This is a genomic window from Kitasatospora sp. NPDC004723, from assembly GCF_040609255.1.
GTDB lineage: Bacteria > Actinomycetota > Actinomycetes > Streptomycetales > Streptomycetaceae > Kitasatospora.
Genome location: NZ_JBEXJT010000001.1, coordinates 310,921 through 425,255, shown reverse-complemented (window position 1 = coordinate 425,255; position 114,335 = coordinate 310,921). Strand labels below are relative to the sequence as shown.

At 72.7% G+C, this 114,335-nt stretch carries 99 protein-coding genes and 5 tRNA genes (2 of these 104 only partly in view); 27 read left to right on the top strand and 77 right to left on the bottom strand.

Features of this window, described 5'->3' with window-relative positions:
* The 5 genes from ABZW10_RS02020 to rfbB form a co-directional block, all read right to left on the bottom strand.
* Positions 1-1,407 carry the 5' portion of a hypothetical protein gene (locus tag ABZW10_RS02020; protein ID WP_355358363.1) on the bottom strand. Its footprint begins 399 nt before the window's first position, so 1,407 of the gene's 1,806 nt are visible here — the first part of the coding sequence; the start codon lies at positions 1,405-1,407; its stop codon lies beyond the left edge, outside the window.
* A 57-nt stretch (positions 1,408-1,464) separates the two neighbouring features.
* Complete coding sequence (locus tag ABZW10_RS02015) at positions 1,465-1,857, bottom strand: DUF2304 domain-containing protein (protein ID WP_355358360.1); 393 nt, start codon at positions 1,855-1,857, stop codon at positions 1,465-1,467.
* A complete protein-coding gene (locus tag ABZW10_RS02010) occupies positions 1,854-2,543 on the bottom strand; it encodes a glycosyltransferase family 2 protein (protein ID WP_350561908.1) in 690 nt (229 codons plus the stop codon). The genes ABZW10_RS02015 and ABZW10_RS02010 overlap by 4 nt, the downstream gene beginning before the upstream one ends.
* Positions 2,544-2,615: 72 nt before the next feature.
* The gene (locus ABZW10_RS02005) at positions 2,616-3,965 is read right to left on the bottom strand and encodes a hypothetical protein (protein ID WP_355358357.1); all 1,350 of its coding nucleotides are present in this window, start codon (positions 3,963-3,965) and stop codon (positions 2,616-2,618) included.
* A complete protein-coding gene (rfbB, locus tag ABZW10_RS02000; protein ID WP_355358354.1) occupies positions 3,962-4,939 on the bottom strand; it encodes a dTDP-glucose 4,6-dehydratase in 978 nt (325 codons plus the stop codon). The genes ABZW10_RS02005 and rfbB overlap by 4 nt, the downstream gene beginning before the upstream one ends.
* 118 nt (positions 4,940-5,057) lie before the next feature.
* Here rfbB and rfbA point away from each other — a divergent pair, with 118 nt between their 5' ends.
* From rfbA to ABZW10_RS01975, 5 genes are all read left to right on the top strand, one after another.
* Complete coding sequence (rfbA, locus tag ABZW10_RS01995; RefSeq protein ID WP_355358351.1) at positions 5,058-5,933, top strand: glucose-1-phosphate thymidylyltransferase RfbA; 876 nt, start codon at positions 5,058-5,060, stop codon at positions 5,931-5,933.
* Positions 5,930-6,529 carry a dTDP-4-dehydrorhamnose 3,5-epimerase family protein gene (locus tag ABZW10_RS01990; protein WP_355358348.1) on the top strand — a complete coding sequence of 200 codons (600 nt, stop codon included), beginning with the start codon at positions 5,930-5,932 and terminating at the stop codon, positions 6,527-6,529. Before rfbA ends, ABZW10_RS01990 begins: the two co-directional genes overlap by 4 nt.
* Before the next feature lie 46 nt (positions 6,530-6,575).
* The gene (locus tag ABZW10_RS01985; RefSeq protein WP_355358345.1) at positions 6,576-7,472 is read left to right on the top strand and encodes a glycosyltransferase family A protein; all 897 of its coding nucleotides are present in this window, start codon (positions 6,576-6,578) and stop codon (positions 7,470-7,472) included.
* Between the two features lie 48 nt (positions 7,473-7,520).
* Positions 7,521-8,495: an NAD(P)-dependent oxidoreductase gene (locus tag ABZW10_RS01980; RefSeq protein ID WP_355358342.1), complete on the top strand. Its 975-nt coding sequence runs from the start codon at positions 7,521-7,523 to the stop codon at positions 8,493-8,495.
* A 122-nt stretch (positions 8,496-8,617) separates the two neighbouring features.
* Positions 8,618-9,886 carry an acyltransferase gene (locus ABZW10_RS01975; RefSeq protein WP_355358339.1) on the top strand — a complete coding sequence of 423 codons (1,269 nt, stop codon included), beginning with the start codon at positions 8,618-8,620 and terminating at the stop codon, positions 9,884-9,886.
* Between the two features lie 136 nt (positions 9,887-10,022).
* On the opposite strand, the gene ABZW10_RS01970 is transcribed toward ABZW10_RS01975, so the two are convergent.
* From ABZW10_RS01970 to ABZW10_RS01930, 9 genes are all read right to left on the bottom strand, one after another.
* Positions 10,023-10,433, bottom strand: coding sequence for a GtrA family protein (locus ABZW10_RS01970; protein WP_355358336.1), 411 nt, complete (start codon positions 10,431-10,433; stop codon positions 10,023-10,025).
* A gap of 45 nt (positions 10,434-10,478) precedes the next feature.
* Complete coding sequence (locus ABZW10_RS01965; protein ID WP_355358333.1) at positions 10,479-12,890, bottom strand: hypothetical protein; 2,412 nt, start codon at positions 12,888-12,890, stop codon at positions 10,479-10,481.
* Between the two features lie 49 nt (positions 12,891-12,939).
* Positions 12,940-13,956 (bottom strand): glycosyltransferase family 2 protein, encoded by a 1,017-nt coding sequence (locus ABZW10_RS01960; RefSeq protein WP_355358330.1) that lies wholly within the window; start codon positions 13,954-13,956, stop codon positions 12,940-12,942.
* Between the two features lie 288 nt (positions 13,957-14,244).
* Positions 14,245-16,212 (bottom strand): hypothetical protein, encoded by a 1,968-nt coding sequence (locus ABZW10_RS01955; RefSeq protein ID WP_355358327.1) that lies wholly within the window; start codon positions 16,210-16,212, stop codon positions 14,245-14,247.
* 285 nt (positions 16,213-16,497) lie between these two features.
* Positions 16,498-17,691 carry an elongation factor Tu gene (gene tuf, locus ABZW10_RS01950; RefSeq protein WP_030280743.1) on the bottom strand — a complete coding sequence of 398 codons (1,194 nt, stop codon included), beginning with the start codon at positions 17,689-17,691 and terminating at the stop codon, positions 16,498-16,500.
* Between the two features lie 199 nt (positions 17,692-17,890).
* Positions 17,891-19,996 (bottom strand): elongation factor G, encoded by a 2,106-nt coding sequence (gene fusA / locus ABZW10_RS01945; protein ID WP_355358324.1) that lies wholly within the window; start codon positions 19,994-19,996, stop codon positions 17,891-17,893.
* 39 nt (positions 19,997-20,035) lie between these two features.
* Positions 20,036-20,506 carry a 30S ribosomal protein S7 gene (gene rpsG / locus ABZW10_RS01940; RefSeq protein WP_030055803.1) on the bottom strand — a complete coding sequence of 157 codons (471 nt, stop codon included), beginning with the start codon at positions 20,504-20,506 and terminating at the stop codon, positions 20,036-20,038.
* 2 nt (positions 20,507-20,508) lie between these two features.
* Positions 20,509-20,880, bottom strand: coding sequence for a 30S ribosomal protein S12 (gene rpsL, locus ABZW10_RS01935; protein ID WP_014144289.1), 372 nt, complete (start codon positions 20,878-20,880; stop codon positions 20,509-20,511).
* Positions 20,881-21,303: 423 nt separating this feature from the next.
* Positions 21,304-21,918 carry a DUF1707 and DUF4190 domain-containing protein gene (locus ABZW10_RS01930; protein ID WP_355358321.1) on the bottom strand — a complete coding sequence of 205 codons (615 nt, stop codon included), beginning with the start codon at positions 21,916-21,918 and terminating at the stop codon, positions 21,304-21,306.
* Between the two features lie 313 nt (positions 21,919-22,231).
* Here ABZW10_RS01930 and ABZW10_RS01925 point away from each other — a divergent pair, with 313 nt between their 5' ends.
* Together ABZW10_RS01925 and ABZW10_RS01920 are read left to right on the top strand one after the other, a co-directional pair.
* On the top strand, positions 22,232-23,053 hold the full coding sequence (locus tag ABZW10_RS01925; protein ID WP_355358318.1) for an ABC transporter ATP-binding protein: 822 nt from the start codon (positions 22,232-22,234) through the stop codon (positions 23,051-23,053).
* Entirely contained in the window at positions 23,050-24,732 is a 1,683-nt protein-coding gene (locus ABZW10_RS01920) for a transporter (RefSeq protein ID WP_355358315.1), read from the top strand. Before ABZW10_RS01925 ends, ABZW10_RS01920 begins: the two co-directional genes overlap by 4 nt.
* A 37-nt stretch (positions 24,733-24,769) precedes the next feature.
* Here ABZW10_RS01920 and ABZW10_RS01915 read toward each other — a convergent pair whose 3' ends face one another.
* Positions 24,770-24,940 carry a hypothetical protein gene (locus ABZW10_RS01915; RefSeq protein ID WP_355358312.1) on the bottom strand — a complete coding sequence of 57 codons (171 nt, stop codon included), beginning with the start codon at positions 24,938-24,940 and terminating at the stop codon, positions 24,770-24,772.
* 519 nt (positions 24,941-25,459) lie between these two features.
* On the opposite strand from ABZW10_RS01915, the gene ABZW10_RS01910 reads away from it, so the two are divergent.
* On the top strand, positions 25,460-26,770 hold the full coding sequence (locus ABZW10_RS01910; protein WP_355358309.1) for a DUF2786 domain-containing protein: 1,311 nt from the start codon (positions 25,460-25,462) through the stop codon (positions 26,768-26,770).
* A 123-nt stretch (positions 26,771-26,893) separates the two neighbouring features.
* The gene (locus tag ABZW10_RS01905) at positions 26,894-27,997 is read left to right on the top strand and encodes an ADP-ribosylglycohydrolase family protein (RefSeq protein ID WP_355358306.1); all 1,104 of its coding nucleotides are present in this window, start codon (positions 26,894-26,896) and stop codon (positions 27,995-27,997) included.
* A 49-nt stretch (positions 27,998-28,046) separates the two neighbouring features.
* Here ABZW10_RS01905 and ABZW10_RS01900 read toward each other — a convergent pair whose 3' ends face one another.
* The 25 genes from ABZW10_RS01900 to ABZW10_RS01780 form a co-directional block, all read right to left on the bottom strand.
* Entirely contained in the window at positions 28,047-29,366 is a 1,320-nt protein-coding gene (locus ABZW10_RS01900; RefSeq protein WP_355358303.1) for a serpin family protein, read from the bottom strand.
* A 120-nt stretch (positions 29,367-29,486) separates the two neighbouring features.
* Positions 29,487-30,464 carry an ADP-ribosylglycohydrolase family protein gene (locus ABZW10_RS01895; protein ID WP_355358917.1) on the bottom strand — a complete coding sequence of 326 codons (978 nt, stop codon included), beginning with the start codon at positions 30,462-30,464 and terminating at the stop codon, positions 29,487-29,489.
* A 42-nt stretch (positions 30,465-30,506) separates the two neighbouring features.
* A complete protein-coding gene (locus ABZW10_RS01890) occupies positions 30,507-31,721 on the bottom strand; it encodes a cytochrome P450 (protein ID WP_355358300.1) in 1,215 nt (404 codons plus the stop codon).
* A 132-nt stretch (positions 31,722-31,853) separates the two neighbouring features.
* Positions 31,854-32,840, bottom strand: a complete 987-nt coding sequence (locus ABZW10_RS01885) for a hypothetical protein (protein ID WP_355358297.1) — start codon at positions 32,838-32,840, stop codon at positions 31,854-31,856.
* On the bottom strand, positions 32,837-34,054 hold the full coding sequence (locus ABZW10_RS01880; protein ID WP_355358294.1) for a protein phosphatase 2C domain-containing protein: 1,218 nt from the start codon (positions 34,052-34,054) through the stop codon (positions 32,837-32,839). The genes ABZW10_RS01885 and ABZW10_RS01880 overlap by 4 nt, the downstream gene beginning before the upstream one ends.
* Positions 34,055-34,068: 14 nt before the next feature.
* Positions 34,069-34,728, bottom strand: a complete 660-nt coding sequence (locus ABZW10_RS01875; protein WP_355358291.1) for a VWA domain-containing protein — start codon at positions 34,726-34,728, stop codon at positions 34,069-34,071.
* Positions 34,729-34,762: 34 nt separating this feature from the next.
* Entirely contained in the window at positions 34,763-35,281 is a 519-nt protein-coding gene (locus tag ABZW10_RS01870) for a hypothetical protein (RefSeq protein WP_355358289.1), read from the bottom strand.
* Positions 35,278-36,672, bottom strand: a complete 1,395-nt coding sequence (locus ABZW10_RS01865) for a methyl-accepting chemotaxis protein (protein ID WP_355358286.1) — start codon at positions 36,670-36,672, stop codon at positions 35,278-35,280. Before ABZW10_RS01865 ends, ABZW10_RS01870 begins: the two co-directional genes overlap by 4 nt.
* Positions 36,673-36,883: 211 nt before the next feature.
* Positions 36,884-37,624, bottom strand: coding sequence for a Sir2 family NAD-dependent protein deacetylase (locus ABZW10_RS01860; protein ID WP_355358283.1), 741 nt, complete (start codon positions 37,622-37,624; stop codon positions 36,884-36,886).
* A gap of 120 nt (positions 37,625-37,744) precedes the next feature.
* The gene (locus ABZW10_RS01855; RefSeq protein WP_355358280.1) at positions 37,745-38,329 is read right to left on the bottom strand and encodes a hypothetical protein; all 585 of its coding nucleotides are present in this window, start codon (positions 38,327-38,329) and stop codon (positions 37,745-37,747) included.
* 119 nt (positions 38,330-38,448) lie between these two features.
* Complete coding sequence (locus tag ABZW10_RS01850; protein WP_355358277.1) at positions 38,449-39,129, bottom strand: response regulator transcription factor; 681 nt, start codon at positions 39,127-39,129, stop codon at positions 38,449-38,451.
* Positions 39,126-40,319 (bottom strand): histidine kinase, encoded by a 1,194-nt coding sequence (locus ABZW10_RS01845; protein ID WP_355358274.1) that lies wholly within the window; start codon positions 40,317-40,319, stop codon positions 39,126-39,128. Before ABZW10_RS01845 ends, ABZW10_RS01850 begins: the two co-directional genes overlap by 4 nt.
* Before the next feature lie 91 nt (positions 40,320-40,410).
* The gene (locus ABZW10_RS01840) at positions 40,411-41,109 is read right to left on the bottom strand and encodes a hypothetical protein (RefSeq protein WP_355358271.1); all 699 of its coding nucleotides are present in this window, start codon (positions 41,107-41,109) and stop codon (positions 40,411-40,413) included.
* A gap of 169 nt (positions 41,110-41,278) precedes the next feature.
* Positions 41,279-41,352, bottom strand: a tRNA-Met gene (locus ABZW10_RS01835).
* Positions 41,353-41,476: 124 nt separating this feature from the next.
* Complete coding sequence (locus tag ABZW10_RS01830) at positions 41,477-45,370, bottom strand: DNA-directed RNA polymerase subunit beta' (RefSeq protein ID WP_355358268.1); 3,894 nt, start codon at positions 45,368-45,370, stop codon at positions 41,477-41,479.
* Between the two features lie 101 nt (positions 45,371-45,471).
* Positions 45,472-48,948 carry a DNA-directed RNA polymerase subunit beta gene (gene rpoB / locus ABZW10_RS01825; protein WP_355358265.1) on the bottom strand — a complete coding sequence of 1,159 codons (3,477 nt, stop codon included), beginning with the start codon at positions 48,946-48,948 and terminating at the stop codon, positions 45,472-45,474.
* A 720-nt stretch (positions 48,949-49,668) separates the two neighbouring features.
* The gene (gene rplL, locus ABZW10_RS01820; protein WP_355358262.1) at positions 49,669-50,052 is read right to left on the bottom strand and encodes a 50S ribosomal protein L7/L12; all 384 of its coding nucleotides are present in this window, start codon (positions 50,050-50,052) and stop codon (positions 49,669-49,671) included.
* A gap of 90 nt (positions 50,053-50,142) precedes the next feature.
* A complete protein-coding gene (rplJ, locus tag ABZW10_RS01815; protein ID WP_344342466.1) occupies positions 50,143-50,706 on the bottom strand; it encodes a 50S ribosomal protein L10 in 564 nt (187 codons plus the stop codon).
* Between the two features lie 376 nt (positions 50,707-51,082).
* Complete coding sequence (locus ABZW10_RS01810) at positions 51,083-51,961, bottom strand: hypothetical protein (protein ID WP_355358258.1); 879 nt, start codon at positions 51,959-51,961, stop codon at positions 51,083-51,085.
* A gap of 139 nt (positions 51,962-52,100) precedes the next feature.
* Entirely contained in the window at positions 52,101-52,907 is an 807-nt protein-coding gene (locus ABZW10_RS01805) for a hypothetical protein (protein WP_355358255.1), read from the bottom strand.
* A gap of 179 nt (positions 52,908-53,086) precedes the next feature.
* Entirely contained in the window at positions 53,087-53,809 is a 723-nt protein-coding gene (gene rplA / locus ABZW10_RS01800; protein ID WP_355358252.1) for a 50S ribosomal protein L1, read from the bottom strand.
* Positions 53,810-53,888: 79 nt separating this feature from the next.
* Positions 53,889-54,323: a 50S ribosomal protein L11 gene (gene rplK, locus ABZW10_RS01795; protein ID WP_153461023.1), complete on the bottom strand. Its 435-nt coding sequence runs from the start codon at positions 54,321-54,323 to the stop codon at positions 53,889-53,891.
* Positions 54,324-54,489: 166 nt separating this feature from the next.
* Positions 54,490-55,308 (bottom strand): transcription termination/antitermination protein NusG, encoded by an 819-nt coding sequence (gene nusG, locus ABZW10_RS01790; protein ID WP_355358914.1) that lies wholly within the window; start codon positions 55,306-55,308, stop codon positions 54,490-54,492.
* A gap of 285 nt (positions 55,309-55,593) precedes the next feature.
* The gene (secE, locus tag ABZW10_RS01785; RefSeq protein WP_355358249.1) at positions 55,594-55,926 is read right to left on the bottom strand and encodes a preprotein translocase subunit SecE; all 333 of its coding nucleotides are present in this window, start codon (positions 55,924-55,926) and stop codon (positions 55,594-55,596) included.
* A 149-nt stretch (positions 55,927-56,075) separates the two neighbouring features.
* A tRNA-Trp gene (locus ABZW10_RS01780) sits at positions 56,076-56,148 on the bottom strand.
* Positions 56,149-56,406: 258 nt separating this feature from the next.
* Between ABZW10_RS01780 and ABZW10_RS01775 the strand changes: the two genes are divergently transcribed.
* Positions 56,407-57,654 (top strand): pyridoxal phosphate-dependent aminotransferase, encoded by a 1,248-nt coding sequence (locus tag ABZW10_RS01775; protein ID WP_355358246.1) that lies wholly within the window; start codon positions 56,407-56,409, stop codon positions 57,652-57,654.
* A 124-nt stretch (positions 57,655-57,778) separates the two neighbouring features.
* Entirely contained in the window at positions 57,779-58,807 is a 1,029-nt protein-coding gene (locus tag ABZW10_RS01770; protein ID WP_355358243.1) for an adenosine deaminase, read from the top strand.
* Between the two features lie 11 nt (positions 58,808-58,818).
* On the opposite strand, the gene ABZW10_RS01765 is transcribed toward ABZW10_RS01770, so the two are convergent.
* From ABZW10_RS01765 to ABZW10_RS01740, 6 genes are all read right to left on the bottom strand, one after another.
* Positions 58,819-59,862, bottom strand: a complete 1,044-nt coding sequence (locus ABZW10_RS01765; RefSeq protein ID WP_355358911.1) for a UDP-N-acetylmuramate dehydrogenase — start codon at positions 59,860-59,862, stop codon at positions 58,819-58,821.
* Between the two features lie 56 nt (positions 59,863-59,918).
* Entirely contained in the window at positions 59,919-60,341 is a 423-nt protein-coding gene (locus ABZW10_RS01760) for a MaoC family dehydratase (RefSeq protein ID WP_355358240.1), read from the bottom strand.
* A 5-nt stretch (positions 60,342-60,346) separates the two neighbouring features.
* Positions 60,347-60,808 (bottom strand): MaoC family dehydratase N-terminal domain-containing protein, encoded by a 462-nt coding sequence (locus tag ABZW10_RS01755; protein ID WP_355358237.1) that lies wholly within the window; start codon positions 60,806-60,808, stop codon positions 60,347-60,349.
* Between the two features lie 121 nt (positions 60,809-60,929).
* Positions 60,930-61,094: a 50S ribosomal protein L33 gene (gene rpmG / locus ABZW10_RS01750; protein ID WP_006604855.1), complete on the bottom strand. Its 165-nt coding sequence runs from the start codon at positions 61,092-61,094 to the stop codon at positions 60,930-60,932.
* A gap of 84 nt (positions 61,095-61,178) precedes the next feature.
* Positions 61,179-61,251 (bottom strand) — tRNA-Met (locus tag ABZW10_RS01745).
* A 43-nt stretch (positions 61,252-61,294) separates the two neighbouring features.
* Positions 61,295-61,367, bottom strand: a tRNA-Thr gene (locus ABZW10_RS01740).
* A 238-nt stretch (positions 61,368-61,605) separates the two neighbouring features.
* Between ABZW10_RS01740 and ABZW10_RS01735 the strand changes: the two genes are divergently transcribed.
* Entirely contained in the window at positions 61,606-62,889 is a 1,284-nt protein-coding gene (locus tag ABZW10_RS01735) for a hydrolase (protein ID WP_355358234.1), read from the top strand.
* A gap of 205 nt (positions 62,890-63,094) precedes the next feature.
* Here ABZW10_RS01735 and ABZW10_RS01730 read toward each other — a convergent pair whose 3' ends face one another.
* The 8 genes from ABZW10_RS01730 to ABZW10_RS01695 all read right to left on the bottom strand — a co-directional run bounded on the left by ABZW10_RS01730 (position 63,095) and on the right by ABZW10_RS01695 (position 75,635).
* Positions 63,095-63,775 (bottom strand): response regulator, encoded by a 681-nt coding sequence (locus tag ABZW10_RS01730; RefSeq protein ID WP_355358231.1) that lies wholly within the window; start codon positions 63,773-63,775, stop codon positions 63,095-63,097.
* Positions 63,772-66,381 carry an ATP-binding protein gene (locus ABZW10_RS01725; RefSeq protein ID WP_355358228.1) on the bottom strand — a complete coding sequence of 870 codons (2,610 nt, stop codon included), beginning with the start codon at positions 66,379-66,381 and terminating at the stop codon, positions 63,772-63,774. The genes ABZW10_RS01730 and ABZW10_RS01725 overlap by 4 nt, the downstream gene beginning before the upstream one ends.
* A 125-nt stretch (positions 66,382-66,506) precedes the next feature.
* Entirely contained in the window at positions 66,507-67,130 is a 624-nt protein-coding gene (kdpC, locus tag ABZW10_RS01720) for a potassium-transporting ATPase subunit KdpC (RefSeq protein WP_355358225.1), read from the bottom strand.
* A 19-nt stretch (positions 67,131-67,149) separates the two neighbouring features.
* Positions 67,150-69,270 carry a potassium-transporting ATPase subunit KdpB gene (gene kdpB / locus ABZW10_RS01715; protein ID WP_355358222.1) on the bottom strand — a complete coding sequence of 707 codons (2,121 nt, stop codon included), beginning with the start codon at positions 69,268-69,270 and terminating at the stop codon, positions 67,150-67,152.
* On the bottom strand, positions 69,270-70,931 hold the full coding sequence (gene kdpA / locus ABZW10_RS01710; protein WP_355358219.1) for a potassium-transporting ATPase subunit KdpA: 1,662 nt from the start codon (positions 70,929-70,931) through the stop codon (positions 69,270-69,272). Before kdpA ends, kdpB begins: the two co-directional genes overlap by 1 nt.
* Before the next feature lies 1 nt (position 70,932).
* Positions 70,933-71,022: a K(+)-transporting ATPase subunit F gene (gene kdpF, locus ABZW10_RS01705; RefSeq protein WP_355358216.1), complete on the bottom strand. Its 90-nt coding sequence runs from the start codon at positions 71,020-71,022 to the stop codon at positions 70,933-70,935.
* Positions 71,023-71,365: 343 nt separating this feature from the next.
* Positions 71,366-73,411, bottom strand: a complete 2,046-nt coding sequence (locus ABZW10_RS01700) for an APC family permease (protein ID WP_355358908.1) — start codon at positions 73,409-73,411, stop codon at positions 71,366-71,368.
* Positions 73,412-73,799: 388 nt separating this feature from the next.
* Positions 73,800-75,635, bottom strand: coding sequence for an APC family permease (locus ABZW10_RS01695; RefSeq protein ID WP_355358213.1), 1,836 nt, complete (start codon positions 75,633-75,635; stop codon positions 73,800-73,802).
* 313 nt (positions 75,636-75,948) lie between these two features.
* On the opposite strand from ABZW10_RS01695, the gene ABZW10_RS01690 reads away from it, so the two are divergent.
* A complete protein-coding gene (locus ABZW10_RS01690; RefSeq protein ID WP_355358210.1) occupies positions 75,949-76,647 on the top strand; it encodes an HAD family hydrolase in 699 nt (232 codons plus the stop codon).
* 66 nt (positions 76,648-76,713) lie between these two features.
* On the opposite strand, the gene ABZW10_RS01685 is transcribed toward ABZW10_RS01690, so the two are convergent.
* Positions 76,714-76,794: transfer RNA gene (locus tag ABZW10_RS01685), tRNA-Tyr, on the bottom strand.
* A gap of 216 nt (positions 76,795-77,010) precedes the next feature.
* Here ABZW10_RS01685 and ABZW10_RS01680 point away from each other — a divergent pair.
* The gene (locus ABZW10_RS01680) at positions 77,011-77,499 is read left to right on the top strand and encodes a YajQ family cyclic di-GMP-binding protein (RefSeq protein ID WP_355358207.1); all 489 of its coding nucleotides are present in this window, start codon (positions 77,011-77,013) and stop codon (positions 77,497-77,499) included.
* An 84-nt stretch (positions 77,500-77,583) separates the two neighbouring features.
* On the opposite strand, the gene ABZW10_RS01675 is transcribed toward ABZW10_RS01680, so the two are convergent.
* Positions 77,584-78,081: a hypothetical protein gene (locus tag ABZW10_RS01675; RefSeq protein ID WP_355358204.1), complete on the bottom strand. Its 498-nt coding sequence runs from the start codon at positions 78,079-78,081 to the stop codon at positions 77,584-77,586.
* Between the two features lie 41 nt (positions 78,082-78,122).
* Positions 78,123-78,851 carry a helix-turn-helix domain-containing protein gene (locus ABZW10_RS01670; protein WP_355358201.1) on the bottom strand — a complete coding sequence of 243 codons (729 nt, stop codon included), beginning with the start codon at positions 78,849-78,851 and terminating at the stop codon, positions 78,123-78,125.
* 136 nt (positions 78,852-78,987) lie between these two features.
* On the opposite strand from ABZW10_RS01670, the gene ABZW10_RS01665 reads away from it, so the two are divergent.
* The 7 genes from ABZW10_RS01665 (at position 78,988) to mug (ending at position 87,012) form a co-directional block, all read left to right on the top strand.
* A complete protein-coding gene (locus tag ABZW10_RS01665; RefSeq protein WP_355358198.1) occupies positions 78,988-80,328 on the top strand; it encodes an MFS transporter in 1,341 nt (446 codons plus the stop codon).
* Positions 80,329-80,660: 332 nt separating this feature from the next.
* Entirely contained in the window at positions 80,661-82,100 is a 1,440-nt protein-coding gene (locus ABZW10_RS01660) for an APC family permease (protein WP_355358195.1), read from the top strand.
* Positions 82,097-82,534, top strand: coding sequence for a hypothetical protein (locus ABZW10_RS01655; protein WP_355358192.1), 438 nt, complete (start codon positions 82,097-82,099; stop codon positions 82,532-82,534). Before ABZW10_RS01660 ends, ABZW10_RS01655 begins: the two co-directional genes overlap by 4 nt.
* Before the next feature lie 97 nt (positions 82,535-82,631).
* A complete protein-coding gene (locus tag ABZW10_RS01650) occupies positions 82,632-83,984 on the top strand; it encodes a dipeptidase (protein WP_355358189.1) in 1,353 nt (450 codons plus the stop codon).
* A gap of 97 nt (positions 83,985-84,081) precedes the next feature.
* The gene (locus ABZW10_RS01645; protein WP_355358186.1) at positions 84,082-85,200 is read left to right on the top strand and encodes a Xaa-Pro peptidase family protein; all 1,119 of its coding nucleotides are present in this window, start codon (positions 84,082-84,084) and stop codon (positions 85,198-85,200) included.
* Between the two features lie 124 nt (positions 85,201-85,324).
* Positions 85,325-86,440: a phosphatase PAP2 family protein gene (locus tag ABZW10_RS01640; protein WP_355358183.1), complete on the top strand. Its 1,116-nt coding sequence runs from the start codon at positions 85,325-85,327 to the stop codon at positions 86,438-86,440.
* Positions 86,437-87,012 (top strand): G/U mismatch-specific DNA glycosylase, encoded by a 576-nt coding sequence (mug, locus tag ABZW10_RS01635; protein WP_355358180.1) that lies wholly within the window; start codon positions 86,437-86,439, stop codon positions 87,010-87,012. The genes ABZW10_RS01640 and mug overlap by 4 nt, the downstream gene beginning before the upstream one ends.
* Here the strand turns inward: mug and ABZW10_RS01630 are convergent.
* Both ABZW10_RS01630 and ABZW10_RS01625 read right to left on the bottom strand, forming a co-directional pair.
* Positions 87,009-87,641, bottom strand: a complete 633-nt coding sequence (locus ABZW10_RS01630) for a response regulator transcription factor (RefSeq protein WP_355358905.1) — start codon at positions 87,639-87,641, stop codon at positions 87,009-87,011. The genes mug and ABZW10_RS01630 overlap by 4 nt on opposite strands.
* Positions 87,642-87,757: 116 nt before the next feature.
* Entirely contained in the window at positions 87,758-89,044 is a 1,287-nt protein-coding gene (locus tag ABZW10_RS01625; protein WP_355358177.1) for a sensor domain-containing protein, read from the bottom strand.
* Positions 89,045-89,171: 127 nt separating this feature from the next.
* Here ABZW10_RS01625 and ABZW10_RS01620 point away from each other — a divergent pair, with 127 nt between their 5' ends.
* On the top strand, positions 89,172-91,100 hold the full coding sequence (locus tag ABZW10_RS01620) for an ABC transporter permease (protein ID WP_355358175.1): 1,929 nt from the start codon (positions 89,172-89,174) through the stop codon (positions 91,098-91,100).
* A 20-nt stretch (positions 91,101-91,120) separates the two neighbouring features.
* Here ABZW10_RS01620 and ABZW10_RS01615 read toward each other — a convergent pair whose 3' ends face one another.
* Positions 91,121-92,035, bottom strand: a complete 915-nt coding sequence (locus ABZW10_RS01615) for a LysR family transcriptional regulator (RefSeq protein ID WP_355358172.1) — start codon at positions 92,033-92,035, stop codon at positions 91,121-91,123.
* Positions 92,036-92,166: 131 nt separating this feature from the next.
* On the opposite strand from ABZW10_RS01615, the gene ABZW10_RS01610 reads away from it, so the two are divergent.
* On the top strand, positions 92,167-93,183 hold the full coding sequence (locus ABZW10_RS01610; RefSeq protein WP_355358169.1) for an NADP-dependent oxidoreductase: 1,017 nt from the start codon (positions 92,167-92,169) through the stop codon (positions 93,181-93,183).
* On the opposite strand, the gene ABZW10_RS01605 is transcribed toward ABZW10_RS01610, so the two are convergent.
* Positions 93,180-94,046, bottom strand: coding sequence for a sigma-70 family RNA polymerase sigma factor (locus ABZW10_RS01605; protein WP_355358166.1), 867 nt, complete (start codon positions 94,044-94,046; stop codon positions 93,180-93,182). The genes ABZW10_RS01610 and ABZW10_RS01605 overlap by 4 nt on opposite strands.
* Before the next feature lie 75 nt (positions 94,047-94,121).
* Here ABZW10_RS01605 and ABZW10_RS01600 point away from each other — a divergent pair, with 75 nt between their 5' ends.
* On the top strand, positions 94,122-94,790 hold the full coding sequence (locus ABZW10_RS01600; RefSeq protein ID WP_355358163.1) for an NAD(P)H-dependent oxidoreductase: 669 nt from the start codon (positions 94,122-94,124) through the stop codon (positions 94,788-94,790).
* Positions 94,791-94,840: 50 nt separating this feature from the next.
* On the opposite strand, the gene ABZW10_RS01595 is transcribed toward ABZW10_RS01600, so the two are convergent.
* From ABZW10_RS01595 to ctaD, 4 genes are all read right to left on the bottom strand, one after another.
* Positions 94,841-95,242: a YccF domain-containing protein gene (locus ABZW10_RS01595; protein WP_355358160.1), complete on the bottom strand. Its 402-nt coding sequence runs from the start codon at positions 95,240-95,242 to the stop codon at positions 94,841-94,843.
* A 160-nt stretch (positions 95,243-95,402) separates the two neighbouring features.
* Positions 95,403-96,353 (bottom strand): M48 family metalloprotease, encoded by a 951-nt coding sequence (locus ABZW10_RS01590; protein ID WP_355358157.1) that lies wholly within the window; start codon positions 96,351-96,353, stop codon positions 95,403-95,405.
* 10 nt (positions 96,354-96,363) lie between these two features.
* Positions 96,364-96,816, bottom strand: a complete 453-nt coding sequence (locus ABZW10_RS01585; RefSeq protein WP_355358154.1) for a BlaI/MecI/CopY family transcriptional regulator — start codon at positions 96,814-96,816, stop codon at positions 96,364-96,366.
* Positions 96,817-96,852: 36 nt separating this feature from the next.
* Positions 96,853-98,547, bottom strand: coding sequence for a cytochrome c oxidase subunit I (ctaD, locus tag ABZW10_RS01580; protein WP_355358902.1), 1,695 nt, complete (start codon positions 98,545-98,547; stop codon positions 96,853-96,855).
* Positions 98,548-98,813: 266 nt separating this feature from the next.
* Between ctaD and ABZW10_RS01575 the strand changes: the two genes are divergently transcribed.
* Complete coding sequence (locus ABZW10_RS01575; protein WP_355358151.1) at positions 98,814-99,332, top strand: hypothetical protein; 519 nt, start codon at positions 98,814-98,816, stop codon at positions 99,330-99,332.
* Between the two features lie 69 nt (positions 99,333-99,401).
* On the opposite strand, the gene ABZW10_RS01570 is transcribed toward ABZW10_RS01575, so the two are convergent.
* A complete protein-coding gene (locus ABZW10_RS01570; protein WP_355358149.1) occupies positions 99,402-100,346 on the bottom strand; it encodes a DMT family transporter in 945 nt (314 codons plus the stop codon).
* Between ABZW10_RS01570 and ABZW10_RS01565 the strand changes: the two genes are divergently transcribed.
* On the top strand, positions 100,345-101,799 hold the full coding sequence (locus ABZW10_RS01565; RefSeq protein WP_355358147.1) for a PLP-dependent aminotransferase family protein: 1,455 nt from the start codon (positions 100,345-100,347) through the stop codon (positions 101,797-101,799). The two genes, ABZW10_RS01570 and ABZW10_RS01565, sit on opposite strands and share 2 nt — an antisense overlap.
* A 99-nt stretch (positions 101,800-101,898) precedes the next feature.
* Here the strand turns inward: ABZW10_RS01565 and htpX are convergent, their stop codons facing one another.
* From htpX to ABZW10_RS01510, 11 genes are all read right to left on the bottom strand, one after another.
* A complete protein-coding gene (gene htpX, locus ABZW10_RS01560) occupies positions 101,899-102,762 on the bottom strand; it encodes a zinc metalloprotease HtpX (RefSeq protein WP_355358144.1) in 864 nt (287 codons plus the stop codon).
* A gap of 173 nt (positions 102,763-102,935) precedes the next feature.
* A complete protein-coding gene (locus ABZW10_RS01555) occupies positions 102,936-104,525 on the bottom strand; it encodes an NADH-quinone oxidoreductase subunit N (RefSeq protein ID WP_355358141.1) in 1,590 nt (529 codons plus the stop codon).
* Between the two features lie 2 nt (positions 104,526-104,527).
* Positions 104,528-106,084 carry an NADH-quinone oxidoreductase subunit M gene (locus tag ABZW10_RS01550; RefSeq protein ID WP_355358138.1) on the bottom strand — a complete coding sequence of 519 codons (1,557 nt, stop codon included), beginning with the start codon at positions 106,082-106,084 and terminating at the stop codon, positions 104,528-104,530.
* Between the two features lie 56 nt (positions 106,085-106,140).
* A complete protein-coding gene (locus ABZW10_RS01545) occupies positions 106,141-108,162 on the bottom strand; it encodes an NADH-quinone oxidoreductase subunit L (protein ID WP_355358135.1) in 2,022 nt (673 codons plus the stop codon).
* The gene (gene nuoK, locus ABZW10_RS01540) at positions 108,159-108,536 is read right to left on the bottom strand and encodes an NADH-quinone oxidoreductase subunit NuoK (protein ID WP_355358132.1); all 378 of its coding nucleotides are present in this window, start codon (positions 108,534-108,536) and stop codon (positions 108,159-108,161) included. The genes ABZW10_RS01545 and nuoK overlap by 4 nt, the downstream gene beginning before the upstream one ends.
* Positions 108,536-109,243, bottom strand: coding sequence for an NADH-quinone oxidoreductase subunit J (locus ABZW10_RS01535; RefSeq protein WP_355358129.1), 708 nt, complete (start codon positions 109,241-109,243; stop codon positions 108,536-108,538). The genes nuoK and ABZW10_RS01535 overlap by 1 nt, the downstream gene beginning before the upstream one ends.
* Positions 109,240-109,812 (bottom strand): NADH-quinone oxidoreductase subunit I, encoded by a 573-nt coding sequence (locus ABZW10_RS01530; protein ID WP_355358126.1) that lies wholly within the window; start codon positions 109,810-109,812, stop codon positions 109,240-109,242. The genes ABZW10_RS01535 and ABZW10_RS01530 overlap by 4 nt, the downstream gene beginning before the upstream one ends.
* Positions 109,809-110,762, bottom strand: coding sequence for an NADH-quinone oxidoreductase subunit NuoH (gene nuoH / locus ABZW10_RS01525; protein WP_355358899.1), 954 nt, complete (start codon positions 110,760-110,762; stop codon positions 109,809-109,811). Before nuoH ends, ABZW10_RS01530 begins: the two co-directional genes overlap by 4 nt.
* Before the next feature lie 2 nt (positions 110,763-110,764).
* The gene (locus tag ABZW10_RS01520; RefSeq protein WP_355358123.1) at positions 110,765-111,859 is read right to left on the bottom strand and encodes an NADH-quinone oxidoreductase subunit C; all 1,095 of its coding nucleotides are present in this window, start codon (positions 111,857-111,859) and stop codon (positions 110,765-110,767) included.
* Positions 111,856-112,533, bottom strand: coding sequence for an NADH-quinone oxidoreductase subunit B family protein (locus ABZW10_RS01515; protein ID WP_355358120.1), 678 nt, complete (start codon positions 112,531-112,533; stop codon positions 111,856-111,858). The genes ABZW10_RS01520 and ABZW10_RS01515 overlap by 4 nt, the downstream gene beginning before the upstream one ends.
* Positions 112,524-112,940: an NADH-quinone oxidoreductase subunit A gene (locus tag ABZW10_RS01510; protein ID WP_355358117.1), complete on the bottom strand. Its 417-nt coding sequence runs from the start codon at positions 112,938-112,940 to the stop codon at positions 112,524-112,526. The genes ABZW10_RS01515 and ABZW10_RS01510 overlap by 10 nt, the downstream gene beginning before the upstream one ends.
* 372 nt (positions 112,941-113,312) lie before the next feature.
* Between ABZW10_RS01510 and ABZW10_RS01505 the strand changes: the two genes are divergently transcribed.
* Positions 113,313-114,335, top strand: the 5' portion of a protein-coding gene (locus ABZW10_RS01505; RefSeq protein WP_355358896.1) for a sensor domain-containing protein. The gene runs 117 nt beyond the window's last position; only the first 1,023 of its 1,140 coding nucleotides appear in the window; the start codon lies at positions 113,313-113,315; its stop codon lies beyond the right edge, outside the window.

The following is a 114,335-nucleotide window of genomic DNA, read 5'->3' as shown; positions in this document are numbered from 1 at the left end:
GCGGTGGAAGGCGGCCATCAGACCCAGCACGGCCAGGATCATCAGGCAGTACAGGATGATCCAGGTGGTCCGGGGGTACAGCGCGACGGTGCCGGTCTGCGCCATCTTCCCGGCGAAGGTGAACCGCATCAGCCAGGCCCCGGCCAGCACGGCGGCGGCCGTGCGCACCGCGAGGCTGCGCAACCCCAGCCCGATGCCCAGCCCGACACCGGCGACCAGCAGGATCGCGAAGCCGGACTGGCCGGCCAGCTCGCCCGAGGCCGGGTAGTCGTGGTACGTGGTCTGGCCGACCCGGTCGGACATCCAGCCCATGATGTAGGTCGGATCGGTGTACACCATGATGTAGCCGTAGCGGTCCGGGACATCGGCCCCGATCGTGGCCAGCTGGTACAGCAGCGGCGAACCGACGAGCCCCGCGCTCACCACGGTGGTGCCGATGAGCGCGAGCCCGTTGCGCACGGCCGTACGGCCCCCGCGCCAGGGGAAGACGAAGAGCGTCAGCACGGCGATGCCGGGAGCCGACCACAGGTACCAGCCGGAGTACCAGAGGAACAGCAGGCCGAAGACCACGCCGAAGCCCAGGCCCCGCAGCAGCGCCGAGCGCGTCGACAGCTCGCCGGCCCGGCGGACCTCGCGCAGCACCGCGGTCAGCAGCGGGACCAGCATGATCATCACGACGTGGCTGTACGGGCGGATCGGGTCCAGGAAGACCACCGCGGCCGGTACGGCGATCAGCAGCGCCCAGAACGGCCGCAGCAGCAGCCGCCAGGACAGGTAGCTCATCGGCCCGACCAGCGCGCTGAAGAGGATCTGCAGGTCGTGCAGGGCGAAGCCCTCGCCGCCGACGCCGTGGTAGCGGATCTTCGCCCAGAGCGCGATCAGCGCCGGGAAGCCGGGCGGGTAGACCCCGGGCAGGCCCTTGTCGTCGAGCATCCCGGTGGCCATGTGGACCAGGACGCTCGGGTCGCCCTCCTGGCCGCCGAGCGGCCAGGGCGTGCCGTTGAGGGCGACCACCACACCGCCGGCGATCACACCGGTGGACAGGCCGGCCAGCGCGGCGCAGACCAGCCGCTGGGTCAGCCGGTGCCGGCGCAGGGTGCCCCGGTAGGCGGTGAAGACCAGCACCGCGAGCAGCGGCAGACCGATGACCGCGACGTACTGCTGGATCTTCGCCAGCCCGCTGACCTGGCCGATCCGGTTCAGCGGGTTGACGTCGATCCGGGTGCAGAGCAGCGTGAACCCGACCGCCGCGACGACGCTGACCAGGACCTCGGCCGTGATCTGGGCCCAGCGCCTGCTCAGCAGACCGGGCGCGGCCGGCCCGGCCGGTGCGACCGGGTCGGCCGCACCGGAGGGTTCGGTCTCCGGCGTCTCGGTAGTGACCGTTCCGGCGGCCAGGTTCGTCATCTCAGTCCCTTTTCCGTCGGACGGTGGTACGGGCGTGGCCTCTTGCTCGGGATCGGACTACCGCTCGGAGCCGACCGGGAGGGCGGGCTCGTCCTCGGAGAAGCGCTCCTTGTTGACGCGCTGTCCGTCGTTGACGGCGACGGTGCGGGCCAGGTCGGTCAGCTTCTTCTCCAGCGAACGGAAGCGCATGAAGGTGTTCAGCGTCATGAAGGCCATCGCCACGACGAGCAGGTAGAGCACCAGGTCGGTGCCGCGGCCGACACCGAGCTTGTTGGCGATCCAGGTCACGTCCTGCGGGCGCAGCACCGCGTACACGTTGGCGATGACGAACGCGAAGAACGCCATCCGCTTCCACGCGCGGGTGTGCGCGGCGTCCCAGCGGCGGATGAAGGCGAGCACGAGGACACCCGTGCCGACCATGAGCAGCAGCTGGATCCAGAGGTACTTCACTTGCGGCCACGCTCCCTGAGCGAGATGTCGAAGAGGATGTTGACGCCGTTGATCAGCGACTGGCCCTTGGAGCGGGAGTACTCGGTGTACAGGATGTCCACCGGGACCTCCATGACGCGCAGGTCCGAGGAGGCCAGCGTGGCCACGATCTCGGAGGCGTGAGCCATGCCGTTCATGGTGATGCGAAGCGCGGACGCGGCCTTGCGGTTGATCACCCGCAGGCCGTTGTGCGAGTCCGTCAGGTTGAGCTTGCGTGCGGTGGGGCTGATCGTCGCGGCGGTCCGCAGGACCACCCGCTTGATCCACGGCACCTCGCCGGTCTGCTCGATGAAGCGGGAGCCGAGGACCACGTCGGCCTCGTCGGCCCGGAGCAGGGCGACCATCTTCTCGACGTCGTGCGTCTGGTGCTGGCCGTCCGCGTCGAAGGTGGCGAAGTACTTGGCGCCGGGCTGCTTGAGCGCGTAGTTGAAGCCGGTCTGCAGGGCCGCGCCCTGACCGAGGTTGACCGGATGCTGCACCAGGTGCGCACCGGTGGTCATGATGGTCTCGGCCGAGTTGTCGGTCGAGCCGTCGTCGATGACGACGATGTTGGGGAACGTCTTGCGCGCGTTCTCGATCACGTCGGCGATGACGGTTCCCTCGTTGTACGCGGGAATCACCAGCCACACATCGTCATAGTCGGACATCATGGCTCCATGCCGCATCGTGCGGCCGCGGGTCGCGGCGAAATCGAGTGGTGGGGGTGAACGCGGAGCCGGTCATGCCGAGTCCACGAGGGAGCGCCGGGACGAACCCTGCACATCGGCCGCGGCACCGGGCGGTTCCCGCAGGAAGGTCAGCCAGAGCGCGGCGAGCATGCATCCGACCGCGGCCAGCGAACCCATAGTGTAGGCGAGGCAGACCCGGGTCGCGATCGCCCCGGGGGCAAGCGTGGTGACCATCAGGGCAACAGTTCCGGTCGCCCAGCCCAGCAGCTGGAGACGATGGCGGTGCAGGACCAGCAGCGCCTGCCCGAGGACCATCGCGAGCATGTAGAACAGGGTGCCCGCCGACATCAGCAGGAAGTCGAGCGACCCGAGCACGTCGTCGGCCTTGAAGAGCACCTGGATCAGCCACGGTCCGAGGATGGTGGCCGGGATGCCGCCCGCCACGCCGAGCACGGCGACCACGCCGCAGGTGCGCATCAGCAGCTTGGAGAAACCGGAGCGGTCGCCGGCCGCCGCGGTGCTGGACAGCCCGGCCAGCAGCGAGGCCTGGAGCGAGCCGAAGACGAACAGCGGCACCCGGGCGAGGACGACCGCGTTCAGCAGGCCGGCCACCAGCGGCGCGTTGTCCGGGGCCAGCAGCCGGGTGGAGATCACGGCCGCGTTCACGACCACCTGCGAGAGCAGGGTGGAGGCGACCAGCGGGGCCAGGCCGCCGGTGAGCGAGCCCCAGCCGACGGCGGGGCCGGCCGAGATCCCGGAGCGCAGCGGCCGGACGGTGGCCAGCACGGCCAGCAGCGGGGCGACGGCCAGGATGAGCGCGAACACCAGCGGCGAGCGGACGCCGGCGACCGCGCAGCCGACGGCCAGCGCGATGCGCAGGCCGCCGTCGACGGCGAGCTGGGTGCCGTACGCGCCGAAGCGGTTGAGGCCGGCGAGCACGCCGCGGCTGACGTTGCCGGCCGCCATCGCGGCGAAGGAGGCGGCGAGCGCCACGACCATGCTGCGGTGGCCCTCGAAGAAGGTGTCCGCCAGCGGGCGGGCCGCCACCGCCATGCCGACGGTCAGCACCGCCAGCATCCCGACGGTGATCAGCAGGATCCGGCGGACCACCGGTGCGGCGCCCTGCCCGCCGACCACCCGGGCGGCCACGATCCGGGTGAGTTCCTGCTCGACGGGGAAGAAGAGTCCCAGGCCGACGGACATCAGGATCGTCCAGAGCAGCGAGACCGAGGCCATCTCCGGCTTGCCGAGGCTGTAGCCGGCCGCCATGAGGTGGATGTAGGAGGCGGCGCCGAGCAGCACCGTTCCCCCGATCACCAGCTGGGTGCCCGGGGGAAGCGCGCTGACGACCTTGGCCAGCGGGGAACGGCGCGCCTGCGCCGTGCTGCCCTGTTGGTTCACGACTGCTGCGCGGCCTTCACCTTGAGCGGCTCCCACCAGGCGCGGTTCTCGCGGTACCAGGCGATGGTCGAGGCGAGGCCCTCCTCGAAGGTGACCTGCGGCTCGTAGCCGAGCTCCTCGCGGATCTTGGTGATGTCCAGCGAGTAGCGCAGGTCGTGGCCCTTGCGGTCCTCGACCCGGTCGACCATGTCCCAGCCCTGGCCGGCGGCCTCCAGCAGCAGGCCGGTGAGCTCCTTGTTGGTGAGCTCGACGCCGCCGCCGATGTTGTAGACCTGGCCGGCCCGGCCCTTGCGCAGCGCGAGGTCGATGCCGCGGCAGTGGTCCGAGACGTGCAGCCAGTCGCGGATGTTGCCGCCGTCGCCGTACAGCGGGACGCGCTTGCCGTCGATCAGGTTGGTGGTGAAGAGCGGGATGACCTTCTCGGGGAACTGGTACGGCCCGTAGTTGTTGGAGCAGCGGGTGACCACCACGTCCATGCCGTGGGTGCGGTGGTAGGCCAGGGCCAGCAGGTCCGAGCCGGCCTTCGAGGAGGAGTACGGGGAGTTCGGCGCGAGCGGCCACTCCTCGGTCCAGGAGCCCTCGGTGATCGAGCCGTACACCTCGTCGGTGGAGACGTGCACGAAGCGGCCGACCTTGTGCTTGCGCGCGGCGTCCAGCAGCACCTGGGTGCCGACCACGTTGGTCATGACGAACGGACCGGCACCGGCGATGGACCGGTCGACGTGCGACTCGGCGGCGAAGTGGACGACCGCGTCGTGGCCGGGCATCACCTGGTCGACGGCGTCGACGTCGCAGATGTCACCGCGGACGAAGGAGTAGCCGGGGTGGTCCGCGACGGGCGCGAGGTTCTCCTCGACGCCGGAGTAGGTCAGCTTGTCGAAGACAGTGACGCGGGCCGCGGGATCCGCCGACAGCAGCGCGCGGACGTACTGGGACCCGATGAATCCGGCGCCGCCGGTGACGAGGATACGCATAGTGCGGCTGAGTATAGTGCGCGCCCGCAGGCCCTCCTGCCGGGGTCCGGGAGGACGATCCGTGGGCGTCCGAAGGCTGGTTGCGGCCGGGTACGGCAGGCCACGTAAGGTGTGCGCCATGCGCGGCATTCTTCTTGCGGGCGGCACCGGTTCCCGCCTCTGGCCCCTCACCCGGGCAGTCTCGAAGCAGCTTCTTCCGGTCTTCGACAAGCCGATGATCTACTACCCGCTCTCGACGCTGATCATGGCCGGGATCCGCGAGATTCTGATCATCACCACGCCCCAGGACCGGGAGCAGTTCGAGCGCCTGCTCGGCGACGGCTCGCAGTTCGGCCTGGACCTCCAGTACGCCGTCCAGGAGCGCCCCGAGGGCATCGCCCAGGCCTTCGTGCTGGGCGCCGACTTCATCGGCGACGAGCCGGTCGCGCTGATCCTGGGTGACAACATCTTCCACGGCAGCGGCCTCGGCACCCGGCTCGCGCAGCGCACCGACCCCAAGGGCGGCATGGTCTTCGCCTACCCGGTGGCCGACCCGACCGCGTACGGGGTGGTGGAGTTCGACGAGAGCGGCCAGGTCATCTCGATCGAGGAGAAGCCCACCCGGCCGAAGTCCCGCTACGCGGTGCCCGGCCTGTACTTCTACGACAACCGCGTGGTGGAGATCGCCCGCACGATCACCCCGAGCGCCCGCGGCGAGCTGGAGATCACCGCCGTCAACGACGCCTACCTGCAGCGCGGCGAGCTCCAGGTGACCGTCCTGGACCGCGGCACCGCGTGGCTGGACACCGGCACCTTCGTCTCGATGGTGCAGGCCTCGGAGTTCGTCCGGGTCATCGAGGAGCGCCAGGGCTTCAAGATCGGCTGCGTCGAGGAGGCGGCCTGGCGGGCCGGCTTCCTGACCTCCGAGCAGCTGCGCGAGCTGGCGCAGCCGCTGCTGAAGAGCGGCTACGGGCAGTACCTGGTGAACCTGCTGGACGAGGAGAACGCCCGATGAAGTTCCGCGAGCTCTCCATCGAGGGCGCCTGGGAGATCACCCCGCAGCAGCACGGCGACCCGCGCGGCCTGTTCATGGAGTGGTACCGCTTCGACCGGCTGTCCGAGGTGGTCGGCCACCCGCTGCGGATGGCCCAGGGCAACCTCTCGGTCTCCGCCAAGGACGTCGTCCGCGGCATCCACTTCGCCGACGTCGCTCCGGGCCAGGCCAAGTACGTCAGCTGCGTGCGCGGCGCCGTGCTCGACGTGATCGTCGACCTGCGGGTCGGCTCGCCGACCTTCGGCCGCTGGGAGTTCGTCCGCCTCGACGACGTGGACCGCCGCTCGGTCTACATCTCCGAGGGCCTGGGCCACGGCTTCTGCGCGCTCTCCGACGACGCGACGCTCTCCTACGTCTGCTCGGAGACCTACAACCCGACCGGCGAGCACGCGGTGCACCCGCTGGACCCGGACCTGGCGATCGAGTGGCCGGCCGGCACCCCGCAGCTGTCCGCCCGGGACGCCGCCGCGCCGACGCTGGCCGAGGCCGTCGAGACCGGCCTGCTGCCGGACTACGAGGAGTGCCTGCGCTACCGGCGTTCCCTCAGCGGCCAGTAGCCTTCTCGCCGTCCCCCCTACCCGGAAAACACCTGGTGCGCCGCTCATGACAACTCTTGACATCATGCTGCCCTACTACGGCAACGTCGCCCTCATGCAGGCGGCCGTCCGCAGCATCCTGGCCCAGAGCGACCCGAACTGGCGCCTCACCGTGGTGGACGACGGGAAGGAACCGGACGTCCCGGGCTGGTTCGCCGAACTCGGCGACGACCGGGTCTCGTACCAGCGCAACGAGCGGAACCTCGGCGTCACCGGCAACTACCGCAAGTGCCTCGGCCTGGTGCGCGAGCAGCACTTCGTCATGATGGGCACCGACGACATCATGCTGCCGAACTACGTGGAGACCGCCCGGGCCGTCCTCAAGGACAACCCGGACATCGGCATGGTCCAGCCGGGCGTGCAGGTCATCGACGGCGAGGGCGCGCTCACCGAGGGGCTGGTGGACCAGGCGAAGAAGCGGATCTACGCGCCCAAGGTGCAGGGCCGCAAGCTGATGAGCGGGGAGGAGCTGGCGATCAGCCTGCTCCGCGGCAACTGGCTGTTCTTCCCCTCCATCTGCTGGCGCACCGAGGCCGTGAAGGCGGTCGGCTTCCGGGACAACCTGGAGGTCACCCAGGACCTGGCGCTGGTCATCGACCTGCTGCAGACCGGCGAGCAGATGATGATCACCGACAAGGTCATCTTCCAGTACCGTCGGCACGCCGTCAGCATCTCCTCCGCGCAGGCCTTCACCGGCGTCCGCTTCGAGGAGGCCAACCGCTTCTTCCGGGACGTCGCCGACCGCCTGGACGCGCACGGCTGGTCCCGGGCCGCCAAGGCCTCCCGGCTGCACCTGTCCTCCCGGATCCACGCGCTCACCATGGTCCCGGGCGCGGTCAAGAGCCGGCACAGCGAGGGCACCAAGACCCTGCTGCGGCATGTCGCCGGCACCGACCGCTACTGAGCAACGCCCACCGCCCCGTCCGTACCCGACCTACCGGAACCAGAGGCCATGGCCGCTAGCAGCACAGCTCTCCCCCGGGTCGCCGTCCTCGGCGGCACCGGCTTCATCGGGCGCACCATCCTCGCGACGCTCGCGGAGCGGGGTCACCACCTGCTCACCATCGCCCGCAAGGAGCCGGCCGACGCCCTGCCCGGCGACTTCGCCCGGCTGGACCTCACCAACGACCCGCCGGCGGAGCTGGCCGCCCTGCTGGCCGAGCACCGGATCGACGTGGTGGTCAACGCGGCCGGCGGGATGTGGGGCCTGACCGACGAGCAGATGGTCGGGGCCAACGTCGGCATGGTCTCCTCGCTGCTGGAGGCGCTGCGGTCGATGACCGCTCCCCCGCGCCTGGTCCATCTCGGCACGGTGCACGAGTACGGCCTGTGCCCGATCGGCGTCAGCCTCGCCGAGGACTCCGAGCCGCACCCCTCGATGGTGTACGGGCAGCTCAAGCTGCGGGCCACCGAGCTGATCGCGGACGCCGTGCACCAGGACGGCCTGGACGCCGTCGTCCTGCGGCTCGGCAACGTGGTCGGCGCGGGCCAGCCCTCGCACAGCCTGCTCGGCGTCATGGCGGGCAAGCTGGCCGCCGCCCGGGCCGCCGGGACCGCGGCCGAGCTGTCCCTGCAGCCGCTCACCGCCCAGCGGGACTTCGTGGACCTGCAGGACACCGTCGACGCGATCGTCGCCGCCCTGCCGGCCGCCCCGCAGGCCCCGGCCGTGCTCAACGTCGGCCTCGGCCGGGCGAGTTCGGCCCGCGAGCTGGTCGAGCTGCTGATCGAGGTCAGCGAGGTGCCGACGAAGATCACCGAGCTGCCGGCGCCGGACGGCTCCGGCCCGGAGACCGAGTGGCAGCAGCTGGACGTCACCGCGATCGGGCAGGCGCTCGGCTGGGCCCCGCGCCGCCCGCTGCGCGAGGCGGTCCGCACCCTCTGGGAGGACGCGATCAAGGACGCCCACTCCCCGACCGCGGGCCGCTAACGAATCGATCGTCGCGGCGAAGGCTTCCGGCAAGCTCGATAGGATCCCCCAAAGGCCCGATCGGGCCCGTGCGCCGGAGGCCTTCTCCGCGTCTCCACCTCTGGAAAGCATGAACCGCTCTCATGTCTCCTAGGCTCTCCCTGCCAGGCCGTCGCGGAACCCTGGCCGAGCTGTACTCCTCCCGGGCCAACAGCTTCGGTGTGCTCCGGCTGGTGCTCGCCTCCGCCGTCGTCGTCTCCCACATGTACCCGATCGCCTGGGGACGCCTCGACCCGCTGTGGCTCCGCAGCGGCCAGCAGACGGACATCGGGAAGATGTCGGTCATCGGCTTCTTCGTGCTGTCCGGCTTCATGATCGGCGGAAGCGGTGCGCGCAGCACCATCGGCCGCTACTCCTGGCACCGCGCACTGCGCATCCTGCCCGGTCTCTGGGGATCCCTGCTGGTCTCCGTCCTGGTGATCCTCCCCCTGCTGTACCACTGGCAGCACGGCACCCTCGCGGGCTACTGGGACCACCCGCAGGGCCCGGTGAACTACCTCAAGGGCACCTGGAACACCGCGATAAGCACCGGCTGGGACGTCTCCGGCGTGATCGCCGAGGGCCGCAACCGGGGAACCAACTTCGACGCCGGGGTGAACGGCGCGCTCTGGTCGCTGAAGTACGAGATCCTCTGCTACGTCCTGATCGGGCTGCTCGCCGCCGGCGGCGTGCTCCGCCGGGCCCGGAGGTTCGTGCCGCTGCTCGCCCTCGCGCTGGGCGGGCTGATCCTGCGCGACTGGGTGAACGCGCCGTCCCTGCGCGGGATCCCCGGTGACCAGCAGTCCTTCGTCATGGTGCCGTTCCTGGACGCCATGTCGGTGCACATGCTGATCCACCTGGTCTTCGTCTTCCTGATCGGCACGACCTTCCAGCTGTACCGGGACAGGCTGGTCATCCACGACGGCCTGGCCGTGCTCTGCGCCGTCGTCCTCGGCCTCACCCTGTGGGGTGGCGGCGTGTTCGTCTTCGGCTACCCCGCCTTCGCCTACCTGCTCCTCTGGCTGGCCATCCGGCTGCCCCGCCCGTTCCAGAAGATCGGCCGCAAGCGCGACTACTCCTACGGGATCTACATCTACGGGTTCACCGTCGAGCAGGCACTGGCGATCCTCGGCTACGCCAAGTACGGCAAGCCGGCCTACCTGGCCCTGGCGATGGCGGGCACGGTCGCCCTGGCCGCGCTCTCCTGGCACCTGCTGGAGTCCCCGGTGATGAAGGCCAAGAACTGGACCCCCTGGCCGGTGCGCCGGCTCAAGGAGCGCTCGGCGGCCCGGGCCGCCGAGGGGTCCGGGGCCCCGGTGGCGGCCGGCCCCCAGTCGCCCACCGAACCCGTGCAGCCGAAGGTCTCGGCCTGATCGACCCGGCCGGCGCCCGGCGGCGCCGGCCGGGCCCTCCGAACGCGAAAGTGCCTGGTCCGCCACCCCCAAGGGGTGGCGGACCAGGCACTTTGTCGTGACGGACCCGCCCCGGCCGAGCCGGTGCGGCCTCGGCTCAGCGGCCCCGGAAGACCCAGACCTTCATCAGCAGGAAGCGCACCACCGTCGCCAGGCCGTTCGCGACGATCAGCCCGCCCAGCTCGACCACCCGGGAGGCGTCCGGGACGGCCAGGTCGAGCAGGGCCAGCACGCCCGAGCTCAGCCCCAGGCCGATGACGAAGGCCACCGCGCCCTGGAGCTGGTGCCGCAGAGCGCCCTCCGAGCCGGTGATGCCGAAGGTGAAGCGCCGGTTGGCGGCCGTGTTGGCCACCGCGCTGATCGCCAGCGCGATCAGGTTCGCCGCCTGCGAACCGGTGAACAGGCGGGCGACGACGAAGAGCCCCAGGTAGAAGAGGGTGCTCAGGACGCCGATGACCAGGAAGGACGGCAGCTGCCGCTTGGCCGTCGCGGCCGTCTGCGGTGCCACACTCTGGTCGTCCGTGGAAAGCATGCGGGTTACCCGTTCGTCCGGTCAGGCCAGCTCGTACACGACGGTCCGGCCGTTGTCGTAGACCTTGGTGGTGAGTGTGCCGAGCAGTGGTGACTCGGCGCCTGCCTTGCGGTCCACCACCAGGTAGCGCACCCGGTACTCCCGGCGGAGACTGTCGAGCAGTTCCGCCGTCGGCTGGTAGATCGCGTTCTCGTTCCGCTGGAACAGCTCCTGGTCCCAGAAGGGCTGGCCGGAGACGACCCCGCCGCCGCTCTGCGCGACCATGCGGGGCGCGTACGCCCACCCCTCGACCAGGACCGACCGCTCGGAGTACGCGCTCAGCCACTGGGAGCGGTAGTTGCCACAGCGGTCGGTGGTGGTGTAGTTCTCCGTCTCCCAGCAGTGGCTGTTGGTCGCGATGACGTCCGCCGGGTCACTGTGGTTCCGCACCCAGCGGGCCGCGGAGACCTGACTCTGCGGCAGGATCCAGCTGCCCTCCCACACGTACTCCCGGGACTGCAGGACGTCCAGCGCCGTCCCCGGCAGGCCGACCGTGAGCGTCGCCGTGAGCAGGACGATCCCGCCCCGTCCGCGCAGCCGCGGCCAGAACCGGCCGGCGCCCCACCACACCAGGGCTCCGACGGCCGCCGCCGCCGCGAAGACGACCGTCCCGCCGAGCACCGGAAGCAGCGCCGCGTAGGACTTCGGCACGTCGTACGCGCCGGCCGCCTTGGCGACCAGCTCCGCCCAGTCCCGGGCGTGCCGGTAGATGCCCCAGGTGAGCCCGGCCGCCAGCACGAGCACGCCGCCGGCCAGCAGGAACCTGGCCCGGACGGAGAGCGCCGCCCGCTCCGCCGCCTCGCAGTAGCCCCAGGCGGCGAGCAGAGCGCCGAAGGGCGCCGAGGCGATGGTGAAGTAGCTGGAGTTGAAGCCGTTGACCGCCAGGTAGGCGGCCGGACCGGCCACGGCGCCGCCCAGCAGGAACCACTGGGCCGGCTCCAGGTTCAGCCGCCGGTGGCGGAACAGCGGAAGCGCACCGGCCAACCGCACCTGATGGGTGATCACGAACGCCGCCAGCGTGGCGACGACAACGGCCGCCTGGGCCGCGGTGCCGCGCGCCTGCGGCGTGTCGGCCCAGTACTGCTGGACGTTCCCGAAGGCCGCGACCTCCAGGCCGTAGCTCTCGAAGTCGAAGATGACGGCGGTGGCGAAGAGCTGGGCACCGGCGAGGATCGCCCCGAGCCCGACCACCGTCCAGGGGATCCGGCGGCCGGTGACCAGCATCACCAGTCCGGCCAGCGCGAGCCCGGCCAGGGTGACCGGCAGCGTGCTGGCCTTGGCGGCGCTGGAGGCCAGTGCGAAACCCGCCACCAGCACGAAGGCGCCGCGTCCGAAGGCCGGCACCCCCTGCTCGTCGTCCTCGTCCTTCTCCGGGCCGCCCGGCAACGCCTTGCGGCCGATCAGCGCGCCGACCGCGCCCGCCAGGGCCACCAGCAGCGGCTGGCTGTAGGTGAGGGAGAGGCTTCCCCAGGACATCAGCCGGATGGGCGGAAAACCGAAGGTCCAGGAGCTCACGTTGTTCGGGTAGGTGGCGGTGAACTCGCCCACGGCGAAGAACAGCAGCGCCGCGACCGGGCCGGCCCACGCCTTGCCGCTCAGCCGCTGCGCCACCACCGCGATGATCAGGACGGTCAGCGCGCTGAGCGCCGGGACCATCAGGCGCATCCCCACCATCGGCAGGTCGACGTGGCCGACCAGGGAGGTCATCGCCATGTGCGCGAAGGTGAACCAGTGGTAGTGCAGCGGCTCGCCCGCGGCCTGCGGGAAGGTCGGCGGCATGTCGTGCGTGGCGCTCCCGGCGAGCGACAGCATGTACGGGAGGTCGCCGTAGATCCTGGACGAGTCGTCGGTCGGCAGCACGGAGAACCGCGCCAGGTTCGCCTCGTAGTAGTAGAGGACGGTCAGCGCGACCGTGCCGGCGAGGGCCCAGGACCGCCCGGGAGAGAAGGCCCGGTAGCCCCGGGGCCGCCAGTGCCGCCGCAGTCCGGGCACCAGCGCGAACGGGAGCACCACGACCAGCGGCCAGAACGTCGCCACCGACTGGAGGCCCAGGCCGACCAGGACGGCCCAGGCCAGCAGTTCCAGCACCAGGCCGGTGACGGCGCCGAACGCCAAGTCCTCCAGCAGCGTGTAGGGGCGGCGGCGCAGGCTGCGGAAGACCAGCGTGCCCGGCAGCAGCACGCCCCAGAACGCGTAGAAGGTGTAGCGGGCGATGTCGTTGACCGGGGTGTCGGAGGCGAGCAGCGCCGCCACCAGCACCGCGTAGGCCGCGACGCCGGGGAGGAAGCGTACCGCCGTCCGGCCGAGGCTGGCCGGCGCCGAGCCGTCGGGTGACGACCTGTCCGGGAACCGGGCGGGTCGGGAGGCGGTCACGGTCGTGTCGGTGCTGTCCACAGTTCTCGTCTCTCTACCCGGCCCGGCCAGCGGTGCCCGGACTGTGCGGCTAGCGGGCGGCCGAGGACGGCACGGGCCGACGCGACCGGATGTCCTCCTCGGCCGAGTCGAACCCCACGAAGTAGGCCGGGCGGGCCTGCGCGGCGGAGTAGATCCGGCCGACGTACTCACCCAGCAGGCCGATGCAGACGAGCTGGACCGCGCCGAGGAAGAGCATGCCGATGAAGAGCGAGGACCAGCCCGGAACGGTCTTGCCCAGGGCGTACTCGACCGTGGTGTAGACGCCCAGGAGGAAGCAGAGCACCAGGCTCAGCAGGCCCAGCCAGGTGGCGAGCCGCAGCGGCGCCGCCGAGAAGTTGGTGATGCTGTCGACGGCCAGCCGGAGCATCTTGGAGAGCGGGTAGTGCGTCTCGCCGGCGACCCGCTCCTCGCGCACGTAGACGACCTCGCCGCTGGGGAAGCCCAGCCACGGGACCAGCAGCCGGTAGACCGGCTGGTGCTCGGGCATGGCCTTGAGCGCGTCGACCGCGGCCCGGCTGAGCAGGCGGAAGTCGCCGGCCTGGTTCGGCATCTTCTTGCCGACCAGACGGCGCATCAGCCAGTAGTACGCCCCGGCCGTGCGGCGCTTGAAGACGGTGTCGGTGCCGCGGTCGCCGCGCACGCCGTAGACGATGTCGAGGCCCTGCTCGCGGGCGAGCGAGAGCATCTCCGGGATCTTCTCCGGCGGGTCCTGGAGGTCGGCGTCGATGGAGACGACGTAGTCGCCGAAAGCGCGGTGGATGCCGGCCGTCAGCGCCGCCTGGTGCCCGGAGTTGCGCGCGAACCGCACGATCCGGAACTCCGGCCAGTCCTGGTGGACCTTCTGCATGATCGCGGGGGTGGCGTCGGTGCTGCCGTCGTCGATCCCGACGACCTCGTAGTCGATCCCCAGTGCGTCCAGGATCGGCCGCAGGCGCTGAACGGTCAGGGGCAGCGCCTCCTGCTCGTTGTAGATCGGCATGACGACCGACAGCAGCGGCGTGCTCACTCCGGCCGGCCCGTGGTCGTGTCCTGCTGCGTTGAACATCGTTTCTCGCCTGTCCCCATGTGTCCAAGAACGATCTGGCGGCACGGACCGACCGGGACGCCCCCACCAGCCGGACACCCCTGACCCATCGCGTCCGAAGCAACTCTGGACCGTGACGGGGGAGCCTCAATGAGCGGCCAGAATAGCAGGCCTCCGCAGAGCCACCCCCATGGGCCTGAGGGACTTCGGAGCGTTCGTCACGCCGACACGCCGAAAGGCCCCGCACGCCTTTGAAAAGGAGTGCGGGGCCTGGCTGATGACGGTCCCCCCGTCGCCGGGGGCGGCGGCTCAGTCGCCGGGGAAGCTCTTGTTCCACGGGTGGATCCACTGGTTGTCCGGCATGGCGACGACGGTGGCCTTCAGACCGGCGTCGGCGATGTCGCGGCCCATCCGGTCGGCCAGCCCGCGGTCCACGACGACGATGGTCAGCGGCTGCCCCACCTTGGTGATGGCCAGCCGGACGTGCTCCATCGCCGCCTGGTACTCCGGCTCCGGACGCGGGGCCGCACCGATGTTGATCCAGTGGGTCTCGTACAGCGGGAGCACGTCGCCGCCGCGCTCGCGCAGCAGCGCCGCGAGCCAGGTCGACTTCAGGTTCTTGTAGTCGTCGTTCGAGTACAGGGCCATGACCGGGCCCTGGATGTCCTTCAGGTCGGCCAGCACGGTCGCGCCGTCACGCGGGCCGATGTCGCTCCAGGCGTCGCCCCGGCTCCACCCGATCAGCGAGTTGGTGTGCCAGGCCACCGGCCCGCCCTTGAAGGAGTGGACGTTCCACTGCATGCCCGCGAAGAGGCTCAGCGCGGTCGCCACCGCGAGGCCGGAGAGCACACCGTCGGTCGCCAGCCGTCGGCCCCGGGAGGAGCGGACCGGCGCCGGGGTCCGCAGCAGCGAGCCGACCGCGCCCAGCGAGATGAGGGCGACCACGATCGCGCAGCCGGCCAGCTTCTCGAAGTAGTAGGAGTACTCGCCCAGGGTGTTGATCTGGTACCAGCCGAAGCCGAAGACCACGGCGCCGGTGCCGAGCACCACGGCGAGGTGCGCCTGCCCCGCGCCGGTGCGGCGGTTGGTCGGGGCGAGGGCCGCGAACAGGGCCAGCAGCATGCCGCCGACCAGCAGCGTGCGGTCCGCCTCGACGCTCGGGCCGCCGAGGCTCGCGGTGCTCGCGACGTCCAGCTCGGACAGCACGGACACCGCGCTGGGCAGGCCGGCCAGACCGAGGCCGATCGCGCCCATCAGCGCGTAGCGCAGCCACCGGCGGGGGCCGCCGGCGAACCTGCGGCGGTGCACCAGCACGGACAGCACGACGGCGAGGCCGACCGCGGCGCCGAACAGGTTGTAGACGTAGGTGACGGTGATCAGGCCCGCCAGCGCGACCAGCGCGTACTCCGCCCGGCCCATGGCCGGACGGATCAGCAGGGCCAGCGTCACGGTGAACATCAGCAGGCCGATGATCGTCGAGTCGAAGCCGTGGATGACCAGGTAGGTGTAGTTGCTGGCGAGCATCAGCGCCATGACCGTGCCGCAGACCGCGGCGGTGCGCCAGCCGCGCAGTCGCGGCCCGCCGATCCAGCGGGCCGCCCAGACCAGCGCGGTGGCCAGCAGGGTGTACGCCACCAGGACGTACAGCAGGTACCGGTTCATCACGCCGAGCATGGCGCCGGGGTCGGCCGAGGAGTGCACCAGCGAGTCCACCCAGGCCAGCAGGAAGTGGGTGCCCTGCGGGTAGGTCACCTCGGCCGGGGACATCATGTACGCCCGGGCCTCCTCCTGGTGGAGGAAGTTGTAGCCGCCGACGTGCTGGATCCCGGAGAAGTACGAGAAGTGGTTCAGCCGGTCCTCGGCGGTGCTGAAGAAGGACAGCCGCTCCGCGGCGGACTTCCCGGCCAACGGGTGGTGCAGGTAGCGCCAGAAGACGCCGGCAGTGCCGAGCACGAGCAGGTCGGACGGACGCACCCGCAGCGGGACCCGGGGCCGGCGGCGGGCGAGCCAGCCGGTCACCGCGACGGCGGTGAGCAGGGTGCCCGAGGTCGCGACGGGCGAGAGCCCCCACGGCCAGAGCGAGAACAGCAGACCGGACACCAGCACCGAGCCGACCACGATCAGGCCGGCCACCACCAGGCGGTCGAGGAGTCCCCCGCCGACCCGGATGACGGAGGCGACGGCGAGCAGCAGGATCGGGAGCACCACGATGCCGAGCCCGAGCGGGACGAGTGCGGCGGGCACCAGCCAGGCGGCTGCCACGAAGGCCGCCAGCACCGGCAGGCTACGGCGCCCAGGTGCCCCGGCCGGCCTCGGCGGCCCCTCGTCGGCGGCACGGCCCGGCCGCACCCCCTCCGGCGTGGGGAATGTGGTTGCCACGAACGTTGCCCTTCGATCGACCTGGACAGCACAGTGGTTGTCCGAGTACTGACTGATGCCAGTGCCCCCCGGCAACACTGGCCGATCATAGAACAGTCACAAACATGGAAAGACCGAGGGCCCGGCAGACGTGAGTCCACCGGGCCCTCTTCGACCCGAGAGCCGAACGGTCAGAGCGTCGAATTACTTGACGATCTTGGTGACCTGGCCGGCGCCGACGGTGCGGCCACCCTCACGGATGGCGAACTTCAGGCCCTCCTCCATGGCGACGGGCTGGATCAGCGCGACGGTCATGGCGGTGTTGTCGCCCGGCATGACCATCTCGGTGCCCTCGGGGAGGGTCACGACGCCGGTCACGTCCGTGGTACGGAAGTAGAACTGCGGGCGGTAGTTGTTGAAGAACGGGGTGTGGCGGCCACCCTCGTCCTTCGACAGGATGTAGGCCTGGGCCTCGAAGTCGGTGTGCGGGGTGACCGAACCCGGCTTGATGATGACCTGGCCGCGCTCGACGTCCTCGCGCTTGATGCCACGGAGCAGCAGACCGACGTTCTCACCGGCCTGGCCCTCGTCGAGCAGCTTGCGGAACATCTCGATGCCGGTGACCGTGGTGGTGGTCTTCTCGGTCTTGATGCCGATGATGTCGACGGTCTCGTTGACCTTGAGGATACCGCGCTCGATACGACCGGTGACGACGGTGCCACGACCGGTGATCGTGAAGACGTCCTCGATCGGCATCAGGAACGGCTGGTCCACGGCGCGGGCCGGGGTCGGGATGTTCTCGTCGACCGCGTGCATCAGGCCGAGGAGCTTCTCGCCCCACTCCTTGTCGCCCTCCAGCGCCTTCAGCGCGGAGACGCGGACGACCGGCAGGTCGTCGCCCGGGAACTCGTACTCGGAGAGCAGCTCGCGGACCTCGAGCTCGACGAGCTCCAGGATCTCCTCGTCGTCCACCATGTCGGCCTTGTTCAGGGCGACAACGATGTACGGAACGCCGACCTGGCGGGCCAGGAGGACGTGCTCCTTGGTCTGCGGCATCGGGCCGTCGGTGGCGGCGACCACCAGGATGGCGCCGTCCATCTGGGCGGCACCGGTGATCATGTTCTTGATGTAGTCGGCGTGACCCGGGCAGTCGACGTGGGCGTAGTGGCGCGCCTCGGTCTGGTACTCGACGTGCGCGATGGAGATGGTGATACCGCGCTGCCGCTCCTCCGGCGCCTTGTCGATCTGGTCGAACGGCGTGAAGGGGTTGATCTCCGGGTACGCGTCGTGCAGCACCTTGGTGATGGCCGCGGTCAGCGTGGTCTTACCGTGGTCGATGTGACCGATGGTGCCGATGTTGACGTGGGGCTTCGTCCGCTCGAACTTCGCCTTCGCCACTGAGTCCTCCTGAGGACAGTTCCTGTACGCCGTGCTGACGCCAGTTGGTCTTTGATCGGTTTTGGTGCGGGTTGTCCGGAGGACACCCCGTGCCGTCCCGCTGGTGGGGGGGCCGGAGGCCCCGGGAGGATCCGACCGGATCCTCCCGGGTTGCCTCCTAATAGCCTAAGGGGTGGTTATCGTCCCGAAAGTCGGGACGTCACTCGCCCTTGGCCTTCGCGATGATGTCGTCCGCGACGTTCCTCGGAACCTCGGCGTACGAGTCGAACTGCATCGAGTAGCTCGCGCGACCGGAGGTCTTGCTGCGCAGGTCACCGACGTAGCCGAACATCTCGGAGAGGGGCACCAGCGCCGTGACGACGCGGGCACCGTGACGCTCGTCCATGGACCGGATCTGGCCACGGCGAGAGTTGATGTCGCCGATCACGTCGCCCATGTAGTCCTCGGGCGTGGTGACCTCGACGGCCATCATCGGCTCGAGGAGGACCGGCTTGGCCTTCCTCGCGCCTTCCTTGAAGGCCATCGAGCCGGCGATCTTGAACGCGAGCTCGGAGGAGTCGACGTCGTGCGCGGCACCGTCGAGCAGCTTCACGCGGACACCCTGCAGCGGGTAGCCGGCGAGGATGCCGAACTCCATGGCCTCCTGGCAGCCTGCGTCGACCGACGGGATGTACTCGCGCGGAACGCGGCCACCGGTGACCAGGTTGACGAACTCGTAGCCCTCGGCCTGCTCGAGCGGCTCGATCGCGATCTGCACCTTGGCGAACTGACCGGAACCACCGGTCTGCTTCTTGTGGGTGTAGTCGATGCGCTCGACCGCCTGGCGGATGGTCTCGCGGTACGCGACCTGCGGCTTGCCGACGTTGGCCTCGACCTTGAACTCACGGCGCATACGGTCGACCAGCACCTCGAGGTGCAGCTCGCCCATACCCGCGATGATGGTCTGGCCGGTCTCCTCGTCCGTGTTGACCTGGAAGGACGGGTCCTCCTCGGCGAGACGCTGGATGGCGACACCCAGCTTCTCCTGGTCACCCTTGGACTTGGGCTCGATCGCGACGCGGATGACCGGGGCCGGGAAGTCCATGGACTCCAGGATGACCGGGTTCTTCTCGTCGGACAGCGTCTCACCGGTGGTGGTCTGCTTCAGGCCCATGACGGCGATGATGTCGCCGGCGCCCACCGACTCGATCTCCTCACGCTTGTTCGCGTGCATGCGGTAGATCTTGCCGATGCGCTCCTTCTTGCCCTTGACGGCGTTCAGCACCGAGGTGCCGGACTCCAGGCGGCCCGAGTAGACCCGGACGAAGGTGAGCTTGCCGAGGTGCGGGTCCGACATGATCTTGAACGCGAGCGCGGCGAGCGGCTCGTCGTCCGAGGCCTTGCGGGAGATCTTGACGGTGTCGTCGCCCGGCTTGGTGCCCTCGATGGACTCGATGTCCAGCGGGGACGGCAGGTACTTGACGACGGCGTCGAGCAGGGGCTGGACGCCCTTGTTCTTGAACGCGGTGCCGCAGAAGATCGGGGTGAAGTCCGAGTTCAGCGTGCCCTTGCGGATCGCCGTCTGCAGCAGCTCGACCGGGATGTCCTCGCCCTCGAGGGCGAGCTCCATGATCTCGTCGCTGATGTTCGACACGGTGTCGATCAGCGCCTCGCGGTACTCGTCCGCCTGCTCCTGCAGGTCGGCCGGGATGTCGACGACGTCGTACATCTCGCCCTTGGCGGCGTCGGCCGACCAGACCAGCGCCTTCATGCGGACCAGGTCGACAACGCCCTGGAAGTCCGACTCGGCACCGATCGGCAGCTGCATGACCAGCGGGGTCGCGCCGAGGCGGTCCACGATGGTCTTGACGCAGAAGAAGAAGTTGGCGCCCGTGCGGTCCAGCTTGTTGATGAAGCAGATGCGCGGAACGCCGTAGCGGTCAGCCTGCCGCCACACGGTCTCGGACTGGGGCTCGACACCGGCGACACCGTCGAACACCGTCACGGCACCGTCGAGGACGCGCAGCGAACGCTCCACCTCGACGGTGAAGTCGACGTGCCCCGGGGTGTCGATGATGTTGATGGTGTGGTCGGCGTCGTCGACGGTCCAGTGACAGGTCGTCGCGGCCGACGTGATCGTGATGCCGCGCTCCTGCTCCTGCTCCATCCAGTCCATGGTGGCGGCGCCATCGTGGACCTCACCGATCTTGTACGACACACCGGTGTAGAACAGGATCCGCTCGGTGGTGGTGGTCTTGCCCGCGTCGATGTGCGCCATGATCCCGATGTTGCGGACCTTGGCGAGGTCAAGGGAGGTTGCAGCCATGGTGGCTCGTTCTCTCTCTGTCTAGTGACGGGGTACGGACTACCAGCGGTAGTGCGCGAAGGCCTTGTTGGACTCGGCCATCTTGTGGGTGTCCTCGCGACGCTTCACGGAAGCGCCCAGGCCGTTGCTGGCGTCGAGGATCTCGTTCATCAGGCGCTCGGTCATGGTCTTCTCGCGACGGGCGCGCGAGTAACCGACCATCCAGCGCAGCGCCAGGGTGCTGGCGCGGCCCGGACGGACCTCGACCGGAACCTGGTAGGTCGCGCCACCGACACGGCGGGACTTGACCTCGAGGGCCGGCTTGACGTTCTCCAGCGCACGCTTCAGCGTGACGACCGGGTCCGAACCGGTCTTCTCACGGACGCCCTCGAGGGCGCCGTAGACGATCCGCTCGGCGGTGGAGCGCTTGCCGTGCAGCAGGATCTTGTTGACCAGCTGGGTGACGACCGGGGAGCCGTAGACCGGGTCGATGATGACCGGGCGCTTCGGGGCGGGGCCCTTACGAGGCATTCTTACTTCTCCTTCTTGGCGCCGTAGCGGCTGCGGGCCTGCTTGCGGTTCTTGACACCCTGGGTGTCGAGCGAACCGCGGATGATCTTGTAGCGGACACCAGGAAGGTCCTTCACACGACCACCGCGAACCAGCACGATGGAGTGCTCCTGCAGGTTGTGGCCCTCGCCCGGGATGTAAGCGGTGACCTCGATCCCGCTGGTGAGGCGCACACGGGCGACCTTACGAAGGGCCGAGTTCGGCTTCTTCGGGGTGGTCGTGTACACACGCGTGCAGACCCCACGGCGCTGCGGGGAGCCCTTCAGCGCGGGAGTCTTGTTCTTCTCGACCTTGTCCTGCCGGCCCTTTCGGACCAGCTGCTGGATCGTAGGCACCGTTTCTCCGTTTTCTGTGTGCCAAGGCTTGGTGGAACTAACCTGCGGTGATTCCCTCGCACACGGCCCCGTGGTCGACCCACGCGGTCGGGTGTGTTGGGTTTTTTCCGGCACGGAATCCCGTGAGCTGATGTACAGCGACGGCGCTCTACGCGCGGCGCGCTGGGAGGCGCTCCGGCTCGGCGCGGCGACCGGTGTGCATGCACGCACAAGGACCCGGGGACACCCCAGGCACAAGGTCAGAGCGTACCTAGCGCATCGGGCTCGGTCAAAACAAATGCAACGCCGCAGGTGGCGGCCGTCGACCGGATGTCGCACGGGTGTCCCGCGCACGGCCGCCCGGTGTCGGACCGCCCTCTTGCCGCTTTACCACACCGGGGAGGCGGCTGCCACCCGGGACGGCCGCCGCCCGGGCGTCCCGGGTCAGCCGAACAGGACCACCGTGGTCATGATCAGAAGCCAGAAGCCGATCGACAGCCAGCCGAAGACGAGACCGGTGACGGCCATGCCGTCACCCTCCTCGTTGCGCTCCGCCGCCTGCTTGCGGCCGATGTGGCCGGTGATCACGGCCGGCACCCCCAGCAGGCCGCCGGTCGGCACGCAGAGCAGGCCGAGCACCAGCGAGGTCACCGCGACGGCGTTGGTCCGGCGCACCGGCGGCGGGGCCAGGAAGGTCGGCGGCACCGGTGCGGCGACGGGACCGGCCATCGCGGGCGCCATCATCTGCGGGGCCACCATCGGCCCGGACGGCAGGTCGGCGACCAACCGGGCCAGCTGGCCGTAGGTCTGCGCGGTGCTCGCCGCGTCGAACCGGTCGCCGTACTCGGCGGCGCTCAGCCGGCCCTCGGCGAACGCGGCCTTCAGCACGTCCACCGTCCGCTCGCGGTCCGCGGTCGCCGCGCGCATCGCCGACTGCGGCATCGCGCCGTGCTGCGGCGCGTGCATCGGCGGCGCCGGGGGCATCGCCGGTGCGGACGGGGTGGACGCGGGCGGCTTGGCCATCCCGTGGCCCTGCTCACCCCACGGCTGAACGGCCATCCGCCACCTCCCGGTACCCCCGCGCGACCACGGTCCCTCCCCGTTCACTCGACTCTCATAGTGCAGGACGAACGGGCGTCCTGAGTAGTTGCCAATTCCGCGCATCGGCCGGCGTTTTCCCGAAAATCCGTGACGACCCGGCCTCCGCGCGGCCCCGCCGGCCCTCCGTCTCACCCGTTTGGGTCAGACACACCCGGGGCATCGCCACAGGAGACAGGCCCGGCCGGACGGTGGCAGGCTGTCGTCGGACCCGTGTCGATCATGGTTCCTCCGCCGGCCCCGACCGGTCCGACCACCAGTGGAAAGAGCCGCCATGCAGGCGTCAGTGCCGCCGCCGTCCCCCGTCCCCGCCTCCCCCGTGTCCCCGGCCGCACCCTCGGCCGTGTCCATCCAGGGGCTGTGGAAGCACTTCGGCACCCAGGCCGCCGTGGCCGGGCTCAGCCTGGAGCTGCCGGCCGGGGCGTTCGTCGGGCTGGTCGGCCCCAACGGCGCCGGCAAGACCACCACCCTGTCGATGGTCACCGGCCTGCTCCGGCCCGACCAGGGCACCGTGCTCATCCACGGCGCCGACGTCTGGGCCGACCCGGTCGCCGCCAAGTCCCGGATCGGCATCCTCCCCGAGGGCCTGCGCATGTTCGAGCGGCTCAGTGGCCGCGAGCTGCTCCAGTACAACGGCCGGCTGCGCGGCCTGCCCGGCGCCGAGACCGACCGCCGCGCCGAGGAACTGCTCGCCGTCCTCGACCTCGCCGGCCACGCCGACAAGCTGGTCGCCGACTACTCCACCGGCATGCGCAAGAAGATCGGTCTCGCCGCAGCCCTGCTGCACAACCCGGACGTGCTGTTCCTCGACGAGCCCTTCGAGGGCGTCGACCCGGTCTCCGCCCAGACCATCCGCGGCGTGCTCAAGCGGTACGCGGCGGCCGGCTCCACCGTCGTCTTCTCCAGCCACGTCATGGAGCTCGTCGAGCAGCTCTGCGACTGGGTCGCCGTCGTCAGCACCGGCCGGGTCATCGCCCAGGGCCCGCTCGACGCCGTCCGCGGCGGGCGCAGCCTGCACGAGGCGTTCCTGGAGCTGATCGGCGTCCGCGAGGACGACGGCCAGGCACTGGGCTGGCTCGGCGGGGGCGACCGGTGAACTCCCCCACGACGCCGACCTCCGCGACGCCCGCCCCCACCGCGCCGGCCGCCGCCGCGCACACCGGGGTGCCCGCCGACCGCACGGTCGTGCGCACCCTTGTCTCGCTCAAGCTCCGGCTGCTGCGCAACGGCCTGCGCCGCAACCGCGGCCGCGCCGTCCTCTACGCGCTCGGCACCGTCCTCGGCCTGCTGTTCGCCGCCGGGATCGCGCTCGCCCTGGCCATGCTGTCGCACGCCGTCGACAGCGGCTCCGCCGGCGACGCGGGCGTCGTCCTCACCGGCGCGCTGGCCCTCGGCTGGGCCGCGATACCGCTGTTCCTCTTCTCCAGCGACGAGAGCGCCGACCCGACCCGGCTCACCATGCTGCCGCTGCGGCCCGGACCGCTGCTGCGCGGCTCGATGCTGGCCGCCCTGATCGGCCCCGGACCGCTGGTCAGCCTGGTCCTGCTCACCGGTGCCGCGCTCTCCGGCGCCGCCGGTGGCGCTTCGGCGGCCACCGGGGTGGTCGGCGTGCCGCTCGCCGTGCTCACCGTCGTCGTCCTCTCCCGCGCGGTCGCCGCCGGCAACGCCCGACTGCTCTCCAGCCGGCGCGGCAAGGACTTCGCCGTCTTCGGCGGCCTGCTCTTCGCGCTGCTGGTCCAGATCGCCAACGTCGGCTCGCAGAGCGTCTTCGGCAAGCCCGGCGCCGACGGCCTCGACCTCGAACCGCTCGCCCCGATCGCCGCCGTGCTGCGCTGGATCCCGCCGGTCTCCGCCGTCGACGCCGTCCGCACCGCCGGCGAGGGCCGGTACGCGCTGGCGCTGCTCCAGCTCGCCGCCACCGCCGCACTGCTCGTCCTGCTGCTGCGCTGGTGGCGGGCCAGCCTCCAGCAGCTGATGGTCACCGCCGACGCCTCGACGGTGGAGGTGGTGCGCGGCGTCCACGAGTCGCGGCGCGGCTGGCGCTTCCTGCCGGACGGCCGGGTCGGCGCCGTGATGCAGCGCCACCTGCGGTACGCCTGGCGCGAGCCGCGGGCCAAGGCCGCCGTCTTCACCAGCATCGGCATGACGCTGGTGATCTGCGTGCTGTCGATCGTCCAGGGCTGGTCCACGGTCTACCTGGTGGCGATCACCGGGATGTTCCTCGGCCTGCAGATGCTCAACCTGTTCGGCATGGACGGCTCCGCCTTCTGGATGGTCGCCGCCACCCTGCTCACCCCCTCCGACGCCCGTGACGAACTGCGCGGCCGCGCGCTCGCCCTGCTGTCCTACGCCGTCCCGGTCACCCTGGTACTCGCCGTCGTCCTCGCCGGCACCACCGGCGACTGGTCCGGCCTGCCCTCGGCCGTCGGCGCCGCCTTCGCCCTGCTGGGCAGCGGCATCGCCATCGGCGCGGTGCTCAGCGTGCTCGCGCCGTACACCATGCCCGCCGACAACAACCCGATGCGCAACGCCGCGCCCGGCCAGGGCGGCCTGGTGATGCTCAACAGCTTCGGCTCGATGTTCGGCAGCGTCCTCCTCGCCTCCCCCGCCATCGGCTACCTCGGCTGGGCCCTCGCCACCGACGCCCCCACCTGGCCCCTCCTGTTCGCCGGCCCCCTCTACGGCGCCGTCGTCGCCGCCCTCGGCCTGCGCCTCGCCGCCGGCCGGCTCCTGGAGCGCCTCCCCGAGATCCTCGCCAAGGCCGTCGAACGCTGACCCCGACCCCACCGAACCGCACACAGCACCAACTGCCTCACCCCCCACGAAAGTCGGCCCCGCCGACTTCCTGTTCACCGGCGAAGGCACCGGCGACGGCAGAGAAACGTTCCGCCGCCACCGACCGCCTGTGCAGGAAGTCGGCCACGTCGACTTCCCACTCGCACTGGTGAAGCACCATCGGATCACCACCACCGAAGTCAGGCACCCCAGCAGCAGAGAAACGTTTCACCACCGCCGGCCGCCGGCCGCCGGAGCAGGAAGTCGGCCACGTCGACTTCCCGCTCCGGCCCGTCCGATCCGCCCGCGACGAGCGCGCGGTGCGGGCGGCGGTAGGGGTCAACAGGTGTGGAGCAGGAAGTCGGAGGGGCCGACTTTCTACGCCCTATCGGGCTTTCCGCGACCAGGAACGGCAGCGGCGAGGCACAGCCGAAGCCGCTGCCGGCATCTCCGGTGGGTCGGGCGGCTCCGGCGGAGTGGGAAGTCGGCCACGTCGACTTTCCACTCCTCGGCGGTCCCTGCCCGGGAGGGAGGCAGCGGGCTGTGGGTGGTTGCCCCTCGCTCGGGCTGAGCGCGGGGCAATCGGGCCCGGAGAAGTTGCGGCGGAGGGGGAAGTCGGCCCCGCCGGCGGTGGGACTGTGCGTGGTCGTGGGGTTGCTGGGCCGGCGGGGGGTTCGGGGGGTTCCGGCATCATGGGTGGGAGGTATGGGACCCGGAGGTAGGCGGCGTGGGCAGGCGGAAGCAGCAGGACGGTGGTGGCGGCGGGGAGGCCGGGGCGCTGCTGGAGATGGCGGTGCGGGGCGTGGTGACGGCTCCGGAGGAGGGGCTGGACCTCGCGCTGGACACCGGGGCCTCGCTGCTGGCGGCCTCCGCCGGGCAGTGGCCGGCGGTGAGCCGGGCGGTGCTGGGGTACGCGGACACGGCGGTGGGGCGGTGCTGGTCGGCCGGGTGGCGGCCGGCGGACCTGGTGCGGGTGGTGCGACGCGAGCTGAAGCCGGTGCACCTGGCGCTCGCCGTGGACCTGATCGCCGCCGAGGGCCGCCGCTACCCGGCCGCCGCGGCGGACCGGCGCTGGCAGGAGCAGCTGCGCGAGCTGGAGAGCGAGGTCTGGTGGCCGTCCGACGAGGGCTACCTGCCCGCGCTCGCCCAGCGGCACCGCCTCGACCGCTTCGCGCTGGCCACCGCGTTGCTGGAGCTGCTGCGCAGCTGGGGCCGGCTGCCTCCGATCGCCCCGGTGGGTCCTGCCCCCGGGCAGACGGCACAGCCCGGACGCCCGGACCGCAGGCCGCGCGGCCCGGTGACCGGCGAGCCACGGATGCTGTCGCGGATCCGGGCGCTGCTCGCGAAGGCGGAGTCCACCGACTTCCCCGAGGAGGCCGAGGCGCTGACCGCCAAGGCCCAGCAGCTGATGGCCCAGCACAGCATCGACGAGGCCCTGCTCGCCGTCGACGGCGCCGACCCGCACGCGCCGGGCGCGCTGCGGATCGGCGTGGACAACCCGTACGAGGGCCCGAAGACGATGCTGCTGGACGCGGTCGCGGCCGCCAACCGCTGCCGCGTGATCTGGGCGAAGGAGTTCGGCTTCTGCACCGTGATCGGCTTCGACGCCGACCTGGACGGCGTCGAGCTGCTCTACACCTCGCTCCTCGTCCAGGCGACGCACGCGATGCAGCAGGCCGGCGCCCGCCAGCACCTGGACGGCGCCTCCCGCACCAAGGCGTTCCGGCAGTCCTTCCTGGTGGCGTACGCCGCCCGGATCCGCGAGCGGCTGGCCGAGGCGACCGAGCGGACGACCAGCGACGCCGCCGCCGGCCGGCACCTGCGCGAGGACGGCACGGCCGAGCAGCTGGTGCCGGACGAGCGGCTGCTGCCGGCCCTGAAGGCCCGCACCGAGGCGGTGGACCAGGAGGTGGACCGGATGTTCCCCAAGCTGGTGTCGCAGCGCGTGCGGGTGAGTGACGGCGAGGGCTGGGCGGCGGGCCGCGCGGCCGCGGACCGGGCGTCCCTGCGCGGACGCTCCGGGGAGATCCGCGGCTGAGGCCGGCCGCCGGGGTCCGGAGCCGGATCCGCGGCCGAGATCCGTGGCAGCAACCCGGGCGCCTGGTACAACAGGTCCCGGGCAACCGACGAGGGGCGGGCAGGCAGAGTGGGTACCGAGACGGTGAGTACGGAGACGGGGTTCCGGGACCGGGTGCGCGGGGCGCTGCTCGGCGGGGCGATCGGGGACGCGCTGGGCTGGCCGGTGGAGTTCCAGCAGCTGCAGCAGATCCGCGAGCGCTTCGGCCCGGACGGCGTGACGGGTCTGCCGGGCGGCGGCCGGGTCGCCGAGGTCACCGACGACACCCAGATGACGCTGTTCACCGCCGAGGGTCTGATCCGCGGCTTCGTGCGCGGCTGGTCGGGCGGCGGCGGTTCGGTGCCGGAGGCGGTGCACGGCGCGTACCGGCGCTGGCTGCTCACCCAGGAGCACGGGGCGCCGGACCGCGAGCCGCTGGCCCACCCGTACGACGGCTGGCTGTTGCGCGAGCCGTTCCTGTACGCGCGGCGGGCGCCGGGCAACGCCTGTCTGACCGGGGTGCAGTACCACCCGGTGTTCGAGCCGCCGGTGGCGCTCGGGCAGCCGGGGCCGATCAACGCGCACTCCAAGGGCTGCGGCACGGTGATGCGCTCGGCGCCGTTCGGGCTGGGCCGGCTGGGGGCGGAGCAGTCGTTCGGGCTGGCCGCGCAGTGCGCGCAGCTGACCCACGGGCATCCGACCGGCTACCTGGCGGCGGGCGCGTTCGCGGCGCTGGTGGAGCGGCTGGCGGCCGGGACGGAGCCCTGGGCGGCGGTCGGCGAGACGGTGGAGCAGACCCGGGAGTGGCCGGCCTCGAAGGAGACGGTGCAGGCGCTGGCCCGGGCGGTGCGGGTGGCCGAGGAGTCGGAGCCGTCGGCGGAGGCGGTGGAGCGGGTGGGGCTGGGCTGGATCGCCGAGGAGTGCCTGGCGATCGCGGTGTACTGCCTGCTCGCGGCGGCCGGCGGGCCGGATCCGGTCCGGTCGGCGCTGCTGCTGTCGGTGAACCACTCGGGGGACAGCGACTCGACCGGTGCGGTCTGCGGCAACCTGGTCGGCGCGGCGTACGGCGCGAGCGCGCTGCCGGCCGACTGGGCGGAGGCGGTGGAGGGCCGGGAGGCGCTGCTGCGGACGGCGGACGACCTGCTGGTGCTGTTCGGCAGCCGAGAGCCGGGCCACCCGGCGCTCGGGGACCGCTACCCGGCCGGATAGCACGCCCTCACGTCGGCGCCCTCACGTCGGCACCCCCGCTCCGGCAGCCTCACTTCGCGGCGGCGGACGGGTCGGTGACCTGACCGAGGAAGAGCGGCCGCCCGTCGGCGGTGTCCCGGATCAGGAAGAGGAACGGCCGGTCGATGTGCAGCTCGACCGGGTTGATCGGCACGGGCGCGGCCATCACGTCCACCCCGACGCCGCTGCCGGCCGCCGCGACCGTGCCCTGCTCGTCGACCTGCACGGTGGCCTTCTGGACGACGGTGCTGATCGCGAGCCGCCCGTCGCCGTCCGGCCCGCGGATGCCGGAGAGGTCGGCGGACGGGCCAAAGGCGGCCTGGACGCCGAGGGCCCGCAGGGTGGGCGTGAGCTCGTTCGCGGTGTCGAAGTGGAACTTCGGCAGGGTGAGGTCGACGGTCCGCGGGGCGAGCGCGCCGAGGATCCGGTCCAGCTCCGGCTGGTCCAGGCCCTTGCGGAAGGCCGCGAAGCCGCCCTGCCCGGGCACCACCAGGTCCATCGCCAAGGTGCTTCCCGCGTAGGGCAGTTCGACGGCCTGCCAGGGTTCGCCGAGGATGCCGCCGGAGCCCTCGGCATAGCGCAGGCCGGTGGTCTGGGCCATGGTGCGGACGGCCGTCCCGGTGCCGTCGAGGCGGTGGAACGGCCGGTCGGTGGTCTTCCCGGCCTTGAAGGGCTCGGCCCAGTCGGCCTTCAGGTAGAGCGCGTCGGTGAGCGCGAGCCGGGTGTCCGGGTTGATCTGCCCCTGGGCGAAGAGGTTCTTGATCCGGCCCTCGGTGGCCTTCTCGACGACGCCGTTGACGGCCTTGCGCGCGCCCTCCGGGTCCTTGCGGAAGTCGGCGGTGTGCACGCCGGTGCCGAAGGCGGCGGCCAGCACGCCGAGGTAGTGCCGGTCGAGCGGCTCGTCGCGCTGGGACCAGAGGTCGTCGGACTGCCGCAGGACGGTCCCGCCCTTGCCGGACGGCGTCACGGGGCGGTTCAGGGCGCCGACGGCGAGCGCGTACTGCTCGGGGGTGAGCCCGGTGTGCAGCGCCGCGGCGAGTTCGTCGGCGGTGGTACCGCGGGCGCCGGGCAGCACCATGGCGAGGGCGGTGGCCAGGCCGGACGGCGAGAGCACCAGGTTGCCGCCGCCCGCGGCGGGGTCGGCGGTGAGGGTGTGCAGCAGGTCGAGGCCGAAGGCACCGGTGGCCGCGGCGGTGGCGGCGACCTGCCCGGGGTCGGCGGGCGGCAGCGTCACGGGCTCGACCCGGACCACGGCCGTGCCGCCGCCGGAGGAGCCGCAGGCGGTGAGCAGGGCCGCGCAGCAGAGCAGGAGCACCGCCGGACGGCGGGTGCGGGCGGACGTCGCGGGCATGGCCGGCCTGCCTCCCGGGTCACGGTGCGGGCCGGTGCCCGCGCCTGGGTACCGGTTGGACGCGGCCGGCCCGCAACCGGTTCCCCGGGTCGGCAGGCCGAAGAGGACCGGGCGGATCGGTCAGTCCCAGAGCGCGCCGAACTCCAGCAGTTCGTCCCGGTACTCGATCCGCTCCACCCACCCGGCCGGCCAGGCGTCGGCGCCCAGGTGGGCACCGACGAAGGCGCCGGTCAGGCAGGCGATCGAGTCGGAGTCCCCGGAGGAGTACGCGGCCCGGCGGACGGCGGCCACCGGGTCGTCCGGCAGCAGCAGGAAGCAGAGCAGCCCGGTGGCGAGCGCCTCCTCGGCGATCCAGCCCTCGCCGGTGGCCAGGCAGGGGTCGGCCTCGACGTCCGGCGCCGCGAGCGCGGCGTCCAGCCGGTCGAGCACCGCCAGGCACTCGTCCCAGCCCCTGGTGATGAACGCCTCGGCCGTACGGTCCTGGGCGTGCTCGGCGAGGTCCCCGAGCCAGAACGCGTCGTAGCGGCCGCGGTTCTCGAGCGCGTACGCCCGCAGCGCGGCGGTCAGACCGGCCGGCGGCAGGCCCCCGGCGAGCCTGCGGACGGCGTACGCGGTGAGGTCGGAGGCGGCGAGCGCGGTCGGGTGGCCGTGGGTGAGCCCGGACTGGAGCTGGGCGGCGCCGGCGGCCTGGGCCGGGGTCAGCTCCCGGACCAGGCCGACCGGGGCGACCCGCATATTGGCGCCGCAGCCCTTGGAGCCGACGTCGCTCGCCGTCTGCCAGCGGCGTTCGGGCGTGCTGAGCCGCCGGCAGGACCGCAGGCAGGTCATCCCGGGGGCACGGGTGTTCTGCGGGGAGCGCCACCAGTCGACGAACTCCTCGCGCAGCGGCCGCTCCAGGCGCAGCGGGGTGAGCGGCCCGCGGGCCAGCGCGGTGCGCAGACCGCGGGCGAGGGCGAGCGTCATCTGGGTGTCGTCGGTGACCAGTGCCCGCTTCGGCAGCGGCAGTTGCCGCCAGTCCGGCCACTGCCAGGCGATCGTCTCCACGTCGTCGAACTCGGTGTGCTTGCCGAGCGCGTCGCCGATCGCCAGCCCCAGCATCGCCCCCGTCGCCCTGCCGCCCACGGCCGCTCCCCTCTTCCGCTACATCTCGACCAGCAGCTCCTTCAGCCCCCGGATCACGTAGCCCGGCTGCCACTCGGGCTCGCGGACCAGCCGCAGGCCCGGGGCCCGGCGGAGCAGGGTGCCGTAGGACTCAGTGAGCTCCAGTCTGGCGAGCGGAGCGCCGAGACAGAAGTGGATTCCGGCGCCGAAGGTGATGTGCGGGTTGTCGGTGCGGCCGAGGTCCAGGCGGTCGGGGTCGGTGAAGCGCTCCGGGTCGCGGTTGGCGGAGCCGAAGAGCAGGGCGACCTCGGAGCCGCGCGGGATGGTGACGCCGCGGACCTCGATGTCCTCCAGCACCCAGCGCTCGAACATCTGCAGCGGGGTGTCCCAGCGCATCAGCTCCTCGACGGCGGTGGGCAGCAGCCCGTCGACGTCGGCGCGCAGCCGGGCCAGCTCCTCGGGGTGGCGGAACAGCGCCCACCAGCCGTTGCCGGTGGTGTTGACGGTCGCCTCGTGGCCGGCGTTGAGCAGCAGCACGCAGGTGGAGATCATCTCCTGCTCGCTGAGCGCGTCCGAGCCCTCCTGGGCCTGGATGAGTGCGCTGATCAGGTCCCCGCCGGGGGCGGACCGGCGCTCGCGGATCAGGGCGCGCAGGTAGTCGGAGAACTCGGTGCTCGCGGTGACGGCCCGGCGGGCGACCTCCTCGGACGGGTTGAGCTCGAACATCCCGGTGATGTCGGCGGACCACGGGCGCAGCAGGTGCCGGTCGGACTCCGGGACGCCGAGCATCTCGGCGATCACCGCGACCGGCAGCGGCTCGGCGACGGCGGCGATCAGGTCGCCGCCGCCGTCCGCGAGCAGTCCGTCGACGAGTTCGCCGGCCAGGCGCTGGACGGTGGGGCGAAGGCCCTCGACCATGCGCGGGGTGAAGGCCTTGGAGACCAGCCGGCGGATCCGGGTGTGGTCCGGGGCCTCAAGGTCGAGCAGGCCGTTGTCGTTGAGGGTGTGGAACGGCTCGTGCGCCGGGTCGGGCTCGGGGCGGCCGAACTCCTGGTGGCTGAACCGGTGGGTGTAGGTGCGGCCGAGCCGGCGGTCGCGGAGCAGCGCGCTGACGTCCTCGAAGCGCGAGACCAGCCACTGGTCGGTGGGTTCGAAGTACGTCACGGGGGCCTGCTCGCGCAGGGTGGCGTAGGCGTCGTAGGGGTGGGCCACGAACGCCGCCGACCAGGGGTCGAAGTTCGCCGTCGTCGTCATCGGTCGATCACTCCAGGCCATGAGGGGGGAGCCGGAAGGATCATCGTACGCATGCGCTCCGTCCGGCCCCCCGGCCCCGTCGACCCGGCCTGGCCTGCGACCCCGTCGGCCCGGCCCGTCGCCCCGGCCTCGTCAGCTGGGCCGCTGCAGCCGGATGCTCCCCCGGGCCGCCCGGCCGTCGAACAGCCGATCGTCCGCCGGCCGGGCCTGGCGCGGCGGCGGGGTGAAGCCCGGCGCGAGCGGGATGCTGCCCCGGCCGCCCAGCGCCAGCAGCCAGGCGGTCAGGTCCGGTCGGCTCCCGTACGGGCCGGCGGCCTGCTCCCAGACCCGCCGGACCATCTCCAGCTGCCGGTCCGTCAGCACCTGCGGCAGCGGGTCCAGCGGCGCGCCCGGCGCCACGTACGGGTCCTGCGCCAGCGTCCGGCCGATCAGCAGCGCCGCCTTGTAGCGGTCGCTGTCCACGGAGGCGCCACTGCCGTGCGGGGAGTACGGGTCCGCCCAGTTGGGCGTGTCGGCCTGCTCCAGCACCGGGGAGGCCCCGACCCGGCGGATGCCGTCGCAGTCCAGCAGGTGCACCGCCGGCTCGGGCAGCGCCGTCCAGAGCACATTGGCGTGCGAGAGGTCCCCGATCACCAGCCCCCAGCGGTGCAGCCGGTCGATCAGCCCGACCAGCTCCAGCAGCAGCGCCAGCCGCTGCTCCGGGTCGGGGCGGACGATGCCCTGGGTGGCGGGCTTCTCCGGGTACAGCAGGTACTGCGCCTCGGTGAGCTTGCGCGCGCCGGTGGCCGTCTGCCAGGTCATCGCCGACGGGGCCTCCCGCATCAGGAAGCCGACGCAGCGGGGGCCGTCCACCACCCGGCAGAGCGGCCAGGCGGCCTGGGCGTCCAGCCGCTCCCGGTCGGCCTGCGGCAGCGCGAGCCGCAGCGCGACCAGCTCGGCCAGTGCCGCGCCGTTGACCCGCCCGGCCTCCAGGTAGCGCTTGAACAGCAGGCCGGGGTAGCCGTCGAGGCGCTGCACCTTGCCCTGGCCGCCCCGGCCGGCCTCGGCGCCGACCGGGAGCAGCGCCAGGACGGCGTCCCCGCCGCCGGCCAGCGCGGTGGCGATGTCGGAGGCGCTCACGGTGCGGCCTCCCAGAGGCAGACGACCGAGCGGTCGTCGTCGTAGCTGCGCACCCGGACCTGGGTCTGCCAGAGGAACTCGGCGAGGCCGGGCACCTCACCGCCCCAGCGCTCGCCGAGGAACCCCTGCAGCTCGGGCTCCTTGAGCAGCGGGAGCGCGAGCCCGTCGGTGCAGAGCACCAGGACGTCGCCGGGGCGGGAGTCGGTGATCAGCCGGGCCCGGGCGTGCTCGTACGCTTCGGGGAGGCAGTCGGTCCGGGTGCTGATCGGCCCACCGCCCTGGCCGGCCTCGGCCGCTTCGAGGTCCTGCCAGCCGCCCTCGCGCAGGCGCAGCAGGCCGCCGTCGCCGACCGAGACGAAGCCGCGGAACGGGACCGTCGGGTCGGCCGGCACCAGCAGCGCCCGCAGGGTCGTCGAGTAGGCCTTCGGCGGACGGCCCTCCTTCCTGGCCTCCTCGGCGAGTTCGTCGGCCGCCGCCCCGATGAGCCGGCTCATCATGCTGGCGAAGTCGGGTTCGGCGCCGGTGCGCAGGAAGGCCAGCAGGGTCTCCTCCTTCCGGGCGACCTGACCGGTCAGCTTCCGGAGGATCCCGTGGGAGCCGTGGTGGGAGTGCGACTGGGAGCCGACGCCGTCGGCCACCGCGACCAGCAGCAGCTCACCGGTCCGGACGACCAGGACGGCGTCCTGACGGCACTCGGCCGCGTAGCGGTGCCCGTCGCCGCGGACGGAGGCGGCGCGGACGGTGACCGGGCCGAACCGTCCGCCGTCCACCACGGTGTCGGGCAGCAGGGCGCCGAAGAAGTCACCGGCCGAGAGGGCGGGGATGTCGGTCGGCTCGGCGGGGTAGGCGGGGGCCTTGCGGCCGACGTGGTGCAACGGGCCGGACTCCCGGAACGAGGCCGGCCGGACGACGGGCTCGGGCTCGGCGGAAGCGGAGGCGGCTGCGGCGAGGGGGGCGGGGGCGGCTGGGCCGTCCGCGCTCCACGGCCCGCGGACCGCCGACGGCCCCGGTCCGATCGGGCGCGGCAGGAACCCGTCCGGGACCACCGGCCCGGAGACGACGGACGGCGCCGCCGCCGCGGTCACCGGCCCCTCCCAGCCGTACTCGTACACCGAGGCGGCGAGGTCGATCGGGTCTTCCTTGCGGGTCGGCGCGTGCTCCGGCCCCGGCTCCGCCGCGCGCCCGGCCGGCAGCTGGTTGTCGTACGCGTTCATCCGGCGGCCCGGCCTCAGAGCTTGTCGAGCGAGACGGAGGTGAACCCGGGCACGTTGTCGTCGACCTGCAGGCTCATGCCCTGGCCGGCCTCGGTCGCCCCGCTCACCGAGCGGACGATCGAGCGGGTCAGGCTGCCCGCGAACTCCCGCAGCGCGGGCGCCACGTCGGCCTTCCCGTCCTCCTGCATGAACGCCTTGAAGGTCGCGACCCGCGCGATCACGCTCCGGTCGGCCTGGCCGATGCCGAAGGCGATGATGTGCGGCCGGAACGCGGCGGCCAGCAGGTCCTGGTAGGGCTGGTCCCAGTCGGAGTCGGTCGGCACGCCGTCGGAGAGGAAGAAGACCACCGGGCGGTAGACGTCGTGGCCGTCCGCCTTCAGCGCCTGCACGTCCCGCTCGATCGCCTGGCGGAGCAGGCCGAAGGCGTTGCCGAAAGAGGTGAGGCCGGAGGCCTCCAGGGCGGGCAGCTCGTCGAGGTCGCTCAGGTCGACCAGCGGCTGCAGCTCGTGGGCGTCGGTGGAGAAGCCGATCAGCCCGAACCGGGTCTTGTCGGCGATGGTCGGGTTGGTGCTGATCTCCTGGTGGAGGTCGAACAGGGCCTTGTTGAGGGTGTCGATGTCGGCGCTCATCGACCCCGACTCGTCGCACACGGCGTAGAACGGGAGGATCTGCACTGCACTTCTCCTTCGATTGGCAGGTCGGTGGGCGTCAGCCGGTGTAGAAGTAGATCTCCAGCGAGGCATGCCGGGGGTTGTCCGCGAGCGAGATGAAGTCCCGGGTGGTGGTGCCCCGGAACATCTCCGGACGGGCCTGGGCGAGCAGGCCGTTGACGGTGTGGGCGTAGGCCTGGCCGACGCCGGGGTCGCGGTTGCTGCCGAAGGTGAGGACCACGGCCGCCTGCCGTCCGGCGTAGCGCTCGGTGGCCGCGCGGACCTGCGCGGCCAGGCCGGCCGTGTCCGAGCCGTCGCCGCTGACGTCGACGGTGACCGGGTCGTGCTCGACGCCGCGCGGCCCGGTCGGGGTGGGCGCGGCACTGGGCGTGCTGTCGGCGGTGGCACTCGCGCTCGGGGTGGCGGAGGGCCCGGCGGCGGCCCGCTCGGCGGCCACCGGATCGCCCTGGTCGCCCATCGCCACCAGCGCGAGCACGAGCAGCATGTCGGCGAACAGCCAGCCGGCCAGGTGCACGCCCCGGGCCCGCGGCCGGGCCGTCCGGAACCGGCCCCTCATCGGCCCTGCCCGTGCACCGGCACCTCGTCCAGCTCCAGCAGCGTCCGGTCGTCCACCTCGGCGGAGGCGGAAGCGGAAGCGGCGGCCGTGCCGGTGCCCCGGGACCGGGCGGCGCCCGCGTCGGGCCCCGGTCCGGACACCGTCTTCACCATGACGATGCCCTCCCCGCCGCGCGGCCCCTCCGGCCCGGAGGCGTCCAGGCGCGCCGCCGCCGCGGTGGCCGCCGAGGCCGCCGCCGCGACCCGGTCGGCCAGCATCACGACCTCCCGGGCCAGTCCGTCGAGCCGCTCCAGCACCTGCCCGTTGACGTCCGCCACAGTCTCCGCACCGGTGGTGAAGCCGCGCTGGGCGACCGCGAGATCGCGCACCGCGTCCTCCACCCGCTCACCGGCGTCGGCGAGTTCGGTGCCCACCCGGTCGGTGGCCCGCCGGACCAGCTCGGCCGCGTCGGCGAGCTGCCGCGCGCCCCGCTGGACGAGTTCGTCGGTGGCCGCCGCGCCGTCCCGGACCGACTCGGCCAGCCGGTCCCCGCTGTCCCGCACCGCCAGGCCGACCCCGTCGACGGACCTGCCGATCCCGCCGACCGCCTTCTCGACGCCGTCGACGGCCCGCCGCAGCGGCTCGACCGCCTCTCCCGCGTCGGCGAGGCGCTGTTCGGCCCCGGCGACCGAGCGCTCGACGGCCAGGGCCGCCTCGCTCAACTCGCGCTGGGTGTCGGCGGCCTGCCGGCCGAGTCGCTCCAGGGTCTCCGCCGCGCCGGTCAGCTCGGCCGCGAAGCGCTGCGGCGTGGACCGGCGGCGCTCGTTCAGCACCAGCTGGGCACGGGTGAGCACCGGCGCCAGCTCCGCCAGCAGGTCCTCCGCCTCGCCCTCGGCCGCCGCCTCACGGCGCTCGGTGCCGGCCCGGCGCACACCGTGCGCGACGGAGAGCGCCAGCAGCAGCGCGATGAACAGGGTGGCGGACAGGGCGACATCGCCGAAGGTGGCCCAGCCGGGCAGCCGGCCCTCGAAGCCGGTCTGCCAGAGCTGGAGGAACGGGCGCGCGGCCTGCCGGGCGTCGGCACCGATCAGCGCCCGGTAGGCGCTGGTGGCCTGCATCAGCCCGGCCCAGGTGACCAGCAGCGGGACGAACACCAGGGCGCCCAGGGCGACTTCGGCCCAGGACCAGAACCTCGGTTCGGGGCGCGGCCGCACCGCGGAGCGTACGCTCTCCGGCCGGACGAAGCTGTGCACCAGGTCGAGTTCGGCCCACCGGTCCAGGTCGCCGGCGCCCGAGAGCGCCAAGCCAAGCTCCCTGAGCTCCTCCTGACGGTGCGCCAGTCCGGGCCGGTCCGCCAGGGTCCGCAGCTCGCCCCCGATCGCGTGGCGGTCCAGCAGTGGGCCTGAGGTCATGAGGGCTCCTTCGTACGCGCCGCCGCGGAGCGGGGGACGCCTCCGGCCGGTGCGGCGCGCGGGCGCGGGCGCCCGCGCGGCCTCCCCCGGTGGCCGGAAACCGACCACACCGCTCCGCGCGGCAGCGTAGCGCAGAACGAGCGGCCGGGAGCGGCCAGTTCGGAACGCGGCAACCCATTCGTCACCGAACCCGCCGCCCCGCGGGGCGCCATCAGGCGTACTGGGCGACCAGCCGGCGGACCAGGGCCGGCAGGGCGGTGGAGATCGGCTCGCGGACGACCTCCTCGGCGGCCTCGTCGAACGGCGTCGGCTCGGCGTTGACGATGATCAGCCGGGAGCCGGTCTTCACCGCGTTGTACGGCAGCGCGGCCACCGGGAAGACCTGCAGGCTGGTGCCGACGGCGATGAACAGCTCGCAGGCCTTGCTGATCGCGTCCGCCTGCTGCAGCACCTCGGGGTCCAGCTGCTCGCCGAACATCACGGTGCGCGGGCGCAGGATCCCCCCGCAGTCCCGGCACCGCGGATCCGGCTCACCGGCGGCGACCCTCTCCAGGGCCTGCTCCATCGGGCCCACCACCCGGCAGTCCACGCACTGCACCTCCCTTGCGGTGCCGTGGAGTTCGAGCACCTTGCGGGGTGTCTGCCCGGCCCGCTGGTGCAGCCCGTCGACGTTCTGGGTGAGCACCCGCAGCGGCAGTCCGGAGCGCTCCAGCCCGACCAGGGCCCGGTGCCCGGCGTTCGGCTCGGCGGCGAGCGCACCCGCCTCGGCGCGCATCCGCCAGGCCTTGCGGCGGACCTCCGGGTCGTCCAGGTAGGGGCCGATGGTGACCAGCCGCTGTGCTTCCGGGTCGCGCTGCCAGAGTCCGTTCGGGCCGCGGTAGTCGGGGATGCCGGAGTCGGTGGAGATCCCGGCGCCGGTGAGTACGGCGATCAGCGGGCGCTTCGCGTTCATGCCCCGGACGGTACGGCCCGCACGGGCCGCCCGCCACCGATAATCGACCGGCCACGATCGAGCCGCCGCGATCGCCCCGTCGGCCCCGACCGCCCCGACCGCCCCGCCCGGGAGCACCGATCAGGCGGCGACCGGGCGGGCGGCGCCGAAGCCGCCCAGCGGGGCCAGCGCCACCAGGTAGCAGCCCGCGGCGACCGGGATGAACGCCAGGTCGGCCGCCGTCAGCACGGTCCCGGCCAGCATCAGCACCGGGCTCCACCAGCGCAGCACCCGACCGGCACCGGTCGCGGCGATCACCAGCAGCGCCAGCAGGCCGACGTAGAACAGCATCGGGCCCACCGAGTAGAAGGCCGGCAGCACGCCCGGCCGGCTCTGGACCACGTCGAACAGCCGCTGCTGGTCGGCCTTGTCCACCGCCACCGCCCCGACGTACAGGTCGATCCCGATCTGCCCCAGCGAGGCGGCCAGCCCGGCGAACGCCACCCCCGCCGCCGCCCGGCCCACCGCCCCGCGCCCCCGCCCCAGCGCGGCCAGCACGGGGCCGAACAGCAGCAGCCCCAGCAGCATCAGGCCGTGCCCGACCAGCCAGCCCGGGCCCGGCTCGCGCGAGCCCTCCAGCAGCCGGATGCCGCCGTACAGCGCCATCAGCACGGGGGCCGCGACGACGGCGAACGAGGTGACGCTGCTGCGCCGAGAGGTGTCCATGGGTGCGCTCCTGACGAAGGGGCCGTTGTTCCGACACCCCGGATCCTGTCCGCCGCGCCCCTCGTCCGGGATCACCCGCACCGGCGAACCCGGCCGCTCCCCCGCGCGGGGGAGACGGTTCAGCCCTCCCCCGCCACCACCGCGCCCGCCTCGTACGCGAAGACCACCGCATGCACCCGGTCGCGCAGCCCCAACTTGGCGAGCACATTGCTGACATGGGTCTTCACGGTGTGCTCGCTGACCACCAGCGCGGCGGCGATCTCCGCGTTGGACAGCCCGCGCGCCAGCAGGACCAGGGTCTCCCGCTCGCGCGGGGACAGCTGCTCCAGCAGCCGCGACGGCGCCCGCACCGCCCGCTCGGCGGAGCCCGGCCGGCGGGCGGCGAACTCACCGATCAGCCGGCGGGTCACCGACGGCGCCAGCAGCGCCTCGCCGGAGGCCACCATCCGCACCCCGTGCGCCAGGTCGTCGCGGCGGACGTCCTTGAGCAGGAAGCCGCTCGCCCCCGCGTACAGCGCGTCGAACACGTAGTCGTCGGCGTCGAAGGTGGTCAGCATGATCACTCTGGTGCCGGGGTACTCGGCGCAGACCCGGCGGGCCGCCTCCAGGCCGTCCATCACCGGCATCCGGACGTCCAGCAGCAGCACGTCCGGCCCGTGCACCCGGACCGCCTCGACGGCCTCCGCGCCGTTCGCCGCCTCGGCGACCACCTCGATGTCCGGCTGCGCGTCCAGGATCATCCCGAACCCGACGCGCACCAGCTCCTGGTCGTCCGCGACGACCACCCGGATCGGCGTCATGACGCCACCCTCCGTTCCGTGCCCAGCGGCAGCCGGGCGCTCACCAGGAATCCCCGCCCCCGCGGCCCGGGACCGGCCTCGGCCCGGCCGCCGCAGGCCGCCGCGCGCTCCCGGATGCCGACCAGCCCGCGGCCGCCGGAGAGGCCGCTCCCCGCGGGGGCCGGCCCGCCCGGCCGCCGCCGCGCCCCGCGGCCGTCGTCGGACACCAGCACCGCAAGCTCCCCGCCCTCGCGGACCACCCGGACCGAGATCCGGCTCGCCTCCGCGTGCTTGACCGTGTTGGTCAGCGCCTCCTGAACGATCCGGTAGCCGGCCGCCTCGATGTCGGCGGGCAGCGGCCCGGCCCGCTCGTCCACCTCCAGCTCGACCCGCACCCCGGTCCGGCGCACCCGCTCGGCGAGCGCCGGCAGCTCGGCCAGCCGGGGCTGCGGCGCCAGCTCCGGCCCGCTGCCCTCCTCCTTGAGCACCCCCAGCAGGCGCCGCAGCTGGGCCATCGCGTCCCGCCCGGAGTCGGCGATGGTGTCGAACGCCTTGACCGCCCGGTCCGGGTCGCCGCGCACCACCAGCGGCCCCGCCTCCGCCTGGATCACCATCAGCGAGACGGCGTGCGCCAGGATGTCGTGCATCTCCCGGGCGATCCGGGCCCGTTCCTCGGCGACCGCCCGGGCCGCGTCGCTGGCCGCGCGACGGCCGGCCTCCCGGGCCCGCTCCGCCTCCACCGCCGCCAGCCGGCGCAGCTCCCGCACCAGGCAGCCGAAGACGAACGCGCCGACCGTGGTGATCAGCGAAAACAGCGCACCGTTCGGCGAGTGGGTACCCACCACGTTGGCGGTCACGGTCACCGCCAGCACGCTCCAGCGCTGCCACTCCCCGGCCCGGTCGGCCACCGTGTACAGGGTGACCACGACGAACAGCGGCAGCTGCGGCATCGCCGAGTGGGCGACCACCGAGAGCACCGCCGACACCGCGCCGCTGACCACCATCACGGTGACCGGCGCGCGCCGCCGCCAGGGCAGCGGCAGGGCCGTTCCCAGCGCCAGCAGATAGACCCACCAGGGCCTGGCGGTGACGTCCTGGTACACCGACCAGAGCGAGACCGCCGCCGAGGCCGCCGCCAGCAGGCCGTCCAGCACGTACGGGTCGACCCCCGCCATCCGTGCTCGCCACCGCGCCGCCACCCGTCCGGCCATGATCCCTCCCCCGTACCGGGGGAAGCCGCCCCCGCGGAGAAGATCATGCCCGACCGGCAGCACGGTGGGCACCTCCCGGCCCGCGCCGGCCTCAGCCACCCGTGACCGCCACGCCCCCGGCCCCGGTGTGCGCCGTGATGCTGCGCGGCGCACCGGCCCGGCGCGGCACCGTCACCTCGACCCCACCGGTGTCCGCCCCGGCGTCCACCGCGTACGGCTCCTCCCCGACGGGCACCGCGACCCGCACTCCGCCGGTGTCCGCCCGCGCCTCCACGGTGGTCGGGCTCGTCGCGAAGCCCAGGTCGATGCCGCCGGTCGCCACGCTCACCCGCACCGCCGACGAGGTCAGCCCGCTCGCCGTCACCCCGCCGGTGCCGGCCTCCGCCCGTACCTCCCCCGCCAGCCCGGCCAGCCGGATCCCGCCGGTCCCGCTGCTCAGCCGGACCTTCGTCCCGGCCGGGACGGTCACCCGGTAGCCGACCCCGCAGTCCGAGCAGTCGTACGTCAGCCGCAGCGTGCCGTCGCTCACCTCATGCCGGGTCCGCGGCGGATCACCGCGGAAGGACTGCTGCTCCACCACCCGCACCGCGTCCCCGGCAAGGACCTCGATGCCGCCGGTCAGCCCCTCGACCACCAGCTCCCGCACCGGCTCGGCCACCCCGTAGGACACCGTCAGCCGCTCGGGCCCGTCCCCCGACCCCAGGTACCCCGCCTCCCACAGGTACCCCGCCGAACCGAGCCCCACCGCCCAGGTGATCGCCACCGCTCCCAGCACCCGTCGCACAGCCATCCCCGTGTTCCTCCGCCCGTCCGCGCCGCAATCCGACGCCCCGAGCCTGTCCCGCCCTCCCCCTCCCCGGCTTCCCCCGCCGGAGTGGTTTCCCGCCCTCCCCCGCACGACGGACCCCGGGAACGCCGAAAGGCCCGGAGGCTTGAAGCCTCCGGGCCCTTCGATGCAGTAGCGGGGACAGGATTTGAACCTGCGACCTCTGGGTTATGAGCCCAGCGAGCTACCGAGCTGCTCCACCCCGCGTCGGTGAACCTGACTCTACGCGACTTCGGCCCAGAACCCCAAATCGCCTTCCGCCCGCCCCCGGGAACGCCGCTGGGCGGCCACCCCGCACGGGGTGACCGCCCAGCGATCAGCAACCTTCGACTCAGCCGGTGTACGGGCCGTAGTCGTAGTCGTCCAGCGGGACCGCCTGGCCGGAGCCGGCGCCGAAGGGCGACAGGTCGTAGTCGTCGTAGCCGACGGCCGAGTACATGGCGGCCTTGGCCTCCTCTGTCGGCTCGACCCGGATGTTGCGGTAGCGGGGCAGACCCGTACCGGCCGGGATGAGCTTACCGAGGATGACGTTCTCCTTGAGGCCCAGCAGCGGGTCCGACTTGGCGTGGATCGCCGCGTCGGTGAGGACCCGGGTCGTCTCCTGGAAGGAGGCGGCCGACAGCCAGGACTCGGTGGCCAGCGAGGCCTTGGTGATACCCATCAGCTGCGGACGGCCGGAGGCGGGGTGACCGCCCTCGGAGACCACGCGACGGTTCTCCTGCTCGAAGCGGCCGCGCTCGACGAGCTCGCCCGGGAGCAGCTCGGCGTCGCCCGACTCGATGATCGTCACGCGGCGGAGCATCTGCCGGATGATGATCTCGATGTGCTTGTCGTGGATCGACACACCCTGCGAGTTGTAGACCTTCTGGACCTCGGCGACCAGGTGGATCTGGACGGCGCGCTGGCCCATGATGCGCAGGACGTCGTGCGGGTTGGTGGCACCCATGGTCAGCTTCTGGCCGACCTCGACCGCCTCGCCCTCGCTCACCAGGAGCTTGACACGCTTGGAGACCGGGTAGGCGATCTCGTCGGTGCCGTCGTCCGGGGTGACGACCAGCTTGCGGGTCTTCTCGGTGTCCTCGATGCGGACCCGGCCCTGGGCCTCCGAGATCGGGGCCACACCCTTGGGGGTACGGGCCTCGAAGAGCTCGACGACACGCGGCAGACCCTGGGTGATGTCGTCACCGGCCACACCACCGGTGTGGAAGGTACGCATGGTCAGCTGGGTACCGGGCTCACCGATGGACTGGGCGGCGATGATGCCGACCGCCTCACCGATGTCGACCAGCTTGCCGGTGGCCAGCGAGCGGCCGTAGCAGAAGGCACAGGTGCCGACGGCCGACTCACAGGTCAGGATCGAGCGGGTCTTGACCTCGCTGATGCCGTGGCGGATCAGCTCGTCGATCAGCACGTCACCGAGGTCGGTGTTGGCCGTGGCCAGCAGCTTGCCGTCGACGGTGATGTCCTCGGCGAGCATGCGGGCGTAGACGCTGGTCTCGACGTCGTCGGCCTTGCGCAGCACGCCGTCGGCACCCACGGAGCCGATCGCCAGCTTCAGGCCGCGCTCGGTGCCGCAGTCCTCCTCGCGAATGATGACGTCCTGGGAGACGTCGACCAGACGACGGGTGAGGTAACCGGAGTCGGCGGTACGCAGAGCGGTGTCCGCGAGACCCTTACGGGCACCGTGGGTGGAGATGAAGTACTCCAGCACGGAGAGACCCTCACGGAACGACGCCTTGATGGGTCGCGGGATGGTCTCGTTCTTCGCGTTGGACACCAGACCACGCATACCGGCGATCTGGCGCATCTGCATCATGTTTCCACGGGCGCCCGAGTCGACCATCATGAAGATCGGGTTGGTCTTCGGGAAGTTCGCGGACATGGCGTCCGCGACCTCGTTGGTCGCCTGGGTCCAGATGCCGACGAGCTCCTGCTTGCGCTCGTCGTTGGTGATCAGACCGCGCTCGTACTGCTTCTGGACCTTCTCCGCCTTCGCCTCGAAGCCCTCGAGGATCTGGGGCTTGCTCGGCGGGACGATGACGTCCGAGATCGAGACGGTGACACCCGAACGGGTCGACCAGTGGAAGCCGGCCGCCTTCAGGTTGTCCAGGGTCGCCGCGACGGTGACCTTGGGGTAGCGCTCGGCCAGGTCGTTGACGATCGCGGAGAGCTGCTTCTTGCCCACCTCGTAGTCGACGAACGGGTAGTCCTCGGGCAGCAGCTCGTTGAAGAGCGCGCGGCCCAGGGTGGTGCGCAGGCGGAAGGACTCGCCCTCGAACCAGTTCGACTGGCCGTCCTCGTCCAGCGGCGGGGTCCAGCCACGGGGCGGGACGGTGCCGATGGGCAGGCGCAGCTCGATCGGGGCCTGGACGTCCAGCTCGCGGGCGTCGAAGGCCATGATCGCCTCGGCGGTCGACGAGAAGGTGCGGCCGGCGCCCTTCACGTTGTCGCGGTCCGAGGTCAGGAAGAACAGACCGAGCACCATGTCCTGGGTCGGCATGGTGACGGGGCGACCGTCGGCCGGCTTCAGGATGTTGTTCGAGGACAGCATCAGGATGCGGGCCTCGGCCTGCGCCTCCGCGGAGAGCGGCAGGTGGACGGCCATCTGGTCACCGTCGAAGTCCGCGTTGAACGCGGTGCAGACGAGCGGGTGGATCTGGATGGCCTTGCCCTCGACCAGCTGCGGCTCGAAGGCCTGGATGCCGAGGCGGTGCAGGGTGGGCGCACGGTTCAGCAGGACCGGGTGCTCGGCGATGACCTCTTCGAGGACGTCCCACACGACCGGACGGGCGCGCTCGACCATGCGCTTGGCCGACTTGATGTTCTGCGCGTGGTTCAGGTCGACCAGGCGCTTCATCACGAACGGCTTGAAGAGCTCCAGCGCCATGGCCTTGGGCAGACCGCACTGGTGCAGCTTGAGCTGCGGGCCGACGACGATGACCGAACGGGCCGAGTAGTCGACGCGCTTGCCGAGCAGGTTCTGACGGAAACGACCCTGCTTGCCCTTGAGCATGTCGCTCAGGGACTTCAGCGGGCGGTTGCCCGGGCCGGTGACCGGACGGCCGCGGCGGCCGTTGTCGAACAGCGCGTCGACGGCCTCCTGGAGCATGCGCTTCTCGTTGTTCACGATGATCTCGGGCGCGCCGAGGTCGAGAAGCCGCTTCAGGCGGTTGTTGCGGTTGATGACACGGCGGTACAGGTCGTTCAGGTCGGAGGTCGCGAAGCGGCCACCGTCCAGCTGCACCATCGGACGCAGGTCCGGCGGGATGACCGGGACGCAGTCCAGCACCATGCCGTTGGGCTTGTTGGTGGTCTGCAGGAACGCGGAGACGACCTTGAGGCGCTTCAGCGCACGGGTCTTCTTCTGGCCCTTGCCGGTGCGGATGATCTCGCGCAGGCGCTCGGACTCCTCCGCCAGGTCGAAGGTCTCCAGGCGGTCCTTGAGGGCCGCCGCGCCCATCGAGCCGGAGAAGTAGGTGCCGAAGCGGTCGCGCAGCTCGCGGTAGAGCAGCTCGTCGCCCTCGAGGTCCTGGACCTTGAGGTTCTTGAAGCGGGCCCACACCTCGTCGAGGCGGTCGAGCTCGCGCTGCGCGCGGTCGCGCAGCTGCTTCATCTCGCGCTCGGCGCCCTCGCGCACCTTGCGGCGCACGTCGGCCTTGGCGCCCTCGGCCTCCAGCTCGGCCAGGTCGGTCTCGGCCTTCTTGGCACGGGCCTCGAGGTCGGAGTCGCGGCGGTTCTCGATCTGCTGGCGCTCGACCGAGACGTGCGCCTCCAGGGACGGCAGGTCGCGCTGGCGGCGCTCGTCGTCGACCCAGGTGATCATGTAGGCGGCGAAGTAGATGACCTTCTCGAGGTCCTTCGGCGCCAGGTCGAGCAGGTAGCCGAGGCGGGACGGCACACCCTTGAAGTACCAGATGTGGGTGACCGGGGCGGCCAGCTCGATGTGGCCCATCCGCTCACGACGCACCTTGGCGCGGGTCACCTCGACGCCGCAGCGCTCGCAGATGATGCCCTTGAAGCGGACGCGCTTGTACTTACCGCAGTAGCACTCCCAGTCCCGGGTGGGGCCGAAGATCTTCTCGCAGAAGAGGCCGTCCTTTTCGGGCTTCAGGGTGCGGTAGTTGATGGTCTCCGGCTTCTTGACCTCGCCGTGGGACCACTGGCGGATGTCGTCGGCGGTGGCCAGGCCGATGCGGAGCTCGTCGAAGAAGTTGACGTCAAGCACTGGTCGTCAAGCCCTCTTTCGTAAGTCGAGAGTCGTTCGTGTGGTCTGAGGGGGGCCTGGGGGCGGGCCGGCCCGGGGCTACCGGGCCGGCCCGACCTCCGTCAGACCTCTTCGACGCTGCTCGGCTCGCGCCGGGACAGGTCGATGCCGAGCTCCTCGGCGGCGCGGAAGACGTCCTCGTCGGAGTCCCGCATCTCGATGGACTGGCCGTCCGAGGACAGCACCTCCACGTTGAGGCAGAGCGACTGCATTTCCTTGATGAGGACCTTGAAGGACTCGGGAATGCCGGGCTCGGGGATGTTCTCGCCCTTGACGATGGCCTCGTAGACCTTCACGCGGCCGAGGACGTCGTCGGACTTGATGGTGAGCAGCTCCTGCAGCGCGTACGCGGCGCCGTATGCCTCAAGGGCCCACACCTCCATCTCACCGAAGCGCTGACCACCGAACTGCGCCTTACCACCGAGCGGCTGCTGGGTGATCATCGAGTACGGGCCGGTCGAGCGGGCGTGCAGCTTGTCGTCGACCAGGTGGTGCAGCTTGAGGATGTACATGTAGCCGACCGAGACGGGCATCGGGAACGGCTCGCCGGAGCGGCCGTCGAACAGCCGCGCCTTGCCGGTGGAGTTCACCAGGCGCTCACCGTCACGGGTGAGGGTGGTGTGGTCGAGCAGACCGGTGATCTCGTCCTCGCGGGCGCCGTCGAACACCGGGGTGGCGAGGTTGGTGCCGCCCTCGACCTTGTCGGCGCCGATCGCCTGCAGGCGCTTGGCCCACTCGTCGGCGAGGCCGGAGACGTCCCAGCCCTGCTTGGAGAGCCAGCCGAGGTGGATCTCCAGGACCTGTCCCGGGTTCATTCGGGACGGGACACCCAGCGGGTTGAGGATGATGTCGACCGGGGTGCCGTCCTCCAGGAACGGCATGTCCTCGACCGGCAGGATCTTGGAGATGACGCCCTTGTTGCCGTGACGGCCGGCGAGCTTGTCACCGTTGGTGATCTTGCGCTTCTGGGCCACGTAGACGCGGACCAGCTGGTTGACACCCGGGGGAAGCTCGTCGCCCTCCTCGCGGTCGAACACGCGCACGCCGATGACCTTGCCGGACTCACCGTGCGGGACCTTCAGCGAGGTGTCGCGGACCTCACGGGCCTTCTCGCCGAAGATCGCGCGGAGCAGGCGCTCCTCCGGGGTCAGCTCGGTCTCGCCCTTCGGGGTGACCTTGCCGACCAGGATGTCGCCGGTGACGACGTCGGCGCCGATGCGGATGATGCCGCGCTCGTCGAGGTCGGCGAGGACCTCCTCGGAGACGTTCGGGATGTCCCGGGTGATCTCCTCGGGGCCGAGCTTGGTGTCACGGGCGTCGACCTCGTGCTCCTCGATGTGGATCGAGGAGAGGACGTCGTCCTGGACGAGGCGCTGCGACAGGATGATCGCGTCCTCATAGTTGTGACCCTCCCACGACATGAACGCCACGAGGAGGTTCTTGCCGAGGGCCATCTCGCCCTCGTCGGTGCAGGGGCCGTCGGCCAGCACCTGGTTGACCTCCACCCGGGTGCCCTCGTCCACGAGCACCTTCTGGTTGAAGGCGGTGCCCTGGTTGGAGCGGGTGAACTTGGCGGCGCGGTACGTGGTGTACGTGCCGTCGTCGTTGGCCACGGTGACGTAGTCGGCCGAGACCTCCTGGACGACACCCGGCTTCTCGGCGGTGATGACGTCCGCGGCGTCGACGGCGCAGCGGTACTCCATGCCGGTGCCGACCAGCGGGGCCTCGCTCTTCAGCAGCGGCACCGCCTGGCGCATCATGTTCGAGCCCATGAGCGCGCGGTTGGCGTCGTCGTGCTCGAGGAACGGGATCATGGCGGTCGCGACCGACACCATCTGGCGCGGCGAGACGTCCATGTAGTCGATCTCGGTGCCCGGGATGTAGTCGATCTCGCCGCCACGGCGGCGGACCAGGACGCGGGGCTCGGCGAAGTGCAGGTCCGCGGTCAGCGGGGCGTTCGCCTGGGCGATGACGTAGCGGTCCTCCTCGTCGGCGGTCAGGTAGTCGACCTGCTCGGTGACCACGCCCTCGACGACCTTGCGGTACGGGGTCTCGATGAAGCCGAAGGCGTTGACCCGGCCGTACGAGGCCAGCGACCCGATCAGACCGATGTTCGGGCCTTCCGGGGTCTCGATCGGACACATGCGGCCGTAGTGCGAGGGGTGCACGTCACGGACCTCGAAGCCGGCGCGCTCACGGGAGAGACCGCCGGGGCCGAGGGCGGACAGACGGCGCTTGTGGGTCAGGCCCGACAGCGGGTTCGTCTGGTCCATGAACTGCGACAGCTGGCTGGTGCCGAAGAACTCCTTGATGGAGGCGACGACCGGCCGGATGTTGATCAGGGTCTGCGGCGTGATCGCCTCGACGTCCTGGGTGGTCATGCGCTCGCGCACGACGCGCTCCATACGGGCGAGACCCGTACGGACCTGGTTCTGGATGAGCTCGCCCACGTTGCGCAGGCGGCGGTTGCCGAAGTGGTCGATGTCGTCGACCTCGACCACGATGTCGCGGCCGGTCTCGTCACGCCAGTCGACCTCGCCGGCGTGCAGCTTGACCAGGTACTTGATCGCGTTGATGATGTCGGGCTCGGTGAGCACGCCGGAGTCCAGCGACTCGGCGTTGCCGAGCTTGCGGTTCACCTTGTAGCGGCCGACCTTGGCGAGGTCGTAGCGCTTCGGGTTGAAGTACAGGTTCTCCAGCAGCGTCTGCGCGGCCTCGCGCGTCGGCGGCTCGCCCGGACGCAGCTTGCGGTAGATGTCCAGCAGCGCGTCGTCCTGGCCCTGGGTGTGGTCCTTCTCCAGGGTGGCGCGCATCGACTCGTACTCGCCGAACTCCTCGAGAATCATCTCGTTGGTCCAGCCGAGCGCCTTGAGCAGCACGGTGACCGACTGCTTGCGCTTGCGGTCGATGCGAACGCCGACCATGTCGCGCTTGTCGATCTCCATCTCCAGCCAGGCACCACGCGAGGGGATGACCTTGCAGGAGTAGATGTCCTTGTCGGACACCTTGTCCAGGGTGGAGTCGAAGTACACGCCCGGGGAGCGGACGAGCTGCGACACGACGACACGCTCGGTGCCGTTGATCACGAACGTGCCCTTGTGGGTCATGAGCGGGAAATCGCCCATGAAGACCGTCTGAGACTTGATCTCACCGGTCTCGTTGTTGGTGAACTCGGCCGTGACGAAGAGCGGGGCGGCGAACGTGAAGTCGCGGTCCTTGCACTCGTCAATGGAGTTCTTCGGCGGCTCGAAACGGTGGTCGCGGAAGGTCAGGGACATCGACCCGCTGAAGTCCTCGATCGGCGAGATCTCCTCGAAGATCTCCTCCAGACCGGACTTGGTGGGAACGTCCAGACCGTTCTCCAGCGCCTGCTCGACCCGGGTCTTCCAGGCCGCGTTGCCGAGCAGCCAGTCAAAGCTCTCGGTCTGCAGGGCCAGGAGGTTCGGGACCTCGAGGGGCTCCTTGATCTTCGCGAAGGAGACGCGGAGCGGGGCGGTGGATGCGGCGGAATTGTTCGAGGCGTTGCGCGGCGCGGCCAAGAGGGGGGTCCTTCCGAGGGCTCGGAGCTCACTACGCGCGTACCAGCCGGGCCTTCACGGGCTTGGTCCCACCTCCCTCGCCACTGGCCTCTGCCGAGGTCGAAACCCCAGGTCAGAGCCGCTTTGCGGAGTTGGTGCCAGACCCCTTCGGGGCAACGCAAACTCCGGGCGACGAGTCACGGAGCAGCTAACAGGCAGCGCAAAGGGACAGTGTAGCCAAAGGCGACACTGCTGTCCAGCTCTGATTCGGAGACCGAATCGGAGACTCCTCCCGGTAGCCGTCGGGCGCGAACGCCCGCCGGGTACTGCACCGGCCCGGACTTGCCGGGCCCCACGACTCACGTGGAGTCACTTCCCGCCGGAGCCGCCGGTTATGCATCCGACGGGGGACCAACCGGGCCGACTCGCGCCTCGAGAATCGCGCGCCCTGCCGGGTTCGTCAAGGGCCCGCCTCCGGCGCGGGCCTCGACCCCTTCATCGCGCCGGACCACCCCGGCGTTACAGAAGCCGTGGTCGGGGCCTCACCCGATGACAGCGATCACCATACCCGCCCGCACCGACAGTGCCGAGTGAGCGTTCGGCCACACCGGTGTGTCCACGGACGAGGCGGCCTCCGGGGCCCGGGAACGGGGCCGCCGGGGCCGGAGAACACAAAAGGCCGGGCCGACCACCACAAGGGTGATCGGCCCGGCCCGCGGCCCCCTCAGAGGGGGCGAGAAGTCACTTGACGGTGACCTTGGCGCCGGCGGCCTCGAGGGCGGCCTTGGCCTTCTCGGCAACGTCCTTGGCAACCTTCTCCAGGACCTTGGCACCGGCGGTGTCAACGAGGTCCTTGGCCTCCTTCAGGCCGAGGGAGGTCAGGGTGCGCACCTCCTTGATGACCTGGATCTTCTTGTCGCCCGCACCCTCGAGGATGACGTCGAACTCGTCCTGCTCCTCGACAGCGGCCTCGGCGCCCGGGGCACCCGGGGCGGCGGCAACGGCGACCGGAGCGGCAGCGGTGACGTCGAACTTCTCCTCGAAGGCCTTCACGAAGGCGGCCAGCTCGATGAGGGTGAGCTCCTCGAACTGCGCGAGCAGCTCGTCCTGGGTCAGCTTCGCCATGATTGGCGTCCTTCCACTAAATCGGCAGGTGGTGCCGGATGTACGGGTTGGCGGGCGTACGGGCCCGCAGCGAGGCATGGCCCCGGCCGATTACTCGGCCGCGGTCTCCTCGGCGGCGGGAGCCGGCGTACCGGCACCGCCCTGCTCGACCTTGTCGCGCAGCGCGTCCACAGTGCGGACGAGCTTCGACGGCAGGGCCTGGAAGAGCGCGGCAGCCTGGGACTGCTTGGCCTTCAGGGCACCCGCCAGCTTGGCGAGCAGCACCTCGCGGGACTCGAGGTCCGCGAGCTTCTTGATCTCGTCGGCGGACAGCGCCTTGCCGTCAAGGACACCGCCCTTGATGACGAGAGCGGGGTTCTCCTTGGCGAAGTCACGCAGAGCCTTCGCCGACTCCACCGGGTCACCGGTGACGAAGGCGACAGCCGTCGGACCGGCGAACAGGTCGTCGAGCTCCGTGATCCCGACCTCATTGGCCGCGATCTTGGTCAGCGTGTTCTTCACCACGGCGTACTGGGCGTTGTCACCCAGGGAGCGACGCAGGGTCTTGACCTGCTTCACCGTGAGACCGCGGTACTCGGTCAGCACGGCCGCGTTCGAGCCACGGAAAAGCTCCGTGATCTCGGCGACGGCAGCAGCCTTGTCGGGCCTAGCCATAGGCTTACGCCTCCTTCCGTGATGTCGAAGTCCGGCCGACCGCAAGAGTCGACCATTCGCGCCTCGAACCACCGGACGAAGGAAACCCCCTGCGGAAAAGCAGATGAGCCCCGGTGCGCAGGCGCACGGGGCTCGGCGTGAACTCGACGGATCCACGTGCGGGGCACGCGACCCGGAGGTCAAAGCTCCAAACAGTCCTGCGCGGGCTGCCTGCGCGTGAAGCGCAGATCCTTCGGTCGCGAGCTTCCTCACGGACGCACGGCGACAACCAGCGGTCTTTGGCTTCCGCCACAGTAGCCGGACGCCGCCGTCCGGGGCAAATCGCCCCCGGCGGCGGCCCGACCCGGGGCAAGGGGCCGGGCTCGGCGGGCCGGGATCAGCGGGCCAGCGGGGAGGTGCTGCGGGTGCCGCTGTCCACGGTGTCCGCCTCCGCCGGGGCCTGCGCCGAGAGCGCGCCGCCGGGCTCGGAGTAGAGCACCGAGTCGTCCAGCCGGCCGCTGTCCCCCGTCCCGGTCCGCTCCATCCGGACCAGCTGGTCCTTGTCGTTCAGCCAGAGGTCCAGGGTGAGCGAGGCCGAGCCGCCGGGTGCCAGCGCGGCCCGCAGGCCGTCCCGGCGGGCCGGGGCGAGCTGGGTCTGCGCCGCCGCGTAGCGGGCCGCGTCGGTGGCCACCCGGTAGTGCTCGACCGTCGAGTCCTCGAACTTCTCCTCGCCGACGTACTGGGCGGTGATCCCGTCGGCGGTCGCGGCGGCCAGCGCCACCACCGGGTTGATCAGGTCGATCAGCCCGGCGTAGGGGATCTCCCGGTGCCCGTCCGGGCCCGGCGTACCGGCGAACCGCTCCCAGTGCTTGCCGCCCAGCCTGGCCGCGGTGGCCGCGTCGCCGCCCTCGTAGGCGACGGTGTCCACGACGATCAGCTGCTCGGCGGCGGCCGGGGTGGAACGTTTGACCTGGAGCGCGGTCTTCGGCTGCCAGAACAGCGGCCCGGAGCCGGCGTCCGCGCCCAGCCGGTAGCTCACCTTGGCGCGGCGGGCGGTCTGCATGGCCAGCTGGGAGGAGAGCAGCACCCCGTGCGGCGAACGGTCGGTCGGCTTGGCCGGCCAGGTCGGCGAGGCGCTGCTCGGCGTCGGCGTCGCCTCGCCGGGCGCGCTCGGCGAGGCGGACGGCTCCGGGCCGCCGGCCGAACTGCACCCGGCCGGGCCGGCCGCCAGCACCGCGACGGCGACCACCGCCGCCAGCCGCTGCCGCACCGCCATCCACGCCTCCCCAACTGCCACTGATCCGGCCGGACGACCGCTCGGGCCGGGACGTCCGTTCCTGCCCACCTTGCCACCCGGGCTCACACGACCCGGTGGCACCCCCCGCCACTCGGCCGCACGACCCGCCACGGGAGCCCTACGGACTCGGCGCGACGGACTCGGCGGGCTCAGTGGGCTCGGTGACGTCCGTGGTGGTCACCACCGCGCCGGCCGTGCCGCGGACGGTGGAGCGCACCCGTTGCAGCCGGTCACCGGGCGCCACCCAGAACTCGTAGTCGAGCGTCTCGACCCCGTTCCGCTCGTAGTAGTCGAGCACCTCGGTCAGCCGCGCGGGGCTCAGCCCCTCCTCGGCGCCGAAGTAGTCCGCCACCGACGCGGTGCCCCGGTAGTGCGCGACCGTCCCGCCGTTCAGCTGCTCGCCGCCGAGCGGGGTGAGCCGGCCGGCCAGCGCCATCGTGTGCGCCGGGCCGCCCGGGTTGGACAGCAGCCCGGTGATCCAGCCGCCGGCCCAGCCGGTCGCCCCGGCCGTCCCGGCGGCCCCGGCGGAGGCCCGCGGATCCAGTGACTCCGCCCTGTCCCGGTCCGCCGTCCTGGGCGCGGCCCCGGGGTAGCCGAGCTCCAGCACGCCGTCCTGCCGGTGCAGCCGCCCGGTGCCCAGCTCGTCGGTGACGGTCAGCTCGGCCGCGTCGCGGGCGCCCCAGGTGAGCGTGCCGTCGGCGCTGCGCCGCCCGCCCGGCCCCTCCTGGACCACCTGCACCCGGGCCCCGCCGGAGTCGTCCAGCCGCTGGGAGGCGGACAGCAGCACCTGCCGGGGCGGACGCACGGTGGGGCGGTCGCTGATCGGGGTCCGGTCGCCGGACACGGCCAGCACGCTGCACGCGGTCAGGCCGGCGGCGAGCAGCAGCAGGGCCGCCCCCTTGGCGGCGGGGCGAAGGGCGGGCACGGCACTCTCCGGCGGTCGGACGGCGGCGGCCCCAGGACGGGAGCACGCGGGCGGACCGGGCGAGCGTACGACGGACCGCGCCCCGGTTCCCCCCACCGGGGGTATCGATCGGGAAACGACGGCGGGCCCGCACCCCCGGCGAAGGGGGTACGGGCCCGCCGTACGGACGACGGCTGCGATCAGACCGCGGCCGGGTCCTCCTCGACGAGGAGGTTACGGGTGCGGTTCGGGTCCACCTGGATGCCGGGGCCGATGGTGGTCGAGAACGCGGTCTTCTTGATGTAGCGGCCCTTGGCGGCGGACGGCTTGGCGCGGAGCACCTCGTCCAGCGCGGCGGCGTAGTTCTCGACCAGCTGCTCGTCGGTGAAGGAGGCCTTACCGATGATGAAGTGCAGGTTCGAGTGCTTGTCGACGCGGAACTCGATCTTGCCGCCCTTGATGTCGTTGACAGCCTTGGCGACATCGGGGGTGACGGTGCCGGTCTTCGGGTTCGGCATCAGGCCACGGGGACCGAGCACGCGGCCGAGGCGGCCGACCTTGCCCATGAGGTCCGGGGTGGCGACGACGGCGTCGAAGTCCAGCTTGCCCTTGGCGACCTCGTCGATGAGCTCGTCGGCACCGACGATGTCGGCACCCGCAGCACGCGCGGCCTCGGCACGCTCGCCGGTCGCGAAGACCAGGACCCGAGCGGTCTTACCGGTGCCGTGCGGGAGGATCACGGTGCTGCGGACCATCTGGTCGGCCTTGCGCGGGTCGACACCCAGACGCATGGCGACCTCGACGGTGCCGTCGAACTTGCTGGTGCTGGTCGCCTTGGCGAGGCGGATGGCCTCGAGGGGGGCGTAAAGGCGCTCGCGGTCGACCTGGGCGTCCGCGGCCTTCAGGGCCTTGCTGCGCTTCATAGCTGCTCCTGAATGGTGATGGGAGTTGTGGTAGTCACGGGCCAGCGCAGGCCCTACCACGGGGGACGAGAAGGGGTGATCAGCCCTCGACGGTGATGCCCATCGACCGGGCGGTGCCGGCGATGATCTTCTCCGCCGCGTCCAGGTCGTTGGCGTTCAGGTCGGGCATCTTGGTGGTGGCGATCTCGCGGACCTGGGCGCTGGTGAGCTTCGCGACCTTGGTCTTGTGCGGCTCGCTGGAGCCCTTCTCGACACCGGCGGCCTTCAGGATGAGGCGCGCGGCCGGCGGCGTCTTCGTGATGAAGGTGAAGGAACGGTCCTCGTAGACCGTGATCTCCACCGGCACGATCATGCCGCGCTGCGACTCGGTCGCGGCGTTGTAGGCCTTGCAGAACTCCATGATGTTGACGCCGTGCTGACCCAGCGCGGGGCCGACCGGCGGGGCCGGGTTGGCCGCACCGGCGTTGATCTGGAGCTTGATAAGCCCCGTGACCTTCTTCTTCTTGGGAGGCATGTCTCTCCGGGTCCTTCCGAGAGGTGATTGCTGGTGTGCGCGGAACCGGGGCGACACCCGGTCGCCAGCACACACATCGGACCAGGCTAACGCCTCGGCGTCGCTGGACCAAAACGGATGCGGGGCGGGGGCCTCGGCCCCCGCCCCGCATCCGAAGAGTGTGGGACTAGTTCTTCTGGATCTGGTCGAAGGAGAGCTCGACCGGGGTCTCCCGGCCGAAGATCTCGACCAGGCCCTTGACCTTCTTCGAGTCCGGGTTGATCTCGTTGATGGTCGCCTGGAGGGTGGCGAACGGACCGTCGGTGACGGTGACCGAGTCGCCGACCTCGAAGTCGAGCACCTGGATCTCGCTGGGCTTGACCGGCGAGGGCTTGCCGGCCTCCTTGGCCGCCTGGCGCTCGACGTCGGGGGCGAGCATCTTGACGACCTCGTCCAGCGTCAGCGGGTACGGGTCGTAGGCGTTGCCGACGAAGCCGGTGACACCGGGGGTGTTGCGCACGACGCCCCAGGACTCGGGGGTGAGGTCCATGCGCACCAGGACGTAGCCGGGGAGCTTGTTCTGGCGGATGGTCTTGCGGTCGCCGTTCTTGATCTGGACGACCTCCTCCTGCGGCACCTCGGCCTGGAAGATGTACTCCTCGACGTTGAGGGAGACGGCGCGCTGCTCCAGGTTCTGCTTCACCCGGTTCTCGTAGCCGGCGTAGGTGTGGATCACGTACCACTCGCCCGGCATGAACCGCAGGTCCTCGCGGAACTTGGCGACCGGGTCGACCTCCTCGGCCGGCTCCTCCGCGGTCTCCTCGGCGACGGTCTCCTCGGTCTCGGCCTCGTCCTCGGCGGCCTCGTCGGACTCCACGTGCAGCGCGGCCTCCTCGGCCGACTCCCCGGCCTCGGCCTCGTCGTGCGCCTCGGCCTCGGCCTCGTCCTCGTCGGCGTCGACGGCGTCCACGATCTGCTGCTCGTCGGTCTCGACGTCGTCAGCCAGCTCGGCCGCGTCCTCGGCGGCGACATCCGCCTCGCGGACGGTCTCGTCGGCGTCGTACAGGGGGGACTCAGACACGGTGGCTGCTTCTTTCCTGGAGATGGTGAAGGTGGCGCGCTCCGCGACGGACCGACGACGCTCCGCTCACGCGGTCGCCGGACGTTCGCCTCGGAGACTTCAACAGTACCGAGTCCACGGTAGCGGCCTCATCCCGCCGACGCAGACAGCTCGACCCGGGCCGAGGACCGGCCCGGGTCGGGGAAGCTGTTTCGAAGGTGGACGGCTGCGTCAGCCAAAGATCCAGAGGGCGGCCTTGGAGAAGCCGTAGTCGAGGCCCCAGACGAAGGCCATCACGACCACGACGAACACCACGACGACGCTGGTGTAGCTCATCAGCTGGTTGCGGGTCGGCCAGACGACCTTGCGGAGTTCGGCGATGATCTGCCGGTAGAACAGCGCGAGGCGGGCGAAGGCGCCCTTCTTGCCGCGCTTGCCGGACTTCTTGTCGCCAGAGCGCTTGCGGCGCGACTCGCCCTCCGCGGGCGCGGTCTCGGCAGCGCCGTCGGTCCCCTCGGGGTTGCCGCTCTCAGGCGTTGCGGTGGAGCCCGTGGTCTCCGTCACTCGTCCTCACCTGAATCCGGGTCCTGCCGGACGTCGACTGCGTACCCCGAAAAGGGCACGAGCGGCCGGCTAACGGTGCTGATCGGCGCCCTCTCCGCATCAAGCCCGCTCGCTCTGCGGAGCGAACGGGCTGAGTACGGATCAAGCAGCAGGGCAAGAGGGACTTGAACCCCCAACCGCCGGTTTTGGAGACCGGTGCTCTACCAATTGAGCTATTGCCCTACGGAACCTCGCGGCCCCAGTAGCGACCACCAACCTACCGCATCTCCCGCCGATCTCCGTACAGGCTCTGTACGGCGGCGGAGGCTCCGGTTCATTCGGTGGCCGTCGAGCAGTGAGTGTACGTGGTCGGAGGGCGTTTGGTCGAACCTCTTCTTTTCCGGCTGTCGCCCGGGTCCCGGCGGGCCGCCATGTGGACTGCCCCGTACATATCGTGAAACCGCCATGCCCGGGCCGTGTGCGGTCTGCGACCATGCAGGCATGAGCGCTTCCACCCCGCAGCCCGACAGTTCCGTCCGCCCCGCCGACCGCCGCGTGTCCGCCCGGATCGGCGCGATCGCCGAGTCCGCCACCCTCGCCGTGGACGCCAAGGCCAAGGCCCTCAAGGCGGCCGGCCGTCCGGTCATCGGCTTCGGCGCCGGCGAGCCGGACTTCCCCACCCCGGACTACATCGTCGAGGCGGCCGTCGAGGCCTGCCGTGACCCGAAGAACCACCGCTACACCCCGGCTGGCGGCCTGCCGGAGCTCAAGGAGGCGATCGCGGCCAAGACGCTGCGCGACTCCGGCTACGCGGTGGACGCCTCCCAGGTCCTGGTGACCAACGGCGGCAAGCAGGCGATCTACGAGGCGTTCGCGGCGATCCTCGACCCGGGCGACGAGGTCATCGTCCCGGCCCCGTACTGGACCACCTACCCCGAGTCGATCCAGCTGGCCGGCGGCGTGCCGGTGGAGGTCGTGACCGACGAGACCACCGGCTACAAGGTCTCGGTCGAGCAGCTGGAGGCCGCCCGCACCGAGAACACCAAGGTGGTGCTGTTCGTCTCGCCGTCCAACCCGACCGGCGCGGTGTACACCCGGGCCGAGGCCGAGGCGATCGGCCGCTGGGCGCTGGAGCACGGGCTGTGGGTGCTCACCGACGAGATCTACGAGCACCTGGTCTACGGCGACGCGGAGTTCACCTCGCTGCCGGCCCTGCTGCCCGAGCTGGCCGACAAGACCATCGTGGTCAACGGCGTCGCCAAGACCTACGCGATGACCGGCTGGCGGGTGGGCTGGGTGATCGGTCCCAAGGACGTGATCAAGGCCGCGACCAACCTGCAGTCGCACGCCACCTCGAACGTCTCCAACGTGGCCCAGCGCGCCGCCCTGGCCGCCGTCGCCGGCGACCTGTCCGCCGTCCACGAGATGCGCACCGCCTTCGACCGGCGCCGCCGCACCATCGTGAAGATGCTCAACGAGATCGACGGCGTGGTCTGCCCCGAGCCCGAGGGCGCCTTCTACGTCTACCCGTCCGTCAAGGCCCTGCTGGGCAAGGAGATCCGCGGCCGCCGCCCGCAGACCTCCGCCGAGCTGGCCTCGCTGATCCTGGACGAGGCCGAGGTCGCGGTCGTCCCCGGCGAGGCCTTCGGCACCCCCGGCTACCTGCGGCTCTCCTACGCGCTGGGCGACGCCGACCTCGCCGAGGGCGTCGAGCGCGTCCAGAAGCTGCTGGCCGAGGCCCGGGACTGACGCTATTGGGCTCGCTCGTCAGAGCTCGTCAACATCGCTTGACCGGACCGCCCTCTTTCCACCCCTTCGGGGGACGGGAAGAGGGCGGTTCCCGTGGGCCCCCCTGATGCGGCAGGATTCGTGAATGGAACGCCTGCTGAACCCGCGAGACGTCAGGGACCTTCCGAAGGCCCACCTGCACCTGCACTTCACCGGCTCGATGCGCCCGGCCACCCTGCTCGAACTGGCCGACAAGCACGGGATCCGGCTGCCGGAGGCGCTCAGCTCCGGCGAGCCGCCCAAGCTGCGGGCCACCGACGAACGCGGCTGGTTCCGCTTCCAGCGCCTCTACGACACCGCCCGCTCCTGCCTGCGCGACGAGAGCGACATCCGCCGGCTGGTCCGGGAGACCGCCGAGGACGAGCGCCGGGACGGCTCCCGCTGGCTGGAGATCCAGGTCGACCCGACCTCCTACGCGCCCCGGCTGGGCGGTCTGATCCCCGCCCTGGAACTGATCCTGGACGCGGTGGACGACGCCGCCGCGGCCACCGGGGTCGGCATCCGGGTCCTGGTCGCCGCCAACCGGATGAAGTCCCCGATGGACGCCCGGACGCTCGCCCGGCTCGCCGTCCGGTACGCCGACCGGGGCGTGGTCGGCTTCGGCCTCTCCAACGACGAGCGGCGCGGCCTGGCCCGCGACTTCGACCGGGCCTTCGACATCGCCCGCAGGGGCGGGCTGCTGGCCGCCCCGCACGGCGGCGAGCTGGCCGGCCCGGAGTCCGTCCGGGACTGCCTGGACGACCTCGGCGCCGGCCGGATCGGCCACGGCGTGCGGGCCGCCGAGGACGAGCGGCTGATGCAGCGGCTGGCCGACCGTCAGATCACCTGCGAGGTCTGCCCCTCCTCCAACGTCTCGCTCGGCGTCTACGAGCACCCCGAGGAGGTCCCGCTGCGACGGCTGTTCGACGCCGGGGTGCCGCTCGCGCTCGGCGCCGACGACCCGCTGCTGTTCGGCACCCGGCTCGCCGCCCAGTACGACCTGACCCGCGACGTCCTGGGCTTCTCCGACCAGGAGCTGGCCGAGCTGGCCCGCCAGTCGGTGCGCGGCTCCTGCGCGCCGGAGAGCGTGAAGAAGGAGCTGCTGGCCGACATCGACAGCTGGCTGACCGCCTGAGCGGCCCGGCCCTAGAGGCTGACGCCCACCATCACCGGCTCGTTGACCAGCTCCACCCCGAAGGCGGCCCGCACGCCGTCCCGGATCTCGCGGGCCAGCGCGAGCAGGTCCTCGGTGGTGGCGGCGCCGCGGTTGGTGAGCGCCAGGGTGTGCTTGGTGGAGAGGGTCGCCGGACCGCTGCCGTAGCCCTTGCCGAACCCGGCCTTGTCGATCAGCCAGGCGGCCGAGGTCTTGGTGCACCCGTCCGGCGCCGGGTAGGCGGGGGCGGCCTGCTCGCGCCCGGCGGCCACCGCCAGGAAGGCGGCGTACTGCTCGGCGCTCAGCACCGGGTTGGTGAAGAAGGAGCCCGCCGACCAGGTGTCGTGGTCGGCCGCGTCCAGCACCATGCCCTTGCCGGCCCGCAGGCCGAGCACCGCGTCGTGCGCTTCGCGCAGCCCGACCCGCTCGTCCTGGGCCACCCCGAAGTGCTTGGCGACCTCGGCGTAGCGGACCGGGGTGGAGCGCCCGGCGGCGTCCTCCAGCGCGAAGCGGACCCGCAGCACCACGTAGCGGTCCGGGTCCGCCTTGAAGCGGCTGTGCCGGTAGGAGAAGGCGCAGGCCTCGTTGCCGAGGGTGACGGTCTCGCCGGAGCGGCGGTCGTAGGCGACCACCTCGGTGACCGTCTGGGCGACCTCCTGGCCGTAGGCGCCGACGTTCTGCACCGGGGTGGCACCGGCCGAGCCGGGGATGCCGGCCAGGAACTCGATGCCGGCCAGGCCCGCGTCGACGGTGCGGGCCACCGCCTCGGCCCACACCTCGCCGGCCGCCAGCTCCAGCGCGGTGCCGTCGAGGACGAAGCCGGTGGTGGCGATCCGCAGCACGGTGCCGGGGAACCCGGCGTCGCCGATCACCAGGTTGGAGCCGCCGCCGATCACCAGCAGCGGCTCCCCCGCCGCGTCCGCGGCGCGGACGGCGGCGATCACCTCGTCATCGGTGTGCGCGGTCACCAGGCGGCGGGCCGGGCCGCCGAGCCGCAGGGTGGTCAGCGGGGCGAGGGGGGCGTCGAGTTCTTCCAGCACGTCCCCCAGCGTACGGGGGTCCCGTACGCCGCCCCGCCCGGGCCGGGGCGCGCTCAGGCCAGCCGGACGACCGCCCGGGACATGCCGAGCACCTTCTGGCCCCCGTAGGTCGCCAGCAGGTCGACCTGGACCTTGTGGTCGTCGAGCAGCTTGGCCACCTTGCCGGAGACCTCGATCACCGAGCCGACCCCGTCGTTGGGCACCGGCACCGGACGGGTGAACCGGACGCCGTACTCGAGAACCGCGGAGGGATCGCCGACCCAGTCGGTGACCACCCGGATCGCCTCGGCCATGGTGAACATGCCGTGCGCGATGACGTCGGGCAGGCCGACCTCCAGGGCGAACTTCTCGTTCCAGTGGATCGGGTTGAAGTCGCCGGAGGCCCCCGCGTACTGCACCAGGGTGGCGCGGGTCACCGGGAAGGACTGCGCCGGCAGCTCGGTGCCGGCCTCGACCTCGTCGTAGCGGACCGTCATCGGGCTCACTCCCCCGTCGTCTCGTCGGCGGCCCGGGCCACCAGGGTCATGACGGACGTCACCACGTGCTCGCCCGACTCGTCCGCGATCTCACCACGCACGGTGAGCACGTCGTTGCCGGCCAGCGACTTGATGTTGTCCACGGTGACCGCCACGGTCAGCCGGTCGCCGGCCCGCACCGGGCGGGTGTAGACGAACTTCTGGTCGCCGTGCACCACCCGGCTGTAGTCCAGACCGAGCTCCGGGTCCTGCACCACCTGGGCGGAGGCCCGCATGCTGAGCAGGATCGGGAAGGTCGGCGGGGCGATCACGTCCGGGTGACCCAGCGCCTTGGCCGCCTCCGGGTCGGTGTACGCCGGGTTGGCGTCACCCACCGCGACGGCGAACTCGCGGATCTTCTCGCGACCGACCTCGTAGGGCTCGGTGGGCGGATACGTCCGCCCGATGAAGGAGGGGTCGAGCGCCATCGGCAAGCTCCTCGGAAACGCGGTGGACAAACGAAAAAAAACTCCGGACCGCAACCCAGTGAGGGATGCGGCCCGGAGTCAAAGACCTGAATTCACACAGGCCCGATGCCCTACGACAGGGTCAGCGGGTCTCGCGGTGCGCAGTGTGCGAGTTGCAGCGGGGGCAGTGCTTCTTCATCTCAAGACGGTCCGGGTCGTTACGCCGGTTCTTCTTGGTGATGTAGTTCCGCTCCTTGCACTCCACGCAGGCCAGCGTGATCTTCGGGCGGACATCGGTGGCAGCCACGGGAGTGCCTTCCTTGGACAATGAATAAGAACACAGACAAGAGTAGCCGACCGGGAGTGCGATCTCCCGACCGACTACGCGGGGTAGCGGTGACCGGACTTGAACCGGTGACACAGCGATTATGAGCCGCTTGCTCTACCAACTGAGCTACACCGCCACAGTGATCCGGAGCACAGCCGAGGCTGACTCCTTCTCACCAGAGCCCCCATGCGGAATCGAACCGCAGACCTTCTCCTTACCATGGAGACGCTCTACCGACTGAGCTATAGGGGCGAACGAGGAAGAGATTACACGTTCCGCGCCCAGAGGTGAAATCCGTATCCGGCGGCGAAGTCCGCAGGTCCACGGCACGCACGGCCGATCGATCGAAGGCCGGGCGTTCGACCGGCCTCCCCGGCGGCGGCCCGACCCGATACGACTATTGCCCGCCTCCCGGCACCCCGGGCCCGCCGCCCGTAGGCTCGGCGCTCATTGACGCGAGCAGGAGCCGGACGCGAGAAGGAGCCGGGCGATGGACAGCGCAGCCGCCGACGGACCGCAGCCCGGCCCCGGCCCGGCCGCCAACCCGCTCGGGCACGGACCCGTCCTGCTGCTCACCGGGGCGCGGCTGGCGGACGGCCGAGTGGTGGACGTGCGGATCAGCGGCGACCGGATCCAGGCCGTCGGCACCGCCGGCGGGCTCGGCCCGCTGCCCGCGCTGCCCGGCGCCCCCACCGTCACCACCGGCGCCCGGATCGACCTGCGCGGCTATCTGCTGCTGCCGGCCCCCGCCGAGGCGCACGCCCACTACGACGTGGCCTTCTCCGCCGCCCTGACCGCGCCGCCGCCGGAGACCTCCACCGACCTCACCCGCCGGGTCACCGAGGCCGCGCTGACCTCGCTCGGCTACGGCTCGACCGCCCAGCGCACCCACGTCCGGATCGGCGACGTGCACGGGCTGCGCCGGCTGGAGGCGGTGCTCACCGCCCAGCAGGCGCTGCGCGGCCTCGCCGAGCTGCAGGCCGTGGCGATGCCCCGGCTGCTCACGGGCCGGGCCGGGGCGGACGGCCGGGCCCAGCTGCGGGAGGCGCTCAAGCTCGGCGCCACCGCGGCCGGCGGCTGCCCCGAGCTGGACCCGGACCCGGCGGGCTATGTCGAGCTGCTGCTGGAGGCCGCCCGGGAGGCGGACTGCCCGGTGGACCTGCACACCACCGCCGCCGACCCGGGCCGGCTGGCCCGGCTGGCCGGGGCGCTCGCGCCGCTGCGGCCGCGGGTGGTGGTCGGGCCGTGCGGGTCGCTGGCACCGGGCGCCTCGACGGTGCTGGCCAGCGCCGGCATCCGGGTGGTCTGCCTGCCGCAGAGCGGCGGCTGCGCGGGGCTCGAAGGCCTGGCCGCCGGGCAGCGGCCGGCCCTGCTGCGCGAGCTGGTGAAGGCCCGGGTGCCGCTGGCGGCCGGCAGCGGATCGCTGCGGGACGGCGCCAACCCGGTCGGACGGGCCGATCCGCTGGAGGCCGCGTACCTGCTGGTGGCGGGCGGTGTCATGGACGTGGAGGCGGCGTACGACGCGGTCTCCAACCAGGCGCGGGTGGCGCTCGGGCTGCCGCCGGTACGGGTGGACGCCGGCTTCCCGGCCGAACTGCTGGCGGTGCGCGGGGACAGCCTGGCCGGGGCGCTGGCGGGCGGGCACAGCCGGCTGGTGGTGCACAGCGGACGGGTGGTCAGCCGGACCAGCGCGGTGCGCGAGTTCGCCGACACGGTGGTCCTGGCGCTGCCCCGGCAGTCGGACGGCACGGACGGGCGCGGACCGAACGAGTGATCGGGGCGCGCGGCCCTGTGCCGCGCGCCCCTCCCCCACTGCCGGCCGCCTGAGCGGCGAAGCGGCCCCGGACTTCCCCACATGGAGCGGGGCCGCTTCCTCACCGCTGACGCTACGCCCGCGAACGGGTGGTTCCGGCGCCTCTTGACGGCCTGTTGGCGGCGCGGTCGCCGTCCTTGACGACTCGTTGACGCCCGGGAGGGCCTCAGGGCTCGTAGCGGTAGCCGATCCCCGGTTCGGTGATCAGATGGCGCGGCCGGGCCGGGTCGCGCTCCAGCTTCCGCCGCAGCCCGGCCAGGTAGACCCGCAGGTAGTTGCCGCGCTGCTCCTGGGCCGGTCCCCAGACCTCGCGCAGGATCTGCCGCCCCGGCACCAGCCGGCCCGGGTTGGCCAGCAGCAGGGCGAGGATCCGCCACTCGGTCGGGGTGAGCCGCACCGGGCCGTCCGGGCCGGTCACGGTGGTCGCGGCGAGGTCCACGGTGTGGCCGCCGATCACCGGGGCGGGCGCGGCCGGGCCGGCGGCGGCCGGCGGACGGCGCAGCACCGCGCGCAGCCGGGCCAGCAGTTCCTCCATCAGGAACGGCTTGGTGAGGTAGTCGTCGGCGCCCGCGTCCAGCGCGCCGATCCGGTCGGCGGCGCCGGAGCGGCCGGACAGCACGATGATCGGCACCGCACTGCGGCGCCGCAGGCCGCGCAGCACGTCCATGCCGTCCAGGTCGGGCAGGCCGAGGTCGAGCAGGACGGCGTCGGGGACGCGGTGCGCGGCGCGGTCCAGGGCCTCGCCGCCGGTGGTGGCGGTGCGGACGGCGTACTGACGGGCGCCGAGGTTGATCCGCAGGGTGCTCAGCAGCGCGGGCTCGTCGTCGACGACGAGGATCTCGCTCATACGGGGACCTCCCCCTCGGAGGGCAGTTTCGCGGCGGACGGCTTCGCGGCGGGCAGGGTGAGCAGCATGGTGGTGCCGCCGCCCGGGGTGTCCTCGACCTCCAGGCTGCCGCCCATGGCCTCGGCCAGGCCGCGGGAGAGGGCGAGGCCGAGGCCGACGCCCTGGGTGTTGTCGGTGTCGCCGAGGCGCTGGAACGGCAGGAAGACCCGGTCGCGGTCCTCGGGGGCGATGCCGGGGCCGCGGTCGATCACCCGCAGCTCGACGCGCCCGGCGTGGTGGCTGGCGGCGACCAGCACGGGGGCGCCGGGGGCGTTGTACCGCAGGGCGTTGGTGATCACGTTGGCGAGCACGCGTTCCAGCAGCGGCGGGTCGGCGAGCACGGGCGGCACGCTCTCCAGGTCGAGCGGCTGGACGGGCGCGTACGGGTCGGCGAGCGAGTCCAGGGCGCGCGGGAGGATCTCGTCGAGGTGGGTCTCGGCGAGGTGCAGGGTGAGCGCGCCGGCCTGGAGGCGGCTCATGTCGAGCAGGTTGTCCACCAGACGGGTGAGTTTGACGAGGGACTCGTCGGCGGTGGCGAGGAGTTCGGCCTGGTCCTCGGGGGAGAACTCGACGTCGGGGCTGCGCAGCGAGCCGACCGAGGCGAGGGCGGCGGCGAGCGGGGTGCGCAGGTCGTGGCTGACGGCGGCGAGCAGGGCCGTGCGCATCCGGTCGGCGGCCCTGATCGGTTCGACCTCGGCGGCGACCACGGCGAGCCGGTCGCGTTCCAGGGCGGCGGCGACGTGCGCGGCGAAGGCGGTGAGCACCCGCTGGTCGGCGGCGGGCAGCCGGCGGCCGGTGAGGACGAGGACGGCGTCGGCGCCGACCGGGACCTCGGTGGTCCCGTCGGCCTGCCCGGGGTCGGGTTCGCCGCCACCACCACGACCGCCACCACCGCCGTCACCACCACCGTCGCTGTCGCTGTCGCAGGAGGCCAGCACCTCGCCGCCGGTGCGCTCCAGCAGGGCGACGGTGCGCATCCCGAAGGCGGTGCGGGACTTCTCCAGCAGGGCGGGCAGCGCGTCGGCCCCGCGCAGCACGCTGCCGGCCAGGGTGGAGAGGGTCTCGGCCTCGGCGGTGGCCCGGGCGGCCCGGGCGGTGAGCCGGGTGGCGTGGTCGACCACGGTGGAGACGGTCAGCGCGACGGCGGCGAAGACCACCAGGGCGATGATGTTGTTGGTCTCGCCGATGGTGAAGTTGTGGACGGGCGGGATGAAGAACCAGTTGAGCAGCACCGAGGCGACCAGCGAGGCCACCAGGGCCGAGGTCGCGCCGCCGAGCAGCGCCACCGCCACCACGCCGAGCTGGAAGATCAGCGCGTCGGTGGTGAGGTTGACGGTCTCGTGGAACTGCGAGAGCAGCGCGGTCAGCAGCCAGGGCAGCACCAGGCCGGCGAGGAAGCCGGCGACGGTGCGCCGCCGGGAGTGGCGGCGGCCGAGCGCGGGCAGCCGGCCGCGGCCGGTGAACGCGTGGGTGACCATGTGGACGTCGATGTCCTCGGAGGCGTCCACGGTGGTCTCGCCGATGCCGGGGCCGGTGAGGAAGCGGGTGATCCGGCCGCGCCGGCTGGTGCCGAGCACGAGCTGGGTGGCGTCGTGGGCGCGGGCGAAGGCGAGCAGCGCGGTGGGGATGTCGTCGCCGACGACCACGTGGTAGCTGCCGCCGAGGCTCTCCGCCAGCTGCCGTTGCTGGGCGAGGGCGCCGGAGGAGGCGCCGGCCAGGCCGTCGCTGCGGGTGACGTGGACGGCGAGCAGGTCGCCGCCGGCGGTGCGGTCGGCGATGCGGGCGGCGCGGCGGATCAGCGTCTCGCCCTCGGGGCCGCCGGTGAGGGCGACCACGACGCGCTCGCGGGTCTCCCAGACCCGGTCGATGTTGTGGCTGGCCCGGTAGTCGCGCAGGCCCTCGTCGACCCGGCCGGCCACCCAGAGCAGGGCGAGTTCGCGCAGGGCGGTGAGGTTGCCGACCCGGAAGTAGTGGGAGAGCGCGGCGTCCACCTTCTCCGCCCGGTAGACGTTGCCGTGGGCCATCCGGCGGCGCAGCGCCTGGGGGGCCATGTCGACGAGCTCGATCTGGTCGGCCCGGCGGACCACCTCGTCCGGGACGGTTTCGCGCTGCGGGGTGCCGGTGATCTTGCGGACGACGTCGTTCAGCGATTCCAGGTGCTGGACGTTGACGGTGGTGATGACGTCGATCCCGGCGTCGAGCAGGTCCTCGACGTCCTGCCAGCGCTTGGCGTTGCGCCCGCCGGGGACGTTGGTGTGGGCGAGCTCGTCGACCAGGGCGACGGCGGGCCGGCGGGCCAGCACGGCGTCGAGGTCCATCTCCTCGAAGTCGGCGTCCCGGTAGGAGCGGTGGGCCCGCGGCAGGACCTCCAGGCCGTCGAGCATGGCCTCGGTGTGGCGGCGGCCGTGGCACTCGATCCAGCCGACGACGACGTCCGCGCCGCGGTCGTGTCTGCGCCGTGCCTCGTCCAGCATCCGGTAGGTCTTGCCGACACCGGGGGCGGAGCCGAGGTACACCCTCAGCCGGCCGCGTCGGTGACCGGTGCCGGGGGTGAGGTCGCGGGCCATGGGCGCTGCTCTTTCCTTGCGTGGCTGGCAGGTCGGTGGTGCGCGGACACGGGCGGCCGGCCCGGGCGGCGGGTGTTCCGCTCGCCCGGGCCGGCCGGGTCACTCGACTGTTCGGCGCGTGGTCGTCACTTCTGTTCCACCAGCGCCTTGTTCAGCAGGACGACGTTGACGCCCGGCTGTCCGAGGAAGCCCAGTGGGCGTCCGTCGGTGTACTTCTCGACCAGCTTGCGGACGGTGTCCGCCGGCAGGTCGCGGGCCTTGGCGACCCGGTCGACCTGTTCCCGGGCGTAGGCGGTGGAGATGTGCGGGTCGAGGCCGGAGCCGGAGGCGGTGACCGCGTCGGCCGGGACGCTCGCCGGGCTGACGCCGTCGAACGCGGCGACGGCCTGGCGGCGTTCCTCGACGGTCTTGGTGAGGTCCTCGCTGTTGGGGCCCAGGTTGGAGGCGCCGGAGGCCTTGGGGTCGTAGGCGCCGGGCCGCGGCTGGAACCACTGCGGGTCCGGCCGGGGGGCCTCGTCCGGGTCGTCCGGGTTCTGCTTGGGCAGGTTGAAGTTCTGGCCCAGCAGGCTGGAGCCGGCCTCCTTGCCGTCGACCTTCACGATCGAGCCGTTGGCCTTGTCGGCGAAGGCCAGTTGGGAGATGCCGGTGACCAGCAGCGGGTAGGCGATGCCGAGGAGCACCGTCAGGACCAGCAGGGCGCGCAGCGCGGTGAGGTGGGTGCGCACGGCGGCGGGCAGGGGCTTGGACATGATGCGTTCTCCTCTCTTGTTAGTTGAGGCCGGGGATGAACTGGACGACCAGGTCGATCAGTTTGATGCCGATGAAGGGGACGACCAGGCCGCCGAAGCCGTAGAGGCCGATGTTGCGGCGCAGCAGGGAGCCGGCGTCGGTGGGGCGGTAGCGCACGCCGCGCAGGGCCAGCGGGATGAGGCCGATGATGACCAGGGCGTTGAAGACGATGGCCGAGGTGATCGCGGACTGCGGGCTGTGCAGGTGCATGATGTTCAGCTTCTCCAGGCCCGGGTACACGGCCGCGAACATCGCCGGGATGATCGCGAAGTACTTCGCGACGTCGTTGGCGATGGAGAAGGTGGTCAGGGCGCCGCGGGTGATGAGGAGCTGCTTGCCGATCTCGACGATCTCGATCAGCTTGGTGGGGTTGGAGTCCAGGTCGACCATGTTGCCGGCCTCCTTGGCCGCCATGGTGCCGGTGTTCATCGCGACACCGACGTCGGCCTGGGCGAGGGCGGGGGCGTCGTTGGTGCCGTCGCCCGTCATCGCGACCAGCTTGCCGCCGGCCTGCTCCTTCTTGATCAGGGCCATCTTGTCCTCGGGGGTGGCCTCGGCGAGGAAGTCGTCCACGCCCGCCTCCTCCGCGATGGCCCGGGCGGTCAGCGGGTTGTCGCCGGTGATCATGACGGTCCTGATGCCCATCCGGCGCAGCTCGTCGAACCGCTCCCGCATGCCCTCCTTCACCACGTCCTTGAGGTGGATGACGCCCAGGACCCGGGCGGGCGTCTCACCGGCCCTGGTGGCGACGACCAGCGGGGTGCCGCCGGCCGCGGAGATGCCGTCGACCAGGGAGGAGACCTCCTCGGTGACGGTGCCGCCGTTGCCGGTGACCCAGGAGGACACGGCCGAGGCCGCGCCCTTGCGGACCTGCTGGAGCCCTTCCGGCTCGTCGAGGTCGACGCCGGACATCCGGGTCTGCGCGGTGAACGGCACCCAGGTGGCGTGGGCCAGCTCGCCCTGGGCGCGGGCCCGCAGGCCGTAGCCGGTCTTCGCGAGGACGACGATCGAGCGGCCCTCCGGCGTCTCGTCGGCCAGCGAGGAGAGCTGGGCGGCGTCGGCCAGTTCGTCGGTGGACACGCCGGTCACCGCGAGGAACTCGGCGGCCTGGCGGTTGCCGAGGGTGATGGTGCCGGTCTTGTCGAGCAGCAGGGTGTTGACGTCGCCGGCGGCCTCGACGGCGCGCCCGGACATCGCCAGCACGTTGCGCTGGACCAGCCGGTCCATGCCGGCGATGCCGATCGCCGAGAGCAGCGCGCCGATGGTGGTCGGGATCAGCGCCACGATCAGCGCGACCAGCACGATCATCGACTGCGGGGCACCCGCGTAGGTGGCCATCGGCTGCAGGGTGACGACCGCGACCAGGAAGACGATGGTCAGCGAGGCCAGCAGGATGTTGAGCGCGATCTCGTTGGGCGTCTTCTGCCGGGCGGCGCCCTCGACCAGGGCGATCATCCGGTCGATGAAGGTCTTGCCGGGCTCGGAGGAGATCCTCACCACGATCCGGTCGGACAGCACCTTGGTGCCGCCGGTCACCGCGGAGCGGTCACCTCCCGACTCCCGGATCACCGGCGCGGACTCACCCGTGATCGCGGACTCGTCGACGGAGGCGACACCCTCGACGACGTCGCCGTCCCCGGGGATGACCTGGCCGGCCTCGACCACCACGTGGTCGCCGAGCCGCAGCGCGGTGCCGGCCACCTCCTCCTCGGCCCGGGTCGCCGGCCAGTCGGTGAGGCGGCGGGCCGTGGTGTCGGTCCTGGCGCGGCGCAGGGTGTCCGCCTGCGCCTTGCCGCGGCCCTCGGCGACGGCCTCGGCCAGGTTGGCGAACACGGTGGTCAGCCAGAGCCAGACGGTGATCGACCAGGCGAACACGCTCGGGTCGGCTATCGCGGAGACGGTGGTGACGACCGAGCCGACCTCGACCACGAACATCACCGGGTTCTTGACCATCACCCGGGGGTCGAGCTTCTTCACCGCGTCCGGGAGGGACGCCAGGATCAGTTTGGGGTCCAGCAGGCCGCCGGCCGCTCTGTGCGGCGCCTCGGCGGACGCCGTCTGCGGCTGCGGGGCCGGCTTGTCGGTAAGGGTGGACGACATCAGGAGAGACCTTCCGCGATCGGCCCGAGAGCCAGGGCCGGGAAGTAGGTGAGGCCGACGACGATCAGGACGACGCCCGACAGCAGGCCCACGAACAGCGGCTTGTGGGTGGGCAGGGTGCCCGGGGTGGCGGGGACCGGCTGCTGCTGCGCGAGCGCGCCGGCCAGGGCGAGCACGAAGACCATCGGCAGGAACCGGCCGAACACCATGGCCAGGCCGATCGCCGTGTCGTACCAGTCGGTGTTGACGGTGATGCCGCCGAACGCCGAGCCGTTGTTGTTCGCGCCCGAGGTGAACGCGTACAGCACCTCGGAGAAGCCGTGGGCGCCGGTGTTGAGCATCCCGGCCCGCTCACCCGGCAGCGACATCGCCACACCCGTGCCGACCAGCACGATCGTCGGCGTGGTCAGGATGTACAGCGAGGCGAACTTCATCTCCCGCCCGCCGAGCTTCTTGCCCAGGTACTCCGGGGTGCGCCCGACCATCAGACCGGCCACGAAGACCGCCACGACCGCCAGCACCAGCATCCCGTACAGGCCCGAGCCCACCCCGCCGGGCGCGATCTCGCCCAGCATCATGTTGAACATCGTCAGACCGCCGCCGAACGGCGTGTACGAGTCGTGGAAGGAGTTCACCGCGCCGGTCGAGGTCAGCGTCGTCGTCGCGGCGAACAGGCTGGACGCCGCGATGCCGAACCGCTGCTCCTTGCCCTCCATCGCCCCGCCGGCCGCCTGCAGGGCGCTGCCCGCGTGCTGCGACTCGGAGAGGGTGACCAGCGCCGTCGAGGCGATCCAGAACAGCGCCATCACCGAGACGATCGCGTAGCCCTGACGGTGGTCGCCCACCATCCGGCCGAACGCGCGCGGCAGCGCGAACGGGATCAGCAGGATCAGGAAGACCTCGACCAGGTTGGAGAAGCCGCTCGGGTTCTCGAACGGGTGCGCCGAGTTGGCGTTGTAGAAGCCGCCGCCGTTGGTGCCCAGCAGCTTGATGACCTCCTGCGAGGCCACCGGCCCGCCCGGGATCGCCTGCGGGTCGCCCGCCAGGCCGGCCACCTCGTGGAAGCCGTGGAAGTTCTGCACCACGCCGCTCGCCACCAGGACCAGGGCGAAGACGATCGCGACCGGCAGCAGCAGACGCACGCTGATCCGGGTCAGGTCGACCCAGAAGTTGCCGACCCGGTCGGTGCGGTTGCGCGTGAAACCGCGGATCAGGGTGGCGACGACGGCGATGCCGACGGCCGCGGAAACGAAGTTCTGCACCGCCAGGCCGGCCATCTGGGCCAGGTGTCCCATCGCGGCCTCGCCGCTGTAGGACTGCCAGTTGGTGTTGGCCGTGAAGGAGATCGCGGTGTTCCACGCCTGGTGGCCCTCCATCCGCGGCACGCCGAGGTTCAGCGGCAGCCACTGCTGGAGGCGGATCAGGCCGTAGAGGAAGAGGACGGAGACGGCCGAGAAGGCCAGCACCGAGCGCAGGTAGACCGGCCAGCGCTGGTCGGCGTCGGCGTCCACGCCGATCACCTTGTAGAGCGCCTTCTCGGCTCTCAGGTGCTTGGAGGTGGTGAGGATGCGGGCGATGTAGTCGCCCAGCGGCCGGTAGCACAGGGCCAACGCGCCCACCAGGGCGAGGACCTGCAGCCAGCCCGCGAGAGTCGAGCCCATGTCAGAACTTCTCCGGGTAGATCAGCGCCAGGACGAGGTAGCCGACGAGCGCGACGGCCACAAAAAGACCCACGACGTTCTCCACGCTCACAGCTTCTCCACCCCCCGCGCGATCAGGGCGATGACGCCGAACACGGCGAGCGTGACGGCGACGTAGATGAGATCGGACATGACTCCACCACGGTGGCTCGGAAGTGGCCGCCGCCCGCGTCCGGGGCGAACCACGGGCCTGCGGGGCACGGCGCCGGCGGCGGGCCGGCAAGGCCAGCCAACCGCGCTCACGGAGCGTCAACGGATCTCTTGACGCCCTCCATACGGCGCCCGTTCGATTGTTGACGGGCTCCATACGGCGGCTTGTCCGGGCCGTGACCGGGTACGCGAAGGCCCCGGACGGCGGGTGCCGTCCGGGGCCCTGGTCCTCCCCCGCGCGGTGGCTACGCGCGCTCGGGCGACCTCTCGTGCTCCGATTCCTCGCGCTCCGTCCCCCTGTGCCCTGTCCCCCCGTGCTCCGTCCCGCGCTCCGGGCGGGCCGCCGGCTCGCCGCGCCGGACCGCGCCGGGGGCGCGCCGCGAGGGCCGGTTCGCCCGGCTGGAGGAGGTCAGCTGCCACGGCACGCTGATCACCATCACCCCCGGCGTGAACAGCAGCCGGCTCTTCAGCCAGAGCGCCGACTGGTTGTGCAGCAGGTGCTCCCACCAGCGGCCGACCACGTACTCGGGGATGAACACCGCCACCGCGTCCTGCGGGCTGCTGCGCCGCCGGTCCCGCACGTACTGCACCACCGGCTTGGTGATCTCCCGGTACGGCGAGTCCAGCACCTTCAGCGGCACCTGGACGTCCAGCTCCCGCCACCGGCGCTCCAGTTCCCCGGTGGCGTCCTGCTCCACCGCGACGGTGAGCGCCTCCAGCGAGTCCGGCGCGAACGCCTGCGCGTAACCGAGCGCCCGCAGGGTCGGCTTGTGCACCTGGGAGACCAGCACGATGCCGTGCACCTTGGACGGCCGCACCGCCGCGGCCCGTGCGTCGTCCACCGCCAGCTCCTCGGCGACGCCGTCGTAGTGCCGGCGGATGCCGCGCATCATCAGCCACAGCACCACCGCCGCGACCACCGCCAGCCAGGCGCCCTGGGTGAACTTGGTCAGCAGCACGATGACCAGCACCAGCGCCGTGGTGACCGCGCCGAAGAAGTTGATCGCCCGGGAGCGCTGGGCGGCGCCGCGCACCGACGGGTCGGTCTCGCCGGCCAGGGCCCGGTTCCAGTGCCGCACCATGCCGATCTGCGACAGCGTGAACGAGGTGAAGACGCCCAGGATGTAGAGGTGGATGAGGCTGGTGACGTCCGCGTCGTACAGCCAGAGCAGCCCGCCGGCCACCACCGCGAGCGCGATGATGCCGTTGGAGAAGGCCAGCCGGTCGCCGCGGGTGTGCATCTGGCGGGGCAGGTAGCGGTGCTCGGCCAGGATCGAGGCCAGCAGCGGGAAGCCGTTGAACGCCGTGTTGGCCGCCAGGATCAGCACCAGCGCGGTGACCGCCTGCACGGCGTAGAAGAGGACGCTGTGGTCGCCGCCGAAGATCGCCGCCGCCAGCTGGGCGATCACGGTCTGCTGCGGCGCGCTCGCGCAGTCCCCGGGGAAGCCGGTGAGGTGGCAGGTGTCGTCGGTGATGTGGACCTTGGAGATCAGCGCCAGGGAGGTGATGCCGACGAACATGACCACGGCCGTGGTGCCCATCACGGCCATCGTGGCGGCGGCGTTGCGCGACTTCGGCGCCCGGAACGCCGGCACGCCGTTGGAGATCGCCTCCACCCCGGTCAGCGCCGTGCAGCCGGAGGCGAAGGCCCGCAGGCCCAGCATCAGCAGCCCGAGCCCCGCCAGGCTGTCCTTGCCGTCCTCCGGAACGATCCCGTACCCGGCGCTGGACGCCACCGGCGCGTGACCGAACGCCACCCGGATCAGACCGGTGACCACCATCAGCAGGATCGCGCCGATGAAGAGGTAGGTCGGTGCGGCGAAGGCCTTGCCGGACTCGCGCACGCCGCGCAGGTTCATCGCCATCAGCAGCAGGACGAAGCCGAGCGCCAGCTCCACCCGGTGGTCCGCCAGCGAGGGCAGCGCCGAGATGATGTTGTCCACGCCGGAGGCCACCGAGACGGCGACCGTCATCACGTAGTCGACCAGCAGCGAGGCGGCCACCACCAGGCCCGAGTTGGCGCCCAGGTTGCGGGAGACCACCTCGTAGGAGCCGCCGCCGCTCGGGTAGGCGTGCACGACCTGGCGGTAGGACATCACCACGACCGCCATCAGGGCGACCACGCCGGCCGCGACCCACGGGGTCAGGTAGAGGAAGGCGGTGCCGCCGACGGTGAGCACCAGCAGGATCTCCTGGGTCGCGTAGGCGACCGAGGAGAGCGGGTCGGAGGCGAAGATCGGCAGGGCCAGGCGCTTGGGGAGCAGCGTCTCGCCGAGCTCCTCGCTGCGCATGGCCCTGCCGATCACGAGGCGCTTGAGCGCCTGGGGCACGTTGAACACATCGGCGAGCGTAAGCGCGTGCGACGGGCGCGCAATGGGCCGTTCCGGCGTGCCCGCGGCGTCCGGCGGGACGGACGGGCGGGATGTTTCCGCTGGTCGCAGCCGCTATGGACGGGCGTTCCGGGTGGGTCGGGGGCGTTTCGAGGGCGTCAAGGAGGGCCGTTAAGACATCGTCAAGATATGACGATCACTCCATTTACATGGGACATATCCCCGCAATTCCATCAGGGGGGGCTGTTCGCATTTGTGCGCCGTTCACCTCCGCGCCCCGCCCGCCTCTCCGCGCCGTTCGCATCACCGCGCCGTTCGCGTCCGCGCGCCGTTCACAGCCCCGCGCCGTTCACATCCGCAGCCGGAGCCGGCAGACCACCGCGTCGGTGTGCCGGCGCAGCGCCCGGTCGATGACGGCGCCGCGGCGGTTCTGCAGCGCGCGCTGCCAGGGGCGGGCGGGTTCGACCTCGGGGATGAGGACGGTGAGGCGGTCGTAGGCGTGCTCGGCGGCGAGGTCGTTGACGAAGGCGGCGATCGGCTGCCCGAGGCGGCGGTGCGCGTCCGGGATCTCGATCAGCGGCACGCCGGGCCGCCACAGCTCCCAGTCCCGGCGCAGCGCCTCCGCCTCGGCGGGTTCGTGGACGACGGTGACGGCGAGGACCTCGTCGCCGAGCGAGAGCGCGGCGGACAGGCCGTCGCGGGTGAGCCGGGTGATCGCGGTGACCGGGACCACGACCAGGCTGCGCTGCGGGGTGAGCGGGCCGGGCACGCGCCCCAGCTCCAGCCGCTCGCCGATCCGGGCGTAGCCGCGGTGCACCGCCTCGAACAGCAGCACCAGCAGCGGAAGGGCCAGGCAGATGCCCCAGGCGCCCTCGGTGAACTTGGTGCCGGTGACGACGAGGGCGGCGGTGCCGGTGAGCAGCGCGCCGAACCCGTTCAGCGCCGCCTTCCACCGCCGGCCGGCCGGCTTGAGCAGGCACCAGTGGCGGACCATGCCGACCTGGCAGATCGTGAAGCCGACGAACACGCCGATCGCGAAGAGCGGGACCAGGCTGTTGACGTCGCCGCCCGAGCCGACCAGCAGCAGCGCGGAGACGGCGGCCAGGAAGAGCACCCCGTGCCGGTGCACCTGGCGGTCGGCGCGCAGGGCGAAGACGTGCGGCAGGTGGTGGTCACGGGCCAGCAGGTGGAGCAGGACCGGCAGGCCGCCGAAGGAGGTGTTGGCGGCCAGGCCCAGCAGGACCACGGTGGCGAACTGCACCAGGTAGAAGCCGGCCCCGTGCCCGAGCGAGGCGTCGGCCAACTGGGCGAGCACGGTGACGCCCTCGACCGGCTGGAGGTGGAAGCGGCCGATCAGCAGGGCCAGTCCGATCAGCATCACGCCGAGCAGCGCGCCGAGCGCGACCTCGGTGCGCTGCGCGCGCTTCACGCCCGGCACGCGGAAGGACGGGACGGCGTTCGCCACCGCTTCCACGCCGGTCAGCGCCGAACACCCGGCCGCGAAGGCCTTGAGCAGCAGCAACGCGCCCACCGCCGTCGCGTTGTCGGCCAGCACGGAGGCGTGGCCGTCGGCCGCCGCCGTGCTCACCGGCGCGTCCCGGAACAGGCCGACCACGACGATCGTCAGGATCGACAGCACGAAGACGGCCGTCGGCGCCATGAACCAGCGGGCCGACTCGGCGATCCCGCGCAGGTTCACCGCCGTCACCAGCGCCAGCACGCCCAGGCAGAGCCAGACCCGGTGCCCGTACAGACCCGGCACGGCGGAGGTGAGCGCCGCCACGCCGGCCGTCACCGAGACCGCCACGTTCAGGATGTAGTCGATCACCAGCGAGGCCGCGGCGGTCAGCGCCGTCCGCCGGCCCAGGTGCGCCTTGGCCACCGCGTAGGAACCACCGCCGTCCGGGAACGCCGCGATGACCTGCCGGTAGGAGGCGACCAGCACCGCCAGCAGCACCGCGATCGCCGCCGTGACGGGCAGCGTGAACCCCAGGCCGTACGCCCCCGCCGCGGCGAGCACCAGCACCACCGACTCCGGCCCGTACGCCACCGAGGCCATCGCGTCCAACGACAGGGCCGCCAGACCCCCGAGCGCGGTCAGCCGGTGCCGGTCCGCCGCGCTCGCGCCGGTATCCGGCGACTCGGGCTCGGCCGCGGCGGCGGCCGGAGCGAGGGGGCTGGACATCGGACGGAACCTCCGCAGTCGATCGGCTGCTCCGATCCTGCGGGCGGCGGCCGGTCCCACCCCACGGCCCCTACGCGTTCCTGACGCGCCGTCGCCCGCTCTTGACGGGCCCCTGACGGCGGCTGGACAGGATGGGCGGACCGCTTGTCCCGGCGGGCGCCGGTTGGGAAGACGATCGGCTCTTGGGAAGGACTCCCGGCGGCCGAGCTGAACGGTCCGGCCCCACCCTGCCCCACCACTGTGCTGCCTTACTCATGTAATTGCAAGCCATTCGCAATAACCCCCACCCCCCTCCATCCGCTACCCTCCGCACATGCCACCTCACCCTCAGCTCTTCCCTTCCGTCCTGCCCTCCTCCTCACCCCTCCTCCTCATCGACCTGGACCACACCCTGGTCGAACGCGACGGCGGCCCCGAGGCCTGGACCCCCGCCTTCTGCGCCGCCCACGACCTGCCCCCCGAGGCCGCCCCCGTCGTCTACGCCCTCTTCCGCGCCGACCGCTCCCCCTCCGGCTTCGGCCGCATCGGCACCCGCTTCCGCCTCCCCTACTCGGGCGCCACCCTCTGGAAGCAGCACGTCACCCACGAGGCCGCCCGCACCCGCCTGATCCCCGGCGTCCCCGAAGCCCTCGCCGCACTCCGCGCGGCCGGCTGGACCATCGCCGTCGTCACCAACGGCTCCACCGACATCCAGCGCGCCAAACTCGCCCGCACCGGCCTGCTCCCCGCCGTCGACGTCGTCTGCGTCTCCGAGGAGGCCGGCGCCCGCAAACCCGACCCCGGGATCTTCCACCTCGCCGCCGCCCGCCTCGGCCGCACCCTCACCTCGGCCGACTGGATGGTCGGCAACAACCCCGACACCGACCTCGCCGGCGCCCACGCCACCGGCCTCCGCTCCATCTGGATCACCCCCACCCCGCCCCCGCCCCTCCCCCCGTCCCACCCCACCCCCACCCACACCGCCCCCGACACCCCCACCGCCGCCGCCCTCCTCCTCGCCCTCCCCCGATGACCCCCGAAAACGACGAAAGGCCCCCGACTCACGTCTCCGTGAATCGGGGGCCGTCCATCTATCCTGTGGCTGGTGCAGGGTTCGAACCTGCGTAGCTTGCGCGACAGATTTACAGTCTGCTCCCTTTGGCCGCTCGGGCAACCAGCCAGGATTTTTGCCTCCCAGGGGCTTGCCCCGTTCGACTGGGTAAACCTTACCCGATGCCGGGGGGTGGTTCGCCACCCGGTTCTGTGGGGCGGGATCGACGGGTGTGGCGTGGCTGTCCCGGGCGGGGGCGGGGGTGGGCTGGATAGGCTTGGGGCGGCGGGCGCCCGGTGGGCGGGCCGCCTCAGTGCAGCCAGAACATCAAGGAGACCAACACCCATGGCCGACTCCAGTTTCGACATCGTCTCGAAGGTCGAGTGGCAGGAGGTCGACAACGCGATCAACCAGACCTCCCGCGAGATCTCCACGCGCTTCGACTTCAAGAACGTCGGCGCCGAGATCAAGCGCTCCGGCGAGACGATCGAGATGAAGGCCAACGGCGAGGAGCGCGTCAAGGCCATCCTGGACGTGCTGCAGAGCAAGTTCATCAAGCGCGGTCTGTCGCTGAAGGCGCTGGACACCAAGGACCCGCAGCTGTCCGGCAAGGAGTACAAGATCTTCGCGGACGTGAAGGAGGGCATCTCCCAGGACGATGCCAAGAAGATCGCGAAGATCATCCGTGACGAGGGCCCCAAGGGCGTGAAGGCCCAGGTCCAGGGCGACGAGCTCCGGGTGAGCTCGAAGAGCCGTGACGACCTGCAGGCCGTCCAGGCGCTGCTCAAGGGCAAGGACCTGGACTTCGCGATCCAGTACGTGAACTACCGCTGAGCCGAGCGGCGGCCCCGGCCGGGAGCTCTGGAAAGGGCTTCCGACCGGGGCCGCCGTCGTTCGCCGGGGGGCGTTCGCCGGGTGTCAGTCAGGGGTGGCCCAGGCGGTGGTGGTGCGGTGGGCGGCGAGGCCGACGGCGTCGAACTCGTCGCGGTCGGCGGTGCCGGCCGGGAGGTGGACGCCGAGGTGGCGCAGGACGAGGGAGATCGGGCTGCCCTCGGGCGGGAAGGGGCCGGCCTCGCCGCTGGTGAACGGGCCGAGCGCGAGGCGGCCGTCGGCCCAGAGGGCGGCGCGCTGGGTGCCGGTGCCGCCGAAGAAGTCGGCCTCCACGCAGGCGATCGGGCCGGCCTTGGACCAGGCGGCGAGCCGGCGTTCGAGGCCGACGGAGAACCAGTGGAAGCCGGCGGCGCCCGCGGAAGCGGGCTCCTCGTCGCCGAACCGGAGGGCCGCCAGGAACTCGGGGGTGGCCGGGATCAGCGCCAGGCCCTGGGCGAGCGGTCGCGGACGGGCCGCCGAAACCTCGGCGGCCGCCACCGCGACCAGCTCCGCCGGGCCGATCAGCGCCTGAAGTTCGTATGGCATTAAGTCATCGTGAACCATGGCACCGACAGTCCGCCCGACGTTTACGATTCCGTGCCCGGTCGGGTATCAGTCCGAGAGTCGGTCCCCTGCTCGGAGCGGACGCCGTAGAGCAGGGTGAACAGGGTCGCTTCCACCGCGTCCTCGGCGTCGCTCTCCCCCTCGGCGCTCAACTCGTCGAAGATCTCGTCGAGCTGACGGCGCAGCCGGCGCATCCGCTCAGGGGTGAGCCGGTACGTGAAGTGCGAGAACATGCCCGGCAGACCGGTCGCATCGGCCTCCCGCGAGGTGCCGAAGTCGATCCGGTCGGCCACCGCGTGGGCGCGGAAGTCGCCGCGGACGCGGTCCATCGCGGCGAGCAGGGCGTCGTAGGCGTCGACCCGGGTCGGCGAGCCGGGCGCGAAGATCTCCGGGGCGACCCGCAGTGACGCCTGGGCCGGGGCGTAGCGGCTCTCCACGATGCCGGAGACCAGCCGGGTGCCGGCGACGCCGATCAGGCCGACCTTCTCCAGCTGCTTGATGTGCCGGTAGAGCTTGGTCTGCGGCTCGTCGAGCGCGGCGGCGATCTCCTTGGCGGTGAGCGGGCCGGAGTCGCCCGCCGCCATCAGGACGTCGAGGATCGCCAGGCGGAGCGGGTCGGCCAGGGCCTTGAGGGTGGCGGCGTCCTCCACCCGGCGCTCCTTCAGGACGGCGGGGGCGACCGCCCCTCCGTCCGCGTTCACGGCGCGCTCGGCGTTCCCGGCACTTTCGGGGTTCTCGGCGTTCTCGACCACGGGCCCACCCTCGCAGATGGCCGTGGAACCGGGCAATCGCACATTCACCCTTGCGCAAGCGGTCACGCCCACGTCATCATTCACGCATTCGTGAATGATGACGCCATGGTGAGTGGCGACGAGGGGGAGGCCACCGATGAAGACCGACACCGCGACCCCGCCCACGGCCCCGGACGCGGCGCCGCCCGTCCCGCTGCGGCGCAACTGGCGCTTCCAGGCGCTCTGGGCCGGCCAGGCCGGCGCCACCCTCGGCCTGCAGATCGCCGACACCGCGTACCCGCTGCTGCTGCTCGCGCTCACCGGATCCTCCACCCTCGCCGGGGCGTTCGGGGCCGTGCAGATCGGCGCCGCCGTCCTCTTCGGCATCCACGGCGGCGCGGCGGCCGACCGCTACAACCGGCGCCGGCTGCTGATCGTCGGCGACTCCGTGCGGCTGGTCGCCTGCGCCAGCGTCCCGCTCGCCATGGCGCTGGACCGGCTGACCGTCGCGCACACCCTGCTGGTGGCCGTGGTGATCGGCGCGACCATCGCGTACACCGGCCCGGTCCGGCTGATCGCGGTGCGCTCGGTGGTGCCGCCCGAGCAGCTGCGGCAGGCGCTCGCGCAGGACGAGGCACGGATGAGCGGGGCGGGCCTGGTCGGGCCGCCGCTGGCGGGCGCGCTGTTCGGCCTCGGCCGGAGCGCGCCGTTCATCGGCACGGCGGTCGCCTCGCTGCTCGCGCTCACCGCCGCTCTGGTGGTCAAGTTCCCGGGCGGGCCGGAGTCCAGGACGCAGGGGACGAAGGGGACGAAGGAGATGAAAGGGGTGAGCGAGACGAGCGGGACGAGCGGGACGGACGGCACCACCGGCAGCGCCCTGGCCGGCTACCGCTACCTGGCCGGCAACGCCCTGCTGCGCCCGATCCTCGCCGTCGTCCTGCTGATCAACGTCGCGGGCGCCGCGATGCTGCTGCCCGTGATGGTGATCCTGCGCGGCCAGGGCACGTCCAGCGCCGGCATCGGGCTGTCGCTGGCCGGCGAGGCCGTCGGGGCGCTGGTCGGCGCGCTGCTGGTGAGCCGGCTGCACCGGCTGGCCGGCCCCGGGGTGCTGCTGCTCGCGGTGTCCTGGCTGACCGTCCCGGCGATGTTCGCGCCGCTGCTGCCCGGCGGTCCGGTCACCGTCTTCGCGGCGCTGTTCGTGGTGGGCCTGGGGATCCCGACGCTGCGGGTGATGATCGACCTGCTGGTGTTCAGCCGGGTCCCGGACGCGCTGCGCGGCCGGGTGATCTCCGCGACGCTGACGCTGTTCACGGTCGGGATGCCGGCCGGGATGGTCGGCAGCGGACTGCTGCTCGACCACCTCTCCCCCGCGACGGCGCTCGGCGCGGTGGCCGCGCTGCTCACGGCGGGCCTGACCGCGGCGACGGCCGGGCGGTCGCTGCGCCGCTCCGCCTGGCCCGAGCAGGCGGCGGCGCCCGCGGGAACACCCGCCACCTGAGCCGGCCCGCGTCCGACCCGCGTCCGACCCGCCCTCCTGACAGCCGCCCTCCTGACGCCCGCTCACCCATGCGGGTGCACGCCGCATGCGGCTCCCGCGCCAACCGGGTGAACTGGCCGGGTACGGCCCAGCACCGACGGGCCACCCCAGGAGGACGCATGAGTTCCATGGACATACCGTCGTCCGGCCAGGGAAGTCCTGGCGGCTCAGGCCCAGGCCCAGGCCCAGGCCCAGGCCCAGGCGGCGGAGGCGGAGACGCGAGCGGAGGGCCGGAGGCGGCCGCCCGGGAACACACCGGCGCGGCGGCCACCCGGTTGGCGAACGCCCCCCGGATGTCCTGGCTGACGCTCGCCTTCATGACCACCGCCTCGGTGGCCAGCCTCCGCTCCGCCCCGACCATGGCGGTCTACGGCCTCGCCTGCGTCTTCCTCTACCTGCTTCCGGCCGTCGTCTTCCTGCTGCCGACCGCGCTGGTCTCCGCGGAGCTGGCGTCCGGCTGGGAGGGCGGCGTCTACCGCTGGGTGTCCGAGGGCCTGTCGAAGCCGCTGGGCTTCCTGGCCGTCTGGTGCCAGTTCGCGATGACGATCTTCTACTACCCGTCCCTGCTCGCCTACGTGGCCTCCACCATCGCCTACGTGGTCAACCCCTCCCTGGCGAACAACGGCCCGTACACCGCGCTGGTGATCATGGTGCTCTACTGGACCGGCGTCTGGGTCTCCTCCCGGGGCACCAAGGCGGTGGCCGGGCTCTCCTCGGCGGGCCTGGTCATCGGCACGCTGATCCCCGGCACGCTGCTGGTCGTGCTCGGCTTCGTCTTCCTCGGCCAGGGCAACAGCTCCGCCGCCCCGATGAACGCCGCGCACCTGTTCCCCGAGTGGGCCGGCCTGGCCAGCCTGGTGCTGATCGTCAACAACTTCCTCAGCTACTCCGGCATGGAGATGAACGCGGTGCACGTCTCCTCGCTGCGCGACCCGGCCCGGGAGTTCCCCCGCTCGATGTTCACCGCCTCCGGGATGGTGCTCGCGATCTTCATCCTGCCCGCGCTGGCGATCAGCTGGGTGGTGCCGTCCAGCGAGCTGAGCCTGACGGCCGGCGTGATGCAGGCCTTCGACGCCTTCTTCCAGTACTTCCACATCGGCTGGCTCACCCCGGTGATCGCGGTGGCACTGGTCTCCGCCTCGCTCGGCGGCATGCTCACCTGGCTCGCCGGGCCGTCCAAGGGCCTGCTGATGATCTCCCGCCAGGAGGGCTACCTCCCGCCGTTCCTGCAGCACCTCAACAAGGAGGGCGTGCAACAGAACCTGCTGGTCACCCAGGGCGTGATCACCACGGTCATCGCCCTCGCCTACGCCCTGATCCCCAACGTCTCCAGCGCCTACTGGATCTTCTCGGTGATCACCACGCAGGTGTACCTGATCGTCTACCTGCTGATGTTCGCCGCCGCGATCCGGTTGCGCCGCACCCGGCCCGACCACCCGCGCGGCTACCGGGCGCCCGCGCTGGTGCCGATCTCGGTGACCGGTCTGGTGGCCTCGGCGGCGGCGATGGCGATCGGGTTCGTGCCCTCCTCGCAGTTCGGCAGCGGCTCGGCCTGGTCGTACGTGGCGATCGTCGGCGGCGGTCTGGTGATCCTGGGACTGCTGATCCCGTACCTGTTCCTGCGGCTGCGCAAGCCGGAGTGGCGCTCGCCCGACGCACAGGCCGAGCTCGCCGCGCAGGAGGCCGCCGAGCTGCACCGCACCGAGGGCCCGGCCGAGGGCGGTGCGGCATGACCCGCAGCCTGATGGCCTCCCGGCACCGCTGGATCTACCTCGGCGCGATCGTCCTGCTGGTCGGCATGCTGGTCACCGGCCTGCTCACCTACGCCCAGCTGCACGACACCAACGAGGCCAACCGCAAGGCCAGTCAGCTCTCCGAGGCGCTGACCGCCGCCGGCTACCCGGTACCGTCCCACAGCCAGATCGTGCACACCCTGGGCGAGGACGGCGGCGCCGTCTGCGCCGACCCGGCCGGCGCGCTGCAGCAGGCGCAGTGGAAGTACGGCATGTCCACCGGGGCGGACGGACCCGGCCAGCGCCCGGTGCTCTCCGACCGCGAGGTGATCCTCGCGGAGACGATCGTGCTCTCCGTGTACTGCCCGGAGAAGCTCGCCGCCGTCAAGGACAAGATCGACCAGCTCAAGCTCGAGGACACCGTCCGCAACTGACGCCGCCCCGGCCCGCCCCGCCCTGACGCCGCCCGGCCCGCCCGTCGCGCCCGCCCCGTCGCAGCCCGGCCCACCGCCCTCCAGAGGAGCCGTCACCATGACCGACGAACTCGCCCGCCGGATCGCCGCCCTGATGCCGCGCGCCAGGGCCGACCTGGCCGAGCTGGTCGCCATCCCCTCCGTCGCCGACCCCCGCCAGTACCCGCCGGAGGAGTGCCGCCGGGCCGCCGAGTGGGTCGCCGCCGCCTTCACCGACGCCGGACTGCGCGACGTCCACCTGGAGGAGACCCCGGACGGCAGCCACGCCGTGGTCGGCCACCGCCCGCCCCCGCCCGGCGCGCCGACCGTGCTGCTCTACGCCCACTACGACGTCCAGCCCCCGCTCGACGACGCCGCCTGGACCTCCCCGCCGTTCGAGCTCACCGAGCGCGACGGCCGCTGGTACGGGCGCGGCGCCGCCGACTGCAAGGGCAACATCGTCATGCACCTCACCGCGCTGCGGGCGCTCGGCGAGGACCTGCCGGTCGGCCTCAAGCTGGTCGTCGAGGGCTCGGAGGAGCAGGGCACCGGCGGTCTGGAGGCCTATGTGCCGCCGCACGCCGGCGAGCTGCACGCGGACGCGCTGCTGGTCTGCGACACCGGCAACGCGGCGGTCGGCGTCCCCACCGCCACCACCTCGCTGCGCGGCGTCACCAACGTCGTGGTCACCGTCTCCGCACTCAAGGGCGACATGCACTCCGGCATGTTCGGCGGCCCCGCACCAGACGCGCTGGCCGCGCTGATCCGGATCCTCGACGCGCTGCGCGACGCCGACGGCGGCACCCGGATCGACGGCCTGGACAACGACGGCACCTGGAGCGGCGTCGGCTACGACGAGCAGCAGTTCCGCACCGACGCGGGCGTCCTGGACGGCGTCCGGCTGACCGGCTCCGGCACCGTCGCCGACCGGCTCTGGGCCCGGCCCGCCGTCACCGTGCTCGGCATCGACTGCCCGCCGGTGATCGGCTCCGCCGCCGCCGTCCCGGCCACCGCCCGGGCCCGGGTCTCGCTGCGCGTCCCGCCCGGCACCGACGCGCGCACCGCCCAAGCCGCGCTCACCGCCCACCTGAAGGCCGCCGCGCCGTGGGGCGTGCGCATCGAGGTGACGCCGGAGAGCGTCGGCTCGCCGTTCCGCGCGGCCACCGGCGGGCCGGCCTACGCGGCGCTCGACCAGGCCGCGCGGGAGGTCTACGGCCGGCCGCTGTCCTTCCTCGGCCAGGGCGGCTCGATCCCGCTCTGCAACGTGTTCGCCGCGACCTTCCCCGGGTCCGAGATCATCCTGATGGGCGTCGAGGAGCCGCGCTGCCTCATCCACGCGCCCAACGAGAGCGTGGACCCCGGCGAGATCGAGCAGATGGCCCACGTCGAGGCGCTGTTCCTCCGGCACTACGCCAACTCGCACCGCCCGTGATGACGTTGACGCACACCCAGCCACCGCCACCGCCACCGCCACCGCCACCGCCACCGCCACCGCCACCGCCGAGTTTCCCGCACCAGGAGACCCCGAAATGCCCCGACCGTTCACCACCGAGGACTACCGCGCCCGCCTGGAGCGGGCCACCGCCGCCGCCACGGACGCCGGCCTGTCCGGCCTGGTCGTCGCCCCCGGCCCCGACCTCGTCCACCTGACCGGCTACCAGCCCACCGCGATCACCGAACGGCTCACCGCCCTCGTCCTCACCACCGGACGCGAGCCCGCGCTGATCGTCCCCGTCCTGGAACGCCCCGACGCCGAGAAGGCCGTCGGCGCCCCCGCCGTCCGGCTGGTCGACTGGACCGACGGCCAGGACCCGTACGCCGCCGCCGTCCCGCTGATCGACGGCTCCGGCCGCTACGGCATCTCCGACAACGCCTGGGCGATGCACCTGCTCGGCCTCCAGTCCGCCCTGCCGGGCATCGGCTGGACCTCGCTCACCGCGACCCTGCCGATGTTGCGCGCGGTCAAGGGCCCGGACGAGCTGGAGCGCCTCGCCGCGGCCGGCGGCGCCGCCGACGCCGCCTACCGGGGCATCCTGGAGGTCTCCTTCGCCGGCCGCCGGGAGACCGACGTCGCCGCCGACCTCGCCGCCCTGCTCATCCAGTACGGCCACAGCCAGGTCGACTTCACCGTGGTCGGCTCCGGTCCCAACGGCGCCAACCCGCACCACGAGGCCGGTGACCGGGTCATCGAGACCGGCGACACCGTCGTGCTCGACTTCGGCGGTCTCAAGGACGGCTACGGCTCGGACACCACCCGCACCGTGCACGTCGGCGCCGACGTCCCGGCCGAGGTGCAGAAGGTGCACGACATCGTCCGGCAGGCCCAGCAGACCGCGTTCGAGGCCGTCCGGCCCGGGGTGAGCTGCCAGGAGATCGACCGGACCGCCCGACGGGTCATCACCGAGGCCGGCTACGGCGAGTACTTCATCCACCGCACCGGCCACGGCATCGGCATCACCACGCACGAGCCGCCGTACCTGGTCGAGGGCGAGGAGCGGCCGCTGGTACCGGGCATGTGCTTCTCGATCGAGCCGGGCATCTACCTGCCGGGCCGCTTCGGGGTGCGGATCGAGGACATCGTGACCGTCACCGAGCAGGGCGGACGGCGCTTCAACAACACCCCGCACGAGCTGGGCATCGTGTCCTGAGTCACCCCCGCACCGCCCCCGGCCCGTGTTCGCTGCGCCGGCCGGGGCAATTCTGAGCCCTTCCTGAACGGACCGCCGTCCACACCGAGAGTTCTCCAAGAATGCCTTGCTAGCTTCGACCGGCATGACCAGAATGCTCCGCCCGGCGCCGCCCACCCCGCCCGCGAGCGCCGGGCGGCTGCGTCCGGCGACCGGCCCCCGGACCGGCGCGCGCACCGGCGCCCTGGCCCGGCTCCGGCTGCTGGCGTGGCCGCTCTACCTCGCCGCCCTGCTGTGGTACCTGCGCACCTACGGTCTGCCGTACACCAATGACCTGGTCTTCCTGTGGCTGATGGGCGCCCTGGTGGCCGCCGGCGTGCACAGCGGGCACGGCCTGCGCGGCTTCCTGCTGGTACTGCGCGACTGGGTGCCGGTGATGGCCGTCGTCTGGACGTACTCACTGCTGCGCGGCTACGGCGCGCACACCCCCTGGGGCCCGTACCTGTGGCCGCAGCAGCGCGCCGACGAGATCATCGGCTTCGGCGAGACGCTGACCGTACGGCTCCAACACGGTCTCTACACGCCCGGCTCGCCGCAGTGGTGGGACTACGCGGCGGTCACCGTCTACATGTCGCACTTCTTCGCGGTCTTCATGATCCTCGCGGTGCTGTGGCGCCGCCGGCACGACCGGTTCCGGCACCTGCTCACCTGCTACCTGGTGCTGACCTTCGCCGGCTTCGCGACGTACATCCTCTACCCGGCGGTGCCGCCGTGGCTGTCCTCCCAGGAGGGCCACCTGCCGGAGCTGACCCGGGTCGTCTCGGACGTGCTCACCGAGAGCGGGCTGCCGCGGGCCGCGTCGGTGTTCGAGAACGGCAGCCAGTTCGCCAACGACGTCGCCGCGATGCCCTCACTGCACTCCGCGTACCCGGCGATGCTGCTGTTCTTCTTCTGGCCGACGGCCTCGCGGTGGGTGCGGGTGCTGCTGGTCGCGTACCCGCTCGCGATGACCTTCGCACTGGTGTACGGCGCGGAGCACTTCCTGGTGGACGTCTTCGTCGGGTGGGCGTACGCGGCGGCGGCGGTGTACGGCGTGCGGTGGCTGCGGGAGCGGCGGCGGACCAGGTCGCTGGCGGAGAGCCGGACGGCGGTGGCCGCGCCGACGGCCGCCCCGGTGGTCGCGGAGGCCACGGCGGCCGCAGCCCCGGAAGCGGGGGTGACCGCGGGGGCGACGGCGTCCGGCGGCACACTGGACCGGTGACCGAGAAGCCGACCACGGCACCCAGGCCGACCGCCGAGCAGCTGCTCGCCGCCCGCGACACCACGATCGAGGACGTCACCGCCCCCGGTCTGCGCGTCCTGTTCTGCGGCATCAACCCCGGGCTCTGGTCCGGGGCCACCGGCCATCACTTCGCCCGCCCGGGCAACCGGTTCTGGCCCGCCCTGCACCGCTCCGGCTTCACGCCCCGCCAGTTCCGCCCGGACGAGCAGCGGCAGCTGCTGGACCTCGGCCTCGGCATCACCAACGTCGCCCCGCGCGCCACGGCCAAGGCCGACGAGCTGACCGCCGACGAGCTGCGCGCGGGCGGCGCCGCCCTCACCGAACGGGTGCTGCGGCTGCGCCCCCGGGTGCTGGCGGTGCTCGGCATCGGCGCCTACCGCACGGCCTTCGGCCGGCGGACGGCGTCGATCGGGCGTCAGGAGCGGACCGTCGGGGACACCGAGGTCTGGGTGCTGCCCAACCCCAGCGGCCTCAACGCCCACTACACCCTGGACGCGCTGGCGGCGGAGTTCGCGGGGCTCCGCGCGGCGGTGTCCGACCCGGGTCGCTAGGAACGGAGGAACTCCAGCACCGCCAGCACCCGGCGGTGCGTCGGCTCGGCCGGGGGCAGGTCCAGCTTCATCAGGATGTTGCCGATGTGCTTGCCCACCGCCGCCTCCGACACCACCAGCTCCCGGCAGATCGCCGCGTTCGACCGGCCCTCGGCCATCAGCGCCAGCACCTCGCGCTCGCGCGGGGTCAGCCGCTCCAGCGGGTCCCGGCGGCGGCGCAGCAGCTGGCGGACCACCTCCGGGTCGACCACCGTCCCGCCGGCCGCCACCTCGGCGACCGCCGCCGTGAACTCCTCGATCTGGCCGATCCGGTCCTTCAGCAGGTAGCCGACGCCGGAGCCGTCCCCGGAGTCCAGCAGCTCCGCCGCGTACGAGCGCTGCACGTACTGGCTGAGCACCAGGACCGGCAGGCCCGGGCGCCGCTCGCGCAGGGCGACGGCCGTGCGCAGCCCCTCGTCGCTCTGGCCCGGCGGCATCCGGACGTCGGTGACGACGAGGTCCGGCTCGTGCTCCTCGGCCGCCGCCCGCAGTGCCCCGGCGTCACCGACGGCGGCCACCACGCGGTGCCCGAATCGGGCCAGCAGGCCGACCAGCCCCTCGCGGAGCAGCACGCCGTCCTCGGCGAGCACGATCCTCAGGTTCGCCGGGGCGGCCGGTGGGTCCGTCGGGGCGGCCGGTGGGTCCGTCGGGGCGATCGGTGGGTCCGTCGGGGCGGTCGACGGGCCCACCGGGGCGGTCCACGGGTTCATCGGGGGGCTCCTCCGTCAGCCGGGGCGCAGGGGATCTCCACCCGCACCAGGGTCGGTCCGCCGGGCGGACTGCTGACCGTCAGTGTGCCGTCCACGACCGCGACCCGGTCGGCCAGCCCGGTCAGCCCGGTGCCGCGCCCCGGGTCGGCGCCGCCGCGGCCGTCGTCGGCCACCTCGATCGTCAACCGCCCGTCCGCGTAGCGGCCTTCGACGCTCGCCGCGCTCGCGCCGCTGTGCTTGGCGATGTTGGCGAGGGCCTCGGTGACGGCGAAGTAGCCGGCCGACTCGACCGGTGCCGGGAGCCGGGCGGGCAGCGCGAAACGGGTGGAGACCGGGACCGGCGAGCGGTCGGCGGCGTCCGCGCAGGCCTCCGGCAGACCGCGGTCGGTGAGCACCTGAGGGTGGATGCCGTTGATCAACTCCCGCAGTCCGGCCAGCACTTCGCCAGCCTCGCGGTGCGCGTCGGCGAGCCGGGCGGCCAGCGGCCCGGCCAGCGGCGCGTCCAGCCGGGCCAGGCCGAGCGTCATCCGCAGGGCCACCAGGCGCTGTTGGGCGCCGTCGTGCAGATCGCGCTCGATCCGGCGCCGCTCCGCCTCGAAGGCGTCCACCAACCGGGCCCGGGAGCGCACGAGTTCACCGATCCTCCGCTCCTGCCGGTCCGGCCCGAGCAGCAGCCGGACCAGTCCCGCCCGGGCCGCCGCCACCAGCGCCGGCGGGTAGCCGGACAGCGGCAGCAGGACGAGGCCGGCCAGCCCGCACAGGGCCGCCGTCCACGGCGAGTGGACCTCCCAGAGCTTGAGGACGTTGACCTGCTCGCCGTCCAGCAGGAGCAGCGGGAGGGCGGCCAGCAGGTGCCCGGGGACGGCCAGCGCGCAGCCGGCCACGGCCAGGTCGACCGGCCAGAGCACGAACGCGGCGAGCGCGGTGAAGCCCAGCTCCCGCCAGGTCACCCGCTCGCGGTAGCGCAGCCGCAGCCAGGCGGCGAGGCCGGGGCGGTCGGGGACGCGGTGCGGGTCCGGCACCCGTCCGCCGTCCAGGAAGCGGACCAGCCGCCGCTCCCAGGCCGCGACCGGCAGCCCGACCAGGGCGAGCGCGGCCGGCAGCGGCAGCCCGACCAGCAGCAGCGCGAGCGCCCCGCCGGCCGCCACCGACAGCAGCAGCCCGGCACAGAGCAGCAGCCCGGTCAGCCCCGTCACCAGCAGGTACCCGGCCGCCCGCCACGGGGCTCCCGAGCGCAGGAACCCCGGCCGCAGCACCGGGCCCCACCAGCCGCCGTCGTCCATCGCGTCCCTCCCCCGTCCCGGCCAGCCTAGGGTCGCGGCGGCGGCCCGTCGGTAGGGCCGGCCCTACCTCCCGAAGTGGCCCCCGGCCTGCTGCGCCGGCCCTCCCCCCGGCGGTTCGCTGGACGCCATGGGAATGCTGCGGATCACGCTCACGTCACTGAAGGCCCGCCAGGTCTCGCTGCTCGGCGCCTTCGTCGCGCTCGCGCTCGGCGTCGCGATGACCGCCGTCATGCTGCTCGGTCTCGCCTCCGCCGCGGGCGCCCCCGGCGGGGAGGAACTGGTCTCGCTGGTCGCCGCGCTCGGCACGGCGGGCGGGGTGAGCGCGTTCGTCTCGGCGTTCGTCGTCGCCTCCACCTACTCCTACGCCGTCGCCCGGCGCCATCGCGAACTCGGCCTGCTCCGCCTCGTCGGCGCCACCCGCGCGCAGGTCCGCCGTTCCGTACTCGCCGAGGCGCTGCTGCTCGGCGCGAGCGCCTCCGCCGCGGGCTGTCTGCTCGGCCGGACCGGCGCGCCCGCGTTCGTCGGGTGGCTGTCCGACGTCGGGATGGCCCCGCCCGGTTTCGCCCTCGCCCCGGCCGGCTGGCCGCTGCCCGCCGCGTTCGGCACCGGTCTGCTGGTCGCCCTCGCCGGTGTCGCCGTCGCCGCCCGCCGGGCCGGGCGGGTCGGACCGCTGGACGCCCTGCGCGCAGCCGACCTCGACACCGGCGTGCTGACCGCGGGCCGCCTGCTCACCGGGCTCGGGCTGCTGCTCACCGCCGCCGTCCTGGCCGGCACCGCGCTCGTCACCGACCCGGTCGACCTGCTGCACCGCAAGACGTACACCACCCAGCCGATGTGGCTGATCTCGGCGGTCGGCCTGCTCTCGCCGCTGCTCGCCCCACCGCTGGTCCGCCTCCTGGGCCGCGTCGTGCCCCTGCGGCTCACCGGCTACGCGGGCCGTCTGGTGCCCGCCGGCGCCGCCGCGGCGGTCCGCCGGACGGGCGCGGTCGCCGCACCGGTGCTGGTCTCGGTCGCGCTGACCGGTTCGCTGGCGGGCGCGCTGGACACGGTGGCCGCCGCCCGCGCCGCCGAGACGCGGGCCCGCACCGCCGCCGACCTGGTCGTCGTACCGGCGCCCGGATCCGGGGACGCGCTGCTCGGCGCGCTGCGCGCCGTCCGGGGCGTGGCCGCGCTCTCCGCCACCGCGCCGACCGCGCTCGGCCTCGTCGAGCCGGACGGGGTGACCGTCCGCTCCGAGGCCCGGATGGCCTCCGACCCGGCGGGTCTGGCGGCCCTCGCCCGGCTGCCGCTGCTGGCCGGCTCGACGGCCGCGCTCGACGACGGCTCGCTGGTGCTGCCCGCCGGATGGGGGCGCACACATGTCGGCGAGCGGGTCCCGGTGGTGCGCGCCGACGGCAGCCGGACGACCCTGCGGGTGGCCGCCGTGCTGCGCGACGGGCTCGGCGACAACGGCCTGTACGTGACCGCCGCCAACGCCCCGGGCGCCCGCGTCGACCGCATCGAGGTCCGGCTCTCCGCCGCCGCCGGCGACGCCGAAGCCGCCACCGGCGACGCCCGGGTGACCGCCCGGGTCGCCGACGTGCGCGCCACCGCCCGGCCGTACGGCGCCACCGTGCTGACCCGGGAGGAGTGGCTCACCGCCGGGGCAGCCGCCGGGACGGCCTGGCTGCGGATCGCCCTGGTGCTCGGCCTGGCCCTCGTCTACACCGGCATCGCGCTCGCCAACACCCTGCTCACGGCCACCGCCGACCGCCGCCGCGAACTCGCCCTGCTCCGCCTGGCCGGAGCGACCCGCGCCCAGGTGGTGCGCCTGGTGACGGCCGAATCGGTGCTGGTGACGGCGGTCGGCGCGGTGCTCGGCTGCGCGGTCACGGCCGTCCAGCTCGGCTCGCTGTACGCCGCCCTGGCGGTGCTCCACGTGCCCGCGCCGCTCGTCCTCCCGTGGCGCCCGGTCGCCGTGGTGGCCGGCGGCGCGCTGCTGCTCGCCGCCGGGTGCGCCGCCCCGGCCGCCGCCTGGGCGCTGCGCTCCCGGCCGGTCACCGCCGCCGCGCGCTGAGGCCTCCGCCGCCTCCCGCGTCAGACCGCCGCCAGGCCCTCCGGCAGCACCTGTCCGCGCAGCTCCCGCAGCTCGCGGATCAGCGCCCGGACGGCGGCCGTCCCCGCCAGCTCCGGCGTCGTCACGTACCCGACGTACCGGCTCGGCGGCCTCGGCCCGAGGTCGGTGACCGCCAGCCCGGCGGGCGCGCCGAGCAGCGCCGTCCGGGGCATGATCGCCATCCCCAGGCCCTGGGACACCAGGGAGACGGCCACCGTGTCGTCCTCGACGTCGATGGTCGACGGCGGGATCCAGTCCTGCCGGTCCCACCAGTCGCGGGTGTACGAGCCGCAGTTCTCGTCCCAGTCGACCAGCGGCAGCCCGCGCGGCGCCGGATGGCCGGCCGGGTGCGCGAGCGCGTACGTCTCCTCGAACAGCCGGGCCGCGACCAGACCGGGGACGGGCGGCGGCGCGGCCGGGTCGAGGGTGGCGAGGCCCAGGTCGGCCCGGCCGTCGGCGACCTCACCGGCGGTGCCCCGGCCGAGCTCGCGGACGATCCGCACCTGCGGCGTGAGCCCCGGGTGGCGGGCGGTCAGCCGGGCGAGGACGGGCGGCAGCAGATGGGCGGCGACGCTGCGGAACGCGGCGATCCGCAGCACGCCGGTCACCTCCCCGGCCGCGTCCCCCGCCCCGGCCGCCCGGACCTCCGGGCCCATCGCCGCGAGCAGCCGCAGGACCCGCCGGGCGTACGCGACGGCCCGCTCGCCCGCCTCGGTGGGGCGCGCGCCGTGGCGCCCGCGCTCGAACAGCACCGCGCCGAGCTTCCGTTCGCAGGCGCGCACGGCGTGCGAGACGGCGGACTGGCTGCTGTCCAGGCGTGCGGCGGCGGCCGTGAACCCCTGCTCCTCCGCCACGGCGACCAGAACCCGCAGCTCGTGCGGGGCGAGATCGGTCATACGGGTGACGCTACCGGATCCATCGATCCTCTTCATGGAACGTCCCCACCCATCGACGCGGCCCCCTGCCCGGGCCGGGCCGGGCTCCCTACGGTGATCACCACCGCCCGCCGACACCGTCTGGAGTCCCCGTGTCCCGCCCCACCGCCCGCGTCGTCCACCTCGTCTCCCGCCCCACCGGCGAGCCCACCGCCGACAACTTCGCCTTCCTCGACGAGACCGTCCCGCCCCTGGCCGCCGGTGAGGCACTGGTCGAGAACATCCACCAGTCCGTCGACCCGTACATGCGCGAGGAGATGGACGAGTCCGGCAGCTGGCAGCTGCACGCCCCGCTGGAGGGCCGCACCCTGGGCCGGATCGTGGAGTCCCGGACGCCCGCCCTGCCCGTCGGCACCCTGGTCCACCACCGCCGGGCCTGGCGCACCCTCTCCGTGGTCACCCCGGACGAGGCCACCGTCCTGCCGGACTTCGCGGGCGTGCCGCTCAGCGCCCACCTCGGCATCCTCGGCGGCACCGGGCTCTCCGCCTGGGTCGGCCTGACCCGGATCGCCCGGCTGCGGGCCGACGAGACGATCTTCATCTCGGCAGCCGCAGGCGGCGTCGGCACCGCGGCCGGCCGGATCGCCCGCCTGCTCGGCGCCGGCCGGATCGTCGGCAGCACCGGGTCCGCCGCCAAGGTCGCCCGCCTCACCGAGCACCTCGGCTTCGACGCCGCCTTCGACCACCACGACGCCCCGCTCGCCGACCGCCTGCGCGAGGCCGCCCCGGACGGCCTGCACGTCTACCTCGACAACGTCGGCGGCGACCACCTGGAGGCCGCCATCGGCGCGCTGCGCGACCACGGCCGGATCGCCTGGTGCGGCGCGGTCGCCCAGTACAACCACCTGCAGTCGCCGCCGCCCGCGCCGCGCAACCTGTTCGACGTGGTCGGCAAGAGCCTGCGGCTGGAGGGCTTCCTGGTCCGCAACCACCTCGACGCCCGCCCCGAGCTGTACGACTTCCTCGTCCCGCACCTGCGCTCCGGCGCCGTCACCTCGGACGAGACGGTCGTCCGGGGCTTCGAGAACGTCGTCGACGCCTTCCTCGGCATGCTCCGCGGCGCCAACACCGGCAAGATGATCGTCCAGCTCGCCGACGAACCGCGCTAGCGGACCTCGTCCGCGAGCCCGACCTCCGCGGCGGCCAGCCGGGCCGGGTCCGCGACCACCTCGAAGGCGGCCACCCGGCCGTCCGCGACGGTGAACCGCAGCAGCAGCCGCAGCCGCCCGTCCGGGGCGATCGCCGCCCCGACCGCGCCGTCCACCAGCACCGGCACCCCGAACCGCGCCCGCCGCCCGATCACCCGGGTCTCCCCGGCCACCGCCTCGGCGCCGCGCAGCACGACGGCGCGACCGGCGGGCAGCGCGGCCGGGTCGGCCCGGCGCACCACGTCCGGCGCGAGCACGGCGAGCAGGGCGTCCAGGTCACCCCCGCGCGCGGCGGCCAGGAACGCCTCCACCACCACCCGGTCCCCCGTCCCCCGCTCCTCCCCGGCGCCCCTGACCCGCTGCCTGGCCCGGCTCGCCAGCTTCTTGGCGGCCACCGTGTTCCGCCCGACGATCGGCCCGATCTCCTCGAACGGCACCGCGAAGCCGTCGTGCAGCACGAACGCGACCCGCTCGGCCGGGCCCAGCCGGTCCAGTACGACCAGCATCGCCCGGCCCACCTCCTCGACCAGCTCGGCCTCCGCCTCGGGCCCGTCCACCGCCCCCTCGATCCCCTCGCCCCCCTCGACCAGCACCGGCTCGGTCCGCCGCGCCCGCAGCACGTCCAGGCAGATCCGCGACACGACGGTGGTCAGCCACCCCGGCAGGTTCTCGACCTCCGCCGCGTCCACCCGCTCCAGCCGCAACCAGGCCTCCTGCACGGCGTCCTCCGCCTCCGCCGTCGAACCCAGCATCCGCCGCGCCACCGCCCCCAGCCGCCCCCGCTCGGCCTCGAACCGCACCGCCAACTCCTCGCGCCCGTCCATCGGTCACCTTTCCGTCCGCACCCGCGTCACGGGATTGACGACGCCCACCCCTCGAAGGTGACCGGGAGACCCCTCATGCCCACCCTGCTCCACCTGGACTCCAGCGCCGGCCCGACCGACCAGTCCGTCAGCCGCCGCCTGACCGCCCGCTTCGCCCACGCCTGGCAGGCCCGCCACCCGGACGCCCACTACCGCTACCGCGACCTCGCCGCCGACCCGGTGCCCCTGATCGGCGCCGGCTACGCCTCCCTCGGCGTGCGCGTCGAACGCCAGGCCGCCCCGGTCCCGCTCGCCGACGTCCCTTCCCTCGCCACGACCCCTTCCGAGCACCACGAGTGGTCCCTCACCCACCCCCTGATCACCGAACTCCACTCGGCCGACACGCTGCTCCTCGGCGTCCCGATGTACAACTTCACGGTCCCCGCCGCCCTCAAGGCCTGGATCGACCGCATCACCTTCCCCGGCGCCCACACCGGCCGCCTCACCGCCACCCGCGTCATCGTCGTCACCGCCCGCGGCGGCGGCTACGGCCCCGGCACCCCGCGCGAGCCCTTCGACTTCCAGACCCCGTACCTGCGCGCCTGGTTCACCGAACACCTCGGCATCCCGGACGCCGGCCTCCGCTTCATCCACGCCGAACTCACCCGCGCCGCCGACATCCCCGCCCTCACCCCCTACCGCGACCTCGCCACCACCTCCCTCGCCACCGCCCGCACCACCCTGGCCGCCCTCGCCACCGCCTGAGCACGCCGAAGGGCCGACGGGAACGCCCGTCGGCCCTTCTCCACTTCCCCCTACCGCCCGCCCCACGGCTCGTCCGTCGGCACGATCTCCCGCCCCAGCGGCGTCAGCGACACCGGGATGAGCTTGAGGTTCGCCCACCCGAACGGGATCCCGATGATCGACAGGAACAGCGGAATACTGGTGATCAGGTGCATCAGCGCCAGCCACCACCCCGCGAAGATCAGCCAGATCACGTTGCCGATGCACGACGGCGCCCCGGCGTCCGGCCGCTCGACGGCCGTCCGCCCGAACGGCCAGATCACGAACCCCGCCAGCCGGAAGGACGCGATGCCGAAGGGAATGGTGATGATCAGAACGCAGCAGATGATGCCGGCAACCACATAGCCGATCGCCATCCAGAACCCGCAGAAGACCAGCCAGAGCACATTCAGTACGAACCCGATCACCTTCATGCCTGGCACCTTCTCACGTACGACGGTTCACCCCTACGACCAGCGGATTCCCGCCGGTCCACGTGTCTACGCCCCTGGGTGACCGGGTTCAGGGACCGCTCGGGGTGCCTCCCATCCTTACGGAGGAGGGCCTTCCGCTGAACGGAGGAAGCAGCGGGAGTCAGAGCGGGGTGACGGCCTTGAGGACGAGGAGGAGGGCCACGGCGGCGTTGAGGGCGGAGAGGGCGGAGGCGGCGGTGCCGAGGGCGGCGACGAGGGCGGCGAGGCCGGCGGGGGTGAGGGCGGGGGGCCAGTTGCGGGTGGTGGGGACGGGGCCGAGGAGGGCGGCGACGCGGCGGGGGACGGGGCCCGGGGCCGCGAAGGCGGGGAAGGCCGCGTAGGCGGCGGGCGGGCGGTGGGAGGCGAGGGCGGCGCGGGCGACGGCGCGGGCGGTGACCCGCCGGTCGCCGACGGCCTGCGCGGACTCCTCGTCCGCCCAGCGCTCCGCGCTGTAGGCGACGGCGCGCTCCAGCGGGCGCAGGAACGGGTTGACGCAGCCCGCGAGCTGGGTGGCCAGCAGGTGGCGGTGGTGCCGGTGGGTGAGGTGGGCGCGTTCGTGGGCGAGCAGGGCGGCGCGCTCGTCCTCGGCGAGGCCGGCCAGCATGCCGGTGGAGACGACGACCCGGCCGGGCGAGCGCGGCGAGCCGGGGAGCGCGTAGGCGTACGGGGCCGGGTCGGGCAGCAGGGCGACGTCGGACGAGCCGGGCAGCGCGCGGCCGAGGGCGCGCCGGGCGCGGGCGCGGATCCGCAGGTGGCGGACGAGGGTGCGGCCGACCGCGAGCAGGACGGCGCCGAGGGCGAGCAGCGCCGCCGTGCCGACGGTCTCGTGGTACGGCAGGGCGGCCCGGACCTCGGGGTCGGACCAGCTGTCGGGCAGCGGGTTGCCGGGGATCTGCGCGGTGCCGACGACGCCGATCAGCGCCAGGCAGACCGCGCTGCACAGCGCCATGACGATGCTGATCGCGGTGAGCAGCCGGGCGGCGCCGCGCGGGTGGAGGTGCTGCTCGGTGAGGCGGGCGATGGGCAGCGCCGTCAGCGGCAGGAAGAGGGGAAGGAAGACGAAGACGCCCACGGTGAGGAGGTCAGCCTTCGCGGTCGGCGGCCGGGGCGCAGGCGCCGTCGAGCAGGGTGCGCAGCAGTTCCTCGTCGTGCGGGAGGAGCGCGGTCACGAAGCTGGCGAGCACGGCGTCCCGGTCGGGCTCGCCGTCGAGGACGCGGCGCATCCGCAGCGCGGCGAGGCCGGCCGCGTCCGAGGAGGCCTGCCAGAGGTAGGAGCGGCCGGAGCGGGTGCGGGTGACGGCGTCCTTGGCGTGCAGCCGGGAGAGGATGGTCATCACGGTGGTGTAGGCGAGGTCGCCGTCGAGGCGTTCCTGGACCCAGCCCGCGGTGACGGGGACGGGCGCCCGCTGGAGCACGGCCAGCACCTGCGCCTCCAGTTCGCCCTGGCCGCGCCGCCGGGCCCGCGGGTCTCCGGCCACCGGGCTGTTGGTGTCCCCCGCCTCCTCGGCGGTGTCCTCTGCGGTGTCCTCTGCCATGCCGGTCATCCTAACGAGAAGGTAAAGGACCCGGAATCAGACGTGTGGTTCGCGGGCGTTCTGCCGCCGGTCGATCTCGGTGATCTCGGGGTGGTGGAGGTCGAAGGCGGGCGACTCGGACCGGACCCTGGGCAGCGTGACGAAGTTGTGCCGGGGCGGCGGGCAGGAGGTCGCCCACTCCAGGGAGCGGCCGTAGCCCCACGGGTCGTCGACGGTGACCCGCTGCCCGTACCGGGCGGTGTGCCAGACGTTGTAGAGGAACGGCAGGGTGGAGATCCCGAGCAGGAACGAGCCGATGCTGGAGACGGTGTTGAGCGTGGTGAAGCCGTCCGAGGCGAGGTAGTCGGCGTAGCGGCGGGGCATGCCCTCGGCGCCGAGCCAGTGCTGGACGAGGAAGGTGGTGTGGAAGCCGACGAAGAGGGTCCAGAAGTGGATCCGGCCGAGCCGCTCGTCGAGCATCCGGCCGGTGAACTTGGGCCACCAGAAGTGGAAGCCGGCGAACATCGCGAAGACCACCGTCCCGAACACCACGTAGTGGAAGTGCGCGACGACGAAGTACGAGTCGGAGACGTGGAAGTCGATCGGCGGCGCGGCGAGCAGCACCCCGGTGAGGCCGCCGAACAGGAAGGTGACCAGGAAGCCGACGGCCCACAGCATCGGTGTCTCGAAGCTGAGCGAGCCCCGCCACATGGTGCCGATCCAGTTGAAGAACTTCACCCCGGTGGGCACCGCGATCATCATCGTCATGATCGAGAAGAACGGCAGCAGCACCTGCCCCGTGACGAACATGTGGTGCGCCCAGACGGTGATCGACAGGCCGGTGATGCCGATGGTCGCGCCGATCAGGCCGGTGTAGCCGAAGATCGGCTTGCGGCTGAACACCGGGATGATCTCGGTGATGATGCCGAAGAACGGCAGCGCGATGATGTAGACCTCCGGGTGCCCGAAGAACCAGAACAGGTGCTGCCAGAGCAGCGCCCCGCCGTTGGCCGCGTCGAAGACGTGCGAGCCGAAGCGGCGGTCCGACTCCAGGCAGAGCAGCGCGGCCGCCAGGACCGGGAAGGCGAAGAGCACCAGGACGGCGGTCAGCAGGATGTTCCAGACGAAGATCGGCATCCGGAAGAGCGTCAGCCCGGGAGCCCGGAAGCAGACGATCGTGGTGACGAAGTTGACCGAGCCCATGATGGTGCCGAAGCCGGAGAGGGCCAGGCCCGTGATCCACAGGTCGGCGCCGAGGCCCGGGGAGCGGTCCGGGCCGTTCAGCGGCGCGTAGGCGAACCAGCCGAAGTCGGCCGCGCCGTCCGGGGTGAGGAAGCCGAAGACGACGATCAGCGAGCCGAACAGGTACAGCCAGTAGGCGAGCGCGTTCAGCCGGGGGAAGGCGACGTCGGGGGCGCCGAGCTGCAGCGGCATGATCCAGTTGGCGAAGCCGGCGAACAGCGGGGTCGCGAACATCAGCAGCATGATCGTGCCGTGCATGGTGAAGAGCTGGTTGAACTGCTCGTTGGAGAGCAGTTGCAGCCCGGGGCGGGCCAGCTCGATCCGCATCAGCATCGCCATCAGCCCTCCGAACAGGAAGAACAGGAAGGAGGTGGTGATGTAGAGGGTGCCGATCCGCTTGTGGTCGGTGGTGGTGAGCCAGCCGACCAGGGCCCCGCCCCGTCGGCGGCGGGCGGCGCGGCGGCGTTGCGACCGGGTCGTGCGCGACGGGTGCGGGGGCGGCTGCTCCACGGTGTCCTGCGGCAGGAGGGTCACGTGCTGCGCCTTCCGGGTCCGGGGCAGGGGTCGGACCACCTGTACCGGCCGGCCGGGCGTGGCGGACGGGGGCACGCGGGGGCGCGCGCGGCGGCTCACCCGAACAGCGGGCGGTCACCCGAACAGGCGCGGCCCGGTTGCCCGGCCCCGGCCGGGATCGGACGGTCGAAGTCCGCACGTCTCTCCGCACACCTGTCCGGGAGCGCCTGTCCGGCCCCGGCGTCCGGTCCTGGAGGAAACCCATGAGCAGCACGTCGTCCCCGCCGCCCGGCCAGCCGCCCCCGGAACAGCCCGGGGCGGACCAGCCCCGGGTGGACCAGCCCCCGCCCTGGCAGCACGGCACCGGCCGGCCGCCACCGCCGCCCTCGCACCACCACTTCCGCGCGTGGGCGCCCGGCTTCGTGGTGTTCGCGGGTGTCCTGATGCTCATCAACGGCATCATGGAGGTGCTGCGGGGCATCATGGCGGTTCACGAGGACGAGGTCTTCCTGACCACCAACCGCTACGTCTTCCGCTTCGACCTCACCGGCTGGGGCTGGATCCACATCGTCGTCGGCGCGCTGGTCGCGGTGGTCGGCGCCTTCCTCCTCAAGGGCGCCGCCTGGGCGCGGTACGCCGGTATCGTCCTCACCGCGGTGAGCGCCATCGACGCGTTCCTGTCGATGCCGTACTACCCGGGCTGGTCGATCGTGGTGATCGCGCTGGACGTGTTCATCATCTGGGCCCTCTGCGTCTACCGGCCCGCGGAGGCCGGTCACTGATCCCCGCTGCCGCCGTCCGGCCCCGTACCGCGTACGGGACCGGACGGCGCCGCGTACCGGACCGGAGCGTCAGGCCCGGTCCCGCTGGGTGAGCGCGATGCAGAGCAGCACCACCACCGCCGTCACCGGGGCGGCGGCCGGCAGCTCCTCGCCGAGCAGCAGCACCGACCAGACGAGCGTGACCAGCGGCTGGGCCAGCTGGAGCTGACTCGCCCGCGGGACCCCGATCAGCGCCATCCCCCGGTACCAGACCACCATGCCGCCGAACTGCGAGACCGCGGCGGTGTACAGCAGCCCGGCCACCGCCTTCGCCCCGGGGCCGCCGGACGGCAGCGGCTCGGACGCCAGCGCCACCGCCGCGGTCAGCGCGGTGACCGGCAGCGCGGCGACCACCGCCCAGCCGATCACCTGCCAACCGGGCAGCTCCCGGGAGATCCGCCCGCCCTCCGCGTACCCGGCCGCGCAGACCAGCAGCGCCGCGAACAGGTGGAGGTCGGCGAGGCCGGGCCGCCCGTGGCTCCGCAGCAGCGTGAACCCGAGCACCGCGACCGCCCCGGCCAGCGCCGCGCCCCAGAACAGCCGGGACGGACGGCGGCCGTCCCGGCGGGAGCGCACGGCCGCGACGGCGGCGGTGGCCAGCGGCAGCAGACCGATGACGACGGCCGAGTGCGCGGTCGTGGAGGTGCGCAGGGCGAGCGTGGTGAGCAGCGGGAAGCCGAGCACACAGCCGGCCGCGACCACCAGCAGTCCGGGCCAGTGGCGGCGCTCGGGCAGCGGGACGCGGGCGGCGGCGAGGCAGAGTGCGGCGAGCAGGCCGGCCAGCACGCCGCGCAGCCCGGTGGCCGTCCAGGGGCCGAAGCCGGTCAGCGCCCAGGCGGTGGCGGGGAAGCTGAAGGAGAAGGAGAGGACGCCCAGGGCGGCCAGTGCGGTGCCCGGGCCCCTCGAGGCGACGGGCGCCGTGGCGGGTCGTACCGCTATCGCCGGAGAGGGGGTAGCGCTATCTTGTGCTCTCATGAACGAGCGTAGCAGTGTGGCCGAACTCGCCGACAGCCTGCGCCGCGAGGTCGAGCGCTACCCGGAGGGGCGGAAGCTGCCGTCGAGTCGGGCGTTGATGGAGCGCCACCAGGTCAGCCCGGGAACGGTGTCGCGCGCCATCGCCGTGCTGGCCGCCGAGGGCCTGGTGGTCTCCCGCCCGGGCGCCGGGGTGTTCCGGACGGCGGCCTTCGCGGGCGGTCCGGGCACCGGGACGCCCGGCGCCGCCCGTCCCGGCGACCTCTCCTGGCAGGAGATCGCGCTCAGCACCGACACCGGCCCGCGCGATCTGCTGGCCGCCCCGGTGTTCGCCACCCTGCGCGTGCCGCCGCCCGACGTCGTCGACCTCAACAGCGGCTACCCGCACGCCTCGCTGCTGCCCGAGCGCCTGCTCGCCGCCGCCCTCGGCCGGGCCGGGCGGCGGCCGGGCGCCTGGGAGCGCCCGCCCACCGACGGCCTCACCGAGCTGCGCGGCTGGTTCGCCCGCGACATCGGCGGCCACGGCGGGCCGATCGCCACCGGGGACGTGCTGATCACCTCCGGCGGGCAGGGCGGCCTCACCGTGGCGATGCGCTCGCTCGCCGCGCCCGGTGCGCCGGTCCTGGTGGAGTCGCCGACGTACTCGGGGATCCTGGCGGTCGTCCGGGCGGCCGGACTGCGGCCCGTCCCGGTGCCGGTCGACGCCGACGGGGTGCGCACCGACCTGCTGGCGGACGCCTTCGCGGCCACCCGGGCGCGGGTCTTCGTCTGCCAGCCGCTGTTCCAGAACCCGACCGGCGCGGTGCTCTCCCCCGAGCGCCGGGGCGAGGTGCTGCGGATCGCCCGGGCGGCGGGCGCGTTCGTGGTCGAGGACGACTTCGCCCGGCTGCTGGTCCACGCGGACGCCCCCGCGCTGCCGCGCCCGCTCGCCGCCGAGGACCGCGACGGGGTGGTGGTGCACCTGCGCTCGCTGACCAAGGCCGCCTCGCCCAACCTGCGGGTCGGCGCGCTCACCGCGCGCGGGCCGGCGCTCGCCCGGCTGCGCGCGACCCAGGTGGTGGACACCTTCTTCGTGCCCCGGCCGCTGCAGGAGGCGACGCTGGAGCTGGTCGCCGACCCCGGCTGGGCCCGTCATCTGCGCACCCTCGCCGGCGAGCTGCGCGACCGCCGCACTGCCGCCGTCACCGCCCTGCACCGCGAGCTGCCGGGCCTGCTCGGCGGCTACCGGCCCGGGGGCTACCACCTGTGGCTGCGGCTCCCGGACGGCGTCGACGACGGCGCCCTCACCGAGGCCGCCCTGCGGGCCGGGGTCCAGGTGACCCCGGGCCGCCCGTACCACGCCGCCGAGCCGCCTGCCCCGCGCCTGCGGCTGAGCTACGCATCCGCCGAGAGCTCCGCCCAGGTGGCGGAGGGCGTGCACCGCCTGCGGCTGGCCTTCGAGGAGGTCGCGGGCTGACGACGGGCCGTGCGGGCCCCAGGGGCCGCGGCCGGCAGGCTGGTCGGGTCCTCCCGCCCGGTGCGGTCCCGTAGAGAGGGCCTACCCCCGGTGGAGGGCCTACCCCCGGTAGCCCGCCATCCGCTCCAGCCGGGCGATCCGCTCGGCCATCGGCGGGTGGGTGGAGAAGAGCTTCGTGCCGGCCTCGCCCGGCCGGAACGGGCTGGCGATCATCATGTGGCTGGCGGTCTGGATCTGCGGCTCCGGCGGCAGCGGCAGCTGCCGGGTGCCGGCGTCCAGCTTGCGCAGCGCGCTCGCCAGGGCGAGCGGGTCGCCGGTGATCCGGGCGCCGTCGGCGTCGGCCTGGTACTCGCGGGAGCGGCTGACGGCCAGCTGGATCAGCGAGGCGGCGACCGGGCCGAGGATCATGATCGCGAGCATCCCGAACAGGCCGGGGCCGTCGTCGTCCTCGCTGCGGCCGAACGGGATCAGCCAGGCGAAGTTGACCAGGAACATCACCACCGAGGCGAGCGCCCCCGCCACCGAGGAGATCAGGATGTCGCGGTTGTAGACGTGGCTCAGCTCGTGGCCCAGGACGCCGCGCAGCTCCCGCTCGTCGAGCAGCTGCAGGATGCCGTCGGTACAGCAGACCGCGGCGTTGCGCGGGTTGCGGCCGGTGGCGAAGGCGTTCGGGGCCGGGGTCGGCGAGATGTAGAGCCGGGGCATCGGCTGGCGGGCCGCGGTGGAGAGCTCGCGGACGATCCGGTACAGCTGCGGGGCCTCGATCTCGCTCACCGGGCGCGCGCGCATGGCGCGCAGCGCGAGCTTGTCGCTGTTCCAGTAGGCGTAGGCGTTGGTGCCGAGGGCGACCATGAGGGCGATCACGAAGCCCGTGCGGCCGAAGAAGCTGCCGATCACCAGGATCAGCGCCGAGAGGCCGCCGAGCAGGGCGGCGGTCCTCAGTCCGTTGTGCGGGCGGTGCACGGCTGGCCCTCCAATGGTGCGTGGGGAAGCCCTTTCTGCCTCGTCCCTCCTGCCCGCTCAACGGGCGGGGCCGGGGGCCTTGTTCCCTTGTGACCAGCGCGACACCCGGCCGGGTGACCTGCCCGCACCGCCCGCCACCTCGGCACACGTCCGGGGCGGGGGCCGGGACGGGGTCAGAACAGCGAGCCGCCCACCACCTGGAGCACCAGTTGCGGGGCCACCGAGAGCACCACGGCCGCCGAGGCGGTGAGCCCCAGGGTGGCCGCCAGCGACACCGGCAGGCGCCGCTCGGGGGCCGGGGTCCCGGCCGCGGCCTCCTCCGCCGGGGCGAACAGCCGGGCGGTCCAGAGCAGGTAGTAGTACAGGGCGACGACCACATTGACGGCCATCACCACGGCCAGCCAGCCCAGCCCGGCGTCGACGGCGGCACGGAACACCACCACCTTGCCGAACAGGCCGATCACGCCCGGGGGCAGTCCGGCCAGGCAGAGCAGGAAGAAGGCCAGCGCCAGCGCCGTCCAGCGGTCGCGGGCGAACAGGCCGCGGAAGTCGTCCACGCTGGTCCCGGCCCTGCGGCCGACCGCCGCCACCACACCGAAGGCGCCGAGGTTGACCACGCCGTAGATCAGCGCGTACGCGGCGGTGGCGCCCAGCGGGTCGGTCGCGGTGGGCGCGTAGCCGGCCGCGGCCAGCGGCACCAGCAGGTAGCCGGCCTGGCCCACCGAGGACCAGGCGAGCAGCCGGACCGCGCTGTGGCGGGTGTCGAAGCGCTGGCGCAGCGCGCCCACGTTGCCGACCGTCATGGTGACGGCGGCCAGCACCGCGAGCGTCAGGCCCCAGGTGTGGGCGTAGGGGCGGAAGGCGATCGTGGTGGCCAGCGCCAGACCGGCCAGACCGGCCGCCTTGCCGACCACCGAGAGGTAGCCGGCCACCGGCAGCGGGGCGCCGGTGTAGGTGTCCGGGACCCAGAAGTGGAACGGGACGGCGGCGACCTTGAAGGCGAAGCCGACCAGGGTGAGCACGGCGCCCGCCTCGGCCAGCGGCTTCAGCTGCGCGGGCGCCTGCTCCAGGCCGGTGGCGACGGCGCCCAGGTGCAGGCTGCCGCTCGCCGCGTAGACGAAGCCGACGCCGAGCAGCATCACGGCGGTCGCGGTGACGGAGGAGACGAAGAACTTCAGCGCGGCCTCGGCGCCCCGGCCGTCCCGGCGCAGCGCGACCAGGGCGAAGGCGGGCAGCGAGGCCACCTCCAGGGCGATCACCAGGGTGGCGAGGTCGCGGGAGGCGGGCAGCAGGGCGGCACCGGTGGCACTGGAGAGCAGCAGGAACCAGTACTCGCCGCCGGGCAGCTTCTCGTCCTCCACGGTGTGGGCGGACAGCAGCGCGGCGATCAGCGCGCCGCCGAGCGCGAGCAGCTGGAAGACCAGCGCGAAGTGGTCGGCGACGTAGGAGCAGCCGGCGTTGTCAGTGGCTCCTGTTACGTTCTGCGCACAGAAGGTGGCCCGGGGTGATCCCCCGGTGAGCGGGAGGAGCGAGATGAGCGCGAGGGCGAGTCCGGCGGCGGTGAGCCGGCCCAGCCACTTCTTGTGCTGCGCGGGCAGGAAGAGGTCGGTGACCAGCACGGCGAGGGCCGCCGCGGCGGCGATCAGCGGGGGTGCGATCGCCACCCAGTCCACGGACTGGATCAGGCTGCCCGGGTTGGCGACGGCGAGGGAGGTCACAGTGGTCTGCCCCGTGGAGTGAGGTCCGAGTGCGGTGCCGAGCATGATCAGCCACCCCCGAGGAGGTGTTTGACGGCGGGGTCGGAGAGGCCGAGCAGCAGCGCGGGCCAGAGACCGGCGAGCAGGGTGAGGGCGGCCAGCGGCGTCCAGCTGACGGCCTCGTACGGGCGCAGGTCGGCGAGCTCGGCCACCGGGGCGGGCTGCTTCGGGTCGCCCATGCAGACGCGCCTGACCACGATCAGCAGGTACGCGGCGGTGAGGAGGGTGCCGAGACCGGCCAGGACCATGTAGGTGACGAACGCGGGGCGCGAGAGGCCGTCGGCCGGGTCGAACGCGCCGAACATCGCGAGCAGCTCGCCCCAGAAGCCGGCCAGCCCGGGCAGACCGAGGCTGGCGACGGCGGCGAAGGCGAGCAGCGCGCCCAGCCGTGGCGCCCGTCCGTAGAGGGCGGCGCCGGTGGCGCCGGAGAGGGTGTCGAGGTCCGCCGTGCCGTAGCGGTCCTTGAGCGCCCCGACGACGAAGAACAGCAGGCCGGTGATCAGACCGTGCGCGATGTTGGCGAACAGCGCGCCGTTGACGCCGACCGGGGTGAGGGAGGCGATGCCCAGCAGGACGAAGCCCATGTGGCCGACGGAGGAGTAGGCGATCAGGCGCTTGAGGTCGCCCTTGGCCCCGCGCCGTGCGAGCGCGAGGCAGGCCAGCGAGCCGTAGACGATGCCGACGGCGGCGAACGCGCCCAGGTAGGGGGCGAGCGTCGTGGTGCCGTCGGGGACGACCGGGAGGAGGACGCGGACCAGGCCGTAGGTCCCCATCTTCAGCAGCACGCCGGCGAGCAGCACGGAGCCGACGGTCGGGGCCGCCGTGTGCGCGTCCGGGAGCCAGCTGTGCAGCGGCCAGGCGGGGGCCTTGACCGCGAGCCCGACCATGATCGCCAGCGCGGCGATCACCTGGGTGGAGTGGCTCAGGCCGGAGCCGTGGGCGGCGGCGAGGGCCTGCATGTCGAAGGTGCCCGCCTTGCCGCCGACCAGCAGGAAGCCGAGCAGCATCACGGCCGAGCCGAGCAGCGTGTACAGGATGAAGCGGTTGGCGGCCGGCACCTTCGCCCCGCTGCCCCAGCGGGCGATCAGGAAGTACATCGGGATCAGCACGATCTCGAAGGCCAGGAAGAAGAGCAGGAGGTCCAGCACCGCGAAGGTGGCGAGCATGCCGACTTCGAGGAGGAGGAACAGCCCGACGAAGGCCCGCGCGGACGGGACCCCCTCCCCGGAGGGCAGCCGCCGCTCCGAGTACAGCGCGCAGAGGAAGGTGAGCAGCGAGGTCAGGACGATCAGCGGCAGCGAGACGCCGTCCACGCCGAGGTGGAAGCGCACGCCGATGGCCGGGATCCAGGACACGTCGGTGGTGGCCTGCATCCGGGCGGGCTCGTCGTGGTCGAAGCCTGCGGCCAGGACGACGGTGAGCACCAGGACGGCGCCGGTCAGCACGGTACTGAAGCGCAGCGCGCGGCGGTCGGCGGCGGCCGGGTCCGTGCCGAACACCGGGGCCAGGGTGAGCGCGGCGCCGAGCAGCGGCAGCACCAGGAGGGCGATGAGGACCGCGTTCATCGGGGGCTCCTAGCGACAACCACGACAGCGGACGGGGAAGGGAGGTACGGCATCGGCTACACCGCCACCAGGACGGCCAGCAGGACGACGCCGGCGAGCAGCGCGCTGAGGTAGGTCTGCGCGTTGCCGGTCTGGGCGAGCCGCACGGCGCGGCCGAGCAGGCCCGCCCCGGCGCCGGCGCCGCGCACGTACGTCTCCACGACCTCGCGGTCGAGGAAGCGGACGAGCCGGGCGGCGGCCTCGACCGGGCGGACGAACAGCGCGCTGTAGAGCCGGTCGACGCCGAAGCCGTGCCGGGCCGGGCCGAACAGCGGGCCGAGCAGGGCGCGCCCGGGGTCGGCGACGACCACGTCGGCGGCCGGGGCTCCGTCCTGCTCGGGCACCCGGGCGGTGGCCGAGCGCCAGGCCCCGTAGGCCAGCAGCGCGCCGACCACGGCGAGGCCGGTGCCGATCACGGCGGTGACCGCGGAGGGCCGCAGCGAGCCGCCGTCCAGCAGCGCGGGCAGCCAGTCCGAGCGCAGGCCGGCGACGCCGAAGCCCATGGTCGGCACGGCGAGCACCCAGAGCGGCCAGCGCATCGCGGGCGGCTCGGCGACGGCCGGGTCGGCCTCGTCGAGCTCGGGCGAGTACGGCGCGCCGGCCTCGTGGTCGCCGACGACCGTGCCCCGGTCGGCGGCGGGCAGCACCGCGGGCGCCGCCGCGGCCGCGCCGGCCGGGCTGTGGAAGGCGACCAGGAACAGCCGGGCCGCGTAGGCCGCCGTGAGCAGCGCGGTGAGTCCGGCCGAGATCAGCACGATCCAGCCGGCCGCCTGCGGCACCGCCGAGGCGGGGCCGAGGCCGTTGGTCAGCGCCTCGCCGTTGGCGGCGTGCTCGGCGGCGGTCAGCACCGCCTCCTTGCTGAAGAAGCCGGCGAACGGCGGCAGGCCGACCAGGGCGACCAGCGCGATGCCCATCGTCCAGTAGGCGTCCGGGACGCGCTTGCGCAGCCCGGGGATCCGGGACATCGCCGAGATCGAGTTGGTGTGCGCGGCGTGGATCACCACACCGGCCGCGAGGAACAGCAGTGCCTTGAACGCGCCGTGGCTGACCAGGTGGAACACCGAGGCCTGGCGGTCGCCGCTGGCCAGCGCGCCGGCCATGTAGCCGAGCTGGCCCACGGTCGAGTAGGCGAGCACCCGCTTGAGGTCGTCCTGGGCGAGCGCGCAGAGCGCCGAGCCGATCATCGTCACGGCGGCCATCACCGCCAGCACGACCAGCGCCGCGCCGGAGAGCAGGAAGACCGGCAGCAGCCGGGCCACCAGGTAGATGCCGGCCGCGACCATGGTGGCGGCGTGGATCAGCGCGGAGACCGGCGTCGGGCCGGCCATCGCGTCCGGGAGCCAGGTGTGCAGCGGGAACTGCGCGCTCTTGCCGGCCACCCCGGCCAGCAGCAGCAGCGCGACCAGCGTCGGGTGGCCGAGCCGCCCCTCGGTGGCGGCCCGCAGCACGTCCTCGATCCGGAAGCTCCCGGCGTCGGCGCCCAGCAGGAAGATGCCGAACAGGAACGGCACGTCGCCGAGCTTGGTGACCAGGAAGGCCTTGAGCGAGGCGGAGCGGGCGTCCTCGGTCTCCCAGTGGTGGCCGATCAGGAAGTACGAGCAGATGCCCATGACCTCCCAGCCGACCAGCAGCACGACCAGGTCGCCGGAGTAGACGACCAGGAACATCGCCGCCGTGAACAGCGAGACCAGCGCCGCGTACGAGGGGTAGCGCGGGTCGTCCTTGAGGTACGCGGTCGAGTAGACCTGCACACAGGTGGCGACCAGGCCGACCAGCACCGAGATCAGCGAGCTGAAGCCGTCCAGGTGGATCGCGAGCGCGATGTCCGGTCCGCCGGTCGGGGTGAGCCGGGTGCCGGCGTCCAGCACCTGGCCGCTGCCGAGCTGGAGCGCGACGACCAGGGCGAGCACCGCCGAGACGGCGACCGGCACGATCGCCAGTGGCCGGGCGAGGCCGGGCGCGCGCTTGCCGACGGCCAGGGTGGCCGCCGCGCCGAGCGCGGGCAGCGCGGGAACGAGGGCGGGCAGGGCGAGGTTCATGCGGCGGCCCGGCCCTTCAGCGCCTCGGCTCCGGCCGGCGCCCCGTCGACGTCGGCGGTGGACTCGGCCGGGTCGCCGAGCGCGGTGGCCCGGTCGATGTCCGCGGTGCCCCGGGCCCGGAACAGCAGCAGGACGATGGCGAGCCCGAGGCCGATCTCGGCGGCGGCGACGGTGATGGTGAACAGGGTCAGCGCCTGCCCGGCGTGCAGCGAGTCGCGCAGCCAGGCGTCGAAGGCGACGAGGTTGAGGTTGACGGCGTTGAGCATCAGCTCGACGGACATCAGCACCAGGATGACGTTGCGCCGGGCGAGCACGCCGTAGACGCCGATGCTGAACAGCAGCGCGGCGAGGACGACGGGGTAGGCGAGGTGCATCAGCCCTCCTGCTCGGTGGTGGTCGGCGCAGGCTCCGCCGAAACCTCGGGCGCAGGCACGGGCGCGGTCCGGGCGACCGGCCCGTTGGAGCCCACCGGCCGCCCGGCCCGGATCCGCCCGGCCCGCGGCGCCGGCACCCGCCGGCCGCTGCCGCGCGACAGCACGATCGCGCCGACCAGCGCGGCCAGCAGCAGCACCGAGAGCGCCTCGAAGGGCAGCACCCAGGTCCGGAACAGGCTCGCGCCGGTCACCGCCGTCGAGCCGCCGCCCGCGCCGAGGTCGATCCAGGACGTCCGGAAGGCGTCCACGACCAGCGTCACCAGCGTCCCGGCCGAGGCCAGCGCGACCACCAGGGCGACCCAGCGGTTCTTGGAGTCGGCGTCCGGCGAGCGTCCGATCGGCGCCTTGGTGAGCATCAGCCCGAACAGCACCAGGACGACCACCGAGCCGAGGTAGATCAGCACCTGCACCCAGGCGATGAACTCGGCGGTGAGCAGCAGGAACTCCACGGCCAGTCCGCCGAGCGCGGCCACCAGCCAGAGCGCGGCGTGCACCAGCTGCTTGGTGGTGACGGCGACCAGGGCCGAGCCGAGCACGGCGATGCCGACCAGCAGGAAGACGATCTCCACCCCGGTCGGGGAGAGGAACGAGCGCGCGGCCGGGTCCAGCGACCCGGTCGCGGCGAGCAGGGTGGCGGCGCCCTTCACGCGTCACCGCCGTTCTGCGCCGTCTCCGCTTCCTCCGCCGCCCTGGCCGCGGCGGCCGCCAGCTTGTCGGCGGCCTTGCGCGCGGTGGCGATCTCCTTGGGCTCCTCGGCCGCCGGATCCAGTGCCGGCGGCACCGGCACCGTCCACATCCACTCCCGCAGCCGGTCCCGCTCGTGGGTCAGCTCCAGGATGTCGGTCTCCGCGTACTCGAACTCGGGCGACCAGAACAGCGCGTCGAAGGGGCACACCTCGATGCAGATCCCGCAGTACATGCAGAGCGAGAAGTCGATGGCGAAGCGGTCCAGCACGTTGCGGGTGCGGGCGCGCGCGTTCGGGTCGGCGGCCGGCAGCGTCTCCTTGTGGGAGTCGATGTAGATGCACCAGTCCGGGCACTCACGGGCGCAGAGCATGCAGACCGTGCAGTTCTCCTCCAGCAGCGCGATCACGCCGCGCGAGCGCGGCGGAAGGACCGGCTGCACGTCCGGGTACTGCGCGGTGATGCTCTTCTTCGTCATCGTCCGCAGGGTGACGGCCAGGCCCTTGGCCAGGCCCGCACCGGGGAAACTCATGAGATCGCCACCTTGATGATGCCGGTGAGGGCCAGCTGGACGAGGGCGAGCGGGATCAGCACCGTCCACGCGAAGCGCATCAGCTGGTCCTCGCGCAGCCGGGGGTAGGTGACCCGGATCCAGATCACCACGAAGGCCAGCGCGAAGGTCTTCAGCAGGGTCCACAGCCAGCCGAGCTGGTCCGGCAGCGGGCCGTGCCAGCCGCCCAGGAAGAGCACCGCGGTCAGCGCGGAGACCACCAGGATGCCCGCGTACTCGGAGAGCAGGAACAGCGCGAAGCGCAGACCGGTGTACTCGGTGTACGCGCCGAAGATGATCTCGGAGTCGGCGACCGGCATGTCGAAGGGCGGACGCTGCAGCTCGGCCAGGCCGGCCGTGAAGAACACGAAGCCGCCGATCAGCTGCCACGGGATCCAGTACCACTCCCAGGCGTCCATGATCCCGGGCAGCGAGAGCGTCCCGGCGGCCATCGCCACGGAGGCGGCGGCGAGCACCATCGGCAGCTCGTAGGACATCAGCTGCGCGGCCGTCCGCAGACCGCCGAGCAGCGAGAACTTGTTGGCCGAGGCCCAGCCGGCCATCAGCTTGCCGATCACGCCGACGCCCATGACGGCGAGCACGAAGAACAGACCGGCGTCCACCGCCTGCCCGACGAAGCCGCCGGGCCCGACCGGGATCACCAGCAGCACCAGCAGGTACGGCAGCAGCGAGACGGCGGGTGCCAGCTGGAAGATCCGCCGGTCGGCGCCGGACGGGACGATGTCCTCCTTCTGGGCGAACTTCACGCCGTCCGCGATCAGCTGCGCCCAGCCGTGGAAACCGCCGGCGTACATCGGGCCGAGCCGGCCCTGCATGTGCGCCATCACCTTGTGCTCGGTCTGGCCGATGACCAGGGGCAGGACGAGGAAGACGACCAGTGTGGCGACGCAGCGCAGCACCGTGTCGAACAGGTTCACGCGCCGTCTCCGTCCTGGCCGGCCGACTCGACCGGCGGCTTCTTCGTCTGCTCCGCGCTGCCGGCGCTGCCGGCGTCCTCGGCGTCCGCCGTGTTCTCGGCGTTCGCCGCCTTCGCCGCGTCGGCGGGTTCCTCGGCGGCCGGCTTCCCGGGCTCGTCGTGCGCCGGCACCGGGTTGTGCCACGGCGCGTCGGAGGACTGCGTCCGGGCGGGCGGCGCCGCGGCGGCCTCGGCCGGGCCGGCGGGCGCCTGGCTCGCCGATCCGTCGGAGACCGAACGCGTCCGCCGCGGCCGGTCGGCCCGCACCGGGGGTGCCTCCTGGGTGGCCGGGGCCTCGCCGGCCGTCTGGCTCGCCGACCCCTCGGAGACCGAACGCGTGCGACGCGGCCGGTCCGCCCGCACTGCGGCGGCGCCCTCGGCACCGGCGGCACCCTCCGCACCCGCGGCGCCCGCCGCCGCCGCGCGCGGCGTCCGGGCCGCACCGGCCGCCCGGGCACCGCGGGCCGGCCGCTCGGCGACCGGCGGCAGGGTGCCCTTGAGCGGGCCCCACTCGTTCGGGTCCGGCACACCGGCCGGCTGCATCTTGCGCCGCGCCGGCCCGTCACCGTGGTCCGACTCGCCCGGCTCCTTGGCACCCGGCCAGGCCTTGGCGACCCGGGCCGCGAGCACGAACTCCTTGCGCAGCGGGTGCCCCTCGAAGCCGTCCGGCAGCAGCAGGGTGATCAGATGGGGGTGCCCGGGGAAGTCGATGCCGAACATCTCGTGCGTCTCGCGCTCGTGCCAGGCGGCCCCGGCGTACACCGGGACGGCGGTCGGCAGCGCGGCCGCGTCGCGCGGCACCCGGGTGCGCAGCGCCAGGTGGCGCACGCCCGGGGCGTCGACGGCGGCGAGGTGGGCGACCACCGAGAAGCCCTCGGCGAGCTCGTCGACGGCGCTGAGCCAGTCGAAGAAGCCGAGGCCCAGGGTGTCCCGGGCGGCGGTGAGCGCCTCGATCCAGTGCTCGGCCGGCACGTCGACGGTGATCAGCCCGTACGCCTCGGCGCCGGTCGCCCACTCCCCGACCGACGCCGCGTACTGCTCGGCCGTGGTCACGAGACCCCTCCCTCAGCGGAACCGGAACCGGCCGCACCGGCACCAGCGGCACCGGGCCCGGCCACCGGCGGACGCCGCAGCGCCGCCGCGGGCGCGGTGTAGCGGCCGGGCAGCGACTCGGCGGCGATCTTCTCCTGGAGCTTGAGAATGCCCTGGAGCAGCGCCTCCGGCCGGGGCGGGCACCCGGGCACGTAGACGTCGACCGGGATGATCTGGTCGACGCCCTTGGTCACCGAGTAGGAGTCCCAGTAGGGCCCGCCGGAGTTGGAGCAGGCCCCGAAGGAGATGACGTACTTCGGCTCGGGCATCTGCTCGTAGAGCCGCTTGACGGCGGGAGCCATCTTGTCGGTCACCGTCCCCGAGACGATCATCAGATCGGCCTGCCGGGGGCCCGGCGCGAACGGGATGACGCCCATCCGGATGAAGTCGTGCTTGGCCATCGAGGCCGCGATGAACTCGATCGCGCAGCAGGCCAGGCCGAAGTTGAAGCACCAGAGGCTGTAGCGCCGTCCCCAGTTGAGGACCACCTTCACCGGGTCCGGAGCCAGCCGGGCCAGCGGACCGATGGACCGCCGCTCGGCGGCGGCACCGGGGCGCGACGGGTCCGGCACGCCCAGCGGAACCGGGCCGCCGGAGGCGTCGTGCCCGTGCGAGTGGGTGTGCGTCACGTCCATTCCAGAACGCCCTTCTTCCAGGCGTAGAGCAGTCCGACCGCGAGGAAGCCGATGAAGACGAACATCTCGACCAGCGTCCCGGCGCCGTATCCGGCGGAGGCGAAGACGGTCGCCCACGGGAACAGGTAGATCGCGTCGACCGCGAAGATCACGTACAGGAAGGCGTAGACGTAGTAGCGGATCTGGGTGTGCGCCCAGTCCTCCCCCACCGGGTCCACACCGCACTCGTAGGCGAGCAGCTTCTCCGGCGAGTACACCACCGGCCGCAGCAGGCGGTTGGCGGTGAACGCCACCGTCACGAAGACCACGCCGACGACGGCGAGCAGGCCGATCGCGGCGTACGCGTCGAAGTAGCCGCCGCCGGCCGCCGGGTCGGCCGCGACCGAAGCCGCCCGCTGCCCCACCATGCCTCGCCTCCACATCGGCCGCGGAACCCGCCCTCGGGGCGGTTCTACGACGTTCCTTTACACGCTCATAACCATCGCCAGTGCGTGAGTCTAAGTGCACGGCACGGGTACCCCGCACCCTGCCCGATACGCAAGACACCCGATGGACAACCGGTGGACACCCCGCGGACCCACCGCCGGGGTGGGGATAACCCCCGTCCCGGAAGACGTATCACCCCCATGGCCTCACCTACCCCCGACCGGCCAAGCTAGGGGCACAGCGCGACCGGAAAAGGACGGTAGACCGAGATGAAGCGAATGGACGGCACGGCCGAGGCCTTCGGCCAGGAGCCGCCGGCCGGCGCCGAGCGCACCCCGCTGTACGGCGCGCGGATGTGGCGGCAGGTCGGGCGGCTGCTGCTGAACCTGCCGCTCGGGATCGGCGGCTTCGTCTTCACGGTCGTGACGCTGTCGGTCGGCCTGGCCCTGTCGGTCACCGTGATCGGCCTGCCGCTGCTCGCCGCCGGACTGGCCGGCTGCCGCTCGATGAGCGGCTTCGCCCGCCGCCGGGCCCGGGCACTGTACGGCTCCGAGGTGCACGAACCGGAGCCGGTGCCGCGCCGCCGGCCGGGCATCACCGGCTACGCCATCGCCCACCTCACCGACGGCCTCTCCTGGCGCTCGGCCCTCTACAACGTGCTGATGCTGCCCTGGGGCGTGCTGAGCTTCGCGCTGACCCTGGTCTTCGTCCTGGTCGGCTGGCCGGCCCTGCCGTGGGCGATCCGCGCCCAGTCGGCGGTGGACCGGATGCTGGTGGACACCCTGCTCTACCCCGGCGCCCTCTCCGAGCGGGTCCGCGAGCTGGAGGACGACCGCGGCACCGTGGTCGACACCGCCGCCGCCGACCTGCGCCGGATCGAGCGCGACCTGCACGACGGCGCCCAGGCCCGCCTGGTGGCACTGGCGATGGACCTCGGCATGGCCAAGGAGCGGCTGCGGGAGACCGAGACGCCGGACGACGTGGCGGCCGCCGCGAAGATGGTGGACAACGCCCACGGCGAGGTGAAGCTGGCCCTGCAGGAACTGCGCGACCTGGCCCGGGGCATCCACCCGGCGGTGCTCACCGACCGCGGCCTGGACGCGGCGCTCTCCTCGGTGGCGGCGCGCTGCACGGTGCCGGGGGGCGTCCGGGTGAACGTCGACCTGAAGGCCCGGGACGGCGGCACCGAGCGGCCGGACTCGGCGGTGGAGGGCATCGCCTACTTCACGGTCAGCGAGCTGCTGACCAACATCTCCAAGCACTCCGGCGCCCGCTCCGCCACGGTGGACGTCTGGCGGGCCGACGACCAGCTGATGGTGCTGGTCCAGGACGACGGCAAGGGCGGCGCGGCCCCCTACCCGGGCAGCGGCCTGGCC

Bases quoted from the DNA above. Each gene is read 5' to 3' on its own strand.
- ABZW10_RS02010 (WP_350561908.1), bottom strand. From the start codon at position 2,543: ATGTCCGACTATGACGATGTGTGGCTGGTGATTCCCGCGTACAACGAG.
- rfbB (WP_355358354.1), bottom strand. From the start codon at position 4,939: ATGCGTATCCTCGTCACCGGCGGCGCCGGATTCATCGGGTCCCAGTAC.
- rfbA (WP_355358351.1), top strand. From the start codon at position 5,058: ATGCGCGGCATTCTTCTTGCGGGCGGCACCGGTTCCCGCCTCTGGCCC.
- ABZW10_RS01990 (WP_355358348.1), top strand. From the start codon at position 5,930: ATGAAGTTCCGCGAGCTCTCCATCGAGGGCGCCTGGGAGATCACCCCG.
- ABZW10_RS01985 (WP_355358345.1), top strand. From the start codon at position 6,576: ATGACAACTCTTGACATCATGCTGCCCTACTACGGCAACGTCGCCCTC.
- ABZW10_RS01980 (WP_355358342.1), top strand. From the start codon at position 7,521: ATGGCCGCTAGCAGCACAGCTCTCCCCCGGGTCGCCGTCCTCGGCGGC.
- ABZW10_RS01975 (WP_355358339.1), top strand. From the start codon at position 8,618: ATGTCTCCTAGGCTCTCCCTGCCAGGCCGTCGCGGAACCCTGGCCGAG.
- ABZW10_RS01960 (WP_355358330.1), bottom strand. From the start codon at position 13,956: ATGTTCAACGCAGCAGGACACGACCACGGGCCGGCCGGAGTGAGCACG.
- fusA (WP_355358324.1), bottom strand. From the start codon at position 19,996: ATGGCTGCAACCTCCCTTGACCTCGCCAAGGTCCGCAACATCGGGATC.
- rpsG (WP_030055803.1), bottom strand. From the start codon at position 20,506: ATGCCTCGTAAGGGCCCCGCCCCGAAGCGCCCGGTCATCATCGACCCG.
- ABZW10_RS01930 (WP_355358321.1), bottom strand. From the start codon at position 21,918: ATGGCCGTTCAGCCGTGGGGTGAGCAGGGCCACGGGATGGCCAAGCCG.
- ABZW10_RS01925 (WP_355358318.1), top strand. From the start codon at position 22,232: ATGCAGGCGTCAGTGCCGCCGCCGTCCCCCGTCCCCGCCTCCCCCGTG.
- ABZW10_RS01900 (WP_355358303.1), bottom strand. From the start codon at position 29,366: ATGCCCGCGACGTCCGCCCGCACCCGCCGTCCGGCGGTGCTCCTGCTC.
- ABZW10_RS01895 (WP_355358917.1), bottom strand. From the start codon at position 30,464: ATGCTGGGGCTGGCGATCGGCGACGCGCTCGGCAAGCACACCGAGTTC.
- ABZW10_RS01890 (WP_355358300.1), bottom strand. From the start codon at position 31,721: ATGACGACGACGGCGAACTTCGACCCCTGGTCGGCGGCGTTCGTGGCC.
- ABZW10_RS01880 (WP_355358294.1), bottom strand. From the start codon at position 34,054: ATGAACGCGTACGACAACCAGCTGCCGGCCGGGCGCGCGGCGGAGCCG.
- ABZW10_RS01870 (WP_355358289.1), bottom strand. From the start codon at position 35,281: ATGAGGGGCCGGTTCCGGACGGCCCGGCCGCGGGCCCGGGGCGTGCAC.
- ABZW10_RS01865 (WP_355358286.1), bottom strand. From the start codon at position 36,672: ATGACCTCAGGCCCACTGCTGGACCGCCACGCGATCGGGGGCGAGCTG.
- ABZW10_RS01860 (WP_355358283.1), bottom strand. From the start codon at position 37,624: ATGAACGCGAAGCGCCCGCTGATCGCCGTACTCACCGGCGCCGGGATC.
- ABZW10_RS01855 (WP_355358280.1), bottom strand. From the start codon at position 38,329: ATGGACACCTCTCGGCGCAGCAGCGTCACCTCGTTCGCCGTCGTCGCG.
- ABZW10_RS01850 (WP_355358277.1), bottom strand. From the start codon at position 39,129: ATGACGCCGATCCGGGTGGTCGTCGCGGACGACCAGGAGCTGGTGCGC.
- ABZW10_RS01845 (WP_355358274.1), bottom strand. From the start codon at position 40,319: ATGGCCGGACGGGTGGCGGCGCGGTGGCGAGCACGGATGGCGGGGGTC.
- ABZW10_RS01840 (WP_355358271.1), bottom strand. From the start codon at position 41,109: ATGGCTGTGCGACGGGTGCTGGGAGCGGTGGCGATCACCTGGGCGGTG.
- rplL (WP_355358262.1), bottom strand. From the start codon at position 50,052: ATGGCGAAGCTGACCCAGGACGAGCTGCTCGCGCAGTTCGAGGAGCTC.
- rplJ (WP_344342466.1), bottom strand. From the start codon at position 50,706: ATGGCTAGGCCCGACAAGGCTGCTGCCGTCGCCGAGATCACGGAGCTT.
- ABZW10_RS01810 (WP_355358258.1), bottom strand. From the start codon at position 51,961: ATGGCGGTGCGGCAGCGGCTGGCGGCGGTGGTCGCCGTCGCGGTGCTG.
- rplA (WP_355358252.1), bottom strand. From the start codon at position 53,809: ATGAAGCGCAGCAAGGCCCTGAAGGCCGCGGACGCCCAGGTCGACCGC.
- rplK (WP_153461023.1), bottom strand. From the start codon at position 54,323: ATGCCTCCCAAGAAGAAGAAGGTCACGGGGCTTATCAAGCTCCAGATC.
- ABZW10_RS01775 (WP_355358246.1), top strand. From the start codon at position 56,407: ATGAGCGCTTCCACCCCGCAGCCCGACAGTTCCGTCCGCCCCGCCGAC.
- ABZW10_RS01770 (WP_355358243.1), top strand. From the start codon at position 57,779: ATGGAACGCCTGCTGAACCCGCGAGACGTCAGGGACCTTCCGAAGGCC.
- ABZW10_RS01760 (WP_355358240.1), bottom strand. From the start codon at position 60,341: ATGACGGTCCGCTACGACGAGGTCGAGGCCGGCACCGAGCTGCCGGCG.
- ABZW10_RS01755 (WP_355358237.1), bottom strand. From the start codon at position 60,808: ATGGCGCTCGACCCCTCCTTCATCGGGCGGACGTATCCGCCCACCGAG.
- ABZW10_RS01735 (WP_355358234.1), top strand. From the start codon at position 61,606: ATGGACAGCGCAGCCGCCGACGGACCGCAGCCCGGCCCCGGCCCGGCC.
- ABZW10_RS01730 (WP_355358231.1), bottom strand. From the start codon at position 63,775: ATGAGCGAGATCCTCGTCGTCGACGACGAGCCCGCGCTGCTGAGCACC.
- ABZW10_RS01725 (WP_355358228.1), bottom strand. From the start codon at position 66,381: ATGGCCCGCGACCTCACCCCCGGCACCGGTCACCGACGCGGCCGGCTG.
- kdpC (WP_355358225.1), bottom strand. From the start codon at position 67,130: ATGTCCAAGCCCCTGCCCGCCGCCGTGCGCACCCACCTCACCGCGCTG.
- kdpB (WP_355358222.1), bottom strand. From the start codon at position 69,270: ATGTCGTCCACCCTTACCGACAAGCCGGCCCCGCAGCCGCAGACGGCG.
- kdpA (WP_355358219.1), bottom strand. From the start codon at position 70,931: ATGGGCTCGACTCTCGCGGGCTGGCTGCAGGTCCTCGCCCTGGTGGGC.
- ABZW10_RS01700 (WP_355358908.1), bottom strand. From the start codon at position 73,411: ATGCGCAGCGAGGAGCTCGGCGAGACGCTGCTCCCCAAGCGCCTGGCC.
- ABZW10_RS01695 (WP_355358213.1), bottom strand. From the start codon at position 75,635: ATGTCCAGCCCCCTCGCTCCGGCCGCCGCCGCGGCCGAGCCCGAGTCG.
- ABZW10_RS01690 (WP_355358210.1), top strand. From the start codon at position 75,949: ATGCCACCTCACCCTCAGCTCTTCCCTTCCGTCCTGCCCTCCTCCTCA.
- ABZW10_RS01680 (WP_355358207.1), top strand. From the start codon at position 77,011: ATGGCCGACTCCAGTTTCGACATCGTCTCGAAGGTCGAGTGGCAGGAG.
- ABZW10_RS01675 (WP_355358204.1), bottom strand. From the start codon at position 78,081: ATGCCATACGAACTTCAGGCGCTGATCGGCCCGGCGGAGCTGGTCGCG.
- ABZW10_RS01665 (WP_355358198.1), top strand. From the start codon at position 78,988: ATGAAGACCGACACCGCGACCCCGCCCACGGCCCCGGACGCGGCGCCG.
- ABZW10_RS01660 (WP_355358195.1), top strand. From the start codon at position 80,661: ATGTCCTGGCTGACGCTCGCCTTCATGACCACCGCCTCGGTGGCCAGC.
- ABZW10_RS01655 (WP_355358192.1), top strand. From the start codon at position 82,097: ATGACCCGCAGCCTGATGGCCTCCCGGCACCGCTGGATCTACCTCGGC.
- ABZW10_RS01650 (WP_355358189.1), top strand. From the start codon at position 82,632: ATGACCGACGAACTCGCCCGCCGGATCGCCGCCCTGATGCCGCGCGCC.
- ABZW10_RS01645 (WP_355358186.1), top strand. From the start codon at position 84,082: ATGCCCCGACCGTTCACCACCGAGGACTACCGCGCCCGCCTGGAGCGG.
- ABZW10_RS01640 (WP_355358183.1), top strand. From the start codon at position 85,325: ATGACCAGAATGCTCCGCCCGGCGCCGCCCACCCCGCCCGCGAGCGCC.
- ABZW10_RS01625 (WP_355358177.1), bottom strand. From the start codon at position 89,044: ATGGACGACGGCGGCTGGTGGGGCCCGGTGCTGCGGCCGGGGTTCCTG.
- ABZW10_RS01620 (WP_355358175.1), top strand. From the start codon at position 89,172: ATGGGAATGCTGCGGATCACGCTCACGTCACTGAAGGCCCGCCAGGTC.
- ABZW10_RS01615 (WP_355358172.1), bottom strand. From the start codon at position 92,035: ATGACCGATCTCGCCCCGCACGAGCTGCGGGTTCTGGTCGCCGTGGCG.
- ABZW10_RS01605 (WP_355358166.1), bottom strand. From the start codon at position 94,046: ATGGACGGGCGCGAGGAGTTGGCGGTGCGGTTCGAGGCCGAGCGGGGG.
- ABZW10_RS01600 (WP_355358163.1), top strand. From the start codon at position 94,122: ATGCCCACCCTGCTCCACCTGGACTCCAGCGCCGGCCCGACCGACCAG.
- ABZW10_RS01595 (WP_355358160.1), bottom strand. From the start codon at position 95,242: ATGAAGGTGATCGGGTTCGTACTGAATGTGCTCTGGCTGGTCTTCTGC.
- ABZW10_RS01585 (WP_355358154.1), bottom strand. From the start codon at position 96,816: ATGGCAGAGGACACCGCAGAGGACACCGCCGAGGAGGCGGGGGACACC.
- ABZW10_RS01575 (WP_355358151.1), top strand. From the start codon at position 98,814: ATGAGCAGCACGTCGTCCCCGCCGCCCGGCCAGCCGCCCCCGGAACAG.
- ABZW10_RS01565 (WP_355358147.1), top strand. From the start codon at position 100,345: ATGAACGAGCGTAGCAGTGTGGCCGAACTCGCCGACAGCCTGCGCCGC.
- ABZW10_RS01570 (WP_355358149.1), bottom strand. From the start codon at position 100,346: ATGAGAGCACAAGATAGCGCTACCCCCTCTCCGGCGATAGCGGTACGA.
- ABZW10_RS01555 (WP_355358141.1), bottom strand. From the start codon at position 104,525: ATGCTCGGCACCGCACTCGGACCTCACTCCACGGGGCAGACCACTGTG.
- ABZW10_RS01550 (WP_355358138.1), bottom strand. From the start codon at position 106,084: ATGAACGCGGTCCTCATCGCCCTCCTGGTGCTGCCGCTGCTCGGCGCC.
- ABZW10_RS01545 (WP_355358135.1), bottom strand. From the start codon at position 108,162: ATGAACCTCGCCCTGCCCGCCCTCGTTCCCGCGCTGCCCGCGCTCGGC.
- nuoK (WP_355358132.1), bottom strand. From the start codon at position 108,536: ATGCACCTCGCCTACCCCGTCGTCCTCGCCGCGCTGCTGTTCAGCATC.
- ABZW10_RS01530 (WP_355358126.1), bottom strand. From the start codon at position 109,812: ATGAGTTTCCCCGGTGCGGGCCTGGCCAAGGGCCTGGCCGTCACCCTG.
- ABZW10_RS01515 (WP_355358120.1), bottom strand. From the start codon at position 112,533: ATGGACGTGACGCACACCCACTCGCACGGGCACGACGCCTCCGGCGGC.
- ABZW10_RS01510 (WP_355358117.1), bottom strand. From the start codon at position 112,940: ATGGTGGGGCAGCGGGCGGCTTCGGTCGCGGCCGACCCGGCGGCCGGC.